The sequence below is a fragment of the Pedobacter alluvionis genome, assembly GCF_003664035.1.
GTDB classification, from domain to species: domain Bacteria; phylum Bacteroidota; class Bacteroidia; order Sphingobacteriales; family Sphingobacteriaceae; genus Pedobacter; species Pedobacter alluvionis.
Genome location: NZ_RCCK01000014.1, coordinates 230,686 through 332,220 on the forward strand (window position 1 = coordinate 230,686; position 101,535 = coordinate 332,220).

Annotated in this window: 77 protein-coding genes and 1 tRNA gene (1 of these 78 only partly in view); 35 read left to right on the forward strand and 43 right to left on the reverse strand. The window is 37.8% G+C overall.

Features of this window, described 5'->3' with window-relative positions; genetic code table 11:
- From BCL90_RS20490 to BCL90_RS20525, 7 genes are all read left to right on the forward strand, one after another.
- Positions 1-210: the 3' end of an ATP-dependent helicase gene (locus BCL90_RS20490; RefSeq protein WP_121287306.1), read on the forward strand. 2,094 nt of this gene lie to the left of the window's left edge; 210 of the gene's 2,304 nt are visible here — the last part of the coding sequence; its start codon lies off the left edge, out of view; its stop codon occupies positions 208-210.
- Positions 211-467: 257 nt separating this feature from the next.
- Complete coding sequence (gene smc / locus BCL90_RS20500; protein ID WP_121286704.1) at positions 468-4,007, forward strand: chromosome segregation protein SMC; 3,540 nt, start codon at positions 468-470, stop codon at positions 4,005-4,007.
- A 187-nt stretch (positions 4,008-4,194) separates the two neighbouring features.
- Positions 4,195-4,452 carry a DUF2281 domain-containing protein gene (locus BCL90_RS20505; protein WP_208647489.1) on the forward strand — a complete coding sequence of 86 codons (258 nt, stop codon included), beginning with the start codon at positions 4,195-4,197 and terminating at the stop codon, positions 4,450-4,452.
- The gene (locus BCL90_RS20510) at positions 4,452-4,862 is read left to right on the forward strand and encodes a type II toxin-antitoxin system VapC family toxin (protein WP_121286709.1); all 411 of its coding nucleotides are present in this window, start codon (positions 4,452-4,454) and stop codon (positions 4,860-4,862) included. The genes BCL90_RS20505 and BCL90_RS20510 overlap by 1 nt, the downstream gene beginning before the upstream one ends.
- Positions 4,863-4,874: 12 nt before the next feature.
- A complete protein-coding gene (locus BCL90_RS20515; protein WP_121286713.1) occupies positions 4,875-5,849 on the forward strand; it encodes a M28 family peptidase in 975 nt (324 codons plus the stop codon).
- A 178-nt stretch (positions 5,850-6,027) separates the two neighbouring features.
- A complete protein-coding gene (locus tag BCL90_RS20520; RefSeq protein WP_121286715.1) occupies positions 6,028-6,399 on the forward strand; it encodes a BlaI/MecI/CopY family transcriptional regulator in 372 nt (123 codons plus the stop codon).
- Entirely contained in the window at positions 6,396-7,493 is a 1,098-nt protein-coding gene (locus BCL90_RS20525) for a M56 family metallopeptidase (RefSeq protein WP_121286718.1), read from the forward strand. The genes BCL90_RS20520 and BCL90_RS20525 overlap by 4 nt, the downstream gene beginning before the upstream one ends.
- A gap of 121 nt (positions 7,494-7,614) precedes the next feature.
- On the opposite strand, the gene BCL90_RS20530 is transcribed toward BCL90_RS20525, so the two are convergent.
- The 3 genes from BCL90_RS20530 to BCL90_RS20540 form a co-directional block, all read right to left on the reverse strand.
- Positions 7,615-8,769, reverse strand: a complete 1,155-nt coding sequence (locus BCL90_RS20530) for an ATP-binding protein (RefSeq protein WP_121286721.1) — start codon at positions 8,767-8,769, stop codon at positions 7,615-7,617.
- Between the two features lie 122 nt (positions 8,770-8,891).
- A complete protein-coding gene (rsmG, locus tag BCL90_RS20535; protein WP_121286724.1) occupies positions 8,892-9,527 on the reverse strand; it encodes a 16S rRNA (guanine(527)-N(7))-methyltransferase RsmG in 636 nt (211 codons plus the stop codon).
- 26 nt (positions 9,528-9,553) lie between these two features.
- Positions 9,554-10,771 carry a glycosyltransferase gene (locus BCL90_RS20540; RefSeq protein WP_317126842.1) on the reverse strand — a complete coding sequence of 406 codons (1,218 nt, stop codon included), beginning with the start codon at positions 10,769-10,771 and terminating at the stop codon, positions 9,554-9,556.
- A gap of 139 nt (positions 10,772-10,910) precedes the next feature.
- On the opposite strand from BCL90_RS20540, the gene tgt reads away from it, so the two are divergent.
- The 6 genes from tgt (at position 10,911) to BCL90_RS20565 (ending at position 19,432) form a co-directional block, all read left to right on the forward strand.
- Positions 10,911-12,041: a tRNA guanosine(34) transglycosylase Tgt gene (gene tgt / locus BCL90_RS20545; RefSeq protein WP_121286727.1), complete on the forward strand. Its 1,131-nt coding sequence runs from the start codon at positions 10,911-10,913 to the stop codon at positions 12,039-12,041.
- 1 nt (position 12,042) lies between these two features.
- Positions 12,043-13,146, forward strand: a complete 1,104-nt coding sequence (locus tag BCL90_RS20550; RefSeq protein WP_121286730.1) for an LptF/LptG family permease — start codon at positions 12,043-12,045, stop codon at positions 13,144-13,146.
- Between the two features lie 2 nt (positions 13,147-13,148).
- Positions 13,149-14,027 (forward strand): DMT family transporter, encoded by an 879-nt coding sequence (locus tag BCL90_RS20555; RefSeq protein ID WP_121286733.1) that lies wholly within the window; start codon positions 13,149-13,151, stop codon positions 14,025-14,027.
- Between the two features lie 216 nt (positions 14,028-14,243).
- Complete coding sequence (locus BCL90_RS25450) at positions 14,244-14,663, forward strand: hypothetical protein (RefSeq protein WP_134380733.1); 420 nt, start codon at positions 14,244-14,246, stop codon at positions 14,661-14,663.
- A 1,678-nt stretch (positions 14,664-16,341) separates the two neighbouring features.
- Positions 16,342-19,146, forward strand: coding sequence for a TolB family protein (locus tag BCL90_RS20560; RefSeq protein WP_121286736.1), 2,805 nt, complete (start codon positions 16,342-16,344; stop codon positions 19,144-19,146).
- A gap of 4 nt (positions 19,147-19,150) precedes the next feature.
- Positions 19,151-19,432 carry a lipopolysaccharide assembly protein LapA domain-containing protein gene (locus tag BCL90_RS20565; RefSeq protein ID WP_121286739.1) on the forward strand — a complete coding sequence of 94 codons (282 nt, stop codon included), beginning with the start codon at positions 19,151-19,153 and terminating at the stop codon, positions 19,430-19,432.
- A 314-nt stretch (positions 19,433-19,746) separates the two neighbouring features.
- On the opposite strand, the gene BCL90_RS20570 is transcribed toward BCL90_RS20565, so the two are convergent.
- Positions 19,747-20,043 carry a response regulator gene (locus BCL90_RS20570; protein WP_121286742.1) on the reverse strand — a complete coding sequence of 99 codons (297 nt, stop codon included), beginning with the start codon at positions 20,041-20,043 and terminating at the stop codon, positions 19,747-19,749.
- Positions 20,044-20,104: 61 nt separating this feature from the next.
- Complete coding sequence (locus tag BCL90_RS20575; RefSeq protein WP_121286745.1) at positions 20,105-20,827, reverse strand: pirin family protein; 723 nt, start codon at positions 20,825-20,827, stop codon at positions 20,105-20,107.
- A 501-nt stretch (positions 20,828-21,328) separates the two neighbouring features.
- On the opposite strand from BCL90_RS20575, the gene BCL90_RS20580 reads away from it, so the two are divergent.
- Complete coding sequence (locus BCL90_RS20580; protein ID WP_121286747.1) at positions 21,329-22,582, forward strand: hypothetical protein; 1,254 nt, start codon at positions 21,329-21,331, stop codon at positions 22,580-22,582.
- 73 nt (positions 22,583-22,655) lie between these two features.
- Here the strand turns inward: BCL90_RS20580 and BCL90_RS20585 are convergent, their stop codons facing one another.
- The 3 genes from BCL90_RS20585 to ispE form a co-directional block, all read right to left on the reverse strand.
- Positions 22,656-23,822, reverse strand: coding sequence for a trans-sulfuration enzyme family protein (locus BCL90_RS20585; protein WP_121286749.1), 1,167 nt, complete (start codon positions 23,820-23,822; stop codon positions 22,656-22,658).
- Between the two features lie 145 nt (positions 23,823-23,967).
- Positions 23,968-24,393 carry an OsmC family protein gene (locus tag BCL90_RS20590; protein ID WP_121286751.1) on the reverse strand — a complete coding sequence of 142 codons (426 nt, stop codon included), beginning with the start codon at positions 24,391-24,393 and terminating at the stop codon, positions 23,968-23,970.
- A gap of 72 nt (positions 24,394-24,465) precedes the next feature.
- On the reverse strand, positions 24,466-25,269 hold the full coding sequence (gene ispE / locus BCL90_RS20595) for a 4-(cytidine 5'-diphospho)-2-C-methyl-D-erythritol kinase (protein WP_121286753.1): 804 nt from the start codon (positions 25,267-25,269) through the stop codon (positions 24,466-24,468).
- A gap of 252 nt (positions 25,270-25,521) precedes the next feature.
- On the opposite strand from ispE, the gene BCL90_RS20600 reads away from it, so the two are divergent.
- From BCL90_RS20600 to BCL90_RS20630, 7 genes are all read left to right on the forward strand, one after another.
- A complete protein-coding gene (locus BCL90_RS20600) occupies positions 25,522-26,316 on the forward strand; it encodes a thymidylate synthase (protein WP_121286755.1) in 795 nt (264 codons plus the stop codon).
- Positions 26,317-26,336: 20 nt separating this feature from the next.
- Complete coding sequence (locus tag BCL90_RS20605; RefSeq protein ID WP_121286757.1) at positions 26,337-26,540, forward strand: hypothetical protein; 204 nt, start codon at positions 26,337-26,339, stop codon at positions 26,538-26,540.
- A 5-nt stretch (positions 26,541-26,545) separates the two neighbouring features.
- Entirely contained in the window at positions 26,546-26,818 is a 273-nt protein-coding gene (locus tag BCL90_RS20610; RefSeq protein ID WP_121286759.1) for a type II toxin-antitoxin system YafQ family toxin, read from the forward strand.
- A 24-nt stretch (positions 26,819-26,842) separates the two neighbouring features.
- Positions 26,843-27,334, forward strand: a complete 492-nt coding sequence (locus tag BCL90_RS20615) for a dihydrofolate reductase (protein WP_121286761.1) — start codon at positions 26,843-26,845, stop codon at positions 27,332-27,334.
- 510 nt (positions 27,335-27,844) lie between these two features.
- On the forward strand, positions 27,845-30,826 hold the full coding sequence (gene secDF, locus BCL90_RS20620) for a protein translocase subunit SecDF (protein WP_121286763.1): 2,982 nt from the start codon (positions 27,845-27,847) through the stop codon (positions 30,824-30,826).
- A gap of 450 nt (positions 30,827-31,276) precedes the next feature.
- Positions 31,277-32,596 carry an NAD(P)/FAD-dependent oxidoreductase gene (locus BCL90_RS20625; protein ID WP_121286764.1) on the forward strand — a complete coding sequence of 440 codons (1,320 nt, stop codon included), beginning with the start codon at positions 31,277-31,279 and terminating at the stop codon, positions 32,594-32,596.
- Positions 32,597-32,824: 228 nt separating this feature from the next.
- Positions 32,825-33,685, forward strand: coding sequence for a hydroxymethylglutaryl-CoA lyase (locus BCL90_RS20630; RefSeq protein WP_121286766.1), 861 nt, complete (start codon positions 32,825-32,827; stop codon positions 33,683-33,685).
- A gap of 129 nt (positions 33,686-33,814) precedes the next feature.
- Here BCL90_RS20630 and BCL90_RS20635 read toward each other — a convergent pair whose 3' ends face one another.
- The 4 genes from BCL90_RS20635 to fbaA all read right to left on the reverse strand — a co-directional run bounded on the left by BCL90_RS20635 (position 33,815) and on the right by fbaA (position 36,324).
- Positions 33,815-34,084: a GIY-YIG nuclease family protein gene (locus tag BCL90_RS20635; protein ID WP_121287310.1), complete on the reverse strand. Its 270-nt coding sequence runs from the start codon at positions 34,082-34,084 to the stop codon at positions 33,815-33,817.
- 118 nt (positions 34,085-34,202) lie between these two features.
- Positions 34,203-34,625 (reverse strand): GNAT family N-acetyltransferase, encoded by a 423-nt coding sequence (locus BCL90_RS20640; protein WP_121286769.1) that lies wholly within the window; start codon positions 34,623-34,625, stop codon positions 34,203-34,205.
- Positions 34,600-35,106 (reverse strand): low affinity iron permease family protein, encoded by a 507-nt coding sequence (locus BCL90_RS20645; protein ID WP_121286771.1) that lies wholly within the window; start codon positions 35,104-35,106, stop codon positions 34,600-34,602. Before BCL90_RS20645 ends, BCL90_RS20640 begins: the two co-directional genes overlap by 26 nt.
- A 138-nt stretch (positions 35,107-35,244) precedes the next feature.
- Positions 35,245-36,324 (reverse strand): class II fructose-bisphosphate aldolase, encoded by a 1,080-nt coding sequence (gene fbaA, locus BCL90_RS20650; RefSeq protein ID WP_121286773.1) that lies wholly within the window; start codon positions 36,322-36,324, stop codon positions 35,245-35,247.
- A gap of 310 nt (positions 36,325-36,634) precedes the next feature.
- Between fbaA and accD the strand changes: the two genes are divergently transcribed.
- Together accD and BCL90_RS20660 are read left to right on the forward strand one after the other, a co-directional pair.
- Positions 36,635-37,480, forward strand: coding sequence for an acetyl-CoA carboxylase, carboxyltransferase subunit beta (gene accD, locus BCL90_RS20655; protein WP_121286775.1), 846 nt, complete (start codon positions 36,635-36,637; stop codon positions 37,478-37,480).
- A gap of 381 nt (positions 37,481-37,861) precedes the next feature.
- On the forward strand, positions 37,862-39,409 hold the full coding sequence (locus BCL90_RS20660; protein WP_121286777.1) for a M20/M25/M40 family metallo-hydrolase: 1,548 nt from the start codon (positions 37,862-37,864) through the stop codon (positions 39,407-39,409).
- Positions 39,410-39,618: 209 nt separating this feature from the next.
- Here BCL90_RS20660 and BCL90_RS20665 read toward each other — a convergent pair whose 3' ends face one another.
- The 4 genes from BCL90_RS20665 to BCL90_RS20680 form a co-directional block, all read right to left on the reverse strand.
- Complete coding sequence (locus tag BCL90_RS20665) at positions 39,619-40,623, reverse strand: cytochrome d ubiquinol oxidase subunit II (protein WP_121286779.1); 1,005 nt, start codon at positions 40,621-40,623, stop codon at positions 39,619-39,621.
- Positions 40,624-40,715: 92 nt separating this feature from the next.
- The gene (locus BCL90_RS20670) at positions 40,716-42,041 is read right to left on the reverse strand and encodes a cytochrome ubiquinol oxidase subunit I (RefSeq protein WP_121286781.1); all 1,326 of its coding nucleotides are present in this window, start codon (positions 42,039-42,041) and stop codon (positions 40,716-40,718) included.
- A gap of 319 nt (positions 42,042-42,360) precedes the next feature.
- Positions 42,361-43,260 carry an MBL fold metallo-hydrolase gene (locus BCL90_RS20675; protein WP_121286783.1) on the reverse strand — a complete coding sequence of 300 codons (900 nt, stop codon included), beginning with the start codon at positions 43,258-43,260 and terminating at the stop codon, positions 42,361-42,363.
- 73 nt (positions 43,261-43,333) lie between these two features.
- The gene (locus BCL90_RS20680) at positions 43,334-43,537 is read right to left on the reverse strand and encodes a hypothetical protein (protein WP_025143865.1); all 204 of its coding nucleotides are present in this window, start codon (positions 43,535-43,537) and stop codon (positions 43,334-43,336) included.
- Between the two features lie 131 nt (positions 43,538-43,668).
- On the opposite strand from BCL90_RS20680, the gene BCL90_RS20685 reads away from it, so the two are divergent.
- Complete coding sequence (locus tag BCL90_RS20685; protein WP_121286785.1) at positions 43,669-44,229, forward strand: transposase; 561 nt, start codon at positions 43,669-43,671, stop codon at positions 44,227-44,229.
- A gap of 1,094 nt (positions 44,230-45,323) precedes the next feature.
- Here BCL90_RS20685 and BCL90_RS20695 read toward each other — a convergent pair.
- Both BCL90_RS20695 and glmM read right to left on the reverse strand, forming a co-directional pair.
- Positions 45,324-46,472, reverse strand: coding sequence for a cysteine desulfurase family protein (locus BCL90_RS20695; RefSeq protein ID WP_121286789.1), 1,149 nt, complete (start codon positions 46,470-46,472; stop codon positions 45,324-45,326).
- A gap of 129 nt (positions 46,473-46,601) precedes the next feature.
- On the reverse strand, positions 46,602-47,987 hold the full coding sequence (gene glmM, locus BCL90_RS20700; RefSeq protein ID WP_121287312.1) for a phosphoglucosamine mutase: 1,386 nt from the start codon (positions 47,985-47,987) through the stop codon (positions 46,602-46,604).
- Positions 47,988-48,361: 374 nt separating this feature from the next.
- Between glmM and BCL90_RS20705 the strand changes: the two genes are divergently transcribed.
- The 5 genes from BCL90_RS20705 to BCL90_RS20725 all read left to right on the forward strand — a co-directional run bounded on the left by BCL90_RS20705 (position 48,362) and on the right by BCL90_RS20725 (position 51,889).
- On the forward strand, positions 48,362-49,093 hold the full coding sequence (locus BCL90_RS20705; protein WP_121286791.1) for a class I SAM-dependent methyltransferase: 732 nt from the start codon (positions 48,362-48,364) through the stop codon (positions 49,091-49,093).
- Positions 49,090-49,653 carry a phosphatase PAP2 family protein gene (locus BCL90_RS20710; RefSeq protein WP_121286793.1) on the forward strand — a complete coding sequence of 188 codons (564 nt, stop codon included), beginning with the start codon at positions 49,090-49,092 and terminating at the stop codon, positions 49,651-49,653. The genes BCL90_RS20705 and BCL90_RS20710 overlap by 4 nt, the downstream gene beginning before the upstream one ends.
- Positions 49,654-49,656: 3 nt before the next feature.
- Positions 49,657-50,373, forward strand: coding sequence for a ZIP family metal transporter (locus tag BCL90_RS20715; protein ID WP_121286795.1), 717 nt, complete (start codon positions 49,657-49,659; stop codon positions 50,371-50,373).
- A gap of 172 nt (positions 50,374-50,545) precedes the next feature.
- On the forward strand, positions 50,546-51,139 hold the full coding sequence (locus BCL90_RS20720; protein WP_121286797.1) for a Uma2 family endonuclease: 594 nt from the start codon (positions 50,546-50,548) through the stop codon (positions 51,137-51,139).
- 144 nt (positions 51,140-51,283) lie between these two features.
- Positions 51,284-51,889: a Uma2 family endonuclease gene (locus BCL90_RS20725; protein WP_121286799.1), complete on the forward strand. Its 606-nt coding sequence runs from the start codon at positions 51,284-51,286 to the stop codon at positions 51,887-51,889.
- A 55-nt stretch (positions 51,890-51,944) separates the two neighbouring features.
- Here the strand turns inward: BCL90_RS20725 and BCL90_RS25795 are convergent, their stop codons facing one another.
- The 8 genes from BCL90_RS25795 to BCL90_RS20760 all read right to left on the reverse strand — a co-directional run bounded on the left by BCL90_RS25795 (position 51,945) and on the right by BCL90_RS20760 (position 57,809).
- A complete protein-coding gene (locus tag BCL90_RS25795; RefSeq protein WP_165902772.1) occupies positions 51,945-52,091 on the reverse strand; it encodes a DUF5522 domain-containing protein in 147 nt (48 codons plus the stop codon).
- A 104-nt stretch (positions 52,092-52,195) separates the two neighbouring features.
- Positions 52,196-53,140: an exonuclease gene (locus BCL90_RS20730; RefSeq protein WP_121286801.1), complete on the reverse strand. Its 945-nt coding sequence runs from the start codon at positions 53,138-53,140 to the stop codon at positions 52,196-52,198.
- A gap of 43 nt (positions 53,141-53,183) precedes the next feature.
- On the reverse strand, positions 53,184-53,801 hold the full coding sequence (gene coaE / locus BCL90_RS20735; RefSeq protein WP_121286803.1) for a dephospho-CoA kinase: 618 nt from the start codon (positions 53,799-53,801) through the stop codon (positions 53,184-53,186).
- Positions 53,801-54,748: a YbbR-like domain-containing protein gene (locus BCL90_RS20740; RefSeq protein WP_244095116.1), complete on the reverse strand. Its 948-nt coding sequence runs from the start codon at positions 54,746-54,748 to the stop codon at positions 53,801-53,803. Before BCL90_RS20740 ends, coaE begins: the two co-directional genes overlap by 1 nt.
- A 120-nt stretch (positions 54,749-54,868) precedes the next feature.
- Positions 54,869-55,192, reverse strand: coding sequence for a preprotein translocase subunit YajC (yajC, locus tag BCL90_RS20745; protein ID WP_121286805.1), 324 nt, complete (start codon positions 55,190-55,192; stop codon positions 54,869-54,871).
- 67 nt (positions 55,193-55,259) lie between these two features.
- Positions 55,260-55,718, reverse strand: a complete 459-nt coding sequence (locus BCL90_RS20750; RefSeq protein ID WP_121286807.1) for a DUF1573 domain-containing protein — start codon at positions 55,716-55,718, stop codon at positions 55,260-55,262.
- Between the two features lie 2 nt (positions 55,719-55,720).
- Positions 55,721-56,671 (reverse strand): transcription antitermination factor NusB, encoded by a 951-nt coding sequence (nusB, locus tag BCL90_RS20755; protein ID WP_121286809.1) that lies wholly within the window; start codon positions 56,669-56,671, stop codon positions 55,721-55,723.
- 49 nt (positions 56,672-56,720) lie between these two features.
- Positions 56,721-57,809: a Glu/Leu/Phe/Val family dehydrogenase gene (locus BCL90_RS20760; protein ID WP_121286811.1), complete on the reverse strand. Its 1,089-nt coding sequence runs from the start codon at positions 57,807-57,809 to the stop codon at positions 56,721-56,723.
- Between the two features lie 764 nt (positions 57,810-58,573).
- Here BCL90_RS20760 and BCL90_RS20765 point away from each other — a divergent pair.
- Both BCL90_RS20765 and BCL90_RS20770 read left to right on the forward strand, forming a co-directional pair.
- Positions 58,574-60,364, forward strand: a complete 1,791-nt coding sequence (locus BCL90_RS20765; protein WP_121286813.1) for an ABC transporter ATP-binding protein — start codon at positions 58,574-58,576, stop codon at positions 60,362-60,364.
- Between the two features lie 79 nt (positions 60,365-60,443).
- Positions 60,444-60,767: a DUF3276 family protein gene (locus tag BCL90_RS20770; protein WP_029275977.1), complete on the forward strand. Its 324-nt coding sequence runs from the start codon at positions 60,444-60,446 to the stop codon at positions 60,765-60,767.
- Positions 60,768-60,843: 76 nt separating this feature from the next.
- On the opposite strand, the gene BCL90_RS20775 is transcribed toward BCL90_RS20770, so the two are convergent.
- Complete coding sequence (locus BCL90_RS20775) at positions 60,844-61,308, reverse strand: hypothetical protein (protein WP_121286815.1); 465 nt, start codon at positions 61,306-61,308, stop codon at positions 60,844-60,846.
- A 307-nt stretch (positions 61,309-61,615) separates the two neighbouring features.
- Here BCL90_RS20775 and ychF point away from each other — a divergent pair, with 307 nt between their 5' ends.
- Complete coding sequence (gene ychF, locus BCL90_RS20785; RefSeq protein WP_121286819.1) at positions 61,616-62,716, forward strand: redox-regulated ATPase YchF; 1,101 nt, start codon at positions 61,616-61,618, stop codon at positions 62,714-62,716.
- Between the two features lie 1,002 nt (positions 62,717-63,718).
- Here ychF and BCL90_RS20795 read toward each other — a convergent pair.
- Both BCL90_RS20795 and mgtE read right to left on the reverse strand, forming a co-directional pair.
- A complete protein-coding gene (locus BCL90_RS20795) occupies positions 63,719-64,333 on the reverse strand; it encodes an HAD hydrolase-like protein (protein WP_121286822.1) in 615 nt (204 codons plus the stop codon).
- 9 nt (positions 64,334-64,342) lie between these two features.
- On the reverse strand, positions 64,343-65,719 hold the full coding sequence (gene mgtE, locus BCL90_RS20800) for a magnesium transporter (RefSeq protein WP_121286824.1): 1,377 nt from the start codon (positions 65,717-65,719) through the stop codon (positions 64,343-64,345).
- A gap of 912 nt (positions 65,720-66,631) precedes the next feature.
- Between mgtE and BCL90_RS20805 the strand changes: the two genes are divergently transcribed.
- The 3 genes from BCL90_RS20805 to BCL90_RS20815 all read left to right on the forward strand — a co-directional run bounded on the left by BCL90_RS20805 (position 66,632) and on the right by BCL90_RS20815 (position 68,547).
- Positions 66,632-67,711 carry an RICIN domain-containing protein gene (locus tag BCL90_RS20805; protein WP_121286826.1) on the forward strand — a complete coding sequence of 360 codons (1,080 nt, stop codon included), beginning with the start codon at positions 66,632-66,634 and terminating at the stop codon, positions 67,709-67,711.
- Between the two features lie 127 nt (positions 67,712-67,838).
- The gene (locus tag BCL90_RS20810) at positions 67,839-68,120 is read left to right on the forward strand and encodes a hypothetical protein (protein ID WP_121286828.1); all 282 of its coding nucleotides are present in this window, start codon (positions 67,839-67,841) and stop codon (positions 68,118-68,120) included.
- 352 nt (positions 68,121-68,472) lie between these two features.
- Positions 68,473-68,547 (forward strand) — tRNA-Arg (locus BCL90_RS20815).
- Between the two features lie 1,039 nt (positions 68,548-69,586).
- On the opposite strand, the gene BCL90_RS20820 is transcribed toward BCL90_RS20815, so the two are convergent.
- From BCL90_RS20820 to BCL90_RS20885, 14 genes are all read right to left on the reverse strand, one after another.
- On the reverse strand, positions 69,587-70,219 hold the full coding sequence (locus BCL90_RS20820) for a 4'-phosphopantetheinyl transferase family protein (protein WP_121286830.1): 633 nt from the start codon (positions 70,217-70,219) through the stop codon (positions 69,587-69,589).
- 196 nt (positions 70,220-70,415) lie between these two features.
- Positions 70,416-74,732: an SDR family oxidoreductase gene (locus BCL90_RS20825; RefSeq protein ID WP_121286832.1), complete on the reverse strand. Its 4,317-nt coding sequence runs from the start codon at positions 74,730-74,732 to the stop codon at positions 70,416-70,418.
- Positions 74,733-74,798: 66 nt separating this feature from the next.
- A complete protein-coding gene (locus BCL90_RS20830) occupies positions 74,799-75,572 on the reverse strand; it encodes an SDR family oxidoreductase (protein WP_121286834.1) in 774 nt (257 codons plus the stop codon).
- On the reverse strand, positions 75,569-75,967 hold the full coding sequence (locus BCL90_RS20835) for a hypothetical protein (protein ID WP_121286836.1): 399 nt from the start codon (positions 75,965-75,967) through the stop codon (positions 75,569-75,571). Before BCL90_RS20835 ends, BCL90_RS20830 begins: the two co-directional genes overlap by 4 nt.
- A 20-nt stretch (positions 75,968-75,987) precedes the next feature.
- On the reverse strand, positions 75,988-78,393 hold the full coding sequence (locus BCL90_RS20840) for a penicillin acylase family protein (RefSeq protein ID WP_121286838.1): 2,406 nt from the start codon (positions 78,391-78,393) through the stop codon (positions 75,988-75,990).
- Between the two features lie 87 nt (positions 78,394-78,480).
- Positions 78,481-80,919 (reverse strand): outer membrane beta-barrel family protein, encoded by a 2,439-nt coding sequence (locus BCL90_RS20845; RefSeq protein ID WP_121286840.1) that lies wholly within the window; start codon positions 80,917-80,919, stop codon positions 78,481-78,483.
- A 67-nt stretch (positions 80,920-80,986) separates the two neighbouring features.
- Positions 80,987-81,703, reverse strand: a complete 717-nt coding sequence (locus BCL90_RS20850; RefSeq protein WP_121286842.1) for a thioesterase II family protein — start codon at positions 81,701-81,703, stop codon at positions 80,987-80,989.
- A gap of 15 nt (positions 81,704-81,718) precedes the next feature.
- Entirely contained in the window at positions 81,719-83,383 is a 1,665-nt protein-coding gene (locus tag BCL90_RS20855; RefSeq protein WP_121286844.1) for a cyclic peptide export ABC transporter, read from the reverse strand.
- Between the two features lie 31 nt (positions 83,384-83,414).
- Positions 83,415-85,031, reverse strand: a complete 1,617-nt coding sequence (locus BCL90_RS20860) for an MBL fold metallo-hydrolase (RefSeq protein WP_121287316.1) — start codon at positions 85,029-85,031, stop codon at positions 83,415-83,417.
- A gap of 11 nt (positions 85,032-85,042) precedes the next feature.
- The gene (locus tag BCL90_RS20865; RefSeq protein WP_121286845.1) at positions 85,043-90,847 is read right to left on the reverse strand and encodes a non-ribosomal peptide synthetase; all 5,805 of its coding nucleotides are present in this window, start codon (positions 90,845-90,847) and stop codon (positions 85,043-85,045) included.
- Positions 90,844-96,489, reverse strand: a complete 5,646-nt coding sequence (locus tag BCL90_RS20870; protein ID WP_121286847.1) for a non-ribosomal peptide synthetase — start codon at positions 96,487-96,489, stop codon at positions 90,844-90,846. The genes BCL90_RS20865 and BCL90_RS20870 overlap by 4 nt, the downstream gene beginning before the upstream one ends.
- A 3-nt stretch (positions 96,490-96,492) precedes the next feature.
- The gene (locus BCL90_RS20875; protein ID WP_121286849.1) at positions 96,493-99,852 is read right to left on the reverse strand and encodes a non-ribosomal peptide synthetase; all 3,360 of its coding nucleotides are present in this window, start codon (positions 99,850-99,852) and stop codon (positions 96,493-96,495) included.
- Positions 99,853-99,894: 42 nt separating this feature from the next.
- Complete coding sequence (locus tag BCL90_RS20880) at positions 99,895-100,869, reverse strand: TauD/TfdA family dioxygenase (protein ID WP_121286851.1); 975 nt, start codon at positions 100,867-100,869, stop codon at positions 99,895-99,897.
- Positions 100,870-100,882: 13 nt separating this feature from the next.
- Positions 100,883-101,535: phosphopantetheine-binding protein (locus BCL90_RS20885; RefSeq protein WP_244214198.1), on the reverse strand; the 653-nt coding region annotated here is incomplete at its 5' end.

The following is a 101,535-nucleotide window of genomic DNA, read 5'->3' on the forward strand; positions in this document are numbered from 1 at the left end:
GCAAAGGCACACATACCAACACCTGGTTTTACCCCATCACAACCACACGAGTTTCAGGGTGGTATGGAAGTGGAGCACGAAAAATTCGGTTTCGGAAAAATTATCAGTCTGGAGGGTACATTACCTGATGTTAAGGCAACAGTATTTTTCCAGGGCTTAGGTAATAAACAGTTGCTGCTTAAGTTTGCAAAACTGATGATTGTGAAGTAAAACGCAGATTTCCATTTAGCTACAGAAACGCAGAGGTACGAAAATCAAAGGAGATTCGTCATCCTGAACTTGTTTCAGGATCTTTAATAGATGCTGAATCAAGTTCAGCATGACGAGTGCTAATGAAAATTATGTCTAACTCAGGGCTCTCTGCGCTTTTATCTCTGCGCTCTTTGCGGTTAAAAACACCATGGATAAAAAGTTGAAAAACCACAAAATTATCCTTATTATTGATTCGGTTCTCCCGATTACAAACCATGCAACTTACCAGGTTAGAAATTAAAGGTTTTAAGAGCTTTGGCGATAAAGTGACCATCAATTTTAATGAGGGAGTTACGGCTATTGTTGGTCCGAATGGTTGCGGAAAATCTAATGTAATTGATGCCATGCGTTGGGTTTTAGGTGAACAAAGCACCAAAGCCTTGCGTTCGGAAAAGATGGAGAACATCATTTTCAACGGAACAAAAAACCGTAAACAGGCACAGCTCGCTGAGGTTTCCTTAAGCTTTGATAATACCAGGAACATTCTTCCTACAGCTTATTCGCAGGTTACAGTAACCCGTAAACTCTACAGAAATGGCGACAGTGAATACCGCCTAAACGATGTTCAATGCAGGTTAAAAGATATTACCGACCTCTTTCTGGATACCGGGATTGGCTCTGATAGTTATTCTATTATTGAGCTTAAAATGGTTGATGAAATTATTACCAATAAAGAACATAGCCGTCGCTCCTTGTTTGAAGAAGCATCGGGTATTTCGAAATACAAATTACGCAAAAAACAGACTTTCAGCAAATTAAAAGACACAGAAGCCGATTTAGAACGGGTGGAGGATTTACTTTTCGAGATTGAAAAAAACCTTAAAACTTTAGAAAATCAGGCTCGTAAAGCAGAACGTTATTATAAACTAAAAGAGCAATACCGTGAACTGAGTGTTCAGTTGGCTACACACCGTATTGCCTTCTTCCGCACCGACTTAAATGCTTTGGAAACTCAGGAGCAAAATCAGTTGGTAAACCGTACCGAACTCAGCGCCAAAATAGATACGGGTGAAGCCGAACTGCAAAAACTTAAACTAGGCAGTATTAACCAGGAAAAAAATCTTTCTGTACAACAAAAGGCCACAAATGAGGTTGTTTCTAAAATCCGCGCTTACGAAAGCGAGAAAAAAGTAAAGAACGAGCAGATGCGCTTTTTACAGGAAAAGGAAACACGTTTATCGGGCGAGCTGGAGAAAGATAAAAACCAGGTTAACCACATTAAATACAACATCAAACGTTTAAATGAAGAAGTTTTAACAGAAACCGAGGTTTTTAACCGACTGGAATCTGATTTAAAGCTACTAAAATCTACGCTTGATACTTTGCGGGAGCAACAGCAGACCGAGAAAAACAGGACTGACAACCTGATCAAATCGGTTAACGACCTGCAAAACCAGGTATACCAATCGCAAAAAGAAATTGATATCCTGAATATTCAGAAAGATGCCCTGGTACAGGAAACCAACCGGAATGTTGATGATACCGAAACCAAAACATTAGAATTAAAGGCTTTCGATCATGCATTAGCTGAACTTGATATCCAGGTAAGGGAAAAGCAGGCCAATATTAAAAACCTAACGGAAGCTGAAGAACTGTTAAAAGAAAAACTGGCTGCATCCGAAATTAACCTCAGTTTGAACAAAGAAAAACTTACGACCGAAAACCGTAAAAAAGATGCCAAACAGAACGAATACAACCTGACGAAATCTCTGGTTGACAGTTTAGAGGGCTTTCCGGAGTCGATCCGCTTTTTAAAAAAAAACAATGCCTTTGCTAAAAGTGCCCTGCTCCTATCTGATATTTTATTCTGTAATGAAGATTACCGTATTGCGATAGAAAATTACCTCGAACCGGTAATGAACCACTATGTTGTTGACCAGTATGCAGATGCCGTTCAGGCCATTAATCTTTTAACCGATGCCAGCCGTGGGCGAGCTAACTTTTTCATATTGGAAAATGTTCCTGATAAAAATCCTGTTATTAGTACTCACGAAGGATTGGTTTCGGCTTTATCTGTAATCGAAGTTGACAAAAAATACCAGCACCTCTGCAACCTGCTTTTACAAAATGTATACATCGCAATAGCTGAGCAAGAAAATTTATTTAAAGCCACACCAACCGAGAGTTTAACCATTTTAGCCAAAAATGGAAAATATGCGCAAACAAGATTCACTTTGGCGGGTGGTTCAGTAGGTTTGTTTGAAGGAAAAAGGATTGGTCGTGCGAAGAATTTAGAAAATCTGGCTAAAGAAATTAAAGCTTCCGAATCACTGATTAATCAGTATAATACAGCCATAAAAGCCGAAACAGACAACATATTTAACCTGAAAGAGGCTTCAAAAATCAATCAGATAAACGCTTTACAACAGGAAATGAACCGTTTAAACAACGAACACATTTCTGTGCAGACCCGCCGCGATCAGTACCAGGAGTTTATCACCACCAGCGAAAACCGCAAAACGGATATCGCGCAAAAGATCGTATCGATAGAAAAAGCCTTGTCGGAGAAGTTACCCGCATTGGTTCAATTGCAAAAAGACCAGCAAGAAGCACATCGTAATTTACAGGAGCAACAACTTAATTATCAGGAAATTGCCGATCAGGTAAACGAAAGCGCGGGCAAATACAACCAGGATAATATCCGTTTTCACCAACAACAGAATAAACTATCAGGTTTAGAAAAGGATTTAGATTACCGTTTTGTACAGGAAGAGGCTTTAAATAAGCGCATTGCCCAAAACGACAAAGAACTACAGGAGGCATTGATCCAAATTACGGCAACCTTACAACATACCGATCTGAATGATGATACCCTTTTAGAAATGTATCAACAGCGAGAGGAAATGGAAAAAGGCCTTGCTGAAGCCGAGCAGGCATATTTTTCAAGTAAAGGAAGCATTAACGAGGTAGAAAACAACCTGACGAACATCCGCAAAAACCGCGAAGAAACCGATTTCTTATTAACCGAAATCAAGGATAAGAAAAATGCGTTAAAAATCGACTTAAATGCATTAAAAGAACGTTTAGCTGTCGAGTTTAATATCGACATTAACGACCTTTTAGAAACCGAGACTGAAATTGAAGCGCTGGAAAGCGAATTCGAACTGCGCCAGAAAGTAGAAAAAATGAAGCGCCAGTTGGATGAATTTGGCGCGATAAACCCCATGGCCATGGAAGCTTTTAAAGAAATGGAAGAGCGTTATACTTTTATCCAGAATCAGAAAAAAGACCTCAACGCCGCCAAAGCCGATCTTTTACAAACCATAAAAGAAATCGATGATACGGCTAAAGATAAATTTATGCAGGCTTTTACTCAGGCCCGCGAACATTTTATCGTGGTTTTCCGCTCTTTATTTAACGAAGAAGATAGTTGCGACCTGATTTTATCAGATATCAATAATCCTTTAGAGGCCGATATTGATATTATTGCCCGTCCGAAAGGAAAAAGACCTTTATCGATCAACCAGTTATCTGGTGGGGAAAAAACGTTAACAGCTACGGCCCTGTTGTTTTCACTTTACCTGTTAAAACCAGCACCCTTCTGTATTTTCGATGAGGTTGATGCGCCTTTGGATGATACCAACATTGATAAATTCAACAATATTATCCGCAAATTCTCCGATCAATCGCAGTTTATCATCGTATCACATAACAAACGTACCATTGCCAGTACCGATATTATTTATGGGGTAACGATGGTAGAGCAGGGCGTTTCGAGGGTGGTTGCCGTAGATTTAAGAGAAGTGGCAGCCTAGTTCAACTTTTCCGTCATTGCGAGGAGATACGACGAAGCAATCTTTTATTTACATTTTTTCCCAATTCGAAAATGAAAGCAACAGCCTTTGGCAGTCATCAGTCCTGCTGTACACTATAGCCTCGCGAAAAGCTCGGGCTGCCGTTCCCATCAGGTTTAGAAACGCAATACAGTAAAGCAAACAGCGTTTGAATAGCGTAACGAAAAATGTATATTTGTTAATAACAATAAAAGATATGTTAGCTACAGTTAAAGGATATTATGAAAAAGGAAAAATAACGCTGAAAGAAAAAGCGCCTGTACAGACCAAAACGGAAGTTATAGTTACTTTTTTAACAGAAGATAAGCCACTTCTTGCTAAAAGGATTCCTGGTGCGTTTAAAGGTAAAATATCAATCCCTGATGATTTTAACGAACCTTTAGATGATTTTAAGGAATATATGTAATGGCATCTAATCATTATCTTTTAGATACCCATTGTTTAATATGGTTTCAGGAAAATAATCCAAAGATCCCTAAAAAGATACTTGATATTCTTCAAAATACAGAAAACGTTGTTTATTTCAGTCAAATTAGTTTGTTTGAAATCTCAATAAAACAGTCCCTCGGCAAACTTCCTAACTTCAGTGTATCTGTAGAAGATATTCATAATCAAGCGCTATTAGATGGCTTCAGTTTTTTAGTCATAGAAAATTCTGCAATTTTCAATTATTATAGCATTCCATTGTTGAATGAACACAGAGATCCATTCGATCGGCTATTAATTTCTTCAGCTATACAACAAAATGCTACTTTATTATCTGCTGATGAAAAATTCAAGCTTTATCCAAATATTTTAAAATTGCTTTGGCAGTAATTCATTATAATCATGAAAATCCTATATATCCTTCCTTTAGCGATGACGCTAAGCTGCTGTTCATCAGTTAAAAATCAAAACAATACGACTTCCGGCAAGTTGGATACTCAATTGTTAAAAGACGTTGAAGTATTATCTTCCGATGCTTATCAAGGTAGAAAAACCGGTACAAAGGGCGCTGAAATGACCAGGGCTTATATTATAGAAAGATTTCAAAAATTGGGTTTAAAATCTTACCCACAACATGTAAATTATGCACAGGAATTCACCTTCAATGGTAGAAATGGTGCAAAAGTAAACGGAACCAACATTATTGGGTACATTCCAGGTAAAAGTAGCAATGTTATTGTGGTATCCGCACATTACGACCATTTAGGCATGATAAAGGATGAGGTTTTTAATGGTGCCGACGATAATGCATCAGGAACTGCAGGATTACTGAAAATTGCAGCCTATTTTGCCAAGAACAAGCCGAACAACACGATCATTTTCGCAGCTTTCGATGCGGAAGAAATGGGTTTACAGGGTGCAAAAGCATTTGTAGGCAATCCACCAGTACCCATTAATACTATTGCCATTGACCTGAACATGGATATGATTAGTCACAGTGATAAAGGTGAACTCTACGTATGTGGGACTTTCAAATATCCCGATTTAAAGAAATATGTAGATACGACTAAAACCAATATCAAATTACTTTTCGGTCACGACGATCCTAAACAAGGTCATGATGACTGGACCAACCAGAGCGACCAGGGTGCATTTAATGCTAAAAATATTCCATTCTTATATTTTGGCGTGGAAGATCATAAAGATTACCATAAAGCTACAGATGAATATTCTACCATCACCAAACCATTTTTCAGTAATGCTGCAAGTGCTGTACTGGATGTGGTAAAAAGTATCGACACACAAACTGGCTTACAACAATTGTTAAAGGATAAAATGATCATGATGGACAATCCAAGAAAGTTGGAAAAATTTTAATGAATTGATTGATATAAATCTAAACCTGCCCTATCCGGCAGGTTTTTTTATGCCTTTACATTTCAACAATAAATTATTCATCTGAATATCAGTAAATTAAACAAAAAACTATAAAAATAGTTTGCAAACTATTTTTATAGTAGTAACTTCAATTAACCAAACTACAAAAATAGTTGCTATGATAAAAGAACTCACAAAAGCAGAAGAACAGGTAATGCTCATTCTTTGGGAAATGGGCGAAGCCCTGGTAAAAGATGTTATCGATAAAATGAACGAACCCAAGCCCGCTTACAACACGGTATCTACAGTAATAAGGGTTTTGGAAGGAAAAGGTTTTGTTGATCATAAGGCCATCGGGAATACGCACATCTACTTCCCTATTATTAAAGAAACTGATTATAAAAAGTTTGCAATAGATAAAGTGATGAACAATTACTTTGAAAACTCTTATGAGAGTCTGGTTTCTTTTCTGGTGAAAGAAAAAAGTATGAGTAACGAAGAACTCAATGAAATTATTCAATTGGCAGAGAAACTTAAAAAAGACAAATGATGAGCTGGTTATATTATTTATTCGAAGCAAATCTATACCTTATCCTATTTTATGGATTTTATAGATTATTCCTCCACAAGGAAACCTTTTACGGATTAAACAGGTATTATCTGATTTTCAGCTCGATACTCGCTTTTATACTTCCATTTTTTCAGCTGGGATTTTTAAAAAAGGAAATGGTTTTCAACTATACAGGATATCCCCAGATCGAAGAACCTAAATCATTTTTAAATCTGGAAAATATTCTTTTATTGTTATATCTGGCGATTTCAACAGTTTTAATACTAAAAGTTTTTTGGGGACTAAGGCATATTGCAAAATTAATGCGAAATGCCCGTAAGAATAAAGAAAATGGTATCACATTTATTGAAATCCAAAACTCAAAAATGGCATTTTCATTCTTTAATCTCCTCTTTATTGATCCAGAGATGAACCAAAAGGCTACCGTATTAAAGCACGAAATGGTTCATATTAAGCAGAAGCATAGTTTTGATATTCTATTATTCGAATTGGTACAGATCTCGAGTTGGTTCAATCCAATCATATATTTTATCAGGAATGACATCAGGCTCATCCACGAATACCTTGCTGATGACGCTACCACCAGGACAGATATTGCCAAATACGACTACGCATTGTTCCTTATTCAAAATTCGTATGGAAACCAGGAAGTTACGCTTAGCAACCATTTTTTCAATTCATCATTACTAAAAAACAGAATAAGTATGTTAAACCAAAAAAAATCAGCAAAATTGGCCAGGCTCAAATTGTTATTTATCCTTCCGTTAACCGGATTTATGTTATGCCTCTCTACAATGGCATTTACAAAAGATTATGCTACCATCCAATTTGGACAAAAAAAGGAAAGCTTAACCATCGTTTTTCAGGATACGACCAGGAAAAAAGCTGACAAGAAGAGGTTACCACCACCGCCAGTTGAACCAGGCGCTTTAAAATCAAAAAAGTCTAGTACTCCAAAAGTTGATCAGATTCGTTTCGCTCCACCTATTGTAAAAAAAGATAAAAAGAACTTACCAGTACCACCGCCACCACCCCCAGTTGAACCAAAAACTAAAAAAAGTGGTGGTAAATAGTAAAAGGTAATATTTTAAGTACAGGATAACTACTGTGGCACGTAAACCACATATTTAGTCTCAAAAAATCTTCCTCAAAATAAGCTGAAAGCCGGTATAATTCTGCTTTCAGTTTTTTATATTATATGATTTTTTCCCAGGGCCTTACTTCAATACCATTACTACGGTTTTGGATAACCGATCCGGTATAACAAATAATGGTTTTTAATTTCTTATTATCATCTGCCAGATCCTTAAAATATAACAAGCCTTTTTGATAATCGGAATTCATTGTTGCCCCAGCTTTAATTTCTACTGCTGTAACTGCTATGGCTGTATCAAGTAGTACATCTAATTCATTTCCTGTTTTATCACGCCAATAATAAAGATTATCCTGTAAACCATTGTTTAAACGCTGTTTAAGCAGGTCTATAATCATCATATTTTCGAACAGTGCACCAATACTGGGATGAAATGCAAGTTGCTCAACATTTTGAAGACCCAACAAACTACAGGCAACGCCAGTATCGTAAAAATAAAGTTTTGGGGCTTTTATAATCCGTTTATTGTAGTTATTATAAAATGGTCTCAGCAAATAGATGATATAACTTGATTGCAAGATATATAACCATGCCTGTACCGTTTTGGCATCGATACCACAATCGTTACCAAGCGACTGCATATTTAAAATTTGCCCCGTTCTACCTGCACATAAGCGTAAAAATTTCATGAACAATGCCAAATCTGTGATGTTTTTCAATTGGCGAACATCTCTTTCTACGTAAGTATTGATATAATTGGGATACCAATCTACAGTATCGATATTTCTATATAACGGCTCTGGATAAGCCCCGGAAAATATATGACTTTGATAATCCGATAATAATTTTGCCTTCTTTAATTCTTTCAAACTGCAGGGCAATAAATGTAAATAAGCCACTCTACCAGCTAAGGTCTGGGATATGCTTTCCTGCATTAAAAAGTTATTGCTTCCACTTAAGATAAAAAAACCAGCTTTATTATTTTCATCTACAATTTGCTGGATATAAGAAAACAAATGAGGTAATTTTTGCACTTCATCTAAAATGGCTCCATTTTTAAATTGCTTTAAAAAACCTTTTGGATCAACTGTTGCAAATTCAGCAATATCGGGATTTTCAAGTGATACATAGGGTTTACGCGGAAAAGTTGTCTTGCAGATCGTTGTTTTACCACTCTGCCGTGGACCAACAACTGCAACAACTCTAAACTTAGAGGCCAATTGTTTTAATTTATTTTTACCAACTCTATGAATCATAGATAAATATAAAAATAAAATAGACAAATCTGGAATTTAATTCCGGATTAGGACAAAATAAATTAACAAATAGCTATCAATCAATATTTTAATTAAAACCAATCCACACAGATATCGATTAATTACTGCGGTACATAAACAACATATTTAGTCTCAAAAAAATCTTCCTCAAAGTAAGCTGAAAGTGGATATAACTCTGCTTTCAGTTTTGATTCTTTGATCTCTTCAGCTAAATCGCCACCTTTTAAATACAAAATCCCATTTGGAATGGCATTTAAGGAGTCTTTTTTAAATTTGCCCTGTATCCATGGATAAAATTCACCTAAGCGGGTAACCGCTCTCGATACCACAAAGTTAAATTTCTCTTTAATCTGCTCAGCTCTTAAATGATCAGCCCTTAAATTCTCCAAACCTAATGCCGATGCCACTTCTTTTACCACTTTAATCTTTTTTCCGATAGAATCTACCAGATAGAATTGCGTTTCGGGAAACAAAATCGCTAATGGGATGCCAGGAAAACCACCACCTGTACCTACATCTAAAACTGATTCGCCAGCTTTAAAAGTACAAACCTTAGCTATCCCTAACGAATGTAATACATGGCGCTCATATAGTTCTTCAATATCTTTTCTAGAAATTACATTGATTTGCGAATTCCAAAAGCTATATAATTCGAACAGTTGCGAAAATTGGGCAATCTGTTTTTCGCTTAAATCAGGGAAATATTTTAAAACGATATCGGGCTTTACATCAAGCATATTGTAATTACTAAAGGATTATTGAATTATTTCCAGTTTACTTTTTTCTTGCCAAATAAGGCTAAAAATCCGTTCAGGGTTAAAAACAGAAACAAAAGTATATCTAAAATCGGGAACCACCAACGTAAATCGCTATAGTTTAAGCGTTTCAGCAATTTTGGATAAATAAAACACCTGATAATGATGCTTAATCCGAGGATTCCTAAAGCGATGTATTGCGCCTCGCGACTAAAAAACATACATGCGGTAAAGAAAGCATAGAATAAAAACTGGAAAACAATCTGCAAGCTTAAAATAAACTTATGCTTTGATTTATAGAACTTTCCGGCACCAAAATGACGTTTTTTCTGTCTCAGATAGCCCCGCCAGGTATTATTAGGTTCACTCCAAACATGACTATCGCGGTGTAAACGGATTTCGGTATTGTATTTATTGGCATGTGCATTTACAAACAAATCATCATCTCCGGATGGGATATGCATGTGTGCTGCAAAGCCTTTATTTTTAAAAAAAAGCGATTTTTTATAAGCCATATTGCGTCCAACGCCCATATACGGCATACCTTTTAAAGCGAAAGACAAGTAATTTACGGCAGTAAAAAAGGTTTCAAACCTGATCAGTGCATTTAAAAGACTTCTTTTTTTCATATAAGGAGAATAGCCCAAAACGATTTCCGTATTTTCGTCAGCAGGCTGCTGCATATCCATTAACCAATACCCGGAAGCTGGTGTGCAATCTGCATCAGTAAAAACCAACCAATCATACCTGGCGGCCTTTATTCCCATGGTTACCGCAAATTTCTTACCCGCTATAAATTTATCGTTATCTAAAATCTTAACTACTTTCAGGTTATGGTGTTTCTTCTCTAATTGGTCTAAAAACTCTTCTGTACCGTCCCAGGAGCGATCATTAACCACCACAATTTCGAACTCCGGATAATTTTGACTTAATAATACAGGCAGATACCGCTCTAAATTCACAATTTCGTTTCTTGCACAAACAATTACACTTAGCGGTTTTTGAGCCGACGAGGGAACCTCTTCGATACCTACATTAGCCAATTTTAAATGAACAAAAAGTACATAGTAAAGCTGCACCAAAAGGCAAAAAGCCAATATCGAGAGCAGAATAATTTCAATCAGGGTTAATATCACGATGTTAAAATAAACAGGCGCAAATTTCTCATTTTTAATCTGTAAATCACTTTTATGTGGATAAAAAATTAAACAAAAATATGCTCTCAATTTTTGCTATTTTTGGCAGATTTTCGACGAGAAAAATACATATAAACCGCCTGCCATCAAAATAGCAATTCGTTTAATAAAACGGACTTTGATGGCGGTAAACTCCACTTAATAATTGGAGAAAAATAAATAGAAACAGATGAAATTTAGTTTACAGGCTAACGATCCACTATCTAAAGCCAGAGCCGGAACAGTAACAACTGCTCATGGCGAAATACAAACCCCTATTTTTATGCCTGTGGGTACTGCCGGAACGGTAAAAGCCGTACATCAGCGCGAACTGAAAGACGATATTGATGCTAAAATCATTCTTGGCAATACGTATCATTTATATTTAAGACCAGGATTAGACATTCTTGAAAAAGCTGGCGGATTACATAAATTTATTGGTTGGGACCGTCCAATTTTAACAGATAGTGGCGGCTACCAGGTATATTCCTTAAGTAAAGTTCGCAAAATTAAGGAGGAAGGCGTTACTTTCCACTCCCATATTGATGGATCGAAACACCTCTTTACTCCTGAATATGCGATGGATATTCAGCGAACCATAGGTGCCGATATTATTATGGCCTTTGATGAGTGTACGCCATACCCTTGCGACTATACTTATGCAGCGCAATCGATTAAAATGACACACCGCTGGTTAAAACGCTGTTGCGAACGTTTTGATACAACAGAACCTAAATATGGTTTTGACCAAACGTTATTCCCAATTGTACAGGGTTCGGTGTATAAAGATTTACGTATTAAATCTGCAGAATTTATTGCCAGTATGAACCGTGAAGGCAATGCCATTGGTGGTTTATCTGTTGGTGAACCTGCTGAAGAAATGTATGCCATGACAGAAGTGGTATGCAATATATTACCAGAAGAAAAACCACGTTATTTAATGGGAGTGGGCACACCTATTAATATTTTAGAGAATATTGCATTGGGTATTGATATGTTCGATTGTGTAATGCCAACCAGAAACGCCAGAAATGGAATGCTTTTTACCAGAAACGGAATCATCAACATCAGGAACAAAAAATGGGAGAATGATTTCTCTCCACTAGATGCCGAGAGTGATCTTCATGCTGATTTAGTAACCAGTAAAGCATATTTAAGACATTTAGTACATAGTAAGGAAATGCTTGGCGCTCAAATTGCTACCTTGCATAATCTGCATTTCTATCTTTGGCTGGTAAAACAGGCCAGGGAAAAGATCATTGCTGGTGAATTTTACGAGTGGAAAAACAAAATGGTTAAAGTATTAGGCAACAAGCTATAAAATGAGTCTGTTAAAAGGAAGAATAAAAATCATCGATCAATACATTATCGGAAAATACCTGGGTACATTTATTTATACCCTGGCCATTTTTGTGATCATTATTGTGGTGTTCGACCTATCTGAAAAGATGGATGATTTTATGAAAAGTGGCCTGAGTTTTTGGGGAATCCTTTCCAAATATTACGCAGGCTCTATTCCTTTTTATGTGAATATGCTTTCTCCCCTGATCAATTTTATTGCAGTGATTTTCTTTACCGCAAAAATGGCCGATCAGACTGAAATTGTACCAATTTTAAGTGGTGGGGTGAGTTTTAACCGCTTTTTATTTCCTTACCTGGTGTCGGCTACGATTATTTTCTCAGCCAACTTACTTTCAAATCTATACATCCTTCCTTATACTAATACCTTAAAAAATAGCTTCGAGAATACGTACGTAAAACGTAATGATCCTTCCACAAAATCAAACATCCACATGAAACTGGATGACAAAACCTATATCTATATTGACAACTTCGACAATAAAACCAATTCAGGATACCGGTTTTCTCTGGATAATTTTAGCGGAGATGTACTGACCAAAAAGATTGTTGCAGAAAATATAAAATGGGATTCGCTTAAACGAAAATGGCAGTTGAGCAACTACTCCATCCGGAAGATTGACGGCCTGAAAGAAACCATGATTTATGGTAACGGAAAGCTTAAGGATACCATTCTGGATATGCGTCCGGATGATTTTTCAGCATACGACAATGTGGTGCAAAATTTAACCACCAAGGAACTTTCTGATAAGATCAGGAAAGAAAAGATCCGCGGAACAGGCGTAATGAACGACCTTCAGTTTGAAAAATACAAACGTTACCTTCACCCGCTTTCAGCATTCGTATTAACCCTGATTGGCGTGGCACTATCGTCGCGTAAAGTACGCGGAGGTGTCGGTGTATCATTAGGTATCGGAATCTTCATTAGCTTTGCTTATATCGTATTTAATCAGTTTACACAGATGTTTTCTACTAAAGGTGGATTACCTCCCTTTGCAGCAGTTATTATGCCTACATTATTCTTTGGCTTATTAGGTTTTTACCTATTAAGAAAAGCACCAAAATAGCAATGGAAGCCACTAAAAAGAATTTACTCATTCTTCATCTTACTGTATTTGTCTGGGGCTTTACCGGAGTGCTCGGAAAATTAATTTCTATTGATGCAGTACCCATGGTCTGGTACAGGGTATTGATTGCAGCAGCTACACTTTTTGCCTGGTTTTTAATTACCAAAAAAAATATTAAAATAACCAAAAAGCAGTTTATTCAATTCTTTCTAACCGGCGGAATTGTAGCCATCCATTGGATATTTTTCTTTCATGCCATTAAGGTTTCCACGGTTTCAGTAACCTTGGTATGCCTCTCTTCCTTTACTTTATTTACAGCAATTTTAGAGCCGCTGATCAAAAAACAGCCCATTCAAATGGGCGATATTCTGATTGGTTTATTAATCATTCTGGGCATATATATGATCTTTAAATTCGAAGGCCAGTATACCTTAGGAATTATTTTTGGTTTATTAGCAGCAGTGGCATCTAGTCTTTTTTCAACCATAAATTCTACTTTGGTACAAAAAAGCGAACCCTCTATTATCAGTTTTTACGAACTTGTAGGTGCGCTTTTCTGGATCACGTTGTACCGTTTATATGATGGAACTTTGTTGCATACCGCATTCAATCTAAGTGCGAAAAACTGGTTCTATCTTATTCTTCTTGGTACGCTTTGCACATCCGTTGCCTACGTTGCAGGTGTTGCTGTAATGAGAACTTTATCTGCTTTTAGAGTAGCGTTAATCACTAATCTAGAGCCTGTATACGGCATAGTATTAGCCTTCATTTTCTTTCAAAGCAAAGAGCAAATGACAGGTGGATTTTATATTGGTGCAACGATTATCCTGGCCTCCATTTTCCTTTATCCAATCTACAAAAAAAGAAAGAACAAGCTGTAGAATCCTGTTGGTAAATTATACAACAATACTACATACACCTTTCATCAAAACCGGTCGTCATCTCGACCGCAGCAACGCAAAGTGGAGAGATCTATCAAGCCGAATTTTACTTCATTAAGCATTCGGATACTCAACTAATCTGTACACCACTATCATTAACAGAATCCAAAATCGTCGTCATCTCGATCCGATAGCTATCGGATGAAACGCAGAGAAATGGAGAAATCTATCAGACCAATTTCGCTTCATCAAGCATTCGGAAGCTTAACTAATCTGTACTCCACTATATCATTAACAGAATCCAATAGAATCGTCGTCATCTCGACTGTAGCGCAGCGAAATGGAGAGATCTATTTAGACCTATTTCGATTTATTAAGCATTCGGAAACACAACTAATCTGTACTCCAATAACACTTACAGCTACCATCAAAACGAGGCGTTATCGCGACAAATTGCAGTCCAAAATTTTCAGGAGAGAGATTCATTTAATAGCTTTACCAACTTCGTTACATGCCATTAGAAATGACGATATCATGCAATACCTAATGCCACTTTACATTATTCCCTACATACTCAATTCTCCACATCACAACCACATGAGCGAAGCTAAAAACATGAAATACAAGCCAAAATAAATTAGATATTTTTTCACAAATCCATCAATTCAGATTATTTTTTTTGTTAATAAACTAGACGTAACTAACGGAAACGGAGGTACCTCCTAAAGCTAAACAAGCACTCTCATCCAAATCATCAAATTGCATTTTACCTATTATAAAAATATATACCCAGATCTTATAAGACAGCAGAGTTTAAAATTCAAAAACAATACCCAAACCAACAGATAAGCATAATAAAAACTCAACAATACCGACCAATAATAGACTAGTAAAAACAACAAATATTCAAACAAAAATCACATCCAAAAAAAACACCTGTTTAAGATTAAAAAAAGCACAGAAAAAGAATTGTAAAAGAGCTTATAAATACCTAAAAAATCATAATAAAATATAACATAAAAAGTATTTAAAAAGCATAATTAATTAAGATTGAAATCCCAAAAAAACTGCTTCAAAAATCATTAGCTATACCACTATAAAATGGAGTTAAAAACCAACCCAAAAACCCAGTTTTCATTCCCGACAAAAAGGCATCAACATCATTGAATCTCGCCAAACTAAATACTCCTGGTTAAAGCAAATAATCGAATATAAGGTCTTCAATCAACTTATCAGCATCATATAAAACTACCCTTTTTCGACTGAAAAATTGAGCTTTTAAAAAACATAATAATTAGAAAACATATCGAAAAACAGGCCTCATTAGGTACTTAAGTTAGAATAAATAGCTTAAAAATCTCCAAAATTTGACCAATCAACCAACTTAAAAAAACAACCACAAAACCGAGCAAAAAGTGCCCCTAAGCAACAAAAGAAGCATTTTTTCAATTAAAAATAAATTTTTCAAAAAAAGATATCCAAAACCCCTTCACCTGAGAATATCGCAAGGAAATCGCATTATCCAGTCAAAAAACCGGAGTTTTAAGGCCTAAAAACATTAAAAAAACATACAAATCGGGATACCTGAAGTAAAATTCAGACAAGATTTTTAGTGTTAAAACCTTGGTTCAAGCCATAATAAACTGAGTTTTTAAATGCTAAACTACAACATCCGAAACCACCTGGATTTGGAAATCGCAAGTTGTGAAAGTTAAATCCGGGCCTGATGACGAAAAAACCAGTCTGAATTAAGCGATAAAAAACAAAGACATTTTGTCATAAAAATATCATTACTCCCATAAAACCGAATTTTAAATTGGCATCAATTTATACATTATGGGGTTATAAATTCTTAGCATAGACGGTTCTAAAAATCTAATTTCAGACTGCGAAGAATTCAATTTTACCGTGAGGCTTATTCTCCACTTAAGCAAACAAACCGGGCAATTCTTAACTCTTATAAGTCATAAGAAAGGATTCAGAAATCCACAAGACTCAGGCTCAATTTTCGGGACAGAAACCTCATTCTAAAATTCATACTAAAATTTAAAAAGCCATAAAATTTTTTGAGGAAAATCGATTAATAAGTGTAAATTAAATCAATAAATTACTGTTTATAAAAAATGTGACGAGGTGCTTAAATCTGAAGGAAAATCAGATTAAAAATCACAATAAAATCATCTTTTAATGAATTTACATAAATTTCATTAACATTTATAAATCAGTATTTTATAATATTATATATGAATTAAAAAATTACATTTCAGAATACCTTTAAAATTTAAAAAACTAAATATTTTAGCAAAGATTTTAGATGAATTTAAAACTATCAAACAAAAAACTAATTATCAAGTATTTAAGTGCAATTACTTTAAGTTTTATTTCACCATCCGTTTTTGGGCAAATTTTCAGCACTGCACAAAACCCACTTAGTGTAAAATGGAACTACATTTCATCAGGAGGTTTTAAAATCATCTATCCTGAAGAACTGGAGAAAGAAGCTCAAAGAATGGCCAATACCCTACCCTATATCTACACCAAGATTGGCCTGGGTTTAGGGCAACAAAAAACCACTATCCCACTCCTATTACAGAACCGCGGAACGGTTGCAAACGGCTTTGTTCAGCTTGGCCCGAAGAAGTCTGAATTTTATGCTACACCGCCTCAATTTTTCGACAGTCAGGATTGGCTAAACAACCTGGCTGTACATGAGCTCAGACACATCGCACAGTTTGACAAATTGACAGGAACGCAGACACACCCCTTTCCGGAGCTGGTTTACTTTGCCTACTTTGGTGCAGGAATACCCACCTGGTTTTTCGAGGGCGATGCGGTAGTTAACGAAACGGCGCTGACCTTTTCAGGCAGGGGCCGCCAGCCCAATTGGATCATGCCTTACCGGGCCTCAATTTTGGAAGGCAAAAAATTCAGCTACAGCAAAGCCTATTTTGGTTCGAACAAAGATGTTACTCCCGGTTACTATCAAACCGGATATTTAATGGTATCTGATATGAAAGAAAAGTACGGCCAGTTTATTTCAGACAGTTTACTTGGCGATATTAGAAAAAGACCAGTGAGGCCTTATCCCTTTTCGAAAAGCTTAAAAAAATATACCGGAGAAAATACGCGACAATATTTTCTAGCTACCCAAAATAAGCTTGCCGAAAAATGGAAAATACAGGAAGAAAAAACAGCTTCAGAAAACTATGAAAGTTTAAATAAAAAAACATCGCTGGCCACGAATTATTTCCTTCCTGTCCGGCTAAATAAAAATCAGATTTTAGCACTCAAAGAAAGCAAGACAGATGCACGATGTTTCGTGATTATTAATGAGGATAAATCGGAGCAAAAATTATTTGGAATTGGCTACCAGGAACAGCCTTGGTTTAGCTTAAAAAATGATCTGTTGGTTTGGGATGAAATACGATACGATCCTCGCTACAAACAACGAAGTTATAGTGTGATTTGTTCGTATAATCTGAAGACCAAAAAATTCAATAAATTAAGCAGCAAAAGCAGGCTTTTCTCTCCCAGCCTTTCTAACGATGCGAAGAAAATCATCGCTTCAAAAGTAGAGCTGAACAATCACTTCAACCTGGTTGAGTTAGATGCAAGCTCGGGAAAAATTTTAAAGACTTATCCAAATCCAGAGAATGAAATACTGCAAACACCAGTTTTCGATAAAACCGGAAATAAGATTGCTTATATCAGCGTAACAGAAAAAGGGAAAAGTTTGTGGCTAATGGATGGAGAGAAAAAATCGCAATTGATTTCTAACAGCCGACAACAGCTAAGTCGACCGGTTTTTATTAACGATAAAATTGTTTTCAATGCGCACTTCAATGGCATCGATAATATTTACGCGATTGATCCCACTTCGAAAAAAATTACGGCACTTAGCGCATCTAAGTACGGCGCCTTTAATCCTACCGAAACCAGTGATGGAAAAATCATTTTTAACGATTACAAAATCAACGGTTATGAAATTGCTGAAACTACCATTATAGAAAAACCTGTAGGCGAAAATAACTTTGTAGATTTTTCGTCCGCAGCAGAAAAGCAGGAAAATATCGGGAATGTTTTCGACAAAATACCGGATAGCACTTACCAATCTAAACGTTACCACCAAGCTTTAAATCTTTTCAGCATCCACAGCATTATTCCGGTAATTGACAACGAATATGTTTTTGGTTTAGAACTGCAATCGAACAACCTGCTTAATACCATGGACTTTTATTCGGGCGCAAAATACCACCGCGATTTAAAGCGTTTCGAATACACGGCAGATATTAGCTATAAGGCGCTCTATCCGGTGTTTAGTGTGTTGTACCGCAACCGCCCGAAAAGAACCTTCTACAGGGCTAAAAATGCGATACAACAAGGCGATTGGAGAGAGAACTATATCAAACTTAATGCATCGGTTCCGCTATCGTTCAATATGCGGAATGAGAACTATGCTTTTACACTAAATGCAGCGACCAGTTTTACCCAAAGGTACATGCCGGAAAACATGCCAACCGGTTTTATACGCGAGCTTAAATTTCCGATGGAATACAACTTTACTTTCAACCACAGTGTGCGTACAACTGAAAGAGACATTGCACCCAAATGGGCACAAGTGTTCAGGGTAACTTATGATCACCAACCCTTCGATAAAAATTTAGGGGGAGAAATTTTAGCGCTCGAAAGTTTCCTTTACTTTCCGGGCTTTGCAAAAAACCATTCGTTCCTGGCAAGCTTTAATTACCAAAAAGCAAGCGGAGTAAACCAGTATGCAACCGACATTGCAACTGTTTATGGATACAACAATATTTTAGCAAAAAGCAAACTGCAGAACAGCTTACTTTTCAACTACCGCTTTCCATTTGCCTTTCCCGATTGGGAGTTGGGGCCGCTGGCTTACATAAGGAATTTCAGGGCAGGTTTATTTTGCCATTATGAGAACATTGGCCGGGGCACAACCTTTAACGATCCGAAAACTTATGGGGTAGAATTGAACACGAGCGTAAACATTTTACGCTATCAACCTGTTGTAGATTTAGGAGCGAGATTGGTTTTTGTTAACCAGATTTACAATCAAAATCCGATATTAGAGTTTTCATTTAATTATAGCTTCTAAAACCATGAGCGCAAAAACAATCTCCATTATTATTTTAACCGCATTGCTGACCATATTCTTGATGGTAAATACTGAGCCTGTAGATTTCAATTTTTTGGTTACCACGGTTCCGGTATCTAAACTTTTGGTTATCGGTGTTTGCATTATCATTGGTTTTATTATCGGTTTTGTAGTGGGCCGTCCGCGGAAAACAGTAAGCAGTTACGATGATGAGATTGAGAGAAATCAACCTTCGATTGAAAAGAAAAATACCTTAAGCGACGAGGACAGAGATTACATTAGTTAGAGCCCAAGATCTGTCTCACAGACCATCTTTTTTTTCTCGGAACTTTAACGAGGTTTTGTAAAGATGTTTTGTAAAGCAAAGCCTGCAGTTCTAATTACAGTCAGCCGGGCTTTACGCTAAATCTTTTAAAATGTTTTGTCATGCTGAGGCACGAAGCATCTGTTTAATCGGTTGCAGATGCTTCGTGCCTCAGCATGACAATAAAAAGGAAGCAGGTGCTCATTTTAAAAGGATAACACTGCAATCCCGTTTAGGAGAGGTTGGCAACTGCTGCTATTTAAGTCCCATAGCAAAGCGCGTAAATATTGGTTTTACTAATTTATCGCGGTCATGATCTCACCATACAATAACCCACTTCCCCCGCCATAGTGCTGGATAATTTTTAATTCTGGTTTAAGCCCGGTTAGTTTTGCTCTCAACGCTTTTTCACATACTGCATCAATACCGTTTCCCAGCAGCACCAAATCTATTTCATGTGTTTGGCAAATCTCGATAGCCTCATCATCCGTACATACACAGATACCTTTCCACTCTGGCCTGGCATTCAACAGGCGGTTCATTACCGTCGTAATTTCAGTATCTCTTCCGATATAAAGTATGGTAGTTTGCATAGTTCTTTACATAAAGAAACCTCGCAGTGTTTTAGACCCTGCGAGGTTTGGTTAAATTATTTTAGTTTAATTCCATCGGAACATCCATCAATAAAACCTCTGCATCTGCAGTATTGGCTTTAAAACTAATGCTATCAGTATCCCAGATACCTAATCCATCTCTTTTGCTTAGCACTTGTCCGTTTATGGTTACTTCTCCATTGATGATGAAAGCATACACACCATTACCTGCTTTTTTGATCTTGTATTCAGTTTCAAATCCGGCATCGAACTTACCTAATGAGAACCAGGCATCCTGGTGAATCCAGACACCGGCATCATCCGCGTTTGGCGATAAAATTTGCTGGAAGTTATTGTGCCTCGCAGCAACATCTAATGTTTGCTGATCGTAACGTGGTGTAACGTTTTTCTTGTTTGGAAACAACCAGATCTGTAATAAATTTAATTGTTCGTCTGCATTTGCATTAAACTCGCTATGACTAACACCAGTTCCGGCACTCATTACCTGGATTTCTCCATTTTTTATTGTGGCTGAATTACCCATACTATCTTTGTGTGCAATTGCACCAGCTAATGGAATGGTAATAATTTCCATATTATCATGTGGGTGAGCACCAAAGCCCATTCCACCATCAATACTGTCATCATTTAAAACCCTTAAAACTCCGAAGTGCATCCTTTCCGGATTGTAGTAATTAGCAAAACTGAATGAATGGTGTGCATCTAACCAACCATGATTAGCATGACCACGGGTGTTTTCTTTGTGCAAAATAAACTGTGACATAAATTTCCTTTCTTATTTATGATACAAAGTTAATACTGTAAAGCTTGCTGTGCATTGATGTAGGGTAAGAAGTGAGAGCGCGTTGGGCGGAGAGCGCCAAGCGTTTGATATCACCAGGACTTAAAATAAGGTATTTTAACGAAAAGATTCCCGCAAGCCTGATCTTGTATCCCATGAACTGAAATCTTTCAGCCAGGCGTTTATTTGCACTGCTGTTATTTATTTAATCGCTGATGAATGTAGCTAAAAGACGGGCTGTACCGACTTGTAAAAGAGCGAATCAGGTAAGACTGCTCAAGTACCTCAGCTCAACCGAATTTTACATGGGGCACATTTTAATTATTTCCAAAAGTAACTTTTTTTATCTCCGAGAAATAAATTCAGCATAAAGGTCGCTCCATATCTAAACATAACCAATCCTTAATACTGTTTCAGCTTTAAGTTTATATCCACCCTTTAAACTTGCTCCAGTTTAACCAGAACAATCAACATTATTAACTCATGCAAAAAAACATCATCTGGATGCTATTAGTCTCCTGCCTATTCACATTTTCCTGCAGAAAAGACACAGGTATTGAGGAAGAATCAAATACAATAAATCAAAAGAAAAATATACTGGTGGCTACCCCAGTTGTAAGCGCAGCAGCAAGTGTAAATACCTACACCAATACTTCGGCTTACATTAACACAGGTTTTACCTTTCTAAACCCAACACAGCTGGATAAAAATCGCCAGGCGATTGGTGGCAGTGCTTACACTGAAGTATATGGTTTTAACGTGCCCGAAGAAAACAGGGTTAGGGGTATAAGATGGAATGAAGATGATGAGACCACTTCTATATGGCGCCCGCAGGGCATCGCCGGTTTTTCCAAAAATGGCGTTCGGTATTTATTAGTAAGCTGGTATGCCAAAGATGCGGCAGAGAGCAAAGGATCAAGAATAACACTGATTGATATCAGCCCAAGTTCGAGCACTTATTTAATGTATAGGCACATCTTGCTGGTACAGCCAACACTTCCAGCGGGTACACTGAATTATACGCAATATGGGACTTACGCTCCTTTAAATGTACATGCTGGCGGCGTAGCTTATTTTAATGGTAAAATTTATTTAAGCAGTACAAATCTGGGATTAAGAGTATTCGATTTAGACAAAATTATTGAAGTAAGTACAGGGACTGACACTGATAATAAGTGTGGCAAAGATGCTAGTGGTAACCTTTATGCTTTTAATTACAGGTATATACTCCCGCAGACAGGTTATTATAAAATCTATGAAGCAAGTCCATTTTCAACCGTACAGGTAAATTACGAGAATAATCAATTATGGACGGGTCAATATTATGCTGGCAGTGCCGATGCCTCAATTGTACCCAAGATATTCGGTTTTTCAATTAACACTTCTGGAGAACTGCAAAATTCGGGCATACAAACCGTGATCCCTAAAAACAGTCTGTTTGCTTCCGATCATGCCCACGGTATACAGGGCGTTTTTAGAAAAGGCAACAGAACCTGGCTTTCCTGCACGGGGTCGCCCAGCGAATCTTACGGATCTACCGCCCGTTTGGCAAGGTATACCGATGGAGATACCAATACGGTAAGGTACAGGTGGCCTTATGGTGCCGAATCGTTATATCTTGAAACACAATATGGATATTTGTGGAGTTTAACCGAGTTCGAACCCAATGCGGGTGCACAAAACGGCAGTCAGGTTAACCGTTGCATATTCGCAGTTGATTTCTCGAAATATGAATAATGATATTAATGCAAAACAAAAAAGGGAGATGCAAAACACATTTCCCTTTTTCATTATTAATTTTGGAGTCTAACTAAGCTAAAGCTTGCTCAATATCCGCTAAAATATCGTTGATATGCTCCAAACCTATTGATAAACGAATGGAACCTTGTTCAATCCCAACTTCATTACGTTGCGCTTCGGTAAGTTTGCTGTGTGTACTCGTAGCCGGGTGTGTTGCAATAGAACGGGTATCAGCCAAATTTGCCGAAATAGAGAACATCTGCAGACCATCCATAAATTTACGTGCTGCATCTATACCACCCTCAACCACAATGGTTACAATACCACCACCCTGTTTCATTTGTTTTTTAGCAATATCGTATTGAGGGTGTGATGGTAAAAACGGATATTTTACCAGTTTAATTTTCGGGTGTTTTTCTAAATATTCGGCAACCTTTAAAGCATTTTCACAATGACGATCCATCCGGATGGCCAAGGTTTCCAAACTCTTAGATAAAATCCATGCGTTAAAAGGCGACAAAGCTGGTCCGCTGTGCCGGGCAAAACCAATTACATCTGCAATTAAAGCTTTGGGGCCTAAAATTATACCACCTAAAACACGCCCTTGTCCATCAATATATTTAGTAGCTGAGTGGATTGAAATATCCGCACCATATTTAATAGGCTGTTGCAGATATGGTGTAGCAAAGCAATTATCTACAACAAGTAATATATTATGTTTTTTAGCCAAATTGCCCAAAAATTCAAGATCGATAATATCAATACCGGGATTAGATGGGGTTTCTACAAAAATCATTTTAGTGTTTGGCTTAATCAAAGCCTCCCAATCCTGCGGTTTATCTAAATCGGCATAATCGAAAGTTACACCCCAGTTAGAAAAAACATTAGTTAATAATTGGTGCGTAGAACCAAAAACCGAACGGCTTGATACCAAGTGGTCGCCATTTTTTAAAAATGCACCAAATGTGGTAAAAATCGCGGCCATACCTGTTGCAGTAGCAAAACCATCCTCAGCACCTTCCAGAAGGCACATTTTCTCGATAAACTCTGATGTATTTGGATTTGAATAACGACTGTATACATTTCCTTCCTTTTCATTCGCAAACAAAGCACGCATTTCTTCTGCATCTTCAAACTTATAACTTGAAGTAAGATAAATTGGTGATGAATGCTCTTTATGTAAACTGCGTTCGGTTTGCGTGCGTATAGCTATGGTTTCAAAATTTTCAGATTTCATTTTAAGTATCAAGATTTGAGTGTCAAAAGATGGGTATCAAGATTTGAGTATCAAGTATCAGGATGTAGTGTGAGAATAAAGTCGTCATCATAAATTTAAGATTTGCTTCTCGATACTTGCTACTTGCTACTTGTTATTTGTTACTTTATACTTCTCTTTTGTTTATTTTATAAGTAAAATTAATAGTTGCTGAACGGCCCAAAATATTCGATACAGAGCAATATTTATCGAAGGTCATTTGTAGTGCACGTTCTACCTTTTGAGTGCTTAAATCGCCAAATAAATCAAAGTGAATATCGATTACATCAAAAATCGGCGGCATTTCTTCCTCTTTTCTGGTGGCGTTTATAGCGATTTTAATATCATCAAGTGGTTCCTTTTGCTTGGTTAATACATTTACCATATCAATGCCACTGCAGCCGCCTAATCCAATCAGTAACATCTCCATCGGTCTGAAACCTTTTCCCTCACCCCCAATGGCAGCTTTTGCATCCAACTCTACAGTAAAACCGCTCTCGTTTTCTGCTTCAAAATTAAATTTACCGCTCTTGCGGATCAGATTTATGTTCATATTAATAGTTCGAGTATTGAGTATCAGGTATCAAGACCTTAAGCCTTCTACCTTCCAACCCTCTACCTTAATTTAAATGTTATAAAATACTAAGTTATTTTTTTCCAGTTCACGCAATTTAACCGGATGGTTGAAAATTGCAAAAACCGACGAACCGCTACCACTCATTAAAGCGAATGTTGCGCCTGCATCGTATAAACTGTTTTTTATTTGATGAATTTGGGGATATTTAGCGAAAACAGATATTTCGAAATCGTTGATAACCTTATTTTTCCATGTTGTTGGACACAAATGTATAATTTCTTTTAACGATTGCAAAGGTTTTTGCGGTTTTACATCTGCATAAGCATCGGCCGTACTTACATGTACAGGCGGTTTTACCAAAACTTTAAACCAGGCTGACAAATCTACTTCGCACTTTTCAAATTCATCACCTTTATTAAAGGCATAAACAGGTTTGTTCTCAATAAAAAAAGCACAGTCTGCCCCTAGCTGACGGGCGTAACCTTCCATCTTATCAACAGACATCCCCAAACTGAATTTCTCATTTAATAATTTGATCAGGAAAGCACAATCTGCTGACCCACCGCCCAAGCCCGCTCCCACAGGAATATTTTTCAGCAAATTGATCTGCTGTGCAGGGATATCAAAATCCTTTCTAACCAATTGGTAGGCCTTAAAACACAGGTTATCATTCGCATCACCAGGAATCTCGATACCATGAATTTTGCAAGAAGTTACCTCTGTATCGGTAATCTCGACCGAATCTTTAATATTGATCGGGTAAAAAACGGTTTCAAGGTTGTGGTAACCATCAGCACGTTTTTCGGTGATATTTAAACCTAAGTTTATTTTTGCGTTGGGAAAAGATAACATTTTAGTCCTGAGTCGTGAGTCTTAAGTCCTGAGTACACGGTGCCGAAACCAGCAGCGTCTCATTTGCAAACATACAAATTTTATGTAGGTCCCGGCTTCACGCCGGGATTACACACCTGGATTAACCCAACCAATGTTAACAAATACCCAGTGTGCATAAAAATGATTTATAACACCTGATAAATTTTAGATATTTGTAGCTAATTAATTAAATTATTTACAATTTAAAAGCCCCTTAAGGGGTTTGGGTGTATGAAACAATATTTAGATTTAATGCAGCATGTGCTTGATCATGGCGCTCAAAAGCACGACCGTACAGGCACTGGGACTATAAGTGTTTTTGGTTACCAGATGCGTTTTAACCTTCAGGAAGGTTTTCCAATGGTTACAACAAAAAAGCTGCACTTAAAATCTATTATTCACGAGCTGATCTGGTTTTTAACCGGCGACACCAATATTAAATACCTAAAAGATAATGGTGTACGTATCTGGGACGAATGGGCCGATGAAAACGGCAACCTCGGACCGGTTTACGGTTCGCAATGGAGAAGCTGGCCAACACCAGACGGACAGCATATTGATCAGATTACCAATATGATCAACACGATCAAAAATAATCCCGATTCGCGCAGAATTATTGTTTCAGCGTGGAATGTTGCCGAAATCGAAAATATGGCTTTGCCCCCTTGTCATGCTTTTTTTCAATTCTACGTGGCTGATGGAAAGTTAAGTTGCCAATTATATCAACGAAGCGCCGATATTTTTCTTGGTGTACCTTTTAATATAGCTTCTTATGCATTGCTAACCATGATGGTGGCGCAGGTTTGCGGTTTACAAGCCGGAGATTTTATCCACACCCTTGGCGATGCCCATCTATACAATAACCACATCGAACAGGCCAACCTACAATTAAGTCGCGAGCCTAAACCGCTTCCAACCATGAAAATCAATCCTGAAGTGAAAAGCATTTTTGATTTTAAATTTGAGGATTTTACATTAGAAAATTACGAAGCACATCCCCATATTAAGGGGGTTGTTGCTGTTTAACAGAATTAGTATATTTGTATATGGAAACTTTTTCAATCAGCGTACCAGAAAAAAAAAGCAGTTTAGTTAAACAGCTCTTACAAGAGTTGGGGGTTATCATTAATACCGATACGGAGAAAAAACCGAATAAAACCACAATTGCGTCTATAAAAAAAACAAGCAAGGGTGAAGAATTGACAAAATCATCTAGTCATTTGGATTTGATGCAAAAGCTTAACTCTTAACATTTATGTACGATATATCTTTTTCAAATCAATTTAAAAAAGATTATAAACGCTGCATAAAACGTAATTACAATATTTCTCTTTTAGAGGTAGTTCTTAAAACATTAAGAGAAAATGGGAAACTACCCCCAAAATACAAACCACATATTTTAAGTGGGGATTATGATGGCTTTTGGGAGTGCCATATAAAAGCGGATTGGTTGATGACCTGGCTTCAGGACGATACTAAAAAAGAAATCTACCTGGATAGGTTGGGAACCCATTCTGATCTATTTTAACTACTCCATAATTCACCGTTACTAATGAATAATATTTCTATCGCCGTAGCCGTAGGCGAAAACTTCGCAATTGGCAAAAACAACCAGCTTTTATGGCATATGCCAGCCGATTTAAAGTTTTTTAAACAAACTACTTCGGGGCATACCGTGGTAATGGGCCGTAAAACGTTCGATTCTGTAGGCAGACCATTGCCAAACCGCAGGAATATTGTAATTACAAGAGATACCGAATTAAAAATTGAAGGCGTTGAAGTGGTAAATAGCCTGGACGAGGCTTTAGCAATTACCAAAACCGAAAATAAGCCCGTATTCATTGTGGGCGGTGCCGAAGTTTACAGACAAGCATTACCAAAAACACAAACACTTTATTTAACGACGATCCACCACAATTTTGACGCAGATACTTTTTTCCCGGAAATAGACCGGAACGAATGGAGCGTAGTTAGCAGCGAAACACACAAAGCAGACGAAAAAAATAAATACGATTATACTTTTGAGGTTTTGGAAAGGATTTAACTCAATTTAACCGCAAAGAACGCTAAGAACTTCGCAAGGAGCGCAAAGCATCTTATTTACAAGTTATCCTCTCCAAATAGATACTTCTAACCCTGCCAGCTAAACCCGATGGCAGTGAGCATGAAGCGCAGTGAAATAAAACGGAGCGGGACTATCAGAGCCAAAGAAACACAGGTATTGCTTTTCAATAGAAGATCGATCATTTGTCTTTGTTTCTAAGAACCCACGTATGAAAAGATGCTTCGTGCCTCAGCATGACACAAAAAGAAAAGATTAAAACATTAGTGAGATGGAATAAAGCCCAAAAGCTTCTGTAATTGCTTTCCAAATCTATTTCATTCTAAATTTAGTCCTCCGAAATGAATTCTGCCTGATGAATCCTGAAGGATTATTGCCTGATAAAAATTAATGTTAATAATTTATCAATTAAGGGGTTCTATAATTTAAAAATTTAATTAGATTTGCCGACTTGTTAAAAAACAGCGAAAGACAAATTATTTTAAACAAACAATGCAAGGAAAAGGTTTTATTAAGTTTATAGCGATAGTATTGGCTATCGTTTGTGCGTACGCACTTTCTTTTACTTTGGTAGCATCCAAGGTAGAAAAAGACGCAAAAAACGCTGCGAAGGGTGATTTAGCCAAAGAAAAGGCTTACTTAGATTCGATGAGTACCGTAAAAGTTTATCCATTAGTTGGATTTACTTATCAAGAGGTAAAAGCGAAAGAGATTAATTTGGGTCTGGATTTAAAAGGCGGAATGAACGTAACGATGGAAATATCGTTGGCGGAGTTGGTAAAATCATTAGCGGGTAACCCTACTGATGCGAACTTCAACAAAGCTGTTCAGAATGCACAGATTCAATTAAATGCCGGTGGTAAAGATTACATCAAAATTTTTGTTGATGAATTCGAAAAATTAAGCCCTGGAGTAAAACTTGCAGATTATTTTTCTAACCAGGATAACGCATCTCAGTTAAAACCTAGTGCAAGCAACGCAGAAGTTGAATCTTTCTTAGAGAAAGAAGCAACAAGTGCTATCGATCGTTCATTTACTGTTTTACGTTCTCGTATTGATGGTTCTGGCGTTGTAAGTCCGAACATGCAGAAACAAGAGGGTAGTAACCGTATCTTAATCGAGATGCCGGGTGTACAAGACCAAGAGCGTATGGCTAAACTTTTACAAGGTTCTGCCGAATTACAATTCTGGCAGGTATACCAGGTACAAGAGGTTGCGCCATTATTAGAAAACATTAATAAAATTTTAGCGGCAACATTAAAAGCTGATGCCCCAGCTGCTAAAGATACTACGGCTGCTCCGGCTGCTGGTGGTAAATTAGCCGGCTTAGAAAAAGCTGCTGCTAAAGACACTACCGCTAAAGGTGGCAAACTTGCTGGCTTAGGTAAAAAAGATTCGAGTGCAGTTAAAGCCGAATTGATGAAATCTAACCCATTGTATGCTGTTCTTAACTTACCGATTTATCAAGGCGAAAACGGACAACAACAATTAATGCCTGGTGCAGTTGTTGGTATGTCGTTACAAAAAGATACTGCAAAAGTTAATGCTTATTTAAAACTTCCAGAAGTTGCTGCATCTATTCCATCTACGATGAAATTTATGTGGAGTGTTAAACCAAGAGAAGGTTCGAGAATTTTTGAATTATATGCCATTAAAGTGGTGAGTGCCGACGGCAAACCAGATTTAGGTGGTGATGCAATAAGCGATTCGAAAGATGATTTCGATCAACACAACAAACCAGAAGTAACCATGTACATGACCAGCGAGGGTGCTGCTAAATGGAAAAAAATTACTGCTGAGGCTGCTGCTGATCCAAATAACAAAAAATCTATTGCCATTGTATTAGATAACCAGGTTTATTCTGCTCCTACTGTTCAAAATGAAATTGCTGGTGGTGTTTCTCAAATCACTGGTAATTTTACCCAGGCAGATACTAAAGATTTATCAAACATCTTAAAAGCTGGTAAATTGCCTGCTCCTGCGCGTATTGCAGGTAGCTACGTAGTTGGTCCTACTTTAGGTGCACAAGCTATTCACGATGGTTTAATCTCTTTCGTAATTGCCTTTATCGTAATCTTAATCTTCATGGCGTTGTATTATCACCGTGCAGGTTGGGTTGCAAACTTTGCGTTGTTAATCAACTTATTCTTCATCATTGGTATCCTGGTATCACTTGGTGCAGTATTAACATTACCTGGTATTGCTGGTATCGTATTAACCATTGGTTTATCGGTAGATGCAAACATCCTTATCTTTGAGCGTGTACGTGAAGAGCTTGCACATGGCAAGAACACCGCTACGGCAATTAAGGAAGGTTTTAAACATGCAATGCCTTCAATTATTGATTCAAACGTTACTTTATTTATTTTAGGTGCTATCCTTTATGTTTTCGGTAGCGGACCAGTTCAAGGTTTCGCCACTACTTTATGTATCGGTATCCTTTCATCATTATTTGCAGCTGTAGCCATTTCGAGAGTAGTTTTCGAATCGTTATTAAGCCGCAAAATCGATGTAAGTTTCGATAATAGCTTAACACGTAACGCATTTAAAAACTTAGCCTTCAACTTTGTTGGCCGTCGTAAAATCTATTACGTTATCTCTACCATCATTATTATTGCCGGTATTGGTATGTACTTCAAAAATGGCGGTTTAAACTTAGGTGTAGATTTTAAAGGGGGTAGAACTTATTTGGTTCACTTCGATAAAGCAGTTAACACTGAAGATTTAAAAGCTAAGTTAAACCCGGTTTTCGGTAACGAAACGCCAGAGGTTAAAACTGCAGGAGAAGATAGTCAGGTAAAAATCACCACTACTTTCCACATCGAAGATCAGGACATTAAAACTGATAAAGTTGTAGAAGATGCTTTAAACAAAGGTTTAGCCGGATCCAAATATGAAATCGTAAGTTCACAAAAGGTAACGCCGATTATTGCAAGCGATATCGTAAACGGTGCTTTCTATGCCGTATTGATTTCATGTTTATTCATGTTTATCTACATCGTTGTACGATTCAAAAAATGGCAGTATGGTTTAGGTGCTGTAATCGCCTTGTTCCATGATGTGTTAATGGTATTATCTTTCTACACTATTTTAGATGGTATTATGCCATTCTCACTAGAAATTGGTCAGGATTTCATCGCAGCAATTTTAACGGTAATGGGTTACACCATGACAGAGACAGTTGTTGTATTCGACCGTATCCGTGAGAAATTAAAAGAATCTGGTAAAGAAGATTTACACGGTGAAGAGCGTAACAACTTAATCAACTTCGCGTTGAACAGTACATTAAGTCGTACCATTTTAACCTCATTAACCGTATTCTTCGTGTTATTGGTAATCTTCATTTTCGGTGGCGATAGCATCCGTGGGTTTATCTTCGCATTATTGATCGGCCGTATCATTGGTACATACTCATCATTATGTATCTCTACTCCTATCGTAATCGATTTGGGTAGCTCAGCTGAGAAAAAATAAGAGATTAAAATCTTAAAATATATAAGCGCTTCGATTTATCGGGGCGCTTTTTTTTGTGCCCTGCTTTTTTACCACGAAGGCACAAAGACACCATTTTTTTTGTTTTTTAAAAGCAAAGGCAGTAATTCTTCGGTTCTGATAGTCCTGCTATACATTCAAATATTTTTACTAGGCACTGTCATGCTGAGGAATGAAGCATCTGTTCCATCGTTTGCAGATGCTTCGTTCCTCAGCATGACAAAATGTTCAGGGCTACTGCAAATTAAAAAGGATTTCCATTCCTATCAGGTTTATTTAACCTGAGTTAGTACTATAAACCTGCAAAAACCCGCCTTCGTCATACCAGCGTTATATCTTCTTTTTTAAGCCAGCATAACTGTCAAAACCTCAATTATTAAACCTTTTGGCTATCTTTTTGTTACATTAGCAATAGATAAAACCGATACGAAAATGGATTTACAACTTCCAAAAAGCGAATACCCCAGAGTAGTGATTGTTGGTGGCGGATTTGGTGGGATTGAGTTAGCTAAACGTTTAAAAAATAAACCCTTTCAGGTGGTTATGCTTGATAAACATAACTATCATACTTTTCAACCGTTGCTTTATCAGGTAGCTACAGGAGGTTTGGAAGCAGATTCGATTGCTTTTCCTTTACGGAAGATTTTTAAAGGACAAAAGAACCTGATTTTCCGGGTAACGAAAGTTACCGAAGTTAATCCTGCCGAAAATTGTTTACAAACCGATATCGGTAGAATCAACTACGATTATCTGGTTATCGCCACGGGTTCAACCAGTAATTTTTTCGGCAATAAAGAAATTGAAGCCAATTCGATGCCGATGAAATCAATTCCGGAAGCACTGGATTTAAGAAGTTTGATTTTACAGAATTTCGAAAAATCGCTGATCGAAAAAGATTTAGATAAAAAGAATGCGCTTTTAAACTTTGTTGTAGTGGGCGGTGGTCCGACAGGTGTTGAAACTTCTGGTGCCATTGCTGAACTTAAAAGGCATGTAATTCCTAACGACTATCCGGAAATGGATTTGAGCAGGGTGAACATCTACCTGATCGAAAATTCACCTGAATTGTTGGGGGTAATGTCTCCACAGGCGCAAAAAAAAGCCAAAGATTTCCTTACCGAAATGGGCGTTCAGATTATGAATGAAACCAGGGTACTGAGTTACGACGGACATACACTCACCTTACATGATAAAGCACCAATTTTAAGTTCAACCGTAATCTGGAGCGCTGGCGTTAAGGGCGAGGTTTTGGGTGGTTTAGATAAGGCTGAAGTGGTGAGAGGCGGCAGATTAAAAACAGATACCCAAAATTTAATAGTAGGATATCAGAATATTTATGCCATTGGCGATGTAGCTGCTATTATCGACGAAGAAACACCAAACGGTCACCCGGGAGTAGCTCCGGCAGCCATTCAACAAGGCCATCACCTCGCTAAAAACCTCATTAACATCAAAGAAAATAAACCTTTAGAGAAATTTAAATATTTCGATAAGGGCTCAATGGCCACAGTGGGTAGAAATAAAGCTGTTGTTGATATCGGCAAAATCCGTTTCCAGGGTGTTTTTGCATGGTTTACCTGGATGTTTGTGCACTTAATGACATTGGTAGGCTTCAGAAATAAAATCATTGTTTTCGTAAACTGGGTTTGGAGTTACTTCAGCTACGATCGGGGAACCCGTTTAATTATCAGAACCTTTGCGAAAGATCGAAGTGTGGATTATAGGGAAGAAGTGAAGAGTGAGGTGCATTAGTTCATTTGTCATTGGTTGATTGGTTGATTGGTTGATTGGTGAATTTCCAGCGCCTAATGGTTCATAGTTGATGGTTTATTGGTTCATAGCCCAAAAGGTTAATTGACTTAAGATAAATCCATTATGCACCCTGGCTATCAACCAAAAGACTATGAACCATCAACACTAATCTCAAATTCTTCTTTTCTTTGCGAAAAACTTTGCGCATTTTGCGGTTAAACCAAAAATATGAGCCAAAATAACTTCAAATTAGTAGAGTGTCCGCGCGATGCCATGCAGGGATTGCACGAATTTGTTCCTACAGTCATTAAAGCCGAATATTTAAATCTTTTGCTTCAGGTTGGATTCGATACGCTGGATTTTGGAAGTTTTGTGTCGCCTAAAGCCATTCCGCAAATGGCCGATACTGCCGAAGTCTTGGCACAATTGGATTTAAGTAACACCGCTACAAAGCTTTTGGCCATTGTAGCCAATTTAAGGGGCGTAGAAGATGCAGTAAAGCATACAGCTATTGATTACCTCGGTTTCCCTTTTTCGATATCAGAAACCTTCCAGCAGCGTAATACCAATTCGAGCATATCACAATCATTAAATACGGTCGAAGAAATGCTCTCCCTTTGTGCTAAAAGCAACAAAAAAGCGGTTGTTTATTTGTCTATGGGTTTTGGAAATCCTTATGGTGATGAATGGAATTATGAAATTGTAGAAAAATGGGCTGATGTATTAGTAGGTAAAGGCGTTGAAATTTTATCGCTGGCCGATACCGTAGGTGTTTCCACTCCAAAAAAAATTGAAGCTATATTACCAAAACTCATTTCGAGGTTTAATAAGACTGAAATTGGTATCCATTTACACTCTAATCCTGCTGAGCGGCTCGAAAAGATCCAAGCTGCTTATCATTCGGGTGTAAAGCGTATAGATTCCGCTTTAAAGGGCTTTGGCGGCTGCCCCATGGCTGCTGATGATCTCACAGGTAATATTGCCACTGAAGATGTCATCAGTTTTCTTCATGATAATGGAGAAAATTTAAATCTGGATATGGATAAATGGAATGAGGCTATGGCATTATCTGGAAAGATATTTGGGTAGTTTGTTTAGCCCAATCCCATAACAAAAGTCGTCATTGCGAGGCACGAAGCAATCCTACTACTATGGGTGGGAACTTACTTCAAATCCAGCGATCGCTTTAAAATTGGTTCGTGCCTCACAATGACGGAATTATGAAACCAATCCTTCATATAAATCAATCCAATTTGGATTTTTAGATACAACCGAATCTATTTTCTGTTGGCGTCTTCCACCTTTAATTCTCTTTTCTTCATAAATAGCCTCTTCAATCTCAGAAAAAAATGAGTAATCAACAAGTTTATAGCATTTATATCTTGAAGTAAAGCTTTTTGGAAATTTGTTGTTTTTATGTTGCCAAACCCGACCCTGCAAATCCGAAGTTACACCAGTATAAAAAACGGTATTGAAAGAATTTGCCATGATAAAACGCATCCTCCTCTCTCCATTTTTAGTTTTGATTAAATTATTTGTCTTTCCGATGACTCAACATAGCGACCGCATTAAGATTGCTTCGTACCTCGCAATGACGATATCACTTTTAAACCTTCTTCACCATTTTAAAATGCTGAATCCCAGCTTCCTCAAATTGATCACCCTCAGCAACAAAACCAAACTTAGCGTACAAACTCATGGCATCTAATTGTGAATTTAAGTATATATAGTGTGCGTCTTCAGGCAGGTCAGATAAAGCCTCAGCAATTAGTGCCCGGCCAACTCCCTGCCCTCTAAAATCTTTTAAAACCGCAAAACGTTCTAACTTGTAACCACTATCCGTTTTACGCCATCTGCAGGCACCACAAGGCTGTCCGTTATTTGTGGCCAGAAAATGTACAGATTCATCTTCATGCTCCCACTCCAGTTCCGGCGGACAATTCTGTTCGTCTACAAATACAATTTTACGAATAGCAAATACTTTATCTAAATCTTCTGGATGATTAACTTTTTGAACGTGCAGACTCATTATCGTGGTGTTTAAAGTGTTTATTCGATTTTAATTTCGATTCATTTAATTCTTTCGCAACATCAATTGAATGCGAGCAATGAATATCGGCCTCTTTTTTGGCAAGTGTAGCAATCGTAACGTAAAATTTATGTAACTGATCCAGTTCCTTTTCACTCAGATCCTCAATATCCACCATCCGGTTACTTGCCCCCTGCTGTGCAGCAATCAATTCATTTAATTTTAACTGGATCGCTTTACCATCTTTATTCTGTGCTTTCTGGATCAAAAAAACCATCAAAAATGTTATAATCGTTGTACCCGTATTGATCACCAATTGCCAGGTTTCAGAGTAATTAAACAAAGGGCCTGTTACCGCCCAAATAATTACAATAGCAGTAGCTGAAATAAATGCAACGGAACTACCTGTAAACTTGGTTGCCGCGTTTGCGAATTTCTCAAAAAAATTATTTTTCCTGGTTTCGTTTATAGATTTTGCCATTACAAATTTGTTTGCTTAAATATAACTATAAAACAAACAAAAGCGCCATAAGTTTTAAACCCATGGCGCCTTTGTAATTATTGAATGATTGATTTTTGAATGGCTGATAGACTTCTAATCTTAAAAAGCAATCAAAAATTACAGTTTATCATTAACGTTGATACAGTTTAGATCTTCGAAAGCCGTAGTTAAACGCTTTACAAAAGTTTCTTCACCTTTACGCAACCATACGCGTGGATCATAGTATTTTTTATTTGGTTTATCATCGCCATCAGGGTTACCGATCTGGGCTTGAAGATAAGCTTCATTCTTTTTGTAATATTCTAAAATGCCTTCCCAAAATGCCCATTGCATGTCAGTATCGATATTCATTTTAATTGCACCATAAGAAATTGCTTCTCTGATTTCTTCCTGAGTAGAACCAGAACCACCGTGGAATACGAAATTGATCGGTTTCTCTGCAGTTAAGCTGAATTTTTCTTTGATGAAATCCTGAGAATTTTTCAAAATTACCGGTTGCAATTTTACGTTACCTGGTTTATAAACACCGTGTACGTTACCAAAAGCAGCAGCAACAGTAAAACGAGGAGAAACTTTGCTTAATTCTTTGTAAGCATAAGCCACTTCGCTAGGCTGAGTATATAATTTAGAGCTGTCTACATCGCTATTATCAACACCATCTTCTTCACCACCTGTAACACCAAGTTCGATTTCGATAGTCATGTTCATTTTAGCCATGCGTGCTAAGTATTTAGCAGAAATTTCCATGTTTTCTTCAATAGATTCTTCCGATAAATCCAACATGTGTGATGAAAACAAAGGTTTTCCGGTTTCAGCGAAGATTTTTTCACCGTGGTCTAAAAGTCCATCAATCCAAGGCAATAATTTTTTAGCGGCGTGGTCGGTATGTAAAACCACGGCAACACCATAATGCTCTGCCAATAAATGTACATGTTTAGCAGCCGATACAGCTCCTAAAATACATGCTTGTAATTTCTCATTATCTAATGATTTACCAGCATAAAACTGTGCACCTCCATTAGACAATTGAATCATAACAGGCGAATTTACTGCCTTAGCAGTTTCCAATACCGCGTTAACCGTATTGGTACCGGTAACGTTTACTGCTGGTAAAGCAAACTGATGTTTTTTAGCCTGCTCAAACAATTCTTGAACGGCATCTCCGTAAATTACGCCTTTGTAGCCTTTTAAACTCATTTCTTGTTAATTTTATTAAGTCCGAAGTTATAAAAAAAAATAACATTCCAAGCTTTTGTAACAACAGAATTATTTGCCTAACAGCAAAATAAAGCCTGTTTAGTGTAAAAAACACATTATCCTTAGTGTAAAAAAGACACACTTCAGTTTTCAATTCGAAGTTCACAATGGGCAAATACAGGTTTTCAATTACTTCAGCTACTTAGCTATTAAGCATCAACCAATTAACCATCGACTATTTTTACGTCTAATAAGGTTCGACTTTATTTTATTTTTCGTTTCTTTGCAATCCAATTCTTCAAAAAATTATATGGCTTGGTTTAAAAGAGAGAATAAAGGTATCATTACCACAACAGAAGAGAAAAAAGAAGCACCAGATGGTTTGTGGAATAAATGTCCAAATTGTAAGAAACCGCTACATCAGGCAGAACTTCAGGAAAACAAATACGTTTGTCATTACTGTAATTACCACCTGAGAGTAGGCTCAAAAGAATATTTCGAGGTTTTATTTGATAATAACGAATTTAAAGAGCTGTTCCCTAACTTAACATCAGGCGACCCGTTAAACTTTAATGATAACAAACCTTATACCGATAGAATTAAAGAAAGTCAGGCTAAAACCGGCTTAAAAGATGCTATCCGGGCAGGTGTTGGTAAAATTGAAGGTCAGGATCTCGTTATTGCCTGTATGGATTTCGCTTTCATCGGTGGTTCAATGGGTTCGGTTGTGGGCGAAAAAATTGCACGTTCAATCGATTATAGCATCAAACATAAAGTTCCGTTTTTGATGATTTCTAAATCAGGTGGCGCTAGGATGATGGAAGCTGCATTTTCATTAATGCAAATGGCCAAAACTTCGGCTAAACTCGCTTTATTAGGTCAGGCTAAAGTTCCATACATCTCTTTATTAACGGATCCAACTACTGGCGGTGTAACGGCCTCTTATGCCATGCTAGGCGATATCAACATTGCCGAACCAGGCGCTCTGATCGGTTTTGCCGGTCCGAGGGTAATTAAAGAAACCATTAAAAAAGATTTACCTAAAGGTTTCCAAACTTCCGAATTCGTTCTGGAACATGGTTTCCTTGACTTTATCGTTGACAGAAGAGCCATGAAAGCTAAATTGGGCGCTTTTATCAAAATGATGAACAATTAGTTGGTTCAATAGTCATTAGTACAAGTTGAGCAGTAAACAAATAAACTTATAATAAGAAAAGCAGGGCTTGAATAAATCGGTGAATTCAGTCCTGCTTTTTGCTTCAAGTCCTCGCTACACTCCGGGCTTTCCACGACAATCAGGTTTAGCTTGCATAGCCAGTGGTTCTTATGAGGGGTTTTTCTAGCGAGTCTAATTTTACCACAAAGGCACCAAGATACAAAGAAAAAGGCTACTCCTTATTTAGGTGAACTAAGGTGTCTTAGGTGGTCAAAATATACTGGGTGGTAACATCAACTCCTGCAACATTTCCATTAACATCCCCCAACCCTACTCCATATTTCATAAATTAGTGCATCAAATAATCAACCCTAACTAATTATGAATAAAAAGCTACTATTTTCTACACTATTTCTGTGCACTTCAGCAAGCATTTTTGCGCAAGACAGGAAAGTTATCGACAATATTGTTAAAGAAGTAAACGAAAACTCTCAATTAGAAAAACTCGCGCACGAATTACTTGATGTTGTTGGTCCTCGTTTGGTTGGCTCACCACAAATGAAACAGGCCAACGATTGGGCAGTTAAAAAATATAGTGATTGGGGCATTTCCGCCAAGAAAGAAAAATGGGGCGAATGGGCCGGCTGGGAAAGAGGCATTACCCATATCGATCTGGTAAGTCCGCGTGTTCGCACTTTAGAAGGTACACAATTGGCCTGGAGCCCATCAACCAATGGTAAAGCCATTAATGCAGAAGCGATTATCCTTCCAGAAATTACAGATTCATTATCATTTCAGAAATGGTTACCCAATGTAAAAGGTAAAATTGTTTTAATTTCCATGAACCAACTTTCTGGCCGACCAGAAAAAAACTGGGAAGAATTTGCCACAAAAGACCTTTTCGAAAAGTTTAAAAAAGAAAAAGCTAATGCGGCTAAAGCTTGGGCTACAAGCCTTGCTAAAACTGGTTTAACGGCTAAAACCCTTCCCGTAGCTTTAGAAAATGCAGGTGCTGTGGCTGTAGTGATCAACAACTGGTCGCAGGGTTTTGGCGTAGATAAAATTTTTGGTGCAAACACCACAAAAATACCAACTTTAGATTTATCTGTCGAAGATTATGGCCTGGTTTACCGTTTGGCTTTAAATGGCGACAAACCGAAGCTTAAAATCGAGGCAGATTCGAAGAAATTAGGTGCTGTACCTACTTTTAATACGATCGCTGAAATTAAAGGCACACAAAAACCAAACGAATACGTGATGCTTTCAGCACACTTCGATTCGTGGGATGGCGCAAGTGGTGCTACCGATAATGGTTCTGGCACGATCTTAATGATGGAAGCCATGCGCATTTTAAAGAAAATTTATCCTAATCCAAAACGCACCATTTTGGTTGGACATTGGGGAAGTGAAGAGCAGGGTTTAAATGGTTCAAGAGCTTTTGTAGAAGATCACCCGGAAATTGTGAACAACCTCCAGGCTTTGTTTAACCAGGATAATGGAACAGGCCGCGTGGTTAACATTGGCGGACAAGGCTTTGCTAAATCAAAAGATTACATCACCCGCTGGTTGGCCGCAGTACCGGATACGATTAGAAACCAGATTAAAACAAGTTTCCCTGGAACACCTGGCGCAGGTGGGTCAGATTTCGCGTCATTTGTAGCCGCTGGAGCATTGGGTTACTCGTTAAGCTCTACCAGCTGGGACTACGGAACATACACCTGGCACACCAACCGAGACAGTTACGATAAGTTGGTTTTCGACGAAATTAGAAACAATGTGATTTTAGCTGCCATCATGGTTTATATGGCTTCAGAAGATTCTGAAAAAACCTCAACCGAAAAAGCAAAAGATTTACCGGTTAACGAACGTACCGGAAAACCAGCAACCTGGCCGGTACAAACCAAATCGAATAGAAAAGGTGGTTTGTAGATAAATAATTTGAATATAATTTAAAGGAGCATTTGGAAACAGATGCTCTTTTTTGTTTGAATAATCTTTAGTGCGCATCGTCATTTCGAGCGGAGTGCAACGCAGCCGAGAACCACGGAGTGCTCAGCGAAGCTAAATCTATCTACGTAGATCTCTCCATTCCACTGCGTTCCAGTCGAGATGACGATACTTTTGATTGACATCAATACCTACTCTTCCTTCTTCTGAAACTTATAAAACAAATACCCTAAAAAAGGTAAAATCAATACACTTCCCAATAAAAGTGCTAAACCTAAGCTGTAAATGGTTTTTTCTGGCCCAGCTGTTTCCAATAGTGAGATTGCATCTCCGCTTTTTAAACGGATAAAATTTGGAAAGTGGGCATAACTAATTGCCAAAAGGATCATCGTTACCTGAAAGCCCGCTAAAATGCGTAAAACCTTGGTTTTACCTTTAATCAATAGATACCATAACAGTACCAACGATAAACTCGCCAGAACAATGGCCGATAAACCCACATTGCTTTTAAAAACCCAATCGATCAATGGAATTTTATCTCGCTGTGCAGCAATAAATACCATGGCACCAAAAACTACCGCAGCGATATTCATAAATTCGGCCTTTTTAATAAAACGGCGTTTATCATGATATTCATCTGTTTCGCCAATAAGATAGATGGCTGCCAGGAAACCGCAAAGTGCCACCGTAAAGAAGCCTACTGCGATTGAAAACCAGTTTAACCAACCCGATATATAGGCAGTATAAAAATCAGTCGCCTGTGTGTCGATATGGCCCGAAATTAAACTTCCGGCAATAATACCCAAAAACAAAGCCGTTACAAAGCTCGAATACCGAAATATCCGGTTGTATAACCACTGCATATCATCTTTTACAGCATCATAATGGCGGAATACAAAAGCGGTACCACGGGCAATAATCCCGATGAGCATAATGGCCAAAGGGATATGCAGGTAAACCGACATGGTGGTATAAATATGTGGAAAACCCACGAAAAGGATTACTATGGCAATAATGAGCCACATGTGGTTGGCTTCCCAAACCGGACCAATGGCCTGGTACATGGTTTTACGGGTTTTACTCCTGTTTTTTGTTGAAGTAAATAGTTCTATAATCCCTGCACCAAAATCAGCTCCACCCAATAAAAAGTAGAGTAGAATGGCCATGCATAAAAATGTAATTACAATTTGTTCCATCATTTATTTTTTTGCCAAGGACATACACAAATTTTAGATAAGCTTAGATCCAACTACCCAATTTTATCTGTGGTTATCCTCTTCATCTGTGGTTAATGATTATTTTCTTCAGTTTTATTATAAAGTACAGGTACCATTTTAATCTGTCGGTAAAGCAAAAACGTTACGATAATGCTTAGCGACACATAAATTGCCGAAAAGATGTAAAATGAATAAGCAATACCTGGCATGGGCGTAACCGCATCTTTAGTGCGCATAATGCCATAAATAATCCAGGGTTGCCTGCCAACTTCAGTAACTACCCAACCGGCCTCTAAAGCGAGATAACCAAGCGGAATGGCGAAGACGAACAGTTTTAACAGCCAACGATTTTCTGTTAAAGGTTTCTTTTTAAAAAGGATAAAGAAATAGGTTAAAGCTACCAAAAGCAGTAAAGTTCCAATCCCTACCATAATCTGGAAAGCGTAATGGGTTATAGCGACTGGTGGATGTTCATTTTCCGGTATCTGATCCAAGCCCTTAACTTCGGCTTTAAAATCGCCATGTGCCAGAAAACTTAAAGCGCCTGGAATTTTGATTGCCCCTTTTACCGTTTTATCTTTCTCATTTACGATACCACCGATTAAAAGCGGAGCAGGTTTCTCGGTCTTATACAATGCTTCCATTGCAGCTAGCTTTGCAGGCTGACGCTTGGCTACGTCTTTTGCAGAGATATCGCCACTTATTGGCTGTAATAAAGCAGCAATGCAGGCAAATACAGCCGCTATTTTAAAAGCTTTTAAATGGAACGCTGCATTTCTGTCCCTTAGAATCATTAAAGCATGAACACCTGCCACAGCAAAACCCGTTGCGGTAAATGCGGCCAAACACATGTGTAAAGCCTGACTAAACCAAGCTTTATTGAACATAGCCTGTATGGGATCGATGTTGAGGTATTGTCCGTTTACAAAATCAAAACCTGCCGGACTATTCATCCAGGCATTGGCTGCCACTACCAGTATGCCTGAGGCCAAACCACTCACCCCTACTACCATTCCTGTAAACCAATGGAACCATTTGTTTAACTTATTCCAACCATATAGGAAAAAACCAAGGGCTATCGCTTCAATAAAAAAAGCTGTTCCTTCCAACGAGAAAGGCATTCCGAAGATAGGTCCGGCATGATCCATAAATTTTGGCCAAAGTAAGCCCAATTCGAAAGATAACATGGTACCTGATACCGCACCGGTAGCGAAGAATATGGCTACCCCTTTACTCCAGGCTTTTGTGAGGTTTTTATACACCTCATCGTTTGTTTTAAGCCATTTATAATGCGATACGGCCATAAAGAATGGCATCACCATGCCAATACACGAAAAAATGATGTGAAAGCCTAATGATAAGGCCATTTGGGAACGGGCTGCTATAAAATCATCCATGGGCTGTAGATTTTGAATTGTAACAAATATAGTTGTTAAACACTAAAGCCTATGGTAATTCAATGAGGTTGAAAGGATTATTTTAAATATAGAACGTTTATAAATTGAAAATAGATTTGGAAGGCTGTATTAAAGGAACGATAAATTTTTAGCCACAGATGAGCACAGATAGATATCGTCATTTAGAGCGGAGGACAAGGCAGTCGAGAACCCGAAGGCTCTGCGAAGCAAAATCTGTCTTGACAGATCTCTCCATTCCGCTGCGCTTCATCCGATAGCTATCGGATCGAGAGGACGACTTTTCTTATGGAATATGAGATTAAACTCCCTTCAATTCATCATAAGCAGCGGTTAAACTTCTTTCAATGCCTTCACCCTTCCATTCGGGTGCATTTGGGATCGTAGTCGTTTTTAAAATATCTTCTTTGCTTTTACCTGCTTTGATTTCGCCGCCCACAAAAGTTAACAGGTTTTGAAGGTAATTTTGATAAGCTTTAACATCAGTTTTATTTCCGGTTACTTTCTCCGGATCAAGGCTATGTCCCCAGATAAATAAGGTATCGTTATCAAACTGGTTCTGGATTTTATCTAAAGCAGTGATCCAGTTGCCGATGTGTGCGCCATTTTCTCTATCAATATATGGAAATTTACAGTTGAAAACCAGATCGCCAACATGTACGATATTGGCATTTTCGAAATGGTAAACTGCATCGCCATTGGTGTGCCCTGAACCGTAATAATAAGCTTTAATATTTTCATTGCCCATTTTCGCACTCCATTTTGTCCCAAAAGTGGTATCAGGCAGAAGCTGTTTATCTAAATTATTTGCTTTTTCTGCGCCTCTTTTCTGGTTTACCAGTGAATTTTGGTGTGCAACCACTTTTTCTGCCAATCCTTTAAAAGAAATATTCCCAGCGGTATGGTCGCCATGGTGATGCGTGTTGATCAAATATTTGAAAGGTTTTTCGCCCAGTTTTTTCAACTCGTCGATTACATGCGGTGCTGTAGTCGGGAACTGTGCATCTACCACCACAAAACCATTGCTCGAATTTAACCAGCCAATGGTTCCGCCCTGCTCGGTAAATATACCCACATCATTACGGAGCGGTTTAAAATTATAAGCACGCAACAGCTCTTGCTGCGCTAAAACATCTGTTTTATAAATTGAAAGCAAGGCCACTGCCAGTGCCGAATTTTTGATAAAATTTCTTCTCTCCATTTTGCTATTAAGCTAAAAAACCACAGCAAGTGCTGTGGTTTAAATTTAATGATTTAGATCTTGAAATAACAAATTATATACCCGAACCCGGTGTGGTACCTGGCTCATGCCCCGGACCAAAGGAATTATTCTTACGGTCTTTATCTTTGTTAAACAGATTGGTCGTTACTTTCGATGATTTATTTTCATCTAAAGTTCTATCCTCTTTAATATCTTCTGCGGTTTTATCCAGTAAATCGTTCTCAACAACTTTACCTTTTTCTTTATTCGTTTCCATAGTAATTGTAAATTGATATACTATAGGAACAACCTAAAAATAAGATTGTTTTTATTAATCCACTTCTAATGTTTGGTGGCTCACCAAACAAATAGTAAAATTTTATGATTATCTTATTTAAAACTAATCACATGAATTCTGATATTTTTAAAGATAGAAGAAAATCATTCCTTAACTATAATGAAACTTACTTTTGGACTTGCACAATTAAGGATTGGATGCTTTTACTAGAGGCACGTAATTATAAGCAATTAGTATTAAACTCTTTAAGAAAACTTGTTAAACAAAATTTTATTGAGGTTTATGGCTTTGTTATTATGCCAAACCATATCCATTTAATTTTGAAAATTTTAAAACCAAACGGCAAAGAAAAACCGAATTCAAGTTTTTTAAAGGATACTTCTCATGAGCTAAGGAAAGACCTTCTTATCAATAACCCTAATTTTTTAAGACTTTTTGAGGTAACTGAATCGGATCGCAAATATAGAATATGGCAAAGAGATTCGCTCGCAGTCAATATGTTTGATATTAATATTTTAGAGCAGAAACTAAATTACATTCATTATAATCCGTTACAAGAAAGATGGCGTTTGGCTCAAAATACTGAAGATTATCATTGGTCTTCTGCCAGGTTTTATAAAACAGGGATAGATGATTTCAATATACTAACACATTACAGAGACACATTCTAATTTGCCCCACCTAATCCCTATGTTTGGTTGCTCACCAAACATGGTATAGAAATAAATGCTATGGTTGGTGAACCACCAACCAAGGAACGGGAGCGGAACGAGAGATGGAACCCAAAACGGAAAAATCTTTAAGCCAAATTTAATTCAAAGATTTCTTTCTCCACTAATCTGTGTTTGGTGGCTCACCAAACACGATATTGAAATAATGTTATGGCAGGTGAGCCGCCAACAAAGGACATGTAAGCTTACCTTTCGATTACAACATAGCTCCAGGGAGTTTTCTCAGTTCATGGATGCATCCGAAAGAATGAAATTTCCTTTTATGTATTTTATTAAAATGGTTCGAAGATTCGAAAGAAAACGGATTGAAGATAAATTTGTAAATATGTTTTCTTTCTTCGTTTAATTTTTCTTCCGGTTTTGCGTTTTCCAGATTTTGAGTGTTGTGGTTCTTTTCCATGACGATATAGATTATTGAAAACCTTTGGGGCTTTCAGGGTTAACAATTTTAATAATGATAAAAAGCTTTTTTAAAATTTGCTTAACCTTATACCATGGGGTGTTTGATAAGGTTTCGTTCAGGAACAACAGGTAAAATGGCGTGGACTGCCTTATGTTTAATTAAATATAAGCTTAATTTTTGAACTTTGCAAGAGAATTTTATTAGTTTAAATGGTTAAGCACATATTATTTCAAAATTGATTGTTTATTTTGAAAATCAGCTGCAGTGGCATTTAGGAAAATATTGTCCTGCTCTTCACTTTATCCCGAAAAAATCGTGATGTTCGTTCCGATCAGGTTTAGGTGGCACGGCCATTAATCCTATTTAGGGTTGCGGATCGCAGTGAATTTGTTTTTTAAAATGAATTCTTTTCTTGCTTCATACAACCTTAAATAGCAGCACCAGCTTATTGGAGCTAAACCTGATTGAAGCGAATACCGGCCAGGTGCTTAAGGCCTGCAGGCGTATAAGCGTAAAGCAGGGAAGAACATTAAATGAATTACTGCATATCCTTTTCAGAAAATGATTAATAGTTTGCCCACAAAAAAAGTCCCAATTTTCACCGGGACTTTCCTATTTGGTTAATGATATTTTATACTAAAGCATTCTGCTTCACTACCATTTTAACTTTTTCGATTACATAATCCAGATCCTCTTTAGTAGTGTATTTACTAAATGAAAAACGCACTGAAGGACGGTTTGGATCGGCATTAATACCGTTTAATACGTGAGAGCCTATATTTGAACCTGAAGAACATGCACTACCGCCCGAAGCGCAGATACCATTAATATCCAAATTGAACAATAACATATCGGCCATGTCCATTTCAGGGAAAGAAACATTTAGAACCGTGTAAAGACTTTTATCGCCATCGGTTTCGCCATTAAAGCCAATACCTGGGATTTCAGCAATTAACTGTGTTTTTAGATAATCTTTTAGGCCTTGAATGTACGACTGATGCTGATCCATTTCTGAATAAGCAATTTCTAAGGCTTTAGCTAAACCCACAATACCATATACATTTTCGGTACCGCCACGCATGTTGCGTTCCTGTGAACCACCGTAAATCATTGGTGGGATTTTAATATTGCTGTTTACGTATAAAAAGCCAACGCCTTTTGGCCCGTGAAGCTTGTGCGCAGCACACACAATAAAATGTGCTTTAAGCTCGCGTACATTGTGTTGATAATGGCCCATAGTCTGAACGGTATCTGCATGGTAAATAGCATTGTATTTCTCGCAGATATCGCCAACTTTAACCATATCGGTTAGTGTACCCAATTCGTTATTGGCATGCATCAATGAAACGAAAGTACGCTCGTTATTTTGAAGCAGTTCTTCTAAATGGTTATAATCGATATTCCCTTTTTCATCAATATTAACGAAACTTAATTTATCGATCTCGCCATTTTTAAGCATCGTATTTAAGGTATGCTCAACAGCATGGTGCTCTATTTTTGAAGTTATAGCATGTTTAATGCCATAAGCTGAAATTCCGCAACGGATAGCTGTATTATCGGCCTCTGTGCCTCCGGAAGTAAAAAATATCTCAGACGGAGATGCATTTAACAGACCTGAAACGGTTTTACGGGCTTTCTCCACGAGTGTTCTCACCTCACGGCCAAGTGCATGAATGGCAGATGGGTTACCAAAGTAATTTTCCATCACGTTTGTCATTTCTGCGATTACTGCTGCATCTAAAGGCGTTGTGGCCGCATTATCTAAATAGACCCTTTTCATTTCTATGAATATTTAAAAGTTTTTTGTTGCAAAGATGCCTTGTTAAGGGCAAGCTCTGATTTAAATGCCCAAGGTTTAATCGTTATATTAAACCCTGAACAGGTATGCTTGATCCTGAAACCTTAAAGATTAAAGGTGTAATATTTCTTTAATGTCAGAAATAATTTTGTTAGCCAAATTCTCGGCAATGGTTTCATTTTCTGCCTCACTGTAAATCCTGATGATCGGTTCCGTATTAGAGCGGCGCAAATGTACCCAGGTTTTATCAAATTCTATCTTCAAACCATCAATTGTACTATATGGCTGATTTTTATATTTCTCTTCTACCTGTTTCAATAAATTATCGATATCCATTTCTGGCGTAAGGGTAATCTTATTTTTAGAGATGTAGTATTGAGGATAGCTGGCTTGAAGTACAGAAATAGATTTACCAAACTTAGCCAAATGTGTTAAAAATAAAGCAATACCCACCAAAGCATCTCTACCATAATGCGATTCAGGATAAATGATTCCACCATTACCTTCACCACCGATTATGGCATTTGTCTCTTTCATTTTGTTAACTACGTTGACCTCACCTACTGCCGATGCATTGTATTCAGCACCTGCTTTTTCGGTTACATCGCGTAAAGCACGGGTTGATGAAAGATTGGAAACTGTGTTTCCAGGTGTATTTTTCAATACATAATCGGCAACAGCAACTAAGGTATATTCTTCGCCAAACATGCTGCCATCTTCGTTTACAAAACATAAACGGTCAACATCAGGGTCTACTACAATACCTAAATTTGCGTTCTGTTTCTGAACTTCTTTCGATATTTCAGTTAAGTTTTCAGGAAGTGGTTCAGGATTGTGCGGAAAATATCCGTCTGGTGTACAATATAATTCTACTACCTTATTCACTCCCAAAGCTTTTAATAAAGCAGGAATAAAAATACCGCCGGTTGAATTTACACAATCGATTACTATTTTAAAATCAGCTTTTTTAATTGCCTCAACATCAACCAATGGTAAGGCTAAAACTTTATCGATGTGTTTTTGAAGATAAGTATCGTTTTTTATTACTTTACCTAGTTTATCTACCTCAGCGAAGTCAAAATCAGCACTTTCTGCTAAATCTAAAACTTCTTTGCCATCTGCATCGCTAATAAATTCTCCACTGGCATTTAATAATTTTAAGGCATTCCATTGTTTTGGGTTATGGCTTGCGGTTAAAATGATTCCACCTCCTGCATTTTCGTCAGGCACCGCAACCTCTACCGTTGGCGTAGTAGATAAGCCTAAATCGATTACCTCAATACCCAGGCCTTGTAGCGTTCCAATAACCAGATTATTCACCATCTCACCTGAAATACGCGCATCGCGGCCTAAAACTATTCTTTTATTGCCTGTTTTTTGTACCACCCAGCTACCGAAGGCAGCCGTAAATTTAACAATATCAAATGGCGTTAAGCCGTCTCCGGCCCTTCCACCGATGGTTCCCCGTATTCCTGAAATCGATTTTATTAAAGTCACTGTATATAATTTGATGAGGCTCAAAAATAAGAAAAAAAACAAGATAGCTGCTATTTTACCCAGCTTCTGCAAGTTAATTTACATTGTTTTTATATCTATAAACACCATGTAATTAGTAGAGATAAGTTTCAATATCAAAATCAAAGATATGTTCTATTTTGAGTTCTTTTTAAAAAACAGGCATCTTATCAACCGATGTATTAAAACCTTAATAATTTATTACATCAGGTAGATCTACGATTCAATCTTCGCAAAGCACAACCGCTGGCTTATTAATTTCTATGCAATAATGTTGCATAAAACACCACTCGAAACTTTACTAGCGATTGTAAAACCTTATATTTGCATCTTTTTAAGATACAAACGTCTTTTATATGCAGCGCAAGTGGTTTCAATATTGGTTTAATTCGCCATATTATCATATTCTTTACCAACAACGAAATGATGCTGAAGCTGAATTCTTCATTGATAAACTCACGGATTACCTTCATCCAAAAGCCGATGCTAAAATGCTCGATATTGCCTGTGGAAAAGGCCGGCATTCTATTTACCTGAATAAAAAAGGCTTTGATGTTACAGGAATAGATTTATCAGAACAAAGCATAAAATATGCCAAGCAATTCGAAAACAGCAAATTACACTTCCTTGTTCACGATATGCGGAGGCTTTTTTACATCAATTATTTTGATGTGGCTTTAAACTTGTTTACCAGTTTTGGTTATTTTGATACAGAAAAAGACCACGTAAATGCGCTTAAAACTTTTCGTAAATGTTTAACCGCAGATGGGATTTTGGTGCTTGATTATTTTAACACGGAGAAGATTATCCGCAATTTAAATTCCTGTGAAACAAAATCATTAGATGGTATCACTTTTCACATTACCAAAAATGTTATCGATGGGAAAATTATTAAAAAGATAAATTTCGAAGACAAGCAAAAAGTGTATCATTTCGAAGAGCGGGTACAGGCATTTAGCTTTGAAGATTTTGAACGGATGTTGAGCAAAGCTGGGATGGTTATCGAAAAGACATTTGGCAATTATGACTTGGCTGATTTTGACGAAAACAACTCAGACCGGCTAATTTTAATCTGTAAAAAAGCATGATAGAAAGCATACAGCAATTTGATGTAGAATTGTTCTTGAAAATCCACCGCGGACTTTCAAACGGCTTTTTTGATTGGCTGATGCCTTTAATGCGCAACCGTTTTTTCTGGTCGCCACTTTACCTTTTTATTGTTGTTTTTTGTATCAGGCAGTATAAAAAACAAGGTTATTATATTATTGGAATGCTGCTATTCACTTTTGCCATGGGTGATTTAATTGCCTCAAGGGTTGTAAAACCTTGGGTATCACGTGTGAGGCCTTGCAATGATTTAAGTTTAGCGAACGACATTATCCATCGCGTACCCTGTGGAAGCGGTTTAAGTTTTCCATCGGCCCACGCTACCAATCATTTTGCTATAGCTGTTTTTTTAATCTGCATTTTTTACAGCAGATGGAAACCTATTTTACCTATTGGCCTCTTTTGGGCGCTGATTATCAGTTTTGCGCAGGTATATGTTGGCGTTCATTACCCTGTTGATGTAACAGCCGGTGCTTTGCTGGGTATAACAATTGGCTTTATCTGTTCGAAAATATTTAAAAAATTACAACCTGATTTTTAACCTATGGAAATCTGGAAACTCTGCGTACTCTTTTTCTGTGCCTTTTTAGGCGGAACGGCTATCTTTTTGGTTAAAAGTGATAAATCTAAATTACTTAAACTGATTTTATCTTTCAGTGGAGCCTATTTATTTGCCATTACGGTTTTACATTTAATTCCAGATGCCTACAGCGGGTCTGACAAATCTGAAATCGGTATATTCATACTGATTGGTTTCCTCCTGCAGATCTTCTTAGAGCAATTTTCAGAAGGTGTAGAACACGGCCATATCCACAAACATCACGACGGACATGTTTTCCCTTTCGGGATTATGATCAGTTTGTGTTTACATGCCTTTTTAGAAGGGATGCCCTTGGCAAAAGAGCAACATAATGAATTGATTTTCGGGATTTCGCTACACCATATTCCTGCAGCGTTTGCATTGGCGAGTATATTAATGCAAAACCATTATAAGAAAGGTAGCATTGTATTTTACCTGATTGTTTTTGCGATTATGGCACCCCTTGGTTTTTATGTAAGCGTTGGTTTAAGTAACGGCACTATTGGTGGCCTTGATGCTTATTTCAATAAAATTATGGGCATTGTAATTGGTATTTTCTTACACATTTCTACCACCATATTATTTGAATCGAGTGCCGATCATAAAATCAATACCCGCAAAATGATTGCCGTTTTATTGGGCATTGGTGTAGCATTGATTGGTTTCTTTGCTGGACACTAATTCAGTTGGCAGTTTTCAGTTGGTAATTGCAAATTTTAAGTTAACAGTTTCCCAACTAAGCAATTCGTCGATTAACCGATTAACCATTTCAAACAATTAACTAGCTAGCCGTTTTAAACGTTTAATCGTTTATATATTTAACCTTTTCAAAAAAACATCTGTAAATTCGTATATGGATGAAATTGTAAATGAACCTGTTGTGGCCTATCAAAAAAGGCACTACACTGTTGAAGAATACCTGGAGATGGAAAAGGTATCAACAGAAAAACACGAATATTTCCAGGGAGAGATATTTACAATGTCTGGTGCTGGCGATAACCACAATGAGATTTTCAGCAACGTTTTTATAGAAATAGGCAACAAACTTAAAGGCAAGCCATGCAGACCCTATGGAAGTGATAAACGGATGAATATTCCCGAGAATACATTATTCACCTATCCTGATATTTCCATTTATTGCAATGGTTTAACGCATAGCGATACTGATGAAGACACCTCAATTTTACCAACTGCAATTATTGAAATCCTTTCGCCTTCAACCAAAAATTACGATAGAGGCAAAAAGTTTATGCTATATAAAGATATTCCTTCATTAAAGGAATACATCATGATCGATTCGCAATCTATTTTGGTTGAAGCTTATTACATTGATCATGAGCAAAATTGGGTACTCAATAAACATGAAGAACTTACTGATGTGCTAAGTTTTGTTTCGATGGGGTTCGATGTAGCGCTAAGCGATATTTATTATTATGTTACCTTTTGAAATCGGAGATCTTAACTCTATTTGTTTTAATTATTAAAGCGAAAACCCAAACACCTGTTAAACAGCTAGTTAAAAATAAATCCGTTTTAAACGTTTAATCGTTTATTTATTATATGTTCAATTATAATTCAAGTAAATTAGTATATGGAAAATATTGTAGATGAACCAGCAGTAGCCTATCAAAAAAGGCGTTATACTGTTGAAGAATATCTGGAGATGGAAAAAGAAGCGACAGTTAAACATGAATATTACCAAGGTGAGATATTTGCGATGTCTGGAGCCGGAGATAATCATAATTGGCTGTTTTCTAATATTTTTTTAGCAGTTGGCGGCAAATTAAAAGGGAAGTCATGCCACATTTTTGGAAGTGATAAGCGGATGAACATTCCCGAGAATAGTTTATTCACCTATCCGGATATCTCTATCTATTGTAACGATATAAAACATATTGATATTGATGAAGACACCTCAATTTTGCCAACTGTAATCATCGAAATCCTTTCGCCTTCAACCAAAAATTACGATAGAGGCAAAAAGTTTATGCTGTATAAAGATATTCCTTCGTTAAAAGAATACATTATGATCGATTCAGAATCGGTTTGGGTTCAGGCCTTTTATATTGATGATGAAAATAACTGGAAACTTAACGAGCACAAGGAGATTTCTGATACCCTAACCCTAATTTCGACGGGATTTGAAGTGGCTTTAAGCGATATTTATGATCACGTTCGCCTTAATAAGGATAAATGAGTTTGTAAACAAAAGCCGAGAATTGTAAACTAAAAACTGTCAACTACCTACCGTACTACTTCTTTTCTTTCTTTTTGCCATAAGCCCAAGGGCAGTGTTTGCACTTATTTTTACAGCAATAACCACGTTTTAAATGGTAGGCTTCAGTAAAAACCATCAGTCCATCTTCGTTAAAGTAAAAATCTTCGCCTTCTTTTAACATAATTATTGACTGAGAGAATCTTGAATGAGGGAATTATAATGATTGAATATTAAATGAGGGAATGTTTTTAATCGTTTTTCTTTATCGCCTCATTCAATCATTTTTTAACCATTGAGTATTTTAACTTCCAGTTTATTTCTAAAATAATCTTTAAGCTGTTTACCATCACCATGTAAAGTCCATACTTGTTTTGGTTTAACTTTTTCTATGGTTTCTAAAATTGCATCCCAATCGGCATGATCAGAAATATAAAGTGAAATCCCGTTTTGTTGCTGCAGGTTCTTCCATCCGGAGGCAAAGGCACGTACTACATTTATTGCCTTATGGTAACTGTGAAAAACCATCGGCGGCACAATATAAACCTGATGTTCCTGATTATTTTTCATCACCTTTCTATCGTACATTTTGTAATTTCCTACTTTTATACCATAGTCCTCATATATTTTAACAAAGGGCATAATACTGTGGTGAACCATAATATTCTTCGTGGGGCAATACTCATTGAGCAATTGTATTATCCGCTGGCTTTTGCCCAATGCATAAGAACCAAGCATAATATTCGCGCTGGTTTCATTCAGCTTTTTAATTTCATCTACTGGTGAAGGGTGTTTGGTTTCCGGATTAGCAAAGGTACTTTCTGTAATTAAAACGTCTGCTTCTACAAATTCAAAAGGCTCACAGGTATTGTCTGGTTCAATCTTATAATCACCTGTATAAAGATACTTTACCCCCTTATATTCCATTAAAACCTGTGCAGAGCCCAAAATATGTCCGGCAGAATAAAAAGTAATGGTAACTTCTTTTATTTTGAAGGATTCATGATAACTTTTGGTAAAAAAATCAACCGCGGCAAATTTGCGGTAACGGTGTTTCATAAAAGTTGCAGTAGCAGCCGTGCAGTAAACATGCTGGCTTCCACCAATAGCGTGATCGCCATGTGCGTGCGAAACCACCGCTTCATTTACAGGTTGTTGTGGATCCAGGTAAAAATCGCCGTAAACACAGTATAAACCCGTTGGCGTAATGGCAATGAAATCTTCTAAAATCATTTATAAAGGTGAATAGAATTTAAGGATGTATGAGTTAAGTTGATTATGCCCTGGTATTCTTAAATTCTTTGGCTGATTTAAGGAATTCCTGGTGTAAAGCTAAAACCTGCTCAATTATTGATTGTTGTTCATCATTAGCAATGAAATGATTTGCCATTTTCGATTTTTCTTCGTCGCTTAATTGTTTATCCATGCGTACTTTGACTTGTTCTGCTGAAACACCGTCGCGTTGCATTACCCTTTTCAGTTTAATTTCATAGGGTGCAGTAACCAGGATAGTAGTATCGCACATCTTATAAGAACCACTTTCGAAAAGCAAGGCAGCCTCTTTAAGTGCATAAGGTGTATTTGCAGGTATAGTTTCTTCCCAGGCATCAAATGCCCTAAAAACTGCCGGATGGACTAATGCATTTAATTTTGCCAGCGCTTCTTCGTTATTAAAAACAATGCCGGCAATATGTTTATTGTTCAGTTTTCCATCTTCAAAATAACTTTCATTTCCGAAAGCAGATTTGATTCCTGCAACTAATAAAACATCTTCACACATGATTTCCTTTGCAACAGTATCAGCGTAAAACACTGGAATTCCCAATACTTCAAAAACCTTGCAGGCCGTTGTTTTACCACTGCCTATACCACCTGTTATACCTACTTTATACATTATTTGTCTACAATGAAATCTATTTTGGAAGGGCTTACGCTTACCAGTTTGCAATAATCTGGAAATTCGGTTATCTTGACCGTAAAGCGGCGATGCCCTAAATTTTGCCATTCATCAACATCAATAGTTGCCGTAATAAAACTTTCATCAACCTGGTCATAATTGCTTAAAGCCACTAAAAAGGTAACTTTAACTTTTTTGGGATAAAGTTTAATGCTGTTATAGCTTCGGTTATTGGTAATTTTTAAAGGTACCTCGATGGTTTTTTCAGTAAATTCGTCTACAGGGACTTTAACCTCTACAGAGGATGGATAGATGCTAACATTTTTGTGGATGCTGTGCTGTAAAGCTACCCTGGTGGTACTGCTACTCTGTATTTTATCCTGTTTAAGCGTATCAGTTGGCCAAAATTTTATTTTTGAAAGCTCTTCCAGCGGGCCAGCCACCTTAACATATTTTGGATTAAGGATAATCTCGCTCGAAATGCCATATTGTTTTTCAAAACTGAGTTTATCGATCAGTTTTACCGGAACTTTTTTAACTACACGTTTAGTAAAATCGAAATAAAGGGTATCGGGCTTAACAGAAATTACTTTTTGTGTACTTTCTAACTGTCTGTTTATATTAAAAAGCTGATCGGAGAAAACGACAAAATCTTTGGTATTCAGCTGACTCAGACTAACAGAAACAGAAGGCGGACTGATCCTTAAACGGGCAAACAGGAGCTGCCAGCCTGTCCCTTCTACCTGTAAATCTATTGTATCTGATTGTAAAGGGTAAAATGCTCTTTTGGTAGGGGTATTTTTAAAAACCAATACAGTCTTTGCTACATAAATATACTTGTTGTTTAATGCCATAAAAAGCCATGCAGCTATAGCCAGCAGCAAGCAGGCCAATAAGCTAAATACACGTCTTTTTTCTATCTTCGTTAACCTGATGAAGGGCATAATAAATTAAATATTAACTGTAAGCTGGAAAAATTCTATCCAAAATGCATTTAATCAAATGTAGTAAAACAAAAACAGTCCCGAAAGTTTTCGGGACTGCTCAAATTTTTATTATTTTTATTAAGCTTTAGGTGCAGCCGGAGTTGCTGTTGCTTTTGTTGCATCTAAAGAAACTGCTGATTTATCGAAACGGATTTTTACACCACCTTCAACCTCGATTAAAAAAGTTGTGTCATTCATATCGGCTATACGGCCGTGAATACCTGCTGTAGTTACAATTTTATCACCTTTTTTCAGTTCACTGATTAATTTTTTATGGTCTTTGGCTTTTTTAAGCTGAGGACGGATCATAAAAAAGTAGAATACCAGTGCAATCGCTCCAAACATGATTAATTGTCTTGGATCAAATCCTCCTGCTGCCTGTAAAATTACTGTTGATGTCATTTTTTATTTTTTTTGTTTTTTATGAATTTTGGTCCTTATGGATAATGCCATAAACAATTGAACCAATTTATTTTTTAGCAAGCACCTCTCCCACTAAATGAACTGTGGTTACTGTTGGGTTTGCATTTGAAGTGATGGTTACTACCTTATCTTGCATGCCCATTTTGCCTTCGCTATTAAAAACCACACTAATTACACCTTCTTTACCTGGTAAAATAGGTTCGCCTGGTACCTGCGGAACAGTACAGCCACAAGTTGCCGTTGCATTTGAAACGATGAGTGGGCTTTTACCTGTATTTTTAAATTTGAAATCGTGCTTAACTTTTTCACCTTGTGTTATTTTACTGAAATCAAAAATATCGCGTTCGAAAACAATAACAGGTGCATCAGCCGGAGCAACTTTGGCTGTTTTTGAGGTATCATTGCCAACTGAAACAGCTGAAGCAGTTTCGCTGGTTTGATTATTTGCATTACGACATGCTACAAAAGAAAGTGCAGCAATAGCCAGAATAAATGTTCTTTTCATTTTTAATCTTCGATTAATCCGCGGCCAATCTTTTTAATGGTGTTATTTTTCTTAAGATCACCTAAAATTTTGTCTAAAATACCGTTAATAAATGAATTACTCTTCGGTGTACTGTAATCTTTTGATAACTCTAAATATTCGTTAATGGTTACTTTAACCGGAATAGATGGGAAATTTAGCAGTTCGCAAATGGCCATTTTCATCAAAATTGTATCCATTAATGCAATACGTTCTGATTCCCAGTTTTTTGTTCTATCAGCAATCATTTCCTGATATTTTGCATCGTTCTGCAAAGTATGTACAAAAAGATCCTGAACAAATTTGCTGTCTTCAACCCAGTCGGCACTAATTTCGGTCAATTTATTTTTGAAAGGATCATCGGATGTAAAGTTTTTCAGGGTTTTAGCAACCATACCTTTCATCACTTCGTGATCTACCTGCCAGTTGATAAATTTCTCTTCGAAAACCTGAATAATAGCCTGGTTTTTTAAGATGATTTTGCGGAAAATATATTTAATAATATCTTTTGATGACTCTAAACTTTCGTTCGGATCGGCAAGATAATCGGCATATTCTTTTGATGCTTTTAAAGAATTGTAAACGGTTTTACGGATTTCAGGATCGAAACCCCAGTCTACCTTGTATTTTTTAACTGCAGACACATACTCTGGGTTCTGTTGCATTAAAACGCTAAACTTATTGTGTAGCAATTTCATGTTGGGATTAATATCCTCTGCTGTTTTAATAAACTTATTTGCGCGCTCTGCGGCGTCGTTAGCAGTAAATTCGGTAACTTCTACCATTAAAGATAACATCCAGATGTACATTTCGTACACGCTATCGATGCTTTGCATTAAAGTTTTTAAATCACCTTTAATGTCTTTTTTGTCTGCCATGTGCCAAGCAAAAATATTTTGCAAAGCTTTGATTCTTAAGTGCCTTCTGTTTAACATGAATGTAAGAACGAGTGCGGTTTTTTAAAACCTGTTTTAATAATTATGATTAATATGACGATTTAATTTTTTTAACATCTGCAATCCGTTTCTCGGCAATGCGGTTTGCAGCAATATTTGTTGATATGTTTTCGGTTTTACTTAATTTAATTACACTGCGTGTAGCATCGTAAATATTCTCTGTAAGCTGTACAGTACGTTTTTTACCAAAACCAGTTAACTCCGAATAGCAGGAAATTAATCCGCCTGCATTAATCAGGTAATCAGGTGCGAATAAAATTCCTTTCTTCAAAAGCAATTCGCTATCTAAAACCTCATCTTTTAACTGGTTGTTTGCTGAACCTGCAATAATTGCAAATTTCATTTTTTCGATGGTTTTGTTATTAACGGTAGCACCCATTGCACATGGGGCATAAACATCGGCATCAGTGGTGAAAATTTTATCGGCCTCTATCGGTTTCGCTTTATATTTACGGGCAACATAAGTTAATTGTTCCTGGTTAATATCGCTGATCAAAACTTCGGCATTTTCTTTTCTTAAAAGGGCAACCAGGTGTTCACCAACATTTCCGATGCCTTGTACTACAATGGTTCTCCCGGCAAGCATATCTGTACCAAATACCTCTTTAACACTGGCTTTAATGCCTAAATAAACACCTTGAGCAGTAAAAGGAGCCGGGTTCCCTGCTCCACCGATTGACTCGGGAACACCAGTAACATAATTGGTTTCCATACGGATATATTCCATATCGCGTGTATTGGTCCCCATTTCTTCTGCAGTAATAAATTCGCCATTTAGGTTTTTAATAAACCTGCCATAGCTACGCATTAAAGTTTCTGTTTTGTCTTTTCTGGAATCGCCAATAATTACGCCTTTTCCACCGCCCAGGTTTAACCCTGTTATCGCTGCCTTGTAAGTCATTCCGCGTGATAATCGCAGCGCATCTTGTAATGCTTCGCCTTCGGTACTATAACTCCACATGCGTGTTCCGCCTAAAGCGGGACCCAACGTGGTATCGTGTATTGCAATAATTGCTTTTAAACCTGTATCTGGATCATTACAAAAAACCAATTTTTTGTGCCCATAGACACTTAACTGATCTAAAATTGATGAATCTGACGGAGAATTTGCTGGCATATTAACGTTAGGCTAACCTGCTGCAAAATTAAAATAAAAAACCATTATTACATGTATTTAACGAAACTATAACAAAATTAATTTGGACAGGATTAAATAAACAAGGTTATTAGTTTAAAATTAGGAAAAAATATTGGTTCGTGGAGACACGAACCAGGCCTTGGAGAGAACCTGTAAGGCTAAACCACAACACGAATAGGTAGCTATATTATTTAGAAAAGCAGGTTTCGGTGCTTTTAGGTTATGAAAGTCCTGCTATCGCTCCAAGTCCTCACTCATTCTTGGTTCCGGGCTTTCCGTTCTATCAGGTTTATTTAACAAAAGCCAGTTGCTTTTGGCTAATTACCAACCGCTCGATGACTTACTGCGACAAATACTGCGTTAGGGATTGTAAGGGTTCAGGACCGATCCTTCATCGGTACCGCAGCGAAGCGGAGCCCTGGAAAGCCCGCCCCCAATGGCATTAAGTTAAGCCCTCGGCTTAGGTAAGCATAATTTAACCACAGATAAAAAGGATGCACACAGATATAAAAATCCGTGTTTATCTGTGTACATCTGTGGTTAAAAACCTTAAATTAATGATATTGAGCCCGCCCCTTGCGAAGCTTGGGTAACGCCCAAATAGTAAAGCCCATAATCAGCCATAAAACGTCACAGTCTTCCAAGCCTGTAAGGTCTGAAGAAGTGTCATTAATTTTTAAAGCTTAACCAATACACGACAAATATGATGTACGAAATAACAAAATTAGCTAAGTTTGTACAACATGAAACACCTGAGCCGATTAAACAAATACTTTCTCAAATACAAATGGTGGATTATACCCGGAAGTATTTTTGTAGTGATATCTAATATTTTTGGTGTAGTGCCAGCCCAGGTGATTGGCTATGCGGTTGACCTGATTAACGAAAACATCCAAATATTTAATCTCTTTCATGGTTTCGATCGGCAGGCCATCATTTACGACATATTTAGCAGTAACCTTTTATTTTTTGGGTTGCTGGTTATTGCACTTTATTTATTGCGCGGACTGTTTCTGTTTTTTATGCGCCAAACCATTATTTTAATGTCGAGGCATATAGAGTTTGATATGAAAAACGATATCTACCAGCACTATCAGGAGCTGAGCCTGGGTTTTTACCGCCGGAATAATACTGGTGACCTCATGAACCGGGCAACAGAAGATGTTAACCGGGTAAGGATGTACGTTGGTCCGGCGATTATGTACACCATTAACACCTTCGTTTTATCGGTGCTCATTATCTGGTCGATGTTTGATGTTAATTCCAAACTGGCCATTTATTGCCTGTTGCCCCTTCCTTTCCTGGTGGTGATTATCTATTATGTGAATACGCTAATTTTTAAAAAGAGCGGGAAGATCCAGGAACGTTTATCAGATCTTTCGAGCTTTGTACAAGAGCGTTTTTCTGGCATCAGGATCATTAAATCTTATGTTCGAGAAGATTATACACGAAACATGTTCGAAATCCAGAGCAATGATTATAAGAGAGACTCGATGAACCTGGTTAAAGTATCAGCTTTGTTTTACCCTACCATGCTCCTGTTGATTGGGTTGAGTACGATTTTAACCATATATATTGGTGGGATCCAGGTCATGAATGGCAGCATTACCGCAGGGAATATTGCAGAATTTATCATTTATATTAACCAGTTAACTTTTCCGGTAACCATGCTGGGCTGGGTTACTTCTTTAATCCAGCGGGCTGCAGCTTCACAACAAAGGATAAATGAGTTTTTAGATATCCCATCAGACATTCAGTCGAAAGAAAATAAAGAAATTGAGCTAAAGGGTAATATCAAATTCGATAACGTGAGTTTTATTTATCCGGATACAGGTATTGAGGCCTTAAAAGATGTGAGTTTTGAAATCAATAGTGGCGAATTTGTAGCCATTATCGGCAAAACAGGGTCGGGAAAATCTACATTGGCAAATCTGATTATGCGGATGTATGATGTAGAAAATGGCAGGATAGACATTGATGGAAAGAATATAAAAGCACTAAACCTCAAAGATTACCGAAGCCAGATTGGCTTTGTACCGCAAGAGGTTTTCCTCTTTTCAGACACCATAAAAAACAATATAGCCTTTGGTTTAGACCAGGTTACTAATGAAGAAGTGCATGATGCGGCTAAAAACGCTTCGGTTTATACGAACATTATTGATTTTGAAGAAAAATTCGAAACCATGTTGGGTGAACGGGGAATAACACTTTCAGGAGGACAAAAACAACGTGTTTCTATCGCAAGAGCATTGATTAAATCGCCTAAAATTTTAGTCTTCGACGATTGTCTTTCGGCGGTTGATACTAAAACCGAGGAAGAAATACTACAAAACCTGGGTAAAATCATGGCTGGAAAAACCAGTATTTTAATTGCCCACAGGATTTCGACCATAAAAAATGCAGATAAAATTCTGGTGCTTGATGACGGAAAAATCATCGAACAAGGCACACACAATGAATTACTTAAGCTAAATGGGAGTTATACGGAGCTTTATAACAACCAACTTTTGGAGGAGGAAACGCGTACGATTTAAATTGTATTAAAATTGTATTTTGAACTTTAAATATTTGCTTTATATTTACCGAAACCAAAAACCAACATCAATACCAACCATGGGAGAATTCGACAACAAGGAAAGAGAAGAAGTTTTTTCAAAGAAAGTAAGAGCAGGTAAGAGAACTTATTTCTTCGACGTGAAGGCTACTAGATCGGGTGATTATTATTTAACAGTTACCGAGAGCAAGAAAAGATTAGAAGACGGTGTGTTTGTAAAACATAAAATCTTTTTATACAAAGAAGATTTCGAAAAATTTGCAGAAGGACTAAACGAAACGGTTGATTACATCAAAACTCACCAGGATGTTGTTGAAAAACGATATGAATACTCTGAAAATGGAGAACATAGCACTAAAGCAAGCGACGATTTTACTTTTTAAGTAACTATAATTTCAATAAAAAGCCTACTGATTTTCAAAATCAGTAGGCTTTTTTTATCTGTGTATAATTTATTGTTTATTTTATACCTACACTACTTACCGCTACAGCGAGAATTAACAGAAAATAACTCACCAGTAACACAATGGTAAGTATCCCCCAAAATTTAAAAAGTGATTTTGCATTTGCAATAGCATCGTTTAAATTTTCCTGATCGCCAAACAGCACACCTTGTTTGCCCTTGGCTGAAAAACGTAACAACAATAAACTTGGGTAAAAAAATAGGAGCGCCAGCAAAAGGTAAAATATGGTAATGCCCGTTGCGCCGATACTGGCCAATGGCCCTAATTGATTGAGCATAGCCGGATTAGCTGTTATTGCTGCACCTATTCCAAATGAACTTAAGGTTAAAAATGCAGAGACAACAAAACCTACAACCGATAAAAACCTTGCCCATTTACTCATATCGTAAAAATAGCTCCGCATTTCTTCGGTAACAACCAATTTTACTTCCTGAGGCACTTCATTTTCAAAATCTTCCATTATCTCTGTCTATTTTGGGCTAAACTTAGATAAAATATAGATTTGATACAATAGCAAGGGTTTAAATAAAGGTTTTAAAAGCTTATCTTTGCGCGGAAATTGAGATGTGAGATGTGAGATGTGAGATGTGAGATGTGAGATGTGAGATGTGAGATGTGAGATGTGAGATGTGAGATGTGAGATGTGATGGCTTGATGGATGACAGCTAAAAGCCACCAAACTAATGCTCAAGAATGAATGCACGGCTATTGACCATAAGACTATGAACCAATAGCCATAAACTTAAGAACTAAAGACAATAATATAAATGGCATTACAATGTGGTATAGTTGGTTTACCAAATGTTGGAAAATCGACTCTTTTTAACTGTTTATCAAATGCAAAAGCGCAGGCAGCAAACTTTCCCTTTTGTACTATTGAGCCCAATGTTGGCGTAATTACAGTACCTGATGACAGATTAACCAAGCTGGCCGAGTTGGTTAAACCAAACAAAGTGCAACCGAATACAATCGAGATTGTAGATATTGCAGGTTTGGTAAAAGGTGCATCGAAAGGTGAAGGCCTGGGAAACCAGTTTTTAGGAAATATCCGTGCTACCAATGCAATTATTCACGTTTTACGTTGTTTTGATGACGGAAATGTAATTCATGTGGATGGTTCTGTTGATCCGATCCGCGATCGTGAAATTATTGATACTGAGCTGCAGCTTAAAGACTTGGATACCGTTGATAAACGTATTCAAAAAGTTGAAAAAATGGCTAAAACAGGAGGCGATAAAGATGCGAAACGTACTTATGAAATTTTAACAGTGGTTAAATCTCATTTAGAAGCAGGTAAATCTATCCGTACTGCGGCATTGGCTCAAGATGATTTCGATTTTATTGAAGATTTAGGTCTGCTTACGCAAAAACCGGTCATGTATGTTTGTAATGTTGATGAAGCATCGGTAATTAATGGCAATAAATATGTTGATTTGGTTAAAGCAAACGTTGCTGATGAAAATGCTGAAGTTTTGGTGATCTCTGCTAAAATTGAATCGGAAATTGCTGAACTGGATAGTTACGAAGAGCGTCAGGAATTTTTAGCTGATTTAGGTTTAACTGAATCTGGCGTAAATAAATTGATCCGCGCAGCTTATAAATTATTAAATCTTTACACCTACTTTACCGCTGGTGTACAAGAGGTTCGTGCCTGGACCATTACAAAAGGCTTTACAGCACCTCAAGCTGCTGGTGTAATCCACACTGATTTCGAAAAAGGATTTATCCGTGCCGAGGTAATTAAATACAACGATTTCGTAACCTTAGGTTCTGAAAACGCCTGTAAAGATGCTGGTAAATTAGGTGTTGAAGGAAAAACCTATGTTGTGGAAGATGGAGACATCATGCACTTCAGGTTTAATGTATAACCTTACCCCAAATCCCTTAAAGGGCTTTTTAAAACAAAGATAGTATAGAGCCATTCGAAAGAGTGGCTTTTTTGTTTTGAGATGTTTTTGTCAAGAGACACGGAATCTATTAATTAGAGTTGACAACTTTAATAGCACAGTTGCACAGAAAGTTGTCAACTCTTAAAGTATTATAAGTGATCTTGCCACAGAGATTCGGAAAACACGAAAGATGCTATACTGTTAGGTGATATTAGCAGCGTTACAGGAATTAACTACAGTGCACACGGATAAACATAGATGGATTAATGTTTTATTCAGAGTTGCCAACTTTAATAGCACAGTTGCACAGAAAGTTGTCAATTCTTCAAGTATCATAAGGATCTTTGCCACGGAGGCTCGGAAAACACGGAAGATGCTACGCTGTTAGGCGCGATTAGCAGCATTACAGGAATTGACCGCGGATGCACACGGATAAACACAGAATGGATTAATGTTTTATTCAGAGTTGCCAACTTTAATGGCAAGGCGACACAGAAAATTATCAATTCTTCAAGTATCATAAGTGATCTTTGCCACGGAGACTCTGAAACACGGAAGATGCTACGCTCTTAGGCACAATTAGCAGCGTTACAGAAATTAACCACAGAGGCACGCGGATAAACACAGATAATGAAGCGCTGTTTCTTTTTAGCAGTTATTTTGCCATTTAAACTTGTAAGCTTATATTTCTTAAATAGTAACAACTATAAAAATCAACAATTAAAGATCCTGAAATAAATTCAGGATGACGAACGCTGTAGAAGGCCTTGAACAGAAAGCGGGAACAAACTTTAAAAAAGCTTCTGTAATTGCTTTTCAAATACAAAGAACTATTTTGAGATTGAAGCACGGAAGAATCATCGTTGCAACGATGATAATCTGCAAATTCGTCATTTCGAGCGGAGTGCAACGCAGTCGAGAAATCTAACTCAATAGATCTCTCCATTTCGCTGCGCTTCAGTCGAGATGACGATTTCTCTTCTAGATCTCTAACCCATACGCAGCTAACTGTGCTTTAGTATCTTCGTAATCGATATGATGAATGCCTTTTAAACCTAAACCTTCGGCAACCTGTACAAATAACATCCGGTCATCAATATATAAACTAGTTTCTACATCGCTTTGTGAAATATCGATCGCTACCTTAAAAATATCGGCATCTGGTTTACGGAAATGTACAAAGCTTGATGATACGAAGAAATCGACAAACTCATTCAGTTTAAAGGTATTGATGCGGTATTGGTTTAGCTCTCTGCCCTCGTTGCTGATTACAGCTACCTTTAGGTTGTATTTCTTTTTTAAATCGCAGATCAACTCAATCATTTCAGGATAAGGAAGTGATTTTTTGAACATGAATTCTTTAAAATCATCGTAGGTAAAGTTCCGTTCTTCGAAAAAAACAATACGTTCCAGATATTCATCAAGCGTTAGTTTACCCACCTCATAAGTATCGAAAGTAAGGTGATGGCGTTCTTCGAGATCAACAGAATCAAGGTTAAAAAGTACTGAAGCTTCTCCCCTTGCATGCCTATCCCAACCATTGGTTAATAAAACGCCCCCGATATCGGTAAAAAGTGTGGTAATTTTCTTCTGCATGATTTAGATTTATAATAAAACGCCTTTTAAAATTAATACGGCTACACTGAAATAAATTACAATACCGGTTACATCGACCATTGTGGCTACAAAGGGTGCTGATGAAGTGGCAGGATCGAGTTTCAGTTTTTTCAAAATAATTGGCATCATTGAACCAATTAAACTGCCCCACAACACAATGCCAACCAGGGTAAAAAAGATGGTAGCTGCAATTAAAAACCAATGTGGACCATAATTATAGAGATGTAACTGTTGCCAGGTTATAATGCGGATAAAACCAATGGTTCCTAAAATGATGCCCAGCAAGGCACCTGAAACAAGCTCGCGGCGCATCACCCGCCACCATTCTGCAATGGTTACCTCGCCTAAAGCCATGGCCTGGATAATTAATGTTGAAGCCTGAGAACCACTGTTCCCCCCGCTGCTCATTATCAATGGAATAAAAAGCGATAACACTACTGCCTTTTCGAGTTCAATCTCGAAATGTTGCATGGCTGTTGCGGTTAACATTTCGCCTAAAAATAGCACAATTAGCCAACCAGCGCGTTTTTTTACCAGTTTTAGAATCGGGATATCGAGATAAGGCTCATCTAAAGCTTCTGTACCCCCGATTTTGTGCATATCTTCGGTATATTCTTCATTCGCAATCCATAAAATATCATCAACGGTAACAATACCCAAAAGAATGTTATTCTCATCTACTACAGGTAAAGCCACGCGATTATTCATCCTGAATATGTTAATTGCATCTTCCTGCGGATCGTTTGCTTTAAGTGCAATAAAACGTTTGTCGGTCAATTCACCAATAATAGCTTCAGGATCGGCCAGTAAAACCTCACGAATCCTGATGTCATCCAACAATACCCCATCTTTGTCGATTACATAAACGACATCGATGGTTTCGGAGTTTTTACCATAACGCCTGATGTGCGCCAAAACATGGGTAATAGACCATTCTGGTTTTACAGCGATGTAATCGGGTGTCATTAAACGACCGATACTATCTTCTTTGTAACCTAAAAGTGCGAGCGATTCTTTACGTTCTTCAGGCGGCAAAAGGGTGATCATTTTTTTAACCACATCACCTTTTAATTCGCTAAAAAGTGCGGTACGATCATCGGGTGGCAGATCTTTAATGATCTGATTGAGTTTATTACCTGAAAGTTTTTTTATGATACGTTCCTGAGTAGGAAAATCCAGGATCCTGAATACGTTTACCGCCCTGTTGAGGGATAAGGTTTCTATAAACTTAGCTGCATATTGTGGGAGTTCATCTATCAGTTCTTCAACATCCGAAATATTCAGTTGATCCAGATACTGCTTCAACGCCTTATCATTCTCTTTTTCAAGTAGTTCCTGAATTTCTTCCACAACCATTTCTTCCATACACAGCTATTTAATTTGTTACATGCCTAAACCTTTATTAACGGTTCGCAAAGGTGCATTTTTATTTCCTAAAAAGCCAACCTCAGCATTTAAAAACCGTGAACCAAACAGCCGAATTTAAAAATATGGATGCATAAAGCCAACATACAGGAATGTAAGGGCAATGATTTAATCATTTTTTAACATAAAAGAGATCTCAACCACAAGAAGTTAGTTTTATTAAGAATTTACAGTTTAAAAACAAGTTTGTTTTTTTAATGAAATGGTATTGAAAATTAAGAAACCCACAGGCTTATTACGGTATAATCAACAGTCCTGATCTGTTCAACTCTACTAAAATTCCCATCATAATCAACATTGTCCTTTTTCATTAGCTTCAGCATATCTGTTTTATTGAAAAATTCAGTTTGTTTTTCTTTACCAGATCAAAAATAAGCGTAAAAAAGAAATTTATAAAAATCTTATTTCTATAAAAAGCTTAAAATAAGGCAATAACAGACAAAACAAAAGAGTTTGCCCCCTAATCTTTATCAGATTACCCCTCACTACGAGTACCTTTTTATGCTTAATTTGTTTTAACCAAGTATAACAATGACAGATCCTGATATCCCAATTGCCAAATGGATATTACTGGTTGTAGGCAATTAAAATTGACATCACCAGTTTTTTGAAATAACAAATCTTTTTAACCGATTATGAGAAACTAAATTATGCTACAAAACGCTCAATTTATCAATTAGCCAGTGTACCAGGGGCAATCTTCGCTGAATTCTGAAATCAATTAAGATCAATTTAAAGCGTGCAGTCAAAATAAAAAAGAGGGGCTCAACTAAATTGAGTTGCATATGCCCTCTTTAAAATAACCAAACGAACAGATGCATATGCCTGTTCATTCACCTTTACCTAATTTTTATGAAAACAAAATTTTCTACCTCAGTTCCGTTCAGCATCTTTATGCTTGGAATTCTTTTATTTGCAGGCAGTTGCAGAAAAGTCGAGTTACCGAACTCAGACACCATCAAAGATCCGCTTTCGATAAAGGGAAAACTAAGTGCAATACCGCCTAACGAAACCCCTTTATCCGTCACTAACGGCACTTTTTACATTGTGAACCGCAAAAGTGGAAAAGTTCTGGATGTTGGTGGATTTCAAACTGCAGATGGCGCCAATGTTTCCCAGTACGGAGGTACAGGGGGAACAAATCAAAAATGGAATTTAACCCTGCTTTCCGGTGGCTACTATTCGATTATTGGCGTGCATAGCTCCAAAGGTTTACAGGTAGATCAGGCAGGAACAGCCGATGGAAACAATGTAAACATAGCTACCTACTCCGGAGCAACAAACCAGCAGTGGCAATTTACATCACTTGGCAACGGCTATTATCGTATTGTAAATAGAAACAGTGGTAAAGACCTTGAAGTTGCCAATCAGTCTATCGATGATGGTGCTAATGTGAACCAACGGAGTTATGGAGGCGGAGAGAACCAGCAATGGTCTTTACTAACGGTTAATGCAACGGGCCAATTGAGTTGGGTACTTAACAGCACCGGAGTACCTGCCGATGTAGTGACACGCATTACCAATGCCATGAATGATGCCTGTTCGAGGTATAATGCAGGTGCTAACTGGCCATCGCGTACGCTTACGGTACAATATAACACAGGTGTACCCACAGCCGACGGCAGTACAAATGGAAATATACGATTCGGTGCAAACACCAGTTACCAGAATGTACGTACGGCAATGCACGAAATTGCACATACTTATGGGGTTGGTTTGAGCAGCGGATGGACATCAAATACGTCTACAGGCGACTTCCTGGGCACCAATACAACCGCACTGATTAAAATTTTTGATGGTCAAAGCGCTGTTATACATACCGGAGGCGGGCATTTTTGGCCCTACGGCTTGAACTATGATAATGAATGGAGTGAAACAAATGCCTTTAGACATGTAAAATTAGTTTTTGCCATGCGATCGGACGGGATGTAGCACAAAAGATTAAAGATCTTAACCAGACGACCGGCCAGATATCGGATTTAAATATCTGGCCGGCCTTTGAACAATTAATATCAGGCGGAACCTAAAACCAAGATCTGGTTTTTCGCGTTATTACGTTATGGAAAATAATAATATTCAGGAATACTTTACTACTTATATTGAACTACTTGATAAAATCCATACCCTTGGCCATGAAATTGATGCATCAGTTATCGAAACCGATATACAGGATATCATCGAAAAGAGATCGAAGTACAAAGCGAGAATGCATAGGGTGAGAAATAAATTAATTATGGCATTAAAGGATGAAGGTAACAAATACCGTGTCTATAATGCTTTGGCTCAAAAAAATACACTGCTTTCTGTAATAGATGGCAAATTGGAATTTAATGAAGAATGATAGCTTATTGGCAGGGCGCACTACAACTTACTGTTCAACTGCAGACTAAAGACCTGGTTATGCGCAAAATGATTTAAGCAGGATACCCGTATTTGTCTGCACGCATAAGCATCTATACAACCTGTGAACCCTGTAGCGATCAGGAACAAGATGCTATCCTCCAAAATGATCTGTTTAGCCTAAACCTTCATCCGGGGAGTGTGGCATACCTATCATCACTAAATGTACATTTATATACAAAACGCTGATATTATGGGGGATTTCCCAGATAAAGACTGAATGAAAATAAGTGTATTTTTTTTTATTCAAAATGCAAAAAAAATAAGTTTTCAAATCCTATATTTGCAGCCTTGCTCCCGTAGTTCAATGGATAGAATTATGGTTTCCGGTACCATCGATATGAGTTCGAATCTCGTCGGGAGCACCAAACGAGACAAATCAGTTTTTTCGCTGTTTGTCTCGTTTTTTATTTTACACAAATCGCTATTAATCAATCATATTAACTCAAAAATTTCATTTAACCTAAGTGTTCGATAACCATCATCATGATATATCAATTTTTCAGGGAAGCACCGTGACCATAGATGCAATGGGTACATAGGTAGAGATTGCCCAGAAGATTATTGAGAACGGGGCAGATTATATTCTTTCGGTAAAGGGCAACCAACAGGAGCTGCTTGATCAGCTCAAAGGGCGATTTGAGAAGCAGGCCCCGGCCTACACTCACACTACAAACGAGAAGGGGCATGGACGTATCGAAAGCCGAAAGAGCGAGGTAATCACCGATCTGGTCTTTGTTGACTACAGTATTTTGGGTAGGTATAAGGTCTGTGGTACGGATCACCTCTACGCGCGAACTGGGGAACAAGATAACAACGGAAATGCGATACTATATCAGTAGTCTTGCAGAAGACGCATACTATTAACACTTATATCAGACAGCACTGGGGAGATATCTCCATTTCGGTGCGCTTCAGTCGAAATGACAACGATTGATTTATTATTAACGCAAAGCTATTTTTGAACCATGTAAGACATATAAGCTCAAACGGTTTATATGTTCTCAAATGTCTTAGGTTGCGAAAAACCAAAACTATGTGTTGCAATCACCCTATAAATCAATTGCTCTACCGGTTGGCCGAGATTAATAAATGATGGGTCAGTTAATTGCCAGATTATTGGATGCACGCTGCTCTTGCCATCGGCATCAATGGATACTTCTTTCTCTCTTCGTCAACAACAACCTATTCACTATCTGGTTTTTGGGCTATTTTGAGTTCTAGGCCAGATTATTTGGTAAATAGCTGAATCTAGAAAGCAGTTGGGAAGAGTTCTTGATATTTGTTTCAGAGGGAGAGGAACAATATTGTATTTACTCGGCAATCCATTTAGCGGCCACTTTACACTGAAATGGAAGAGTCACTATTAGTGAAATATGCACTTAACAACCAAAAGTTATTTGTTTCTTATTTAGTGCCAAATTTTTGTACAACAATATGTTCTTCCAATTTAGGCATACATACATAACAAATGTAATCAGGATGAATATTAACGCCTTTTAGATACCATTCCTGCCCTTTGTAAATAACAATATCTCTCAAGCAGTTAAACTCTCCTAGCCCTTCGATAATACCTGTACCTATAGCTTTCAATACTGCTTCTTTTCTCACCCATATCTCGTAAAAGCTATCGTTAGCATGATGCGAAGCCGAAATAAATTGCTGCTCTTCATGATGAAAATACATCATTAGATTCTGATATTCAACTAATCCCTTTTTTTCTATATCAATACCAACGGATGCATCTGTTGAATAGGTAAAAACCACAAGGTTAGAAGAGTGAGAAATATTAAATGCATTCCAGTTACTAATTATAGGTTTATTACTGTTTTTACGGCTCCAATTTTTCAACAAATCTTCATCACCTGTGTCAATTAAAGACTCCCTTAACATTAACCTGGCAATTAATCGCGATTTCTGATCAGGCAGGTATTTGTACTTCATTACGTCCATTGCCATGAATTGAGGCAATAAGCTCAAATAATAATCCATACAATCATCTTCTATAACATCAATACTACAATACTTTACTACAACCATAGTTTTTTCACTTAAGATTATAAAAAATAATTATTCCATTTTTTTAACTAACCTATTAATTGGGAGGAATAAAAATTCTGGATGTTAAATTATAATTTTTCACTATTTTCATTTCCTATTTATATTTTAAAGTTTGAATATCTTTCATCACACCCAGCGTTTCTTTTATCAAATATTTTTTTTTAAACAAACCTTCCTATGGATATTTATTAACCAGGTCCAATTTGAAAGAAATGTTTTCATTAATACCATCTGAACGACTTTTAAAATACCCCGATACAATTCCTTGCTGAATCATTTTTGAAAACCAGCTTAAAGTTGTTTCTGGAAAGTAAATTCCTTTTTTAGCAAGACTATCAATTGATCGTTTATGTATATAATTGATACAACGTGGTGTTCTGATATATCGCTGAACCCAATTATCCATTAAATGAACGATACTTTTTTCATCATCATTCCCCCGATACATTTCAACTTCCCGATTAAAATGCATCAAATCTAAAAACTCGATATTAAAGCCTATATTTTTAAGCATATCTATAATTTTTGGGAAAGAAATAGCATAAGGATTTTCTATGTGCACACAATCGTCAAAATCAGAATCCTTTCCAAGACAGAATTCGACTATCCCCTTTGCTACAACATCAACATAAGAAAAGGAAATTTCTTCAGTATAATTTCGTGGAATTTTTTCCAGCAGCATTGCTCCCTGAATTATTTGGAAGATTCTGTTCTGTTCTATATTCCACTGAAATTTCCCTGTTGATGATTCTGCAGCAATATGCCCCACCCTATATATTTTTCCGGTTCCTCCATTTTCATAAAAAGATCTGATAATGGCTTCGCCTTCATATTTCGTCTTTTCATAATCTGACATAAAAGATTGTCCGATATTAAAATCATCCTCTGCAAAATCCTTATGAGATCCATTCGATAAATAGCCGGCTACAGCCAGTGTCGAGATATAATGAAAAGTTTTCTTTTTTCCAGTTTTTGCAATGTCAATTAGCTTTCCTAATGCATTTATGTTTGTTTCTTTTAATCCAAAATAGTCTTTAAGCAGATTAATATCAGCTGCTGCATGCAAAATAAGATCTGCTTCTTCGACAATCACTCTCAAAGAAGAGGTGGACATTCCAAGATGTTCTTTAGAGAGATCTCCCCGGACAATCCTTACCTTTTCCTTATTGAGTACCAAATCCTCAAAATAATAAGCAAAGACCTCTTTAAGTCTTTCTTCGGCCTCCTGTTGAGTACCCCCCCTAACCAGGCAATATACAAGGATAGATTTCTCCTGAACGAGCTCATTTAATAAGTGCGCCCCTAAAAACCCTGTAGCACCTGTCAGAAATACGGTTTTAGGCTGTTGATTAGTTTGTACTGAAGCACTCTGTTTAAGCTGATGCAGCGGTTGTCCGATTGACACAAGGCCTGCGTCACGAATCGCTGCCTGCAACCCATCTGGATAATCATGCGGATTCAAACTATCTTTTAAAACAACTATAAACTCTTGCAAAAGCGTTTTTATAAAATCTCTGCTAAAATACTTTGACTGATAATGTATATCCAACATTATCGATTCTCCAATGAACCTACAGGTAAAATAGATTTTGTATTCCTGCTGTGCCTGTATACTTCTTGTCAAACCAGAATTAAAATGAGCAGGTTTCATTTCGATTGATTCATTTCCAAATTTTTCAGGAAAGTAACCCAAATAGTTGAACAATATGTCAGCTCTGCCTGAACCAATCCCATCAAAATTCATCTTATACAAATTCAGATCATTTGCAGACAAGGCAATCTTATCAATCAAACTCGATGTAATTTCCGGTTGAAGTTCAGCGGTTCTGATATTAACAGGCATAGTCAATGCCCACCAGGCAACTGATCTGCTTAAATCCGGTAAATCTTTATGTTGTGGACGTCCATGAAATTCGACATCAACGGTTATTTCATGCCTATTAATTTTCTCCATCAAAGCACTGGCAAACGCGCTAAGCAAATAGCCACTCACTGTAGATTTTGATTGTTTTTCGTCTAGATGCCTTAACAAATAAGAGATTTTGTCATTCAGTTCGAGGTTGAATTGCCCAATGCGCTCATCATCATTGCTCGAGTATTGTTGCAAAACAGGTAACTTGTGTAAGGGTTGGTAGTTGGATTGAAATGAAGCCCCGGGAACATATTTCTTATGATTTAATGCGGTATAAAATTCGGCAACCGCATTTTCTCTTGCCACAACGACCTGTTTGTTGTTACCAGTCTGTTCATAATAATCAAGCAGTTCATCGATAATAATATTCCAGGAAATAACGTCTATTGCCAGATGATGACAGGCCATAAACAAATAGTCATTCCCCTCCGTATCTATAAATACATGTGCAACAAATAGCTTTCCCTGCTCGATTTTAATCTCCTTAAGCAAAGCCGCCGAAACTTCCTGAATCTGAAGGGAGACAGAAATATCTCTGGCCAGAATAGTCACCCCCATTTCTGTCCTTGCCAAATATCCATTTCTGAATATATTCAAGTCCTCTTTCTTTTTAAACGTCTTACTGAGCTGGCTATGTCCTTGTATCACCAAATTCATAGCAATTGCGAGATTTCGCGTGTTAATACTGCTTTTTGTTTCTAATAATATACTTTGACAATAATAATCTAGATCGAAATTCCTCTTACTGAGAAAATGATGCTGAGAAAAAGTAAGTTGATCTGCATCCTGAAGTTTTTTTTCATTTACCTCCATCAACAACCTCAGCGGATCAAGTCCGACAAATTCTTTAAATACAGGATGATAATTAAGGTCCGTAATGCGAATTTTATATCCTAGTCGCTGTAATTTTCCAATTAATTGTATCGCCAATAAAGAATCACCGCCTTGCTCGAAGAAATGATCAGCATTGGAAACAAAATTCACATTCAACACTTTTTTCCAGCAAGCAGCTGCATGTATTGCCCAGGTACCATCCAATTCGTCGTTCTCATTTACGGTTGTTATCAACTCAGTCTTTTGAAATTGCTTCACAAGAGCAGCCAGGTCTATTTTTCCATTTGAATTGAATGGAGTATCCGTATAGAAGAAAATGTTTCCCGGAATTTTATATGGCGTTAGCTTATCCAGCAACCAGTGCTTCAACTCTTCCTTTTTTAACTCTTTTCCATCTATCAGTTTGATGTACGCATCAAGCACATGATGTCCAGAGTTAACCGAAGTTGTGGCAAAAGCATGTTCTATAGAAGGATGTGCCAATATCACGCGCTCTACCTCACCGAGTTCGATACGATATCCCTTAACTTTTACCTGTCTGTCTGTCCTATAAAAGAACTCATAATTGCCATCCGCCAACTTTTCACAGAAATCTCCGGTCCGGTAGTATCTGGTTTGCTGACCTGCTGATTCTTCTAAGATGAAACTATTGGTATTTTCATCCCCATTGGTAAGATATCCCGGACTTACACCTGGTCCGCCAATGTACAGCTCACCTCTTTGGTGCCCTGCATTTGCTAAAAAGCAAACGGTATCTCCCAGGGGTTTGCCAATTGGAACCGACAAAGTACGGTCGAAATGAACAGACGAGGCATTTACATGAAACATCATCGCCCCAACAGTCGTTTCTGTTGGTCCATAATGATTGTAAAGCGTTTCACATGTTCTAGAAAGAAAGATGTTCTTTACCGTTTCCCAGCTTAGTTTCTCTCCACCAAGAACAATTGTTTCAATAGACTTATGGTTACATTGCTCTCCGCTATCAATTAGCGATGTAATATGAGAAGGGGTTATTTTCAGGAATGAAATTTGGTCGTCATTGATGATCTTGTTAAAAATAGCTGGGTCCGTCGATTCTATTTTATTTAATATTCGGAGCATTCCACCGGAAACAAGTGCCATCAGCACATTAGTCATCCCCAAATCAGCAGCAAATGTGGTCACGTGTGCTGCATGTAGTCTATCAGGTTGGTTCAAAACATCGAAAACTGCAAATGTATAATGTAGTACATTTTGATGACTGATTTGTACGGCTTTAGGTTTTCCGGTAGTACCACTGGTAAGTAAGATGTAACAAATCTCAGGAAATAAGATATTGCGATTATAATCATCATAGGATATCGAAACTGCCCCATCAAGAAGCTCATGAAAAGTATATAAGCTAAATGGGAAATCCCCACATAAAGCACTATATTCTTTGCTCACAATCATGGCCTGAGGAACAATAGAATTAATTTTATCTTTATTGATCGACGCCCCATCTTCTTCATCCAGCATCACAGGAATACCTCCGGCAAAGAGTATTCCCCAAAAGCAAATGATGCTGTCTGCATCTTTTCTACTCACACAAACAATTAAGTCACCTGGATTTATTGTTTGTGTCAAAGCAATTGAAACTTTGGCCGCCGCTAGATTCAACTCTTTATAACTGAGCTGTTTATTTCGGTCTTTGATAGCGATACGATCAGGATTCGCTTTCGCAATTTCTATAAACAGCGCTACTAAGCTGGAATACTTAATCTGCATACAAATAATTTAAATGTAATGAATGTATATTTCGATCAGGAAATATTTTCCTGTTAGATGTAAAATTTAAGGATAGGCCTGGCGTGTAGGTCTTATGGAAATATTGTCAAGATTTACATTTCCGGGCAGAGAAAGTAAAAAACCAATCACTTCTGCAACATCCCTGGCAATCAATACCGGTCCGATTTCTTTTTCATATCCGCTAAACCACTCCATATTATACCCACCGGTTTGCTGAAAACTTGTGCTTACAATTCCCGGTTCAATCAGCGATACCCTGATTCCTTTTGGTCCGATATCCCTTCTTAAAGCTTCAGTAATACCATGGGCTGCAAATTTTGTAGAACCGTAAACAGGATTAAAAGGTGAGACGTTGCGGCCAATTGAAGAACCTATAACAACAATATCAAGTGGATTCTGAATGTAATCGTAGTTTTCGCTTAGCTGCTCGATCATCGCATTTGTGATTGCTCTTAGCTGATGTAAAAGTCCTTTAATATTGGTGTTAATTAAATCGTCCCACTGCATTGCATCGGAAGTAGTAAGGGTGCCAGGCAATCCGCGTCCTGCACAAGCTATAAATGCACTGGGTAAACTTCCCCAGGCAACCTGACCTGCTTTTATGCAGGCTTCAGTAACTGTTGCATTTGCAATATCTCCGGTAACAATCAACGATATTTTTTCATTGGCAATTTCATCAACAATGTTTGCTACTTCTCTGAGCTTATGAGGATCCCTGCCTGTAAGAATCATTTTATATTTTCTTTCGGCTAAACTAATAGCAGTCGCCTTTCCGATACCTGATCCAGCTCCTGTAATTATTACTATTCTTTGTTTCATATCGCGTCATATTTTTTTAACCCGTTTAACTCCCTTACTTCAAAAAGACTTCCACCTGTAAAAAGTGACAATCCGGTCAAAATCCCGCCTATCAATCCTGTTAGTAACATTAATACGAATTTCGGGAGAGAAATAAGCATGGCAATTCTGTTTAAAACATGACCATCCAGTACAAAATCGAAATAGATGTTACCGAAGAGCCATACCAAAAAGCCCGACAGAAATCCTATAGAAAACAAGGATACTTTCCATCGAAGACGGTTAACTATTATTCCCCATATAAAAACTGGAATGACAAAAAACCACCAGGGATTTTCTATAAGAATAGCAGACAAAAACAATAGCACAATACTTATACAAATGGTGATCAGATTATTAATTAAATTTTTATTCATTTGAGCTAATTTTATTTTTCTTATTTATTGGTGTTTTTTTGTGCTTCTTCCTGCGACATGTAAAAATTCAATTCATAATATTTACCCTTGGTCCAGTCGGTTAAAAAATCATCATAATTAGGGCTACCTATGTTACCAGATTGACCACCTGGATAAATCCCATAAGCTTTTGGCCGGTCTCCTAAAGCTACAATCATTCTCCAGGAAGGGCCCCAGTTCTTCGAAATTGCATTAACAGCTTCCGGATGCCCCGAAGAGCTAATGTTCATTCTGCTAAAAGCATCTATATTACTGAGGTGCATTACATTAATTTTATTATATGCCCCCCATTTCGAATTATCTGTACTTTTAATACCATTATACGTAGTAACTGCTTTGATTAAAGCTCCGGTGATAATCGCTGTGATGTTTTCTCTTTTTCCAGATATCGGTGTATAAAAATATTTTCCTTCCGGACTATTCTTGATCATATTAAGTAATACATAGTCGTCTGGTGCTTTTGTATAAAATGGAAATATCTTCAGTTCCTCCCAAGCTGCTTCCTTAATATTTTTCCACCAGAATTCGAATAACAATGCATTAACATCATTGAAATCATAAGTTCCCTTCCAGTTATGTAATGTGGATATTTTGTGGAGCTGTTCCTTATTCAGGCTCCGTAAATCAACATGATTAAGCAATAGCGGCAAAGCGTCTAGCGAAAATTTATTTACATTATCTAATTGAATCGCCTCCATATCTTTGATATCAAAATCATTGTGACTGGCAAGAAGCTGTTGAATCCGATTTGCACGAATCTCACTATAGTATCCACTATAATAGTAGGGATAATCCTTTCCGGTGGGATGTTGATTTGCCGAAAGCACATAATTTGACGATGGATTCAATAAACCAGGCAAACTATCAACCGGAATATACCCCCTTTGTAAAAGCCGACTTCGTGTTCCATCCAATATAAAACGCCCCTCTGCAGCTTCTCTCCTTGCTAACTTTCCCTGATGATTAATTGCAATTGTATTGTCCTTACATGCGAAAGTAAAATTCTGTATAGGGCTGGAGAAATTTGCTATTGCATTTTTATAGTCGCTATATCTTTTTGCTTTGTTTAATTTGATGAAAGTGCTGAACTCATTAGAAGGACGATGTAATTCCCATTTAAGCGCTGAGTTTTTTAATCCTCCTTGATTTCCAGCAAAGTTTTTATCATAAACTACAGGTCCTTGTGGTGCACGATAAATTGTATCATAAAATGACGGCTGATTTTTCCGCTTTATTTCAACAACAGAAGACTCAAGCTTCTTCCATTTTCCATCCATTTCATACTTTTTATAGTCGTTGGTGATTTTCAGTTTATACCAATCTTTAACATCATCCGCACCATTTGTAATGCCCCAGGCGATATCCTCATTGAAGCCAATAATTACAGCTGGTGTTCCGGGAATTGACACGCCATATACATTCGTTCCGGGACAGGTAAGCTGCATTTCCATCCAAATGGCAGGCAGGGATAGATTTAAATGTGGATCACTACACAAGATTGGAAATCCGGATTTTGTTTTATTACCCGAAACAGCCCAGCTGTTACTGCCAAGTTTGGGGTTATAAGTACTTGGATTTACCATTGTACCGGCTGCCATAAACCCAAAGTTGAGGTAATCAGGTTTTTTTGTAAATACAAGATCAGGATTGATAACCTTTTTCTGTTCGCCCATTACCGGCGTTATAGGTCCGAAATAACTAGGATATAATTTATTGAAGTTTTCCTCTCCCAGAGCCATCATCATGCCAGACATGCTTAGGTCATCATCATATCCAGTTAATGTACTCGTAAGGTTTTTCATGATCAATACCGTTTTTAAATTAGACCATTCCTCCGGTTTATAATCCATTATTTTATATTCCAACGGGGTATTTTTATAATCTAATTTTTTTATATATGCATTTACTCCTTTAGTATATGCTGTTAAAGCGGCCAGCGTTTCGGAATCTTTCTCTATCATTTTCAACGATGCTTTGGCTGCTGATAAAATACCTATACGTCTTTGATTTCGATCATATTCCAGAAAACGGTTTCCAAGAATTTCTGAAAGACGACCAGCAGCTGCATCACTTATAAAATCCATTTGCCATAATCTAAACTGAGCAGTAATGTATCCCTGAGCGAAATACATGTCATCTGAGCCTTTGGCATAAATGTGTGGTACACTCCGCTGATCGAAGTATATATTTACTGCTGCTTTCAGGCCTTCTTCTTCAAGTTTTATAGTATTTCTTTTCTGTTTTGATTCTCCGTTTCTTACAGCCCCAGAAAAAGGATTTAAAAGTTTACCCATGGGCGGAATACTGAATAATTGCTGCGATAAGGCTGCAATTAATAATATCATACTCATTAGCGGGAATAGAAAACTGATTTTGATTTTTTTCATAAAATTGATATAAGGTTTAGGCAATAAATGGCTGCCAGATTAAATGTTATAATTTATCCGGTTCGATGAATAGCAAAAGGTATAATCTTAATTTTGCCCTTTCAGACGCTTACTTTCCGATTCAGCAGAAGTGGTTCTTTTACGAGCCTGCTTAACCGTTTTTTCTCCAAAACGATATGTAAAAGAAAGTCTGAGTTGACGGCTTTCAGTTTGAAAATGAGACCTTAAGTAAGTGCCAGAAAAATTTATTAACCCATTAGTTCTTAGTGTATTGAACACATCCGTAACCAATAATTTGAAAATAGCGTTATCATTAAATAATTTCTTTTGGATGCCATAATCAAGTGTCCACATCCCCCCATACCTTGTAGCCCCATTTAATGAAGGCCCATTATAATATGTGGTTAATTGAGTAGACCAACTTTTAGGTAAAACAAATGTATTATCGTTGTAAATGAAAAGTTTTGTTTGATCAATATCCAGAATTGCCTTATTTAGATTACCTGCAAATCTTGTATTGCTAATACTCAGAAAACTATAATTGCTCCACCATTTGGTAATACTAAACTGTGCAGTAACCCCTAAATTAAATACATTTTGAACGGGTATATTTTTAACCGTTTGGATACTCTTATTACCTGCAAGCGTATCCAGTACCTGGGTAAAATAATCCTTTACATGGCTATAGCCGGCAATGGCTGTTATTATCTTGTATTTGTAGGTAAATTGATAATTATCGGTATACTGAGGTTTTAAAAATGAATTACCCTGGCTGAATGTTAGTTCATCCAATGGGGTAATAAAAGGATTAAGATCCTCATAACTTGGCCGATCAATACGCCTGCTATAACTAAACCCTAGTGAGCTGTATTTATTAATAACCAGGTTAATCGATCCATTTGGGAAAAGGTTTGTATAACTTGTATCAACATTGCGGTAATTACTTGCCATTATTGTGGTTAAACCGCCATTTGCAGCAGTTTGCTCAGCACGTAAACCAATTTGAAAATTGATTTTCTTGAAATCTCGATTATAGCTTAAATAAGCTGCAGAAACCTTTTCTTTATAAGAGAAATCTCTCGTTTGAGCAGGATCAAGTACTTCCGGGTTGGAATTTTTTGCATTAAAGTACTGAAAACTGTTGCGAGTGCTTACATCGTTATAGTTTAAACCAAAACTTAGTTTTCCTGATAGCGCTTTCTGTTCATAATCGGCCTTTATTGACTTAATATCAATATCTGTTGATGCCGAGGTTCTGATATTATTTTTTCTTATCAAACTATTATCCGGACGAACAAATTCATTAGGTAGCAATGCATTCAGATCATTTTTAAACGAAGTGTAATCGGCATCTATACCTAAACTTCTTCCCTCGGCATCCTGGTATTGATAATTACCATTATAATTGATTCTCCTTAGATTTTTAGTTTGGTTATTACTGGAATTTAAAATGGAGTCGAGCACATTTGTTCCCGTGTAAATATTGGTTGAGCTCTGGCTCGTAAACGGGCCATTCTGCAGTCCGCCATTGATCAGAAAGCCTAGAGTGCTTTTGCCTGATAAAAATAAATCAATGCCCCCTCTATAATTATGATTATCGTTTGTTCTGGTATAAATAGCGCTTTGGTCAAGCGTGGTAATTACATTATTGTTATTTACCTCTCTAAAGAAATCCGATAGGGTACGGTTTTTTCCATATTGATAACCATAGCTACCAAAAACATTATACTTTTTATCTCTATAATTTAAATTTATGGAACCATCATACTTGGGGGTATGGGCAAAGCTTGATGTAAAACTTACATTGCCATTAAAACCAAGTGATTTATCTTTTTTCAATCTAATGTTGATAATCCCGGCATTTCCCGCCGCAGGATACTTTGCAGAAGGATTCGTAATAATTTCTATCGCATCAATGCTGGAAGATTGAATACCAGTTAGTACAGATGCAAGATCACTTCCTCCTAAATTAGTTGGTTTTCCGTCGATGTAAACCGAAACCCCATTTTTACCGTTAACAGATATCCGGCTATTATCAACCCTTACCATTGGAGATTTTCCGAGCAGTTCTAATGCGTTAGAGCCTACTGCATTTATACTGGAAGAAACATTCAGGATCATACGATCTGCCCGAACCTCAACAAGTGGTTTAATAGCTTTTATTTCTACTGCAGCCAGATCCTGCCCTTTGGATTTTAGTTTAATATTACCTGCATCAAACCGCTCCTGACCAACAGGTATAATGATAATTTCAGAACGGTAACTATTGAATCCCAGGCTGGAAACCTTTAAAAAATAACCGCCGTTTTTAATAAAATCAAATGAAAACTGTCCATTATTATCAGATGGAATAATTTTAACAACAACTGAATCTTTCAGATTAAGTAAGGTTACGCTGCTGCCCGGTATAGGTTTATTTTCCTCATCAACTATTTTACCAGATATGATAGTACTACTAGACTGCGCAAAAATATTTGATGTGGCAAGAAATAATAAAAAAAATATAATAACAAGTAATTTTCTCATGGGTTTTAGCTTAGGTAGTTTAATTTATTTATAAATTGTTTTCTTAATAATTAGAGATAAGAATTGTTTAAATTAATTGTTTTCGTTTTTGAAGCAGATATTTCGCATAACATTGCTTCAGAATTTTTGCTATTTGAGCAGAATGTTGATGAATAAAAAAATGATTTCCTTCTAATACCTGATGTTCGAAAGTACTCGTTGTAAATTTTTTCCAATTTCTGATTTCATTCACATGTTCCTCTTCAGTCCCCATCATCGCGAACAAAGGAGTATTTACTGGAGTTTCGTCTTTCATATTATTGTTTTCTGCTATTTTAAAATCCGTTCTTAAAATCGGTTCAAAAAATTCCATCAGCTCTTTGTCTTCCATAACTTCTGCAGGCACTCCACCAAGCTTAGCCAAAGCGGCCATAAAGCCTTCGTTATCTAGCAAATATGTTGTTTTACCTTCACTAATGCCAGGCCCTGCATTACCACTAACTATTAAATAAGCGGGCTGAATGCCTGCATTTTCAAGTAAGTTGGCCACCCGTAATGTTAGTTTTGCCCCCATACTGTGGCCATATATTAAGAAATCGCCACCGCTCAGCTTAGAGATAAGCTGCTTAAGAATATCTTGAGCTGCTGTGTCGAAATCAGTTAGTAAATCTTCATTAACTCTTTTTCCCCGGCCAGGTAATTCAAGTGGTATAACTGAGAAATCATTCAAATAAGGGAGTAAGAACTGGAAGGAATGGCAATTGCCGCCAGCAAAGTGCAATAAAAATAATTGTGGTTTCTTCATTTTACTAAATATTGATCAAGAAATAATGTTTATCAGGCCGGGCTCCGCTTTTTCTACGATTAATTTCCCTTCGTCCATTTTATATAAACTGTCGGCGCAGTGGTAGTATTTATCATCATGTGTAATGGCAATAATGGTAAGGCCATCATTTTTTAGCATTGGTATAATTTCTGTATAAAATCTTTTTCTGAAATAAGGGTCCTGATCGGCCGCCCATTCATCAAGAACTAAAATTGGTTTATTTTCGAGCAACGCAACAATTAATGCAAGACGTTTTCGTTGTCCGGCAGACAGATCTGTGGTCGACAGCTTTCCGTCGGTTAACGATACCTTATCGGCGATTTCAAACAAATCGATATAAGCTTTCCATTTCTCAAGATCAATATGGTCTATACCAATAATCTGGTCAAATAAATAGAAGTCACTAAACACCGTCGAAAATAGTGTGCGGTAATCTGCATAACATTTCTGATCAACCACCTGACCATTTAACTGTATCTCTCCGGAAGAAGGGTAACGTAAGCCCAAAACGGCGTGGATGAAAGTTGTTTTACCACTACCATTGCCACCGTATATAAAAGTTACCTCTCCCTTATTAATCTCCATATCAACAGGACCTATCGAAAAAGCGTCTTCGGCATTTTTCTTGTTGTATTGAAACTCGAGCCCTTTCACCGAAATGCTGTAGAAGTCTGCTTTTGAGTAGTAGCTTACAGGAATAGCAGCATTAAATTCGGCGTTTTCAAGTTCTGTTTTCAAGGCCATTAAGTGATTTGAAGCAACCCCTGCTCTAAGTATACCTGGCAGCAAAACCATAATAGTTTCTACTGACCCCAGCAAATACAATAAGGTAAAAACGAAACTGATGGTATCTCCTGATTTTATCTTCAGCGTAATGCTAAAGAAAAGCAGTACGGAAGATATCAAAATATAGAATAAAACCTGGCCTGTTATTTGGTTATTAAGAAATCCTGTAAAGGCTTTTGTATTATTGCCCTGCGCTTCATCCGCGATATGCTGAATTTTCTTTTCGTAAATGAACCTACCTTTTTTTGGCTCCATAAAGATTTCTTTGAACCCATCCAGAATTGCATTGAAATTTTTCTGAAAATCCGTTTCCAGCATCCTCGCTTTATTAAAGTCGGTTAAATTACTTTTTGAATTCAGGTGATAAACAATCGCACCACTGGCTGCTACGCCCAATGTAATTAGAAAAAGTACCCCAGATATAGACAAGAGGTATAAAAGGCAGGAAATGGATAAGATGATTGCAGCGCAAAAATCAATAACACTCATAGAAACGTTTGTTAATATATTGATATCGCTCACCATCGCTGCATGAATTTCCATTCTTTTGGAAGATAGCTGCTGATAGTTTGCCCTCAATACCAGAGAAAGTACGTCGGACCTCAAATGCCAGAAAAGTTTCTGAGACAGATTAATAATGGCAAGTGATAGTGTTCTTCTTACCCAGATGAATCCTATAATAATTGCTGCGAAAATAAGAATGTACTCCCGGCTTATATTCGTAAATCCACCGGATATAATCAACCCGATCACTCTCGTAACGGTATTGATAAACAGGAAGCTGCATAAACCTGAAAATATTGCGAGGAAAATATATTTCAGCAACCCTATCTTTCCTATTTGTGGTAGTAATAATTTTATTAATTTTTTCATATATATAGTTAACTATAAACATTAAAGATGATTACGTTATTTCGCAGGTATTGTAATGATAAAACAGTTCCTTCTCCCCAAATAATCTTTCGGCAACCAAACCTCTTTGCAAACATTCATTGAGTAATTGATTCGATTGTACGATTGGTTTAGATTCCTCTGTATATTTGATGCTACTGATAAATTCCAGCCATGGTTCTTGCCCCATTGCATATACATATACCTCTTTTGGATGGAAAACATTTACGAGCTGCATGCCTTTTTCATAGTCAGATCCAGAGAGTCTTCTTGACTGGTCTTTGTCTCGGGCAAGATCTTCTGTTAACAACGGACCATACAGCCAGGAGAGTGGAGCACCTTCACACTCCATACCCAGAAATATAACATCAACATCTCCTATTACTCGTTGTACATGTTCATAAATTCTTGGTTCCACAATTCTTGAATCGGCAACAAATAAAAATGTAAATGAGCCGATTTCAACATGGTAACAGGTTTTGGCAAGTATATTTAAATCAGAATGTTCGCCGGTAAAGGGGATACCCGTGATCGTACAATTTTTAAAACTGATTGTCTCCATTTCATCAATTTCCACCACATTGGAAAAACCGATCTGATTAAAAACGAGTTTTAAGTTGGGATCCTGTAAGCTGCCGCTATTCGTTCCGGGAACAATTACTTGTTTAATCTTGTGTCTTAGCGGAAGCAAGGTCTCGAATAAGATATGGTCCTGGTGATTGTGTGTAATCAATACATAGTCTATTATATCCGGCAAATCAACGTCTGAAAAATGATTGACACTTGACTCATATCCATAATAGCTGATCAGGGGATCTACCAGAATGCTGACGTCTTTTGTTTCTATTAGGATGCAGGCATGTCCAAAGTAACGCATACGTACCTTGTCTCCTTCATATTTTTCATATTTGGGGTGAGGGGTTTGTGTAAAAAATGATTCAAACAATTGCCGTTCGGCGGCGGAAACACCAAGCAGGCTGGCGATATCTTCTATAGTCCCACCCTCTCTTTTCATTTTGCTCAGCAAATCGATGCCCTCGTGATCAAACGGAATATTTAATTGCAATACATTGGGCTCATTCAATCTTGGTGTACTGAGGCAAAAAGGTCGTTCGTCGTTATCAGTTAACCATAATGCAATACTTTGCGCAGTTTTCTTATAAAATTCACTCTTATACAGTAAAGCCTCGAAGAAACGAAAAGAGGCATTATTATTCAAATCATAGGTCAGCTCAACATAGCCTTTCAAAATATCAGGCACCTGCTTGTAAATTTCTTCAAGTCCATATCCTTTCGCATAAGTTTTAAGTATTTTATCCAGTTCATTTATTGCCGCAACCAATTTTAGCGAATCTGCATGGTTATGAAGCGTTTCTTCCTTCAGTTGTCTTACTTCATCCAAACGGCCACCTTTATAATCCATGAACGGCCCCCCTAGCATTTTTGGGTTGAGGATTGCGACTGCATGGATTTGGGGAGATTGCAGATAAGAATTCATAATCTTTAAATGCCGTCCGGCAATATTCATAGCCGCTGTAGCGGGAGATATCAGGTGTGTCCATGCATACCATTTCTCAACCAGAGGTTCGATAATTAAATTAGGCTTCAAGAACCATTTCTCAGTATTCATATTCATATTAATTATAGGTTGACTGTATTCAGTACATCAGAATTTTTCATCAGATGCTGTAGGAGAAAATAATATTGTTCTTTTATCTCTTGCCTTTGGGCTTTATCAAAAACGGCTGGATGACACATAAATTCGAACTTTAAACAGTTTTGATATTCCCAAACGGTAAGGCCGAAATTACCTTTCAGGGGTAAGGTATCCTCAACATTTTCAGCTGTTTCATCTACGCCAAAGTACTGAGCTTCTTTAAGATAATCGTAGTTATGGTAATTAAAAAACACCATTTGATCCAAAAAGTCGGCAGAAAGCTGTACATCAGGCAATTCGCTAACAAGCTTGGTAAAGGGATAAGCACTATGGTTTAAATCATTCAGGAAATTTTCCTGTATGCTCTGGAAATATGCCAGGCCCGGTTGTCCGGGATGGATGATATTTCTTACAAATAAAGCATTTACAAAATAGCCTATTGATCTACTTACATCCAATTCACCGAAATATTCGGAGCTCCTTCCATTAAAAGCGGTACCAATGGTAACATCGTTTGTTTTTTTCAACTGGTGTAATAAAAATATGAGGGTTCCCATGCAGATTGAACTGCGTGTGAGCCCATTTTTCTCAGAGAAATTGTTTAGATTTTCAAATAAGCTACCACTCAAAACTGAGGTTAGTCTAAAACTATAGGCTTCTCTACCAATCTGATCCATTTTTTGATCAGTATTATTAAAATCTAATACAGGGCAGAATCCGGAAAGTTTATCCAGCCAGTATTTACGAAGCTGAGCTCCTGAGGTAGACATCAGTAATTCACTCTGCCAGCTAACAAAGTCTTTATACTGGATGAGCAATTCTTTTAATGCATGCTTTTCATGCTTTAACATCGATTGATAAAGATGCAAAAGCTCGGCATGCAATATTCCCCTCGAGTAACCATCGGTAATAATATGGTGTAAATTAAATATCAGATGAAATTTCCCTGTGCTGGTTTTAAAAACCAGAATACGCATTAATGGAAATTCAGAAAGTTTGAATTTCCATTGAAACTCTTGGTCAATAACGAAATTGATATCGGTATCTTCATCTAAAACCACCACTTCTCCTATAGCCACACTGGCATTGCTGACCGGGATGACCTTTTGTTTCACCTTTCCGTTATGATTGACAAAAACAGTACGTAGAATCTCATGCCTCGCTACCAGTTCCTGAACAGCAAGCCTTAATATACTTACATCTATCTCCTGAAATTCAAGATGAGATACGACAACCGGACTGATGAGCTCCCATTTACCCAAATAAAACAACTGGTTATAGGACAGATCAAAAAGTTCAGATGAAGGATCTCCAACAACGGTTAGTTCTTGAAATGATTCCTCAGAAATGAGGTTATTCTGCTCAGCATTTATTACTTTCAAACTGCTATTGGAAAGGTCATCAATGAGGGTTAACAAATTTTCCCGGAATCTTCCGATCAATTGGTTTAATGTTTCTTCTTTAAATTGCCCGGTACTGTATTTAACAGATAAACGCAACGTGCCCGCAATGATCATACCGGATACATCAAGTAAACTATCCCTCGACATATCGATGGCATTTTCTCTTCCATGAAAATCAGAAGAAAACTCAAATAACTGGTCTCCTTTTTCAGTAACAATACCTTCTCCAAAATCACCCAGGTAATTAAAGGTGATTTCAGGGTCAAACACAAATGGCTGTTGCGCCAGGTAGCGTAAAATTCCGTAGCCAATGCCTTTGTTTGGAACCCTGCGCAGGGTTTCCCTCACATGAAGTAACTGTTCTGTCTGTCCTTCATGATTCATATGGAAAATTACCGGAAACACTGTAGTGAACCAGCCTACAGTACGATTTACATCAATATCTTCATCAATATCTTCCCGGCCATGCCCTTCCATTTTAACAGCTATCTTATCCAATCCGAATGCCTCCTTTAAAGCCAAACTTAATGCCGTCAGCAAGATGTCATTAACCTCGGTTTGATAAGTTAAATAGCACTTTTTAATCAACCGTTCGGTAAGTTCTTCATTTAATGAAAATGAGACTGATGCGACATCACTAACCAGGTTACTTCCCTGGGGATAGTCGGGTATAAGTGAACCGGCTTGCTGTGATTCTACATCCATCCAATAATCTACTTCGTGTTGAAGCAATTCACTTTGTGCATAAATGAGTTGCTTTTCCTGCCAGTATTTAAAAGAATCTGTTTTTAAAGGCAGAAGAAGGGGGTTACCATTGAGGAATTGCGTATACAATAACGACATTTCTTCAAAAAGAATACGCCACGAAACACCATCTATAATCAAATGATGGGCAACCAGTAATAATCGGTCTCCATCGGGATGAGGAAATAATACCACTTTAAAAAGAGGTCCGTTTTCGAGATCCAAACCAGATTGTACACGGCTGCAATGTTGAGCAAAATCTGTATCGGATGCCACCTCAATAACCTCTAGGTAAAAACCCTGTTCAATACCTTTGTTCTCCTGTAGCCATTCTCCGTTACTATTTTTAAATACCATTCGCAGTGCATCATGATGGATAACGATCTTATTGAACACTGCCCTCAAACCATCTTTATCGATAGGACGGGTACTTTTCAGCAATACAGACTGATTATAATGGTGTTTTGATGAATAGGGCAACTGTAAAAACCAAGACTGAATGGGAGATAAAGGAATTTGGCCTTCTATAAGAGTTTGTTCTGCAACCCTACCTCCCATATCAATTCTTTTTACCAGATCTGTCACAACCGGAAAACTCAGCACATCCTGAATTTTCAATGAATATCCTTTTTGTTTTAACTTTGAAACGACCTGAATAGATTTGATAGAATCTCCACCTAATGCGAAAAAATCATCAGTTAATCTAACCTGTTTTTTTAAGAGTACTTCAGCATATATATCCACCAAAAGCTGCTCAAGATGATTTACCGGACGTTCATATTCTGCAATGTTATCTTTTGCGAAACGTTCTATTGCTGCCAGTTTTTTCTTATCCGTTTTACCATTGGAAGTGATCGGAAATTCATCCAGGTGTACAAAAGCCGAAGGGATCATATGCACTGGTAAATTAAGGCTCAAAAACCCGCGTAAATCGCCGGTAGTTAACTCTTTTTTACCACTATAAAATGCAGTTAGCATTTTGGTTTCTGCATCATAAATTACTGCAGCAACATCCACATCAGTATGTTGCTGCAGGTTATTTTCAATTTCTCCAAGTTCTACGCGGTATCCACTGATTTTTACCTGATCATCTGCTCGTCCGAGAAATTCAATATTGCCATCGGCTAACCATCTTCCCAGATCACCTGTCCTATACATCTTCGTTCCGGGTTGGAATGGATTGCTGACAAATTTTTCTTTGGTTAACCCGGGCTGGTTAAAATAACCCCTGGCCAATCCTTTACCCGTAATATAGACTTCAGCAATTACCCCAGCCGGAACCATGTTGCCCTGATGATTAAGAATATAAACACTGGTATTTCTTATTGGCTTTCCTATAGGAATGCTTTCCGTATTTAAATTCTTGCCATTCAATTGATAAATAGTGGTACACACACTTGATTCTGTAGGGCCGTATCCATTGTAAAACAGACCATACGTGGCAAATTCCTTTGATTTGTCTACAATGGCAGATTCTCCGGCTGTAATGAGCTTTTTAATGGAGCGCAGATTTTCGGGATGCAGGTGTCTGAATATAGCCGGAGGAAGGGTAGCTATGGTAATTTGGTTTTTCTTGATCATCCCCTCTAGTAGTTCCGGATCTTTCTTTTCCTCTTCAGTGGCCAGATACAGGCATCCACCTATCGTTAAAATCATAAAGATTTCCCAAACAGAAGCATCAAATGAAAGAGAAGCAAATTGAAGGCCCCTGTCGGCAGCGCTTAACTGAAAGATCTCCAGTTGTGCATAAATGGTATTAGAAATCGCACCGTGATCAATCATTACACCTTTAGGCCGGCCTGTAGAACCAGAGGTGTAAATCACATAAGCCAAATCCTGTGCACCCAGGGGTGCCTGGCTGCTATCGGCAGAAATTTCCAGTCCTTCCAACTGAAGATCTATTGCAAAAATAGCGTGTTCATAATTTTGCAGTTTAAAAAGATGATCGGTTTGGGTAATCAAAAGTTCGAGACCTGTATCTTTTAAAATGAAATCTCGGCGGCTTTCAGGATAATCCGGATCTATCGGAACATAAGCTCCTCCGGCCTTCCAAATACCCAATATCGCAATGATTGCATTAATCGAACGATCCAGCAATACTCCAACCAGAAAATCCGGTTTAACGGCATAGGTACTTTTCAGATAATAAGCCAGCTGGTCGGATTTTTCATCCAACTGCCGGTAAGAAATTTTAGATCCTTCAGCACTTAAAGCAATAGCATCAGGAGTGCGGAGTGCCTGTTTTTTTATCAGCTCCGGTATTAACATATCCTGCTTTGCAGTGGTATAAACCGGATTATAATCATATAATAATTTTTTCCGTTCCTCTGTACTAACATATTCCAACCGGTGCAAGGGCAAGGATGGATGATCTATCACCTGTTTTATTATCGTTAAAAACTGCTCGGCAAGCTGCTCCATCTCCAAACTGTCGTAAACTGAACCATTATAAGAAAAACGGAAAATCATCGTTTCAGCCGGCAATACGGTTAAAGTAAAATCGTAATTAGACTGTTCAAAGGTTACGAACGACATCAGGGAGAGCTGTTTTTTTGCGCTCTTATCGTTAATTCCCTCTTCAATCATTTTTTGAACTGGAAAATTTTCGAAGACAAGAATATGATCAAACAAATCGCGGCCCAGAACACTTTGCGCCTGTATTTCGGCCAATTGAACATAATGATGTTGGGTTCCGTTTATTGCATGTTGCTGAACGGCTTTGGTTAATTCGTTAAAATTGATGTCTTCTGTAATCGTTACCCGTACAGGAACGGCATTACTAAAGAGGCCAATCATCCCTTCCACACCTTTCAGTTCAGGTGGCCGGCCTGATACCACCGAACCAAAAACAACGTCTGAAGTAACATTGTGTAAGGCCAATAACAATCCCCATGCAGTACTAACAAATGTATTTTCTGTTATCCCATTAGCAATGCAATATTCTTTAACGGCTTTTCTCAGCGTCGTATCCAATACAACAGACTTTGTTCTGGTTTGATAAGGCTGATTCGCGCCCATTACTTTTTTAGGAAGGACACTGGTCGTATCATATGATGCCAGATATGTTTTCCAATAGTTGAGAGAAAGCTTACTGTTTAACTTACTTAGCCAGTTAATGTAACCCGAATAAGGATAAACCCTGCCAAGATCAACACTTTTGCCATTTATCTTTCCGTTGTAAATCTGGAAAAATTCTTTGATTAGAATACTACCACACCATCCATCCATTAAAATATGATGGAAACTCCAGATAAATTCATAAACCTCGGCCCCACGTTCAAGTACGGTGAAGCGCATGAGCGGCCCTTTATGAAGATTGAAGCCCCTTGCCCTGTCTGCTTCCCTATAAAATTTGACATCAACATCATCACCTGGTCTGACCTGAATGTGGCGAAAGTCTGGAGCCATATCTTTTCTAACGATTTGCAATACCTTATCATCTATCTCTTCTGTAAAGAAAGTTCTTAAAATAGCATAACGTTCTATGATTGCGGCATAGCTTTGCTCAAGTGCCTGAATATCGAGCTCACCTTTAATCGTGTAACTGGTTTGTATAAAATATTCAACGGAATCCGGATCACTTAGCCAACGGAAATATAAGCCTTGCTGTAACGGGCTTAACATATAAACATCTTCAATCATAATAATTTATTTAATTTATCTAACTGCTCGAAACTCAAACCTTTATATGTAAAATCTACCGGACTTAAATGCACTTCCTCTTCGCCCGACAACAATTCTATCAAACGCATCAGATTGTTCATATAAGCATCCGAAAGCTGTTTGATGGTGCTGTACTCATACTGCCTGGTATTATAGGCAATAGATAACCTTAATGTACCCAAAACAACTTTTCCGGATACATCAAGTTGTGTATCCCTGCCTAGCGTATCAGCCATTTGACTACCATGCGCTTCGGCTGAAAACTCAAATATCTGCTCGCCTCCGGCAGTGTCTGTTCCGGATCCAAAATCGCCCAGGTAATTAAAGCTTACAGGTGGATTGTCCGAATAATTCTTACCCGCCAGGTAACGAAGTATGCCGTACCCGATACCTTTGTTTGGTATCCTATGCAGGCAATCTTTTATCTTGAGCAATTGCCTGATCATATCATCACGATCGCTCATCTCGAATTTCACCGGATAGGCCGATGTAAACCACCCTACAGTTCGCGTAACATCAAGGTCAGCGCCGATATTTTCTCTTCCATGGCCTTCCAGCTTTACCGATATGCTTTCCAGCTCAAACTGATCAGATAAGGCTACGCTTAAAGCGGTGAGCAGGATGTCATTGATCTCTGTTCGGTATGCATGATGACATTTAGTAAGCAAAAGCACTGTCTGCGCTTCTGAAAGGGAAAATGTAATCGAAGAAACATCTTTGAACAGGTTTTCCCCATGTTCATGATCTACCGGTAAAAGCGCATCACTACCAGCGTTCATTACCTGCCAAAACTCATCCTCGGCAAGTAACTCTTCCGTTTTTGTGTAAGCGATTTGCCTTTCCTGCCAGTAGCTAAAGGAATCTGTTTTTAGGGGAAGTATTAGGGGCTCACCGTTCAGATATTGCTGATAAAGACTGGAAAGGTCTTCAAAAAGGATGCGCCAGGATACTCCATCTGTAACAAGGTGATGAATAACCAGCAGCAAACGGTCGCCGGTTGTGCCCCGAAATAAACCAACCCTGAATAAGGGTCCTTCAGATAAACTAATGGTGGATTGAATCTGGTTGCAATATTCCAAAAAAGTAGTTTCATCGGTATAGTTAGTCACCATCAGATCATATCCCTGATCAAGATCCCTGTTTTCCTGCTCCCAGCCTTCCGGTTTTTGACGATAGACCATTCTCAAAGCATCATGATGAATCACGATCTGATCAAGTACCTTTCTTAATCCCTCTTCATCAACACTGTTTTTACTGAAAAGCAACACCGACTGATTAAAATGATGTCTGTCAGGAATTTCTTTAAGAAAAAAATCAGACTGGATCGGACTTAAGGGAATATTTCCTTTAACAACTTCCTGTTCGATCTCGCGGGTAACGCTACTGATGTGTGTTACCATATCCTCTAATACGGGGAATTGCATCACCTCGCTTATAGTAAGGGTATAGCCCTTCTGTTTTAGCCTTGAGACAATCTGAATGGATTTAATTGAATCGCCACCCATTGCAAAAAGATCATCTTTCATACTAATCTGCTCTCTCTTCAATACGTCTGAACAAATGGAAATAAGATCTTTTTCCAATTGTGTTTCAGGAGCAACGTATGCTGAAACTTTTTCTGAGCCACTATCAGGAGGTCCGGGAAGAGCCTGTTTGTCAATTTTACCATTAGTAGTTAAAGGAAATTCATCCAACTCAACCAAATGATGAGGTACCATATAGGATGGTAACTGTTTTTCAATACGCTGGCGAAGGCCGTTTTTAAGTTCTTTATAAGCTAACCATTTGTTATTAACGTTAGGAGTTGAGGCTTCTTTTTCTTTCGTAATACCTGTTGCATGAACTTCTGAAATTGCATAAATATTGAAAAGTTTGGTATCGTGAAGGTCTTCATGCTGATGGATATGAATTTGGAAAAAATGTGAAGTCAATAACTGTTTAATGATTTCCAACCGTCCGTTAATATCATGTACTTCTAGAACAATCTGTTTGATTTTGCTCCAATCTGCCTCATCAATTCCTTCCAGAACATCCATTTCCCCCCCTTCTACATCAACCTTTAGCAGGTCAATTACGTCAATATCATGCGCAGCAATGATAGTGGAAAGGGTTTTAAGATTGCATTCAAATTTCTCTTCCCTTAGGTGACTGTCGAGAAAGCTGTCGATCTGAACGTCGCTAACGAGTGCTGAGTTTCGCGCTTCGGTGTTGATCACATATTGGCCCACTGTATTCTTAATATTCAACTGATCTGAATACCTGCTGGATAAGGCTGTTGAATTAGGAAAATAGGTAAAAGAAGCGGTTTCTACGAGATTTGATAATCCTTCATTGAAAATCTGAATATCTCCCCCATAAACCGCAACATTTAACTTTAACAGTTCAAATATCGGTGGCAGGGGTTCAAATGCATAAATTCTCAGATTTGAGGCGCTCATGCTGCTGTAGAGGGAAAACATTCCTATGTTAGCGCCAACATCAAATATACAATCCCCGTCTGCGATCCTGATACCATACTGGCTGTAAGTCTTATCTTGAAAGATTTCCTTGTACAGAAATTCCGCTTCTTTTTTATGATTGGCGTAAACACCGAACTCATTATTTAACTCATAAAATTGAACCCGGCCATTTAAAAAATCGTTTGTTTTATGCTTCAATATGCTTTGTCCAACAGAAAGAAGGTCGTCTGCCGGGATGTAATAAGCCATCAGGTTTTTGTTCCCTTCTTCATCTGCTTGGAGCACAACTGTTGCTGCCTTAATTCCGGGTTGTTGCATCATCACCTGCTCTATCTCTTCCATTTCTATCCGGTAACCATTCAGTTTGATTTGCTGATCTTTTCTTCCAACGAATTCAATATTACCATCCGAAAGCCATCGCCCAAGATCTCCGGTTCTGTACAACCTTTCGCCTGGTTTAAAAGGATTTTCAATAAACTTTTCATCCGTTAGGGATTTTTTATTGAGATAACCTCTTGCCAAACCATCTCCACCGATAAAAATCTCGCCCATAAGGCCAATCGGAACTAATGCCAGCAATTCATCCAGAATATAAATCTGAGTATTATCGATAGGTTTGCCCATCGGTACATTGGGCTGGGTAATGATACTGTTCTTTTCGAGGCTTAAAACCGTTGCGCAAATACTAGATTCGGTTGGGCCATAGGCGTTAAAGTAAGTTCCGACAGTAAGAAATTCCTCTACCTTATTTTTATGGGCCGGCTCTCCTGCCGTAATCAGTTTTCTTAAGGGCTTCATATTGTCAATATTCAGCAATTGAAGATAAGCAGGTGGAATTGTGGCAATATCAATAGAATGATCACTGATGAACTGTTCCATCATCCAAGGATTCTTTTTCTTAGACTCCTCAATAATATATACGGTTCCACCAGCTAGCAGAATGATAAATATTTCTGACATAGAAGCATCAAACGAAGCAGAAGCAAATTGCAGGCCCCGCTCATTTGGTTTGATATCGAAAATTTTCTGCTGGGAAGCAATGGTATTGACGATGCCCTTATGACTGATCATCACCCCTTTTGGCATACCTGTTGAACCGGAAGTATAGATTACATAAGCAAGTTGTTCGGCCCGGACATCCACTTTTGGAAATACATCAACAGCTGAAAGAACATCCAACTGAATATCTATCGCAAATACCTGTCCGCCAAAACTTTCGATATCAAAGATGTATTCGCTTTGCGTAATTAATAGCTGTAGGCCGGTGTCTTCAATGATATATTCTTTTCTCGCTTTTGGATACGTAGCGTCAATAGGGACATAAACAGCTCCGGTTTTTAAGATTGCTAAAATGGATATGATCAGATGATGAGACCTGTCTAGCATTACTCCGACAAAAGTTTCCGGACTGATTTCGTAATTCTGCAGGAGATAAACGGCTAGTTTATTGGCCTCTTCATTCAGGGTCCTGTAGTCTAATTGCTGATCTTCAAATACAACTGCAATCTCATCCGGACATTCAACAGCTATTTTTTCGAACCAACTTGTTAGGGTATCATCAGTATGATTAAAGGTAAAGTTGGTGTCATTAAATTCTGTTAACAAACGATGCCTTTCAGATTCGTCTATAAAATTTAACGCGCCAACCGGTTGATCGAAATGTTGAATCAATGCATGCGTTAATTCTGCAAGATGATCTGCCATGCGATTTACAGTCTCCTGAGTAAAAAGATCGCTATTATACTCAAGTGTAACCTGCAACTCATTTTCATAGGTAACAAAAACAAAAAGCAGGTCAAATTTGCTAACTAAATTCTCATATCCGTTATACCTTTCTACACTCAGATCGCCAAGTTGTTGGGTGGTTGCCTCAAAATCACCACCCTGTACGGTAATGGCCACATCAAATAATGCGTTTCTACTTTGGTCGCGGTTTATTTTCAACTCTTCAACCAATTGATCAAATGGATAATCCTGATGATCAAATGCGCCTAAAACCGTTGTTTTTACTTTCTCTAAGAGTTCCAGAAAAGATTCATGATGATTTAATTTGGTTCGTAATGCCAGCGTATTGATATAAAAACCAATCTGATCCTCCAGGTCTGTATGCCCCCTTCCGGCAATTGGGCTTCCTACAATAATATCTTCGTTGTGGGTATATCGGTTCAGAAAAACATTCAGGACAGTTAACAGCCCCATAAAGAGTGTACAATCCTGCTGTTGACAAAAATCCTTTATCAATTTACCGGTCCCCGATTGAAATCTTTTTGTTACTCTTGCCCCGTTAAAAGTTTGAACAGCAGGTCTGAGCTTATCAGTTTGTAAAGCAAGAACAGGAAGCTCGCCGCTAAATATATCCAGCCAGTAATCTCTGAGTTTTTCTGCTGTGTTGCTACTTAACTGCGCCTGTTGCCATACTGCGAAATCTTTATAGTTTATTCGCAAAGGAGCCAATCCGTGATGCTTTCCTAAAAGACCTGCATTATAGATCAGCAACAACTCTTTGACTAAGATTCCCATTGACCAAGCGTCGCTAACGATGTGATGCATAACATAGCTAAAAATCCAAACGTTATCTTCGGTATGGAAAATCGAAAAACGAATCAATGGCCCCGAAGCAAGATCAAACGGCCGTTTAAAATTCAATTCCAACAAACGCTTTACTTCCTCATTTTTTTCAGCCACCGCCCGGAGATCTTTTATTTCCAGATCAAATGGCAGTTTATCCGGAGAACAGATATGCTGTTTCACGATATACGTTAGATCCTCTCTGAAAACTGTTCTGAGGATCTCGTGGCGTTCTATCAGTGTTCTTAAGGCCGTTTCAAAATTTTCAACAACCAGATTCCCGTTAAAAATATACACTCCGGGTATATTGTATGCAATATCCCCACTATTGAGCTGGTTTAAGATCCATAATCTGCGTTGAGAGGAGGACAGGACATAACTATCCTCTAGTGCTGCTACAGGTATCCTATTGAAATCTTCTATTTTCTGCTGTTCTTTCAGATAACCGATCAGCAACTCTTTTTTTAATTTCAATTCAGACAAAAGATCGGGAGGAATATTGTTGATGGCGGTATGGATTTTTAATTGATTTCCATCCAAAAGCTCAATCTTTATATTATAAGATAATAACCGGTCAATAAGTTCTTCAATCATAGTTTAGAGTATAAAATTTTGTTCAGTTGTTAAATCCGCATCCTGCACTTCTTTCCCTTGCCTAGCCCAAATCTTTCTTGAAATATCTTTACCGATTTCTTCAATAGTGGCATATTTAAAAAGATCTGCCAATTTGATTCTTACATTAAATTCTTTATGAATACAGGTCACAAGTTTCATTGCTTTTAAACTGTTTCCTCCAAGCAGGAAGAAATTATCCAGTACGCTGATATCTTGCCTGCGAAGGATTTCCGACCATATTTCCAATATTTTTTCTTCGATTTCGTTTCTAGGGGCGATAATCGGAACTTTCTCTTTCACTCCTGATTCCAGTGTAGCTAATTTACCTTTATCAACTTTCCCATTAACGGTTAAAGGCATGGCCTCCAGCCTAATAAAATGATCCGGAATCATGTAAGCGGGCAGTGTTGACGACAGTGATTTTCGGATTGAAATCATATCCAAATCGTCTTTACAGACCATATAAGCAGCAAGTTCTTTATCCCCTTCTGGATTAGGCTTTACAAGGACAACCACATTTTCAATCCCATCAATTTCAGCGATGTTCATTTCAATTTCTTCAATTTCTATCCTGTATCCACGAACCTTAACCTGATGATCCATACGTCCTAAAAATGCCAGTTCGCCGGAGGCCGACCACCTTCCCAGATCCCCTGTTCTATACATTTTTTTATCTGCCACAAATGGATCATTGATAAATTTTTCTGTAGTCAGAGAAGTATTAAAAAGATAACCAGAAGATACTCCATCACCTCCAATGCAAATCTCACCGATTACGCCTATGGGGCAAAGTGCTGATTTGGAGTTAAGCACATAGATATTGGCGTGGCTGGCCGGTTTACCAATCATGACAGGTTGGTTTGGGTGGAGCTCTTTTGCAACACAACCTACGGTTCCTTCCGTTGGTCCATATTCATTATAGACCCTTATTTCTGGATGAATCTTTTTTAAAGCCTCTACCTGTTTTGTCGTCACCTCTTCACCGCCAACGATGGCGTACTTAATCACATTACTCCGTAAATTAAGCTGGCTTAAAACATTAATATGCGATGGCGTCAATTTGATACTGTTGATTCCACTTTCCTCACTAAAACTGTGTTTCAGGATGTCGTATAGTTCTTCTTCAGGGTGATAAATATGAATTTTCCCTCCCTGAGTTAATGGACAAAAAATACTGGTTACCGTGAGGTCAAAAGACAGGGATGTAAAAAGTCCAAAACTCGCTGGTATACCATCTTTAAAATAATAGCTGTTGGCCCAGCTAATGTATGCTGCAAGATTGGCATTGGTTATTACACATCCCTTCGGAAAACCAGTTGAGCCCGAAGTGTAGATTACATAGGCCATATCTGAGGAAACCGAAGCGTTGATATTTTCAGCACTGTAGGCATCTGCTTTACCTGAAAACAAATCGATGGCTTTCTTATCTATTGCAGCCTTGCACTTGCTGTCAGAAATCATAAAATCTATCTTTTGCTGTGGATAAAGCGGATCAAAAGGCAAATAGGCAGCCCCTGATTTTAGTATGCCTAACAAGGCAACAATTAGCCATTGGCTACGCTCAAGTTTTACAGCAACCAGATCTCCCCTGCCCAGCTGCTTATCCTCCTGAAGGTGCCTGCAATAACGATTGGCGAGTTGATTAAGTTCGCCATAAGTTAGCTGCTGATCATTAAACGCGAGCGCTATTGTGCCGGGTTGTTTTCTTGCCTGATCTTCAAAAAGATCTACCACAGTTTTCGTTAAAACGGAACTGGTATTATTCCCATTAAAATCAACCAGCAGCAGTTGCTTTTCTACTTTGCTCAAGAAATCCACTTCCTGTATGGCGCTTTCCGGATTGGTAATTACCGCCATCATTAATTGCTCAAAATGGCCGGCCAGCTGATCAGCCTGCGCCACGCTGTACAGATCGCTATTATATTCGATATTCAGGTGTATCTCATCATTTGTTTCAATAAATCCGAAACCCAGGTCAAATTTACTCACTACCGATCCGCTCTCTTCATAAGACTTTACGATAATTTCACTTGAAGTTTCTGGCACCTGAGGCTGGTCCAATTTTGTATTCTGCAACATCACCATAACATCAAACAGAACGTTTCTGGCAGGATCCCTTTTCAAATCGAGCTCAGCAACCAGTTCATCAAACGGATAAGACTGGTGTTCATGCGCTTCGAGCATGCTTTGCCGTACAGCGCATAAGAGTGCTTCAAAACTCATCCCTTCTTCAAAACGCATCCGGAGGGCAAGTGTATTGATATAAAACCCGATCTGCTGCTCAAGGTCTACATGGTCTCTGCCCGCTACCGGTGTACCGATGATAATATCATCCTGATTAGAATAGCGATGAAGTAAAGCATAAACTATACTTAACAATCCCACAAACAAAGTTGCTCCATGTTCTTGGCTCAGGTTTTTTATTCCAGTGGTTAAACTGCTATTAATCCGGCGGCTCAATACGCCTCCGTTATATGTTTTCACCAAAGGCCTTAACTTATCGGAGCCCATATCTAACACTGGCAGTTCACCCTCCAGTTTGGCCAGCCAATAATCCCTGTGCAAACTCATTTGCGGTTGTTGCAATTGCAATTGCTGCCAGGCTGCATAATCTTTATAGTGTATGGGCAATGGTTTAAGGGGCAGCACCCCGGCTTCTGTGAGTGACCGATAAAAATAAAGCAGTTCATTCAGTAAAATTCCCATTGACCAGGCATCACTGATGATGTGGTGCATCACATACACCAACACCCATTTCCCAGGAGCGCACGCACATAAATGGATGCGGATTAAGGCATCTGCAGAGAGATCAAAGGTGCGAAACGAGAGTTCATTGACATATCCTGAAAGCTCGGCAACGGAAAGAGCTTGATTATGCTGTGGTTCGTATACCATTTTAAGCCTGTGATCTTCGGGATCAAGAATCACCTGCCTGGGTTCTCCATTGTCATCCTGCGTAAAAATGGTTCTTAAACTTTCGTGCCTTTCAACTAGCTTATGAAATGCTTCTTCAAGCGCTTTGATGTTCAAAGGTCCTTCTATCACATACGCCCTGGCAATGTTATAGGCGGCATTTATTTCTTCAAATTGTCCGAGTATCCATAGTCTTCTCTGAGAAGAAGATAAGCTATAATCACTGTCGGGGCTCAATGCTGCAATTCTGTTAAAACTAACAGTACTGGTATTCTGCTTCAGATAAGCGATAATCTGTTCTTTAAATTGTCTGATTTCAAGCAACATTTCTGCTGTCAGGTCCCCATCAATTTCAATATTTTCACCTTTTAAAGACAATCTTATATTGGACTTCCTTAAATCTCTTATTATTGTTTTGATATCTTTCATCCCTGCGGGTTATCATATTGTATTCAATTGTTAAGCTGCTCTTTAGCACATGCTCACATATATTTTTCGGTCTCCTTTAAATGGCATTCGTCCATGTGCCATCAGCATGTTATCCAACATCAACACATCGCCTTTTTCCCATTTAAACATAAATGCCTGTTCAAAATGCTGTTCTGTAATTTCGCTTAAGTATTGTTCCGGAATTTCCTCATCATTGCCGAAATAGGCATATTGGGGATATTTGTGTTTGTTTTTGGAATACATCATTTTTAGTGCACGGTAAATATCTTCCGGCAGGTTTGAGGGATGGAACTGGTTTGCCTGATTAAACCATACCTTTTCTTTAGTTAGTGGATGTACTTCAACGCCTGCGCCTAACTGACTCAGACAAAGAAAATCGCCATCCCATTTAAACTGAATATCATTGGCCTTACAATAGTCCTCAACCACAGATTTATCATGTGTTTCGAAGGTGTCCATCCAACTTTTACCCGCACCAACAGCTCCATTCAAACAACGGGTGTATTTAACACCATATTCCTCAAATGCCTTTACCATATCCTGATCAAGCGTTTTCAGGATGCTCCGACAGTCCAGTACCGGTGTTTCTCCCCCTTCTTCTGCAGGCGTTTTACAAAAGAAAAAAATCAGTCCGGGCCATTTATTGGAATAAGACATTTCGTTGTGCAACGAAATCCGGTATTCTTTTGGATATTCTGTTGAGGTATAAACATTATCAGACAGCTTGGTCCGCGGAGAATTTCCGTCTACGTAATCGAAATTTGATGCACCGGCACAAATTTCTTTCACTTTTAAAAACTCCTCTTTATCATTGATATCAAACCCTCGAAATAGGATACCGCCATGTTTTAACAGCATTTGATATAAGTTGCCTTTTTCTTTTTCAAGATATTGTAAAAGGTGCTGCAGCGTTAATAAGGCACCTTCTTTTGGCCTCACTACAATAATAGTCTGATCTGCTTTTTTTAATGACTCAATAAGGATGTCTGTCTGCATCGTGCTTTGGTGATTAAATTATAATTTTGTTATTTATGACACGGGTATCTTCCGATCCGTTCAACCACAAGATATTTTCAACCTCTATGGCCAGAGATTCTATATCAGGTTCCGTAAATAGGTGGGTTAAGTTGATCTCTACATTAAATTTCTCATGAATTCTGAGTACAATTCTGATTGCTTTGAGGCTATGTCCGCCCAAATCAAAGAAATTGTCTTTTACGCTGATGTTTCCCGCTTCCAGTCCGAGTACCTCAGCCCAGATCAAAACCAAGGCTTCTTCTACCTCATTTCTTGGTGCTGTGTATCCCTTGTCCAACTGGGAAGTTTCTGGGTCTGGCAGCGATTTGCGGTCTGTCTTGCCATTGCTGGTCAGCGGCAGCTGTTCCAATGGCACATACATTCCAGGAACCATATATTCCGGTAGTTTACGGCTCAGGTAAGTCCGGATTCCGGCAACATCCGAAGCAGAAGATCCTGAAACGTAAGCCACCAAACGCTTTTCGCCATGAGCATCTGATCTTGCCAATACCGCTGCCCCTGAAATCCCATCATAATCAAGAAGAACCCGCTCAATCTCTCCAAGTTCAATCCTAAAACCACGGATCTTAACCTGATCATCTTTGCGGCCCAGAAAACCAACTGTCCCGTCATTCAAAAGACGCC

Coding starts and splice junctions, on each gene's coding strand:
- BCL90_RS20835 (WP_121286836.1), bottom strand. CDS start 75,967: ATGAATAAAAATTTAATTAATAATCTGATCACCATTTGTATAAGTATT.
- BCL90_RS20865 (WP_121286845.1), bottom strand. CDS start 90,847: ATGATTGAAGATGTTTATATGTTAAGCCCGTTACAGCAAGGCTTATAT.
- rsmG (WP_121286724.1), bottom strand. CDS start 9,527: ATGCTTGATGTAAAGCCCGATATCGTTTTAAAATATTTCCCTGATTTA.
- BCL90_RS20875 (WP_121286849.1), bottom strand. CDS start 99,852: ATGAAAGATATCAAAACAATAATAAGAGATTTAAGGAAGTCCAATATA.
- ispE (WP_121286753.1), bottom strand. CDS start 25,269: ATGTTATCTTTTCCCAACGCAAAAATAAACTTAGGTTTAAATATCACC.
- BCL90_RS20760 (WP_121286811.1), bottom strand. CDS start 57,809: ATGCCAGCAAATTCTCCGTCAGATTCATCAATTTTAGATCAGTTAAGT.
- secDF (WP_121286763.1), top strand. CDS start 27,845: ATGCAAGGAAAAGGTTTTATTAAGTTTATAGCGATAGTATTGGCTATC.
- BCL90_RS20565 (WP_121286739.1), top strand. CDS start 19,151: ATGAGCGCAAAAACAATCTCCATTATTATTTTAACCGCATTGCTGACC.
- BCL90_RS20520 (WP_121286715.1), top strand. CDS start 6,028: ATGATAAAAGAACTCACAAAAGCAGAAGAACAGGTAATGCTCATTCTT.
- BCL90_RS20515 (WP_121286713.1), top strand. CDS start 4,875: ATGAAAATCCTATATATCCTTCCTTTAGCGATGACGCTAAGCTGCTGT.
- BCL90_RS20550 (WP_121286730.1), top strand. CDS start 12,043: ATGAGTCTGTTAAAAGGAAGAATAAAAATCATCGATCAATACATTATC.
- BCL90_RS20680 (WP_025143865.1), bottom strand. CDS start 43,537: ATGGAAACGAATAAAGAAAAAGGTAAAGTTGTTGAGAACGATTTACTG.
- BCL90_RS20530 (WP_121286721.1), bottom strand. CDS start 8,769: ATGATTCATAGAGTTGGTAAAAATAAATTAAAACAATTGGCCTCTAAG.
- BCL90_RS20640 (WP_121286769.1), bottom strand. CDS start 34,625: ATGAGTCTGCACGTTCAAAAAGTTAATCATCCAGAAGATTTAGATAAA.
- BCL90_RS20555 (WP_121286733.1), top strand. CDS start 13,149: ATGGAAGCCACTAAAAAGAATTTACTCATTCTTCATCTTACTGTATTT.
- BCL90_RS25795 (WP_165902772.1), bottom strand. CDS start 52,091: ATGTTAAAAGAAGGCGAAGATTTTTACTTTAACGAAGATGGACTGATG.
- BCL90_RS20830 (WP_121286834.1), bottom strand. CDS start 75,572: ATGAAACAAAGAATAGTAATAATTACAGGAGCTGGATCAGGTATCGGA.
- BCL90_RS20860 (WP_121287316.1), bottom strand. CDS start 85,031: ATGAATACTGAGAAATGGTTCTTGAAGCCTAATTTAATTATCGAACCT.
- BCL90_RS25450 (WP_134380733.1), top strand. CDS start 14,244: ATGGAGAAATCTATCAGACCAATTTCGCTTCATCAAGCATTCGGAAGC.
- BCL90_RS20740 (WP_244095116.1), bottom strand. CDS start 54,748: ATGCCCTTCATCAGGTTAACGAAGATAGAAAAAAGACGTGTATTTAGC.
- BCL90_RS20750 (WP_121286807.1), bottom strand. CDS start 55,718: ATGAAAAGAACATTTATTCTGGCTATTGCTGCACTTTCTTTTGTAGCA.
- BCL90_RS20840 (WP_121286838.1), bottom strand. CDS start 78,393: ATGAAAAAAATCAAAATCAGTTTTCTATTCCCGCTAATGAGTATGATA.
- BCL90_RS20720 (WP_121286797.1), top strand. CDS start 50,546: ATGGATGAAATTGTAAATGAACCTGTTGTGGCCTATCAAAAAAGGCAC.
- BCL90_RS20730 (WP_121286801.1), bottom strand. CDS start 53,140: ATGATTTTAGAAGATTTCATTGCCATTACGCCAACGGGTTTATACTGT.
- BCL90_RS20525 (WP_121286718.1), top strand. CDS start 6,396: ATGATGAGCTGGTTATATTATTTATTCGAAGCAAATCTATACCTTATC.
- BCL90_RS20615 (WP_121286761.1), top strand. CDS start 26,843: ATGAATAATATTTCTATCGCCGTAGCCGTAGGCGAAAACTTCGCAATT.
- BCL90_RS20575 (WP_121286745.1), bottom strand. CDS start 20,827: ATGTCACAGTTTATTTTGCACAAAGAAAACACCCGTGGTCATGCTAAT.
- BCL90_RS20870 (WP_121286847.1), bottom strand. CDS start 96,489: ATGATTGAAGAACTTATTGACCGGTTATTATCTTATAATATAAAGATT.
- BCL90_RS20710 (WP_121286793.1), top strand. CDS start 49,090: ATGATAGAAAGCATACAGCAATTTGATGTAGAATTGTTCTTGAAAATC.
- BCL90_RS20665 (WP_121286779.1), bottom strand. CDS start 40,623: ATGGAACAAATTGTAATTACATTTTTATGCATGGCCATTCTACTCTAC.
- yajC (WP_121286805.1), bottom strand. CDS start 55,192: ATGACATCAACAGTAATTTTACAGGCAGCAGGAGGATTTGATCCAAGA.
- BCL90_RS20660 (WP_121286777.1), top strand. CDS start 37,862: ATGAATAAAAAGCTACTATTTTCTACACTATTTCTGTGCACTTCAGCA.
- BCL90_RS20825 (WP_121286832.1), bottom strand. CDS start 74,732: ATGCAGATTAAGTATTCCAGCTTAGTAGCGCTGTTTATAGAAATTGCG.
- BCL90_RS20605 (WP_121286757.1), top strand. CDS start 26,337: ATGGAAACTTTTTCAATCAGCGTACCAGAAAAAAAAAGCAGTTTAGTT.
- BCL90_RS20635 (WP_121287310.1), bottom strand. CDS start 34,084: ATGGCAAATTCTTTCAATACCGTTTTTTATACTGGTGTAACTTCGGAT.
- BCL90_RS20820 (WP_121286830.1), bottom strand. CDS start 70,219: ATGGTTGTAGTAAAGTATTGTAGTATTGATGTTATAGAAGATGATTGT.
- tgt (WP_121286727.1), top strand. CDS start 10,911: ATGAAATTTAGTTTACAGGCTAACGATCCACTATCTAAAGCCAGAGCC.
- BCL90_RS20795 (WP_121286822.1), bottom strand. CDS start 64,333: ATGCAGAAGAAAATTACCACACTTTTTACCGATATCGGGGGCGTTTTA.
- BCL90_RS20600 (WP_121286755.1), top strand. CDS start 25,522: ATGAAACAATATTTAGATTTAATGCAGCATGTGCTTGATCATGGCGCT.
- BCL90_RS20725 (WP_121286799.1), top strand. CDS start 51,284: ATGGAAAATATTGTAGATGAACCAGCAGTAGCCTATCAAAAAAGGCGT.
- BCL90_RS20845 (WP_121286840.1), bottom strand. CDS start 80,919: ATGAGAAAATTACTTGTTATTATATTTTTTTTATTATTTCTTGCCACA.
- BCL90_RS20610 (WP_121286759.1), top strand. CDS start 26,546: ATGTACGATATATCTTTTTCAAATCAATTTAAAAAAGATTATAAACGC.
- BCL90_RS20590 (WP_121286751.1), bottom strand. CDS start 24,393: ATGAACATAAATCTGATCCGCAAGAGCGGTAAATTTAATTTTGAAGCA.
- ychF (WP_121286819.1), top strand. CDS start 61,616: ATGGCATTACAATGTGGTATAGTTGGTTTACCAAATGTTGGAAAATCG.
- BCL90_RS20705 (WP_121286791.1), top strand. CDS start 48,362: ATGCAGCGCAAGTGGTTTCAATATTGGTTTAATTCGCCATATTATCAT.
- BCL90_RS20510 (WP_121286709.1), top strand. CDS start 4,452: ATGGCATCTAATCATTATCTTTTAGATACCCATTGTTTAATATGGTTT.
- accD (WP_121286775.1), top strand. CDS start 36,635: ATGGCTTGGTTTAAAAGAGAGAATAAAGGTATCATTACCACAACAGAA.
- BCL90_RS20765 (WP_121286813.1), top strand. CDS start 58,574: ATGAAACACCTGAGCCGATTAAACAAATACTTTCTCAAATACAAATGG.
- BCL90_RS20695 (WP_121286789.1), bottom strand. CDS start 46,472: ATGAAAAGGGTCTATTTAGATAATGCGGCCACAACGCCTTTAGATGCA.
- mgtE (WP_121286824.1), bottom strand. CDS start 65,719: ATGGAAGAAATGGTTGTGGAAGAAATTCAGGAACTACTTGAAAAAGAG.
- BCL90_RS20585 (WP_121286749.1), bottom strand. CDS start 23,822: ATGAAATCTGAAAATTTTGAAACCATAGCTATACGCACGCAAACCGAA.
- nusB (WP_121286809.1), bottom strand. CDS start 56,671: ATGTTAAACAGAAGGCACTTAAGAATCAAAGCTTTGCAAAATATTTTT.
- BCL90_RS20685 (WP_121286785.1), top strand. CDS start 43,669: ATGAATTCTGATATTTTTAAAGATAGAAGAAAATCATTCCTTAACTAT.
- smc (WP_121286704.1), top strand. CDS start 468: ATGCAACTTACCAGGTTAGAAATTAAAGGTTTTAAGAGCTTTGGCGAT.
- BCL90_RS20805 (WP_121286826.1), top strand. CDS start 66,632: ATGAAAACAAAATTTTCTACCTCAGTTCCGTTCAGCATCTTTATGCTT.
- BCL90_RS20715 (WP_121286795.1), top strand. CDS start 49,657: ATGGAAATCTGGAAACTCTGCGTACTCTTTTTCTGTGCCTTTTTAGGC.
- BCL90_RS20775 (WP_121286815.1), bottom strand. CDS start 61,308: ATGGAAGATTTTGAAAATGAAGTGCCTCAGGAAGTAAAATTGGTTGTT.
- BCL90_RS20810 (WP_121286828.1), top strand. CDS start 67,839: ATGGAAAATAATAATATTCAGGAATACTTTACTACTTATATTGAACTA.
- fbaA (WP_121286773.1), bottom strand. CDS start 36,324: ATGAGTTTAAAAGGCTACAAAGGCGTAATTTACGGAGATGCCGTTCAA.
- BCL90_RS20670 (WP_121286781.1), bottom strand. CDS start 42,041: ATGGATGATTTTATAGCAGCCCGTTCCCAAATGGCCTTATCATTAGGC.
- BCL90_RS20570 (WP_121286742.1), bottom strand. CDS start 20,043: ATGCAAACTACCATACTTTATATCGGAAGAGATACTGAAATTACGACG.
- BCL90_RS20675 (WP_121286783.1), bottom strand. CDS start 43,260: ATGGAGAGAAGAAATTTTATCAAAAATTCGGCACTGGCAGTGGCCTTG.
- BCL90_RS20630 (WP_121286766.1), top strand. CDS start 32,825: ATGAGCCAAAATAACTTCAAATTAGTAGAGTGTCCGCGCGATGCCATG.
- BCL90_RS20560 (WP_121286736.1), top strand. CDS start 16,342: ATGAATTTAAAACTATCAAACAAAAAACTAATTATCAAGTATTTAAGT.
- BCL90_RS20645 (WP_121286771.1), bottom strand. CDS start 35,106: ATGGCAAAATCTATAAACGAAACCAGGAAAAATAATTTTTTTGAGAAA.
- coaE (WP_121286803.1), bottom strand. CDS start 53,801: ATGTATAAAGTAGGTATAACAGGTGGTATAGGCAGTGGTAAAACAACG.
- BCL90_RS20625 (WP_121286764.1), top strand. CDS start 31,277: ATGGATTTACAACTTCCAAAAAGCGAATACCCCAGAGTAGTGATTGTT.
- BCL90_RS20855 (WP_121286844.1), bottom strand. CDS start 83,383: ATGAAAAAATTAATAAAATTATTACTACCACAAATAGGAAAGATAGGG.
- BCL90_RS20880 (WP_121286851.1), bottom strand. CDS start 100,869: ATGCAGACAGACATCCTTATTGAGTCATTAAAAAAAGCAGATCAGACT.
- BCL90_RS20850 (WP_121286842.1), bottom strand. CDS start 81,703: ATGAAGAAACCACAATTATTTTTATTGCACTTTGCTGGCGGCAATTGC.
- BCL90_RS20580 (WP_121286747.1), top strand. CDS start 21,329: ATGCAAAAAAACATCATCTGGATGCTATTAGTCTCCTGCCTATTCACA.
- BCL90_RS20770 (WP_029275977.1), top strand. CDS start 60,444: ATGGGAGAATTCGACAACAAGGAAAGAGAAGAAGTTTTTTCAAAGAAA.